Annotated in this window: 96 protein-coding genes and 1 tRNA gene (2 of these 97 cut by a window edge); 68 read left to right on the top strand and 29 right to left on the bottom strand. The window is 32.5% G+C overall.

Going from position 1 to position 115,343, the window contains the following annotated elements; genetic code table 11:
* The 11 genes from LG649_RS04815 to LG649_RS04765 form a co-directional block, all read left to right on the top strand.
* A protein-coding gene (locus tag LG649_RS04815; RefSeq protein WP_226541628.1) for a DUF58 domain-containing protein crosses the window boundary here: on the top strand, positions 1-815 show its 3' portion. 52 nt of this gene lie to the left of the window's left edge; 815 of the gene's 867 nt are visible here — the last part of the coding sequence; its start codon lies beyond the left edge, outside the window; the stop codon is at positions 813-815.
* Positions 816-822: 7 nt separating this feature from the next.
* On the top strand, positions 823-2,574 hold the full coding sequence (locus tag LG649_RS04810) for a BatD family protein (protein ID WP_394371902.1): 1,752 nt from the start codon (positions 823-825) through the stop codon (positions 2,572-2,574).
* Positions 2,574-3,581, top strand: coding sequence for a vWA domain-containing protein (locus LG649_RS04805; protein ID WP_226541624.1), 1,008 nt, complete (start codon positions 2,574-2,576; stop codon positions 3,579-3,581). Before LG649_RS04810 ends, LG649_RS04805 begins: the two co-directional genes overlap by 1 nt.
* Before the next feature lie 88 nt (positions 3,582-3,669).
* Positions 3,670-4,707: a vWA domain-containing protein gene (locus LG649_RS04800; RefSeq protein ID WP_226541622.1), complete on the top strand. Its 1,038-nt coding sequence runs from the start codon at positions 3,670-3,672 to the stop codon at positions 4,705-4,707.
* Positions 4,708-4,790: 83 nt separating this feature from the next.
* A complete protein-coding gene (locus LG649_RS04795; RefSeq protein ID WP_226541619.1) occupies positions 4,791-5,666 on the top strand; it encodes a tetratricopeptide repeat protein in 876 nt (291 codons plus the stop codon).
* Positions 5,667-5,801: 135 nt separating this feature from the next.
* A complete protein-coding gene (locus LG649_RS04790; protein ID WP_226541616.1) occupies positions 5,802-7,574 on the top strand; it encodes a BatD family protein in 1,773 nt (590 codons plus the stop codon).
* A 28-nt stretch (positions 7,575-7,602) separates the two neighbouring features.
* Entirely contained in the window at positions 7,603-8,355 is a 753-nt protein-coding gene (locus LG649_RS04785) for a tetratricopeptide repeat protein (RefSeq protein ID WP_226541613.1), read from the top strand.
* 67 nt (positions 8,356-8,422) lie between these two features.
* On the top strand, positions 8,423-8,713 hold the full coding sequence (locus tag LG649_RS04780; protein ID WP_226541611.1) for a hypothetical protein: 291 nt from the start codon (positions 8,423-8,425) through the stop codon (positions 8,711-8,713).
* A 90-nt stretch (positions 8,714-8,803) separates the two neighbouring features.
* Complete coding sequence (locus LG649_RS04775) at positions 8,804-10,408, top strand: SulP family inorganic anion transporter (protein ID WP_226541606.1); 1,605 nt, start codon at positions 8,804-8,806, stop codon at positions 10,406-10,408.
* A 23-nt stretch (positions 10,409-10,431) separates the two neighbouring features.
* Positions 10,432-12,288, top strand: a complete 1,857-nt coding sequence (locus LG649_RS04770; RefSeq protein WP_226541603.1) for a SulP family inorganic anion transporter — start codon at positions 10,432-10,434, stop codon at positions 12,286-12,288.
* Between the two features lie 14 nt (positions 12,289-12,302).
* Positions 12,303-12,932, top strand: a complete 630-nt coding sequence (locus LG649_RS04765; protein WP_226541601.1) for a carbonic anhydrase family protein — start codon at positions 12,303-12,305, stop codon at positions 12,930-12,932.
* Between the two features lie 73 nt (positions 12,933-13,005).
* Here LG649_RS04765 and LG649_RS04760 read toward each other — a convergent pair whose 3' ends face one another.
* On the bottom strand, positions 13,006-13,536 hold the full coding sequence (locus tag LG649_RS04760) for a CvpA family protein (RefSeq protein WP_226541599.1): 531 nt from the start codon (positions 13,534-13,536) through the stop codon (positions 13,006-13,008).
* 116 nt (positions 13,537-13,652) lie between these two features.
* Here LG649_RS04760 and LG649_RS04755 point away from each other — a divergent pair, with 116 nt between their 5' ends.
* The 11 genes from LG649_RS04755 to LG649_RS04705 all read left to right on the top strand — a co-directional run bounded on the left by LG649_RS04755 (position 13,653) and on the right by LG649_RS04705 (position 27,056).
* Positions 13,653-14,009 carry a hypothetical protein gene (locus LG649_RS04755; protein WP_226542545.1) on the top strand — a complete coding sequence of 119 codons (357 nt, stop codon included), beginning with the start codon at positions 13,653-13,655 and terminating at the stop codon, positions 14,007-14,009.
* Positions 14,010-14,246: 237 nt separating this feature from the next.
* Complete coding sequence (gene pheS, locus LG649_RS04750) at positions 14,247-15,266, top strand: phenylalanine--tRNA ligase subunit alpha (protein WP_044631460.1); 1,020 nt, start codon at positions 14,247-14,249, stop codon at positions 15,264-15,266.
* A gap of 158 nt (positions 15,267-15,424) precedes the next feature.
* Positions 15,425-17,866, top strand: a complete 2,442-nt coding sequence (locus LG649_RS04745) for a helix-turn-helix domain-containing protein (protein ID WP_226541597.1) — start codon at positions 15,425-15,427, stop codon at positions 17,864-17,866.
* A 94-nt stretch (positions 17,867-17,960) separates the two neighbouring features.
* The gene (locus LG649_RS04740) at positions 17,961-18,701 is read left to right on the top strand and encodes an SDR family oxidoreductase (RefSeq protein WP_226541595.1); all 741 of its coding nucleotides are present in this window, start codon (positions 17,961-17,963) and stop codon (positions 18,699-18,701) included.
* A gap of 11 nt (positions 18,702-18,712) precedes the next feature.
* The gene (locus LG649_RS04735) at positions 18,713-19,186 is read left to right on the top strand and encodes a DUF1097 domain-containing protein (protein ID WP_226541593.1); all 474 of its coding nucleotides are present in this window, start codon (positions 18,713-18,715) and stop codon (positions 19,184-19,186) included.
* 45 nt (positions 19,187-19,231) lie between these two features.
* Positions 19,232-20,158, top strand: a complete 927-nt coding sequence (locus LG649_RS04730; protein ID WP_226541591.1) for a helix-turn-helix domain-containing protein — start codon at positions 19,232-19,234, stop codon at positions 20,156-20,158.
* Between the two features lie 116 nt (positions 20,159-20,274).
* Positions 20,275-20,793, top strand: a complete 519-nt coding sequence (locus tag LG649_RS04725; protein ID WP_226541589.1) for a GbsR/MarR family transcriptional regulator — start codon at positions 20,275-20,277, stop codon at positions 20,791-20,793.
* Between the two features lie 8 nt (positions 20,794-20,801).
* Positions 20,802-21,929 carry an efflux RND transporter periplasmic adaptor subunit gene (locus LG649_RS04720; protein WP_226541587.1) on the top strand — a complete coding sequence of 376 codons (1,128 nt, stop codon included), beginning with the start codon at positions 20,802-20,804 and terminating at the stop codon, positions 21,927-21,929.
* Positions 21,930-21,951: 22 nt separating this feature from the next.
* Entirely contained in the window at positions 21,952-25,089 is a 3,138-nt protein-coding gene (locus LG649_RS04715; RefSeq protein WP_226541585.1) for an efflux RND transporter permease subunit, read from the top strand.
* 5 nt (positions 25,090-25,094) lie between these two features.
* The gene (locus LG649_RS04710; protein ID WP_226541582.1) at positions 25,095-26,513 is read left to right on the top strand and encodes an efflux transporter outer membrane subunit; all 1,419 of its coding nucleotides are present in this window, start codon (positions 25,095-25,097) and stop codon (positions 26,511-26,513) included.
* Between the two features lie 147 nt (positions 26,514-26,660).
* Positions 26,661-27,056 carry a hypothetical protein gene (locus LG649_RS04705; RefSeq protein WP_226541580.1) on the top strand — a complete coding sequence of 132 codons (396 nt, stop codon included), beginning with the start codon at positions 26,661-26,663 and terminating at the stop codon, positions 27,054-27,056.
* Between the two features lie 85 nt (positions 27,057-27,141).
* Here LG649_RS04705 and LG649_RS04700 read toward each other — a convergent pair whose 3' ends face one another.
* The 5 genes from LG649_RS04700 to LG649_RS04680 form a co-directional block, all read right to left on the bottom strand.
* Entirely contained in the window at positions 27,142-27,600 is a 459-nt protein-coding gene (locus LG649_RS04700) for a hypothetical protein (protein WP_226541569.1), read from the bottom strand.
* Positions 27,601-27,694: 94 nt separating this feature from the next.
* Positions 27,695-28,057 carry a hypothetical protein gene (locus tag LG649_RS04695; protein WP_226541567.1) on the bottom strand — a complete coding sequence of 121 codons (363 nt, stop codon included), beginning with the start codon at positions 28,055-28,057 and terminating at the stop codon, positions 27,695-27,697.
* A 52-nt stretch (positions 28,058-28,109) separates the two neighbouring features.
* A complete protein-coding gene (locus LG649_RS04690) occupies positions 28,110-29,111 on the bottom strand; it encodes an NAD(P)H-dependent glycerol-3-phosphate dehydrogenase (protein ID WP_226541566.1) in 1,002 nt (333 codons plus the stop codon).
* A 96-nt stretch (positions 29,112-29,207) separates the two neighbouring features.
* Positions 29,208-30,386 (bottom strand): helix-turn-helix domain-containing protein, encoded by a 1,179-nt coding sequence (locus tag LG649_RS04685; RefSeq protein ID WP_226541563.1) that lies wholly within the window; start codon positions 30,384-30,386, stop codon positions 29,208-29,210.
* A gap of 64 nt (positions 30,387-30,450) precedes the next feature.
* Complete coding sequence (locus tag LG649_RS04680; protein ID WP_226541562.1) at positions 30,451-32,169, bottom strand: T9SS type A sorting domain-containing protein; 1,719 nt, start codon at positions 32,167-32,169, stop codon at positions 30,451-30,453.
* Between the two features lie 184 nt (positions 32,170-32,353).
* Between LG649_RS04680 and LG649_RS04675 the strand changes: the two genes are divergently transcribed.
* Positions 32,354-33,298 (top strand): nicotinic acid mononucleotide adenyltransferase, encoded by a 945-nt coding sequence (locus LG649_RS04675; RefSeq protein ID WP_226541548.1) that lies wholly within the window; start codon positions 32,354-32,356, stop codon positions 33,296-33,298.
* Positions 33,299-33,423: 125 nt separating this feature from the next.
* On the opposite strand, the gene LG649_RS04670 is transcribed toward LG649_RS04675, so the two are convergent.
* The 8 genes from LG649_RS04670 to LG649_RS04635 all read right to left on the bottom strand — a co-directional run bounded on the left by LG649_RS04670 (position 33,424) and on the right by LG649_RS04635 (position 41,824).
* Positions 33,424-33,678, bottom strand: coding sequence for a PID-CTERM protein-sorting domain-containing protein (locus LG649_RS04670; protein WP_226541546.1), 255 nt, complete (start codon positions 33,676-33,678; stop codon positions 33,424-33,426).
* Between the two features lie 165 nt (positions 33,679-33,843).
* Positions 33,844-34,140: a hypothetical protein gene (locus LG649_RS04665; RefSeq protein ID WP_226541544.1), complete on the bottom strand. Its 297-nt coding sequence runs from the start codon at positions 34,138-34,140 to the stop codon at positions 33,844-33,846.
* An 85-nt stretch (positions 34,141-34,225) separates the two neighbouring features.
* A complete protein-coding gene (locus LG649_RS04660; protein ID WP_226541541.1) occupies positions 34,226-34,723 on the bottom strand; it encodes an archaeosortase/exosortase family protein in 498 nt (165 codons plus the stop codon).
* Positions 34,724-34,823: 100 nt separating this feature from the next.
* A complete protein-coding gene (locus LG649_RS04655) occupies positions 34,824-35,063 on the bottom strand; it encodes a PID-CTERM protein-sorting domain-containing protein (RefSeq protein WP_226541540.1) in 240 nt (79 codons plus the stop codon).
* Between the two features lie 155 nt (positions 35,064-35,218).
* Positions 35,219-39,649, bottom strand: coding sequence for a chemotaxis protein CheB (locus tag LG649_RS04650; RefSeq protein WP_226541537.1), 4,431 nt, complete (start codon positions 39,647-39,649; stop codon positions 35,219-35,221).
* 127 nt (positions 39,650-39,776) lie between these two features.
* Entirely contained in the window at positions 39,777-40,355 is a 579-nt protein-coding gene (gene nadD / locus LG649_RS04645) for a nicotinate (nicotinamide) nucleotide adenylyltransferase (protein WP_226541535.1), read from the bottom strand.
* Positions 40,356-40,361: 6 nt separating this feature from the next.
* Positions 40,362-40,949: a guanylate kinase gene (gene gmk, locus LG649_RS04640; protein ID WP_226541532.1), complete on the bottom strand. Its 588-nt coding sequence runs from the start codon at positions 40,947-40,949 to the stop codon at positions 40,362-40,364.
* A 17-nt stretch (positions 40,950-40,966) separates the two neighbouring features.
* A complete protein-coding gene (locus LG649_RS04635; protein WP_226541529.1) occupies positions 40,967-41,824 on the bottom strand; it encodes a YicC/YloC family endoribonuclease in 858 nt (285 codons plus the stop codon).
* A 242-nt stretch (positions 41,825-42,066) separates the two neighbouring features.
* On the opposite strand from LG649_RS04635, the gene nirB reads away from it, so the two are divergent.
* From nirB to LG649_RS04600, 7 genes are all read left to right on the top strand, one after another.
* Positions 42,067-44,583: a nitrite reductase large subunit NirB gene (gene nirB / locus LG649_RS04630; RefSeq protein ID WP_226541527.1), complete on the top strand. Its 2,517-nt coding sequence runs from the start codon at positions 42,067-42,069 to the stop codon at positions 44,581-44,583.
* Between the two features lie 29 nt (positions 44,584-44,612).
* On the top strand, positions 44,613-44,990 hold the full coding sequence (nirD, locus tag LG649_RS04625; protein ID WP_226542543.1) for a nitrite reductase small subunit NirD: 378 nt from the start codon (positions 44,613-44,615) through the stop codon (positions 44,988-44,990).
* Between the two features lie 11 nt (positions 44,991-45,001).
* The gene (locus LG649_RS04620; protein ID WP_226541525.1) at positions 45,002-45,586 is read left to right on the top strand and encodes a DUF4202 domain-containing protein; all 585 of its coding nucleotides are present in this window, start codon (positions 45,002-45,004) and stop codon (positions 45,584-45,586) included.
* Positions 45,587-45,604: 18 nt separating this feature from the next.
* Complete coding sequence (locus LG649_RS04615) at positions 45,605-47,458, top strand: sensor histidine kinase (RefSeq protein ID WP_226541522.1); 1,854 nt, start codon at positions 45,605-45,607, stop codon at positions 47,456-47,458.
* 14 nt (positions 47,459-47,472) lie between these two features.
* Positions 47,473-48,138, top strand: a complete 666-nt coding sequence (locus tag LG649_RS04610; RefSeq protein WP_226541520.1) for a response regulator transcription factor — start codon at positions 47,473-47,475, stop codon at positions 48,136-48,138.
* 234 nt (positions 48,139-48,372) lie between these two features.
* Positions 48,373-51,894 (top strand): nitrate reductase, encoded by a 3,522-nt coding sequence (locus tag LG649_RS04605; RefSeq protein WP_226541517.1) that lies wholly within the window; start codon positions 48,373-48,375, stop codon positions 51,892-51,894.
* Positions 51,894-53,327 carry a rubredoxin domain-containing protein gene (locus LG649_RS04600; RefSeq protein ID WP_226541504.1) on the top strand — a complete coding sequence of 478 codons (1,434 nt, stop codon included), beginning with the start codon at positions 51,894-51,896 and terminating at the stop codon, positions 53,325-53,327. Before LG649_RS04605 ends, LG649_RS04600 begins: the two co-directional genes overlap by 1 nt.
* Before the next feature lie 121 nt (positions 53,328-53,448).
* Here LG649_RS04600 and moaA read toward each other — a convergent pair whose 3' ends face one another.
* The 8 genes from moaA to LG649_RS04560 form a co-directional block, all read right to left on the bottom strand.
* Positions 53,449-54,456 carry a GTP 3',8-cyclase MoaA gene (gene moaA / locus LG649_RS04595; RefSeq protein WP_226541501.1) on the bottom strand — a complete coding sequence of 336 codons (1,008 nt, stop codon included), beginning with the start codon at positions 54,454-54,456 and terminating at the stop codon, positions 53,449-53,451.
* A gap of 46 nt (positions 54,457-54,502) precedes the next feature.
* Positions 54,503-55,414, bottom strand: coding sequence for a bifunctional molybdenum cofactor biosynthesis protein MoaC/MoaB (gene moaCB / locus LG649_RS04590; RefSeq protein ID WP_226541499.1), 912 nt, complete (start codon positions 55,412-55,414; stop codon positions 54,503-54,505).
* A gap of 209 nt (positions 55,415-55,623) precedes the next feature.
* The gene (locus LG649_RS04585; protein ID WP_226541496.1) at positions 55,624-56,067 is read right to left on the bottom strand and encodes a molybdenum cofactor biosynthesis protein MoaE; all 444 of its coding nucleotides are present in this window, start codon (positions 56,065-56,067) and stop codon (positions 55,624-55,626) included.
* A gap of 52 nt (positions 56,068-56,119) precedes the next feature.
* A complete protein-coding gene (locus LG649_RS04580; protein ID WP_226541494.1) occupies positions 56,120-56,353 on the bottom strand; it encodes a MoaD/ThiS family protein in 234 nt (77 codons plus the stop codon).
* Positions 56,337-56,921: a molybdenum cofactor guanylyltransferase gene (gene mobA, locus LG649_RS04575; protein WP_226541491.1), complete on the bottom strand. Its 585-nt coding sequence runs from the start codon at positions 56,919-56,921 to the stop codon at positions 56,337-56,339. The genes LG649_RS04580 and mobA overlap by 17 nt, the downstream gene beginning before the upstream one ends.
* A gap of 1 nt (position 56,922) precedes the next feature.
* Positions 56,923-57,627 carry a sulfite exporter TauE/SafE family protein gene (locus LG649_RS04570; protein ID WP_226541489.1) on the bottom strand — a complete coding sequence of 235 codons (705 nt, stop codon included), beginning with the start codon at positions 57,625-57,627 and terminating at the stop codon, positions 56,923-56,925.
* 37 nt (positions 57,628-57,664) lie between these two features.
* On the bottom strand, positions 57,665-58,003 hold the full coding sequence (locus tag LG649_RS04565) for a winged helix-turn-helix domain-containing protein (protein WP_226541486.1): 339 nt from the start codon (positions 58,001-58,003) through the stop codon (positions 57,665-57,667).
* Between the two features lie 11 nt (positions 58,004-58,014).
* Positions 58,015-59,193: a molybdopterin molybdotransferase MoeA gene (locus tag LG649_RS04560; RefSeq protein ID WP_226541484.1), complete on the bottom strand. Its 1,179-nt coding sequence runs from the start codon at positions 59,191-59,193 to the stop codon at positions 58,015-58,017.
* A 230-nt stretch (positions 59,194-59,423) separates the two neighbouring features.
* On the opposite strand from LG649_RS04560, the gene LG649_RS04555 reads away from it, so the two are divergent.
* The 19 genes from LG649_RS04555 to LG649_RS04465 all read left to right on the top strand — a co-directional run bounded on the left by LG649_RS04555 (position 59,424) and on the right by LG649_RS04465 (position 82,389).
* Positions 59,424-60,164, top strand: coding sequence for a Crp/Fnr family transcriptional regulator (locus LG649_RS04555; protein ID WP_226541481.1), 741 nt, complete (start codon positions 59,424-59,426; stop codon positions 60,162-60,164).
* A 251-nt stretch (positions 60,165-60,415) separates the two neighbouring features.
* Complete coding sequence (locus tag LG649_RS04550; RefSeq protein ID WP_226541478.1) at positions 60,416-60,829, top strand: globin family protein; 414 nt, start codon at positions 60,416-60,418, stop codon at positions 60,827-60,829.
* A gap of 30 nt (positions 60,830-60,859) precedes the next feature.
* Positions 60,860-61,684, top strand: a complete 825-nt coding sequence (locus LG649_RS04545) for a c-type heme family protein (RefSeq protein ID WP_226541476.1) — start codon at positions 60,860-60,862, stop codon at positions 61,682-61,684.
* A gap of 56 nt (positions 61,685-61,740) precedes the next feature.
* Positions 61,741-62,217 carry a hypothetical protein gene (locus LG649_RS04540; RefSeq protein ID WP_226541474.1) on the top strand — a complete coding sequence of 159 codons (477 nt, stop codon included), beginning with the start codon at positions 61,741-61,743 and terminating at the stop codon, positions 62,215-62,217.
* A gap of 8 nt (positions 62,218-62,225) precedes the next feature.
* Positions 62,226-63,254, top strand: a complete 1,029-nt coding sequence (locus LG649_RS04535; RefSeq protein ID WP_226541471.1) for a ferredoxin--NADP reductase — start codon at positions 62,226-62,228, stop codon at positions 63,252-63,254.
* A 15-nt stretch (positions 63,255-63,269) separates the two neighbouring features.
* Entirely contained in the window at positions 63,270-63,971 is a 702-nt protein-coding gene (locus LG649_RS04530) for a cytochrome c3 family protein (protein ID WP_226541469.1), read from the top strand.
* Positions 63,972-64,309: 338 nt separating this feature from the next.
* Positions 64,310-65,707 (top strand): CmpA/NrtA family ABC transporter substrate-binding protein, encoded by a 1,398-nt coding sequence (locus LG649_RS04525; RefSeq protein ID WP_226541467.1) that lies wholly within the window; start codon positions 64,310-64,312, stop codon positions 65,705-65,707.
* Between the two features lie 139 nt (positions 65,708-65,846).
* Positions 65,847-66,953, top strand: coding sequence for an ABC transporter permease (locus LG649_RS04520; protein WP_226541464.1), 1,107 nt, complete (start codon positions 65,847-65,849; stop codon positions 66,951-66,953).
* Positions 66,954-67,143: 190 nt separating this feature from the next.
* Positions 67,144-67,989 carry an ABC transporter ATP-binding protein gene (locus tag LG649_RS04515; protein ID WP_044631371.1) on the top strand — a complete coding sequence of 282 codons (846 nt, stop codon included), beginning with the start codon at positions 67,144-67,146 and terminating at the stop codon, positions 67,987-67,989.
* Positions 67,990-68,001: 12 nt separating this feature from the next.
* Complete coding sequence (locus tag LG649_RS04510) at positions 68,002-68,820, top strand: ABC transporter ATP-binding protein (RefSeq protein ID WP_226541461.1); 819 nt, start codon at positions 68,002-68,004, stop codon at positions 68,818-68,820.
* 50 nt (positions 68,821-68,870) lie between these two features.
* Positions 68,871-70,145, top strand: a complete 1,275-nt coding sequence (locus tag LG649_RS04505) for an alginate export family protein (protein ID WP_226541459.1) — start codon at positions 68,871-68,873, stop codon at positions 70,143-70,145.
* 168 nt (positions 70,146-70,313) lie between these two features.
* The gene (locus LG649_RS04500; protein WP_226541457.1) at positions 70,314-71,195 is read left to right on the top strand and encodes a BPSS1187 family protein; all 882 of its coding nucleotides are present in this window, start codon (positions 70,314-70,316) and stop codon (positions 71,193-71,195) included.
* A 22-nt stretch (positions 71,196-71,217) separates the two neighbouring features.
* Positions 71,218-72,816, top strand: coding sequence for a sulfatase (locus LG649_RS04495; protein WP_226541455.1), 1,599 nt, complete (start codon positions 71,218-71,220; stop codon positions 72,814-72,816).
* Positions 72,817-72,823: 7 nt separating this feature from the next.
* Positions 72,824-74,392 carry a sulfatase gene (locus LG649_RS04490; protein WP_226541453.1) on the top strand — a complete coding sequence of 523 codons (1,569 nt, stop codon included), beginning with the start codon at positions 72,824-72,826 and terminating at the stop codon, positions 74,390-74,392.
* 106 nt (positions 74,393-74,498) lie between these two features.
* Entirely contained in the window at positions 74,499-75,194 is a 696-nt protein-coding gene (locus LG649_RS04485) for an aspartate/glutamate racemase family protein (protein ID WP_226541451.1), read from the top strand.
* A gap of 355 nt (positions 75,195-75,549) precedes the next feature.
* Entirely contained in the window at positions 75,550-77,793 is a 2,244-nt protein-coding gene (locus LG649_RS04480) for a beta-glucosidase (protein WP_226541449.1), read from the top strand.
* A gap of 16 nt (positions 77,794-77,809) precedes the next feature.
* The gene (locus LG649_RS04475; protein ID WP_226541447.1) at positions 77,810-78,775 is read left to right on the top strand and encodes an SMP-30/gluconolactonase/LRE family protein; all 966 of its coding nucleotides are present in this window, start codon (positions 77,810-77,812) and stop codon (positions 78,773-78,775) included.
* 13 nt (positions 78,776-78,788) lie between these two features.
* Positions 78,789-81,038 (top strand): glycoside hydrolase family 3 N-terminal domain-containing protein, encoded by a 2,250-nt coding sequence (locus LG649_RS04470; protein ID WP_226541445.1) that lies wholly within the window; start codon positions 78,789-78,791, stop codon positions 81,036-81,038.
* Positions 81,039-81,045: 7 nt separating this feature from the next.
* Entirely contained in the window at positions 81,046-82,389 is a 1,344-nt protein-coding gene (locus LG649_RS04465; protein WP_226541437.1) for a GntP family permease, read from the top strand.
* Here the strand turns inward: LG649_RS04465 and LG649_RS04460 are convergent.
* The 5 genes from LG649_RS04460 to LG649_RS04440 all read right to left on the bottom strand — a co-directional run bounded on the left by LG649_RS04460 (position 82,378) and on the right by LG649_RS04440 (position 95,092).
* Positions 82,378-85,662 carry a VCBS repeat-containing protein gene (locus LG649_RS04460; RefSeq protein ID WP_226541435.1) on the bottom strand — a complete coding sequence of 1,095 codons (3,285 nt, stop codon included), beginning with the start codon at positions 85,660-85,662 and terminating at the stop codon, positions 82,378-82,380. The genes LG649_RS04465 and LG649_RS04460 overlap by 12 nt on opposite strands.
* Before the next feature lie 97 nt (positions 85,663-85,759).
* Entirely contained in the window at positions 85,760-87,298 is a 1,539-nt protein-coding gene (locus LG649_RS04455; RefSeq protein WP_226541433.1) for a RagB/SusD family nutrient uptake outer membrane protein, read from the bottom strand.
* A gap of 11 nt (positions 87,299-87,309) precedes the next feature.
* A complete protein-coding gene (locus LG649_RS04450) occupies positions 87,310-90,357 on the bottom strand; it encodes a SusC/RagA family TonB-linked outer membrane protein (protein WP_226541431.1) in 3,048 nt (1,015 codons plus the stop codon).
* Between the two features lie 288 nt (positions 90,358-90,645).
* Positions 90,646-94,797, bottom strand: coding sequence for a hybrid sensor histidine kinase/response regulator transcription factor (locus tag LG649_RS04445; RefSeq protein WP_226541429.1), 4,152 nt, complete (start codon positions 94,795-94,797; stop codon positions 90,646-90,648).
* A gap of 213 nt (positions 94,798-95,010) precedes the next feature.
* Positions 95,011-95,092, bottom strand: a tRNA-Leu gene (locus LG649_RS04440).
* Between the two features lie 145 nt (positions 95,093-95,237).
* Here LG649_RS04440 and LG649_RS04435 point away from each other — a divergent pair.
* From LG649_RS04435 to pth, 3 genes are all read left to right on the top strand, one after another.
* On the top strand, positions 95,238-96,179 hold the full coding sequence (locus LG649_RS04435) for a ribose-phosphate pyrophosphokinase (protein WP_226541427.1): 942 nt from the start codon (positions 95,238-95,240) through the stop codon (positions 96,177-96,179).
* 24 nt (positions 96,180-96,203) lie between these two features.
* Complete coding sequence (locus LG649_RS04430) at positions 96,204-96,818, top strand: 50S ribosomal protein L25/general stress protein Ctc (RefSeq protein WP_226541417.1); 615 nt, start codon at positions 96,204-96,206, stop codon at positions 96,816-96,818.
* An 88-nt stretch (positions 96,819-96,906) separates the two neighbouring features.
* Positions 96,907-97,533 carry an aminoacyl-tRNA hydrolase gene (pth, locus tag LG649_RS04425; RefSeq protein ID WP_226541415.1) on the top strand — a complete coding sequence of 209 codons (627 nt, stop codon included), beginning with the start codon at positions 96,907-96,909 and terminating at the stop codon, positions 97,531-97,533.
* A 20-nt stretch (positions 97,534-97,553) separates the two neighbouring features.
* On the opposite strand, the gene LG649_RS04420 is transcribed toward pth, so the two are convergent.
* Positions 97,554-100,220 (bottom strand): zinc-dependent metalloprotease, encoded by a 2,667-nt coding sequence (locus LG649_RS04420; RefSeq protein WP_226541407.1) that lies wholly within the window; start codon positions 100,218-100,220, stop codon positions 97,554-97,556.
* A gap of 65 nt (positions 100,221-100,285) precedes the next feature.
* Here LG649_RS04420 and LG649_RS04415 point away from each other — a divergent pair, with 65 nt between their 5' ends.
* The 8 genes from LG649_RS04415 to LG649_RS04385 all read left to right on the top strand — a co-directional run bounded on the left by LG649_RS04415 (position 100,286) and on the right by LG649_RS04385 (position 107,509).
* A complete protein-coding gene (locus tag LG649_RS04415; protein ID WP_226541405.1) occupies positions 100,286-101,221 on the top strand; it encodes a bifunctional riboflavin kinase/FAD synthetase in 936 nt (311 codons plus the stop codon).
* Entirely contained in the window at positions 101,214-102,527 is a 1,314-nt protein-coding gene (locus tag LG649_RS04410; RefSeq protein ID WP_226541403.1) for an HTTM domain-containing protein, read from the top strand. Before LG649_RS04415 ends, LG649_RS04410 begins: the two co-directional genes overlap by 8 nt.
* Positions 102,528-102,618: 91 nt before the next feature.
* Positions 102,619-103,890, top strand: a complete 1,272-nt coding sequence (gene serS / locus LG649_RS04405; protein WP_226541401.1) for a serine--tRNA ligase — start codon at positions 102,619-102,621, stop codon at positions 103,888-103,890.
* Between the two features lie 143 nt (positions 103,891-104,033).
* Positions 104,034-104,156: a hypothetical protein gene (locus LG649_RS16305; protein ID WP_262904471.1), complete on the top strand. Its 123-nt coding sequence runs from the start codon at positions 104,034-104,036 to the stop codon at positions 104,154-104,156.
* Positions 104,157-104,372: 216 nt separating this feature from the next.
* Positions 104,373-106,172, top strand: a complete 1,800-nt coding sequence (locus LG649_RS04400; RefSeq protein ID WP_226541399.1) for a tetratricopeptide repeat protein — start codon at positions 104,373-104,375, stop codon at positions 106,170-106,172.
* 5 nt (positions 106,173-106,177) lie between these two features.
* Positions 106,178-106,687: a GNAT family N-acetyltransferase gene (locus LG649_RS04395; RefSeq protein ID WP_226541397.1), complete on the top strand. Its 510-nt coding sequence runs from the start codon at positions 106,178-106,180 to the stop codon at positions 106,685-106,687.
* Positions 106,688-106,690: 3 nt separating this feature from the next.
* The gene (locus tag LG649_RS04390) at positions 106,691-107,035 is read left to right on the top strand and encodes a DUF4286 family protein (RefSeq protein ID WP_226541395.1); all 345 of its coding nucleotides are present in this window, start codon (positions 106,691-106,693) and stop codon (positions 107,033-107,035) included.
* Positions 107,036-107,056: 21 nt separating this feature from the next.
* A complete protein-coding gene (locus LG649_RS04385) occupies positions 107,057-107,509 on the top strand; it encodes a GNAT family N-acetyltransferase (RefSeq protein WP_226541393.1) in 453 nt (150 codons plus the stop codon).
* A 63-nt stretch (positions 107,510-107,572) separates the two neighbouring features.
* On the opposite strand, the gene LG649_RS04380 is transcribed toward LG649_RS04385, so the two are convergent.
* Positions 107,573-109,330 carry a chondroitinase-B domain-containing protein gene (locus LG649_RS04380; protein WP_226541391.1) on the bottom strand — a complete coding sequence of 586 codons (1,758 nt, stop codon included), beginning with the start codon at positions 109,328-109,330 and terminating at the stop codon, positions 107,573-107,575.
* A gap of 146 nt (positions 109,331-109,476) precedes the next feature.
* Between LG649_RS04380 and rsmA the strand changes: the two genes are divergently transcribed.
* The 8 genes from rsmA to LG649_RS04340 form a co-directional block, all read left to right on the top strand.
* Positions 109,477-110,274, top strand: a complete 798-nt coding sequence (rsmA, locus tag LG649_RS04375) for a 16S rRNA (adenine(1518)-N(6)/adenine(1519)-N(6))-dimethyltransferase RsmA (RefSeq protein ID WP_226541389.1) — start codon at positions 109,477-109,479, stop codon at positions 110,272-110,274.
* Positions 110,275-110,353: 79 nt separating this feature from the next.
* Positions 110,354-111,730 carry a magnesium transporter gene (mgtE, locus tag LG649_RS04370; protein ID WP_226541380.1) on the top strand — a complete coding sequence of 459 codons (1,377 nt, stop codon included), beginning with the start codon at positions 110,354-110,356 and terminating at the stop codon, positions 111,728-111,730.
* Between the two features lie 319 nt (positions 111,731-112,049).
* A complete protein-coding gene (locus tag LG649_RS04365; RefSeq protein WP_226541371.1) occupies positions 112,050-113,006 on the top strand; it encodes a 2-hydroxyacid dehydrogenase in 957 nt (318 codons plus the stop codon).
* A 24-nt stretch (positions 113,007-113,030) separates the two neighbouring features.
* Positions 113,031-113,486: a DUF1801 domain-containing protein gene (locus LG649_RS04360; protein WP_226541369.1), complete on the top strand. Its 456-nt coding sequence runs from the start codon at positions 113,031-113,033 to the stop codon at positions 113,484-113,486.
* A 15-nt stretch (positions 113,487-113,501) separates the two neighbouring features.
* Positions 113,502-113,873, top strand: coding sequence for a VOC family protein (locus tag LG649_RS04355; RefSeq protein ID WP_226541367.1), 372 nt, complete (start codon positions 113,502-113,504; stop codon positions 113,871-113,873).
* Between the two features lie 49 nt (positions 113,874-113,922).
* A complete protein-coding gene (locus LG649_RS04350) occupies positions 113,923-114,309 on the top strand; it encodes a VOC family protein (RefSeq protein ID WP_226541365.1) in 387 nt (128 codons plus the stop codon).
* A gap of 81 nt (positions 114,310-114,390) precedes the next feature.
* Complete coding sequence (locus tag LG649_RS04345) at positions 114,391-115,155, top strand: sulfite exporter TauE/SafE family protein (protein WP_226541363.1); 765 nt, start codon at positions 114,391-114,393, stop codon at positions 115,153-115,155.
* Positions 115,156-115,252: 97 nt separating this feature from the next.
* Positions 115,253-115,343, top strand: the 5' portion of a protein-coding gene (locus LG649_RS04340) for a TM2 domain-containing protein (RefSeq protein WP_226541353.1). Its footprint extends 296 nt past the window's final position; the window shows 91 of its 387 coding nt (coding positions 1-91); it begins with the start codon at positions 115,253-115,255; its stop codon lies beyond the right edge, outside the window.

The raw sequence follows: 115,343 nt of genomic DNA, 5'->3' as shown, positions 1-115,343 counted from the left end.
GCCGTTTGTCTGATCATATTTTTGGAGGCGAATATCACTCGACTTTCAAAGGTCGTGGTATGACTTTTTCTGAAGTTCGCCAGTATCAATTTGGAGACGATGTACGAAATATAGATTGGAATGTTACCGCACGTTATAACGAGCCTTACATAAAAGTTTTTGAAGAAGAGCGCGAACTTACCATGATGCTAATGGTAGATGTTTCTGGTTCCGAAATGTTTGGTACAAACCAGCAATTTAAAAACGAAGTAGTTACCGAAATTGCAGCAACTTTAGCCTTTTCAGCAACACAAAACAACGATAAAATAGGCCTGATTTTATTTTCAGATCAAGTAGAATTGTTTATTCCGCCTAAAAAAGGACGCTCGCATGTATTGCGTATTATACGAGAACTTATAGAGTTTCAACCGGAAAGTAAACAAACCAATGTTGCTGAAGCATTACGTTTTTTATCAAGTGTAATGAAAAAGAAAGCTATTGTGTTTGTGCTGTCCGATTTTATTGCAGACGATTATCATCACACCATGAAAATTGTAGCCGGTAAACACGACGTTACTGGTATACGAGTTTACGATGCCCGCGAAGAAGACATACCAAATTTAGGTGTTGTACAAATGCAAGACGAAGAAACGGGCGAGCTTATGTTGGTAAACACATCATCAAAAAAAGTAAGACAGAATTACGCGAAATTTTATAGAGAAAAAGTCGACTATTACAAAGATAGCTTCAATAAATCGGGTGCAGGAAGTATGGATTGCCGTGTAGACGAAAGCTATGTAAAAAAGTTACTAGGCTATTTTAAACGAAGAGGATAAACGAATGATGAAATACGAATTACTAATGATGAATATTAAATCAAAACAATCTAAAATACTTGTATTTTCTTTGTTCTTTTTTCTGTTCACTTTTTTCTTGAATGCTCAAGTAAAATCGTCAATCGATTCAACCTCAATAAAAATAGGAGAACAAATCACATTTAAAGTTGAAGTAGAAACCGATACTACAAATTTGGTGGTTTTCCCAGAAGGGCAATCATTTTCACCATTAGAAGTTATTGAATCTTACCCAATTGATACTTTAAAAAAGACCGATAAGTATAACTTGGTAAAAAAATACGGATTAACACAATTCGATTCGGGTAAATACACCATACCAAAGCAAAAAATAATTATTGCAGATAAAACCTTTTTTACCGATTCGTTACAAGTTGAGGTTTTTAATGTTGCGGTAGATACAACAAAACAAGGCTTATACGATATAAAACCAATTATTGAAGTTGAAAAAAGTAGCAGCGATTGGTGGAAAACAGCTCTTATTGTATTGTTAGTTATAGCTGTTATTGCAGCACTTTTATATTGGTTTATTTGGCGTAAAAAACCATTAACCGAAGCTGAGCAAATTGCATTATTACCGCCTTACGGGCGTGCTAAATTAGCACTTAAAAAACTAGACGAAAGCCACTATTTAGAGCACGAAAATTTAAAAGATTATTATTCCGATTTAACCTTTATTATTCGTAAATATTTAGATGAAAAAGTTTACGATCGCGCTCTAGAAAGCACAACAGACGAATTGATAGATAGACTTAAAATACTTAAACAAGGTAATCAGGTAGATTTAAGTAATGACGACATTAAAAACCTAGAAAGCATTTTAAAACGTGCTGATTTAGTGAAATTTGCAAAATCTGCACCAGATGTTGAGTTAGCAAAGCTAGATAGAAATACGATTGATGTAGAAATAGATCATGTAAAAGAAGCTTTACCAGAACCAACCGAAGAAGAAAAGCTTTTAGACCAACAATATCGCGAAGAACAAGAGCGTAAAAAGAAACGCCAAAAAATATGGTTAACAGTGGGTATAGCTGTGTTTTTATTAATAGCAACCTTAATAGGTTTTTCAATAAAATATGGCGTTGGTTATGTGAAAGACACAATAGTTGGTCACCCTACAAAAGAACTTTTAGAGGGAGAATGGGTTACTAGCGACTATGGTTTACCTCCTATAAAAATTACAACACCTAAAGTTTTACAGCGTCATAAAGTATTACTAGTTAATTCAAAAAAGGAAGAAGATAAACCGGAAGATAAAAAAGAAAAAACTAGCAAAAACGACATGTTTTATTATGGTAGTATGCTAGATAGGTTTTATATAGCAGTACGATCTGTAGCAGTAAAAGGAGAAGATTTAGTTGCTCTTTTTTCTCAAGACGAACAATTAGCAGAACAGCTAAATAATTATAATGAGGAAGAAAAGAAAGAGTTTTTTCTAAATTATTTTATAGAGGAATCTCTTAAGCTAATTGAAAATGAAGGCGCTAAAGATATCGTGGTTAAGAAGGAAGAAATTACGTTAGCTCTCGATAATTCAAAAGGGTTAAAAGCTTCTGGAAGTATGATTGGTAAAAATAAAATATCAGGGAAAGAGATGTCTTATGAGTATCAAATTTTAATGTTTGCCGAAGAGCAAGCTGTTCAAACCATTATGTTTGTGTATCAAAAGGATGATGCTTATGCTCCAGAAATAATAGATAGAACAATTCAATCGATAGAACTTAAAAAAGTACAAGAGTAATGTTAGAAGGTATTGAGTTTGTAAATAAAGAATTTTTCTGGTTGCTATTAGCATTACCGTTAGCTATTGTTTGGTATATTTTTAAAAACAAAAAGCAAACTGCAGAACTTAAAATATCGAGTTTAAAAGGTTTTAAGGTTACAAACTCGTTATTGCCAAAATTTAAGCATGTATTATTTGCTTTACGTTTATTGGCACTAGCATTTTTAATTACTGCTTTAGCAAGACCACAAACGGTTGATGTTTCTTCTAAAACCAAAACAACTCGAGGTATAGATATTGTAATGGCTATAGATGTTTCGGCAAGTATGCTAGCCAAAGATTTAAAACCAAACCGATTAGAGGCGCTTAAAAAAGTAGCTTCAGAATTTATTCAAGGCAGACCAAACGATCGTATTGGCTTAGTAGAATACGCTGGCGAAAGCTACACCAAAACACCAATTACAAGCGATAAAAGTATTGTATTACGTTCGTTACGAAGCATAAAATATAATAACATTATTGAAGGAGGAACTGCCATTGGTATGGGATTAGCCACATCGGTTAACCGATTAAAAGATAGCAAAGCTTCTAGTAAAGTTATTATTTTATTAACCGATGGTGTAAACAATTCTGGGTTTATCGACCCTAAAATTGCAAGCGAACTGGCCTTAGAATATGGTATAAAAGTATACACTATTGGGTTAGGAACTAACGGAATGGCATTGTCGCCTGTTGCTATCGATCCAAGAACGGGTAATTTTCAATATGGAAGAATTCAAGTTGAAATTGATGAAGCCTTGTTAAAAGAAATTGCAGAAGTTACAAGTGGAAAATATTTTAGAGCAACTAATAATAAGAAACTTGAAGAAATTTACGACGAAATTAATAAGCTTGAAAAAACCGAAATAGAAGAATTTAAGTTTTACAATTACGAAGAAAAATTTCGTCCGCTAGTATTAATCGCAGGATTATTGTTGTTGATTGAATTGTTATTGCGAAACACCGTTTTTAAAAGCTTTGTTTAACCGTTTTATTTTTCCGCGAAAGCGAAAATCTTAAAAAAGAATTTACAAACTGTTTACTGCAATTGTAAACTGTAAACTAAAAAAAGAAATGTATCAATTAGAAGAGAAAATATGGTTTTGGACGTTGGTTATTATTCCGGTAATAATCCTTCTGTTTTTAGGTCTTCAATTCTGGAGATACAGAACCCAAAATAAGTTTGCCGATAAAGCATTACTAAAAAAACTGAGTCCGAATAAATCTACATTTAAAACTGTTTTAAAAGTTGTGGTTTTAAGTTTAGCCTTTTTATGCTTATCCTTAGCTTTAGTAAACCCAAAAATTGGTACAAAGCTAGAAACAGTAAAGCGTGAAGGCGTAGATATTGTTTTTGCTGTCGATGTTTCAAAAAGTATGTTGGCCGAAGATATTGCACCAAACCGTTTAGAAAAATCGAAACAATTAGTTACTCAAATTGTAAATAATTTGGCCAGCGACCGTGTAGGTATAATTGCTTACGCAGGAGCCGCATTTCCGCAATTACCAATAACCACAGATTATGCCTCGGCAAAAATGTTTTTACAAGGTATGAATACCGATATGTTATCGTCGCAAGGAACTGCTATAAGCGAAGCCATAAAATTAGCATCAACGTATTTTGATGATGAAGAGCAAACCAACCGAGTACTTATTATAATTTCTGATGGAGAAGACCATGGACAAGAAGCCGAAGCTATAGCGAAAGCAGCAAACGAAGATGGTATTAGAATTTTTACAATTGGTGTTGGCGATGTAAAAGGAGGTCCAATTCCAGAGAAAAGAAATGGCGTTATTTTAAATTATAAAAAAGATAACCAAGGCGAAACTGTTATAACCAAGCTTAACGAAGATACTTTAAAAGCCATAGCAGAAGCCGCAAACGGCGCTTATATAAATGGAAAAAATACAGCTAACGTGGTTGAAAATATTAGAGACATTTTAAACACCATGGATAAAACTGAATTCGAGGCAAAACAATTTGCCGATTTTAAAGACCAGTTTCAATGGTTTTTAGGTTTCGGAATTTTCTTTTTATTATTAGATGTTTTCCTTTTAGAAAGAAAAACAGCTTGGTTAAAAAAATTAAATCTATTTAATGAGAATTTTTAAGATTCTACTGTGTGTAGCGTGTTAATTATTTATCATTTTTTTAACGTGCAAAAACAATGGGTTTTTTAAATTTAAAAGAACATATGAAGCATTTATTAATAATATTAAGCATATTTATTTCTTTGGTATCCTTTTCACAAGAAGAAGATGATGCTATGAAGGCACAATTATTGGCCATGAAAAAAGCCAATAATTATGTTTATGAAGGTAATGCGTTGTTAAATGACGACGATTTTGTTTCCGCAGAAATGGAATATCGTAAAGCACTGTCAGAACAAGCCTCAACAAAAGCAGGTGTTTATAACTTAGGAACAAGTTATATTAAAAACGGTAATTTTGATGAAGCATTGTATCGTTTACAACAAGCGGCTAGTTCTTCAACTTCAAAAGAAGAAAAACATCGTGCGTTTCATAATATTGGGAATCTTTTAATGAAAAATAAAAAGTGTAAAGAAGCTGTTGAAGCTTACAAAAATGCGCTAAGAAACAACCCAACCGACGACGAAACTAGATATAATCTTGGTATAGCAAAAGAATGTGCCGAAGAGCAACAAGATCAGCAAGATCAAAACCAAGATCAGAATCAAGATCAAGATAAGCAAGACGAAAATAAAGAAAACGAAGACCAGCAGGATAAACAAGATCAAGAAAATAAGGATAAAGAAGGCGAAAACGACGAGAATCAAGATAAAAAGGACGAAGGCGACCAAGAAGATAAAAAAGATGGTGAAGATGAAAAAGATGAAGATGGTAAGCCTAAAGATGAAAAAGAAGACAAAGGAGATAAAGGCGACGAGCAAAAGCAAAACCAGCAGCCAAAGCCGCAACCAGGACAATTATCGCCGCAGCAAATTAAAAACTTGCTAGAAGCCATGAATAATCAAGAACAAAAGGTTCAAGAAAAAATGAACGCCGAAAAACAAAAAGGTGTAAAAGTAAAAACCGAAAAAGATTGGTAGTTTTGAAGGCGAAAGACTGAAAATGGAATTTTAAGATGTCATGCTCAGCGCAGTCGAAGCATCTAAAAATAAAGAAGTATATAAACCAATTGTCATGCTAAGCCAATTAAGGCGAAGCATTTCATTTAAATAAAAATGCAGATAAAAAATTACATAGCAGTTTTATTAGTTATAATAGCATCAGCATTTGCTGGGGCTCAAGTAAAGTTTGAAGCTAAAGTAAGTAAGAAAAAACTAGGCGTTAACGAGCGTTTACGTGTAGATTTTGAAATGAATCAAGATGGTGATAATTTTAACCCACCAGATTTTGCAAACTTTACGGTAATTGGCGGACCAAATCAATCAGTTAGTAATACTTGGATGAATGGTGTTCGTTCTTATAAAAAAACATATAGTTATTTTTTAGCTCCTAAAAGTCGAGGTATATTTACAATTAACCAAGCAACCATAAACATTGATGGCGAAATCTATAAAACTACTCCAATAAAAGTTGAAGTTACAGCAGCTATAGATATCCCAAAAGACCCTAACGACCCTAATTATATTGCTTCAGAAAATGTTCATTTGGTAGCAGAGGTTTCAAACACTAACCCCTTTTTAAACGAAGCTATTACTGTAGTTTACAAATTATACGTTTCACCAAAAGTATCTGTACAAAGCACCAATGAAGTTGATACACCAAGATATAATGATTTCTGGAGTCAAAATATTGATACGCAAAACCAAAAAGTTCAGAATGGAACTTATAACGGTGAAGATTATAGGTTTTTAGTGTTAAGAAAAACTGTTTTATATCCTCAAAAAACAGGAAAATTAAAGATAGAACCGCTTACGTTAAATATTTCCATGTCAGTGCCATCAAATCGCCGTAATATTTTCGGAGGATTACTTATGACAGGAGTTAACAGAACTGTTTCTGCTGGTAACAAAACTATAAATGTAAAGCCATTGCCAGAAGCGGGGAAGCCATCAGATTTTACTGGAGCAGTTGGCGATTTTAAATTTGATGTTTCAACATCGAAAACTGAATTAGATGCCACAGAATCATTACAGCTTAAAGTTCGTGTTAGTGGTAATGGTAATTTAAAATTATTTAATTTACCAAAGGTAACTTTACCAAGTTCTTTAGAGGTTTACGAGCCAGAGCATACCGAGAATGTAAAAACAAATTTAGCAGGCATGCAAGGTAGTATTTCAGATAGTTACACGGTTGTGCCCCAATATAAAGGCAAATATCCTATGCCAAGTATTTCGTTTTCTTATTTCGATTTAAAAACTAAAAGCTACAAAAGGTTATCGTCTGAAGAAATTGTTATAAATGTATTAAACGGTCCTTCTAACAGTTCTAATAATAACGAAAATGCTTCGGCTAGTAATAATAAACAGGCTGTTGTTTATAACGATAATCAATTTGCGTTTATAAAAACAGATACCACATTTTCTTCTATAAAACAAAGTCATTTTTTTAAAACTATCACATTTTGGTATTTATTGTTGTTACCATTTTTGTTAATTCCATTAGCTATTGTGTTAGGTAAGCAAAAAGCCAAGCGAGATGCCGATGTTTACGGAAATAGAATACGAAAAGCCGATAAATTAGCTAGAAAATACTTAAGTAGCGCAAAGAAATCTTTAGGACAAAAAGAAGCTTTTTATGTAGCTTTAGAGAAGGCTCTACACAATTATTTAAAAGCCAAGTTGCATATAGAAACTAGTGAGTTAAGTAAAGATAGAATAACAGAACTACTTGCGGAAAAGCAAGTTGAAAATACAGTTATAACCGATTTTAATAGTATTTTACAAAATTGCGAATTAGCGCGTTACACGCCAATAGATAACGTAACTATGCAAGAAGATTACGATAAGGCGGCCAAAACCATTTCGTTAATAGATAAACAGGCAAAATAATGTGGTTGTAAACCAATTGAAGCATCTCATGAAGAAAACGATTTACATACTAATATTTTTTATTTCGGTAGTTACTTTTAGTCAAAACCAAAGTTTATTCGAAAAAGCAAATGCGTTGTATAACGATGGTAAATACGCAGAAGCAATAGACGATTACATGGCTATTTTAGAAACTGGAAACCACTCTGCCGAGTTATATTTTAACCTTGGGAATGCTAATTACAAATTAAATAATATTGCGCCAAGTATTTATTATTATGAAAAAGCATTAAGGTTAGATCCTGATAATACAGATATTAAAAATAATTTAGCCTATGCGCAAAATATGACAATAGATGTGGTAGATGTAGTTCCTGATTCAGGTATATCAAAGTTGCTAAAATCCTTAGCTAACAAATTTACTTTTGATTTTTGGGCAAAATTAGCTATTGTATTTGTTTTTGTATTTGTTGTGCTTTTTCTGTTATATTATTTTGCATATACAACCATAAGAAAACGAATTAGTTTTATAGCTAGTATTTTAGCATTAATATTAATGAGTATTACACTTACCCTAGCATTTTATAAATTCGATTTAGATAAAACAGATAATCCAGCTATAGTTTTTGCACAAGAAAGTAAAATAAAAAGTGGTCCTAACTTAAATAGTGAAGAGGCTTTTAGGCTTCATGAAGGTACCAAAGTACAAGTGCTTGAAACTTTTGATAACTGGAAAAAAATAAAGCTCGCCGATGGTAAAACGGGTTGGGTAATCCAAGAAGATATCAAAATGCTTAAGTAATTTTAAATAAGCAATAACTAAATTTTTGGTTTGAAATGCTATATTTGTGTAGCAACCAAACTAAAAAATGAAAAAAAAATCTATTGTTATATTCTTTTCTATAGTGCTTTTGGGCTTTATTTCTGCTCCTACTATAATTATTGCGATAGATAGTTCTGTTGATATTTCTATGTTTTATAGCATTGCTGAAGAAGAGGAAGAAGTATCTAAAATTACCTTACAAAACCAAAATTTCGATTCAGAACCAGCTTATTTAAAGCCATTATACAGTTTTAATCATATTGAGTATTATTGTAAAAATTACCCCAAACCACATTTAAACCTTATTTCACCACCACCAGAAATAAGCATAGTATAATTTTTATTTAGCAATAGGTTTTCTAAAAATCTAAAATTAACTTTAACCGCCTTTGCTTTTGTAAAATAGTAAAGGGAAATAATTTATATTATGTTTAAAACAATTAAAAATGATTTGCCGGCAAGTATTGTCGTTTTTTTCGTAGCGCTGCCTTTATGTTTAGGTATTGCGTTGGCAAGTGGAGCTCCACTTTTTTCAGGATTAATAGCAGGAATTATAGGAGGTATTGTAGTTGGTGCTATGAGTGGCTCTAATATTGGAGTTAGCGGACCCGCAGCTGGTTTAGCCGCTATAGTTTTAGTAGCTATAACATCTTTAGGTTACAAAAACTTTTTAGTGGCTGTAGTTATTGGTGGTCTTATTCAAATATTATTTGGCGTATTACGCTTAGGTGTTATTGGATATTTTTTTCCATCATCTGTAATAAAAGGTATGTTAACGGGTATTGGGATTATAATTATTTTAAAACAAATTCCTTACTTTTTCGGAATGGATAAAAACCCTGAAGGAGATTTTGCATTTCTAAAAGTAGAATGGGATAATTTAATATCAGGATTATTAAACTCAATTAATGCTTTAATTAGTGGTAACATTAGTATAGGAGCCACATTAATAGGCTTAATATCTTTAGGTATTTTACTTTTATGGTCTAATGTGCTTTCTAAAAAAGGAAAAATTTTTCAACTTATTCAAGGGCCATTGGTAGCTGTAGTAATAGGAATTCTTTTTTATGTTTTTACCAAAGATGGTTCGTTAGGTCTTGTAAGTAAACAATTAGTATCTGTACCAGTTCCAGATAGTTTAGATAGTTTTAAAGGGCAATTTAGTTTTCCAAATTTTGGAGTAATTACAAAGCCAGAAGTTTGGATTACTGGTTTTACAATAGCTCTTGTAGCATCTTTAGAAACATTACTTTGTGTTGAAGCTACAGATAAGCTAGATCCGCATAAAAATGTAACGCCAACTAATAGAGAGTTATTTGCGCAAGGAACAGGAAATATTGTTTCTGGTTTAATTGGCGGCTTACCAATAACTCAAGTAATAGTTAGGAGTTCTGCAAATATTCAGTCTGGCGGACGATCAAAAATGTCGGCTATAATACATGGTTTTTTCTTATTAATATCTGTAATTTTAATCCCAACATTATTAAATAAAATACCACTTTCAGTTTTAGCAGCTATTTTATTTGTTGTAGGTTTTAAATTAGCTAAACCTTCAACTTTCAAGCAAATGTTTAAGCTAGGTTGGAAACAATGGTTTCCTTTTATGGCAACCGTTTTGCCAATGGTAATTACTGGCGATTTATTATTAGGTATTGGTTTGGGGCTTATTGTAGGTATTTTTATTATCCTTCAAAAAAGTTTTCAAAATTCCCATTTCTTGCATAAAGAAGGTGAAGATGTTAATGATGGAAAAATTAAAATGACCCTAGCCGAAGAGGTTACCTTTTTTAATAAAGGAGCTATTTTAAAAGAGTTAGATAATATTCCTGAAAACTCGCAATTGGAAATAGATTTGATGAATACTAGATACCTTGATTATGATGTTATTGAAATTCTAGAAGATTTTGCTTTAAAAGCTAAAGAAAGAAATATAAATATAAAACTAATTTCAAAAAGAGGTGTGGTAGAAAATCCACCAAGTTTTATAGAATTTTTTGAGTTAAGGCCAAAATCTAGTTTAGGTTTAAATTAATTTATATAATAGTAAAAACAATAATGAAAAATCTATTTTCCAATTTTAAAGGCGATTTATTAGGTGGTGTTACAGCTGGTATTGTTGCGTTACCATTAGCATTAGCTTTTGGTGTGTCTTCAGGTTTAGGCCCTAGTGCCGGTTTGTATGGAGCCATTTTTATAGCGTTTTTTGCATCGTTATTTGGTGGTACAGATACTCAAATTTCTGGACCAACAGCACCAATGACAGCAGTTAGCATGGTAGTTATTGCTACAATATTAGCTGCGAACGATGGTAATGTAGATAAAGCACTACCTACAATACTAGCTATTTTTTTACTAGCAGGTATTATTCAAGTTGTTTTAGGGATTTTAGGTTTTGGTAAGTATATAAGATATATTCCTTATCCGGTAGTTTCTGGGTTTATGACTGCAATTGGCGTAATAATTTTAGTAACACAAATACTTCCATCTATTGGTTATTATGCGAAAGAAGACTCTAGTTTTGTAGATAGTTTTAAACCGCAGGCAGAAGAAATTATTCTTCAAAATATTTTAAAAGAAGAAGCAGGAGAAGGTATTCTTGTTCTAGAGAATTTTAAAGAAACAGTAAACAGAGCAGATAAAATAACAAACGAAGATATTTTAAAAGAGTCAAAAACCTTAGCAGGAAAAGAATCGTCAGGGGTTTTAGGAACACTAAAAGTTTTACCAAGAGCCTTAAAAAATATAAATTTTTTAGAGTTAGCACTTGCACTTGGAACGATATTAATTATTTATGGTTTTAAAAGAATAACTTCTGTAGTTCCAAGTACATTGGTTGCTTTGGTGGTAATGACGGGTATAGCATTAATTTTTAATATTAATTACATACCCATAGAAGAGATCCCGTCAGGAATTCCTACGCCAAACTTAAATATGTTTACTCAGTTTAGTTTAAGCAATATAAAACCATTCATTTTTACAGCTTTTACTTTAGCTTTATTAGGCGCTATAGATTCGTTATTAACATCTGTAGTTGCAGACAACATGACAAAAACCAAGCATAAACCAAATAAAGAATTAATAGGTCAAGGTATTGGTAATAGTATTGCATCTGTTTTTGGAGGTATTCCTGGTGCAGGAGCAACTATTAGAACCGTAGTAAATATTAATTCCGGAGGAAAAACTAAATTATCGGGAATGATAGCAGGAGTTATCCTTTTAATTATTCTTTTAGGTTTAGGTCCAATAGCTTCAAAAATTCCTGCAGCCGTATTAGCAGGTGTTTTAATAACTGTTGGTATAGGAGTTATGGATTATAAAGGTTTAAAAGCCATTCCTAGTCTTCCTAGAGATGTTAAAATAGGACCTTTTAAAGTAAGTTCAGAAGTTATTATTATGTTGGTGGTAATGTTACTTTCAACATTCTGGGATTTAGTTTATGCTGTTGGTATTGGTCTTGTAATTGCTTCATTAATTTTCATGAAAAAAATTGGAGATTTAACAACAAAGCATTCCGATGTCTCTGCGTTAAAAGAAGAAGCATGGGCTGACGAAGCGGAATTTCCAGAAAGCCTATCAGAAAAAGTATTTATAAAGCATATAAATGGGCCTTTATTTTTTGGTTCAACTAATAATTTTCAGCAATTAGCAAAACAAATTCCAAATACAGCCAAAGCAGTAATTATAAGAATGGGCAAAATGCCTTACATAGACCAATCTGGTTTATTTGCGCTTGAAGATATACTTATAGATTTAGAAAAAAACGGCATTCATGTTCTAATTGTAGATGTATTAGAACAACCCCGATATATGATGGAACGAATAGGTATAATACCAGATTTAGTTTCAAAAAATCATATTTTTAAAACCTTTTCTAGTTGTTTAGATTGGGTAAAACAAAATGTAATTAATTAAAGAAAACAAAAAACATGAAAGCACATACAAAAGAAACTCAGGCAACCATGACGCCTGAAAAATCGTTACAATTTTTAAAGGAAGGAAACATCCGTTTCCAAAATAACTTAAAAGCAAATCGTAACCTTTTAGAGCAAGTAAACGATACTAAAGAAGGACAATTTCCTTTTGCAACAATATTAAGTTGTATAGATTCACGCGTATCGGCAGAGTTAGTTTTCGATCAAGGTTTGGGCGACATTTTTAGTGTACGTATTGCAGGTAATTTTGTTAACGAAGACATCTTAGGAAGCATGGAATTTGCTTGTAAATTGGCCGGAACAAAACTTATAGTAGTTTTAGGTCATACAAGTTGTGGAGCGGTAAAAGGAGCCTGCGACCATGCCGAAATGGGTAATTTAACAAAACTTATTGAAAAAATCACACCAGCGGTCAAGGCTGTAACAGAACCTACAAACGAAAGCTTACGTAACTCTAAAAATCTAGATTTTGTTGATACCGTTTCTAAAAAAAATGTAGAGCTTACTATAGATAGAATTCATGCAGAAAGTCCAATATTAACAGAAATGGAAAAAAATGGCGAAATAAAAATAATTGGAGCCATGTATAACATAACAACAGGATCTGTAGAGTTTTACGAGTAAAACTAAATCCACTAAAAAAGGGCAATATTAAAACGTATAATGTTGCCCTTTTTTAGTATATATTTAATAAAAGTTAAGCCTCTTGCAACAAGGTGTCGTCCTCAATTTTATCATCCTCAGCTTCATCAGAAATTAACTTCGGAAAAATTAAAGGCACCAAACTTTTTACAGGTGTGTAAAGTATAGAGTTTTCAATATCATCATCATCAATAAAGGTGATGGTGTTATTAAATTTGTCGAAAATATTTAAAATAACACTTAGTAAAAGTGCAATTTTTAAAGCACCAAAAACACCGCCTAAAAGTTTATTTAAAATACCAAGAGCCGCAAAATCGGCAAGTTTAGTAAGCGCTTTCCCAGCCAAAGCAATAGCCAAAATAATAACCACAAAAGTAATGGCAAATGCTGTAACATTAATGGTTTTCTCTCCCCAGTCTGTTTTAGTTTGTAAAAATTCGGCAGCAAAATTACTAAAATGTATGGCGCCATAAACACCAGCAACCAAAGCAACAAGCGAAGCCACTTCAACAAAAAGGCCTTTTAAAAAACCTCTAACTAAGCCTAATAAAATTAAAGCTCCTAAAACAATATCAATAACGCCCATAAAAAATCAATTTCAACAAATATAAAATAAATTCCATCCTTTTTTAGTGCAAACCCAACAAGTAACCAAGGCATTCATTAAATTTGAACCCGAAACAAGAAACTTTAAAAAAAGGAATGGCAAGAGACGAACAATTAAAACAACGCTGGGAACAAGTCGTAAAAAAACTATCCAATCAATTCGCCGATGGCGATACTTTAGATTTAGATGCAATAATTTACCTCATTGGTGTGCAAGAACTCGGGCAATTAAACCGCACGTTTAAAAAAGACCAAAAGCTCGATCTCATGCACATTGCAATATGTAAATTACTTTCGCCATATGGATATTACGAGCTCGATTTTGTAGATAACGATGGTTGGCCACACTACAAAACCCTCGAACAGTTACCATACCTAAAAGCTGGAGAACAAAGCGTTTTAATGAAAGAAGCCATTGTAAATTACTTTCTAGAAACCGAATATATTAATTAAATGGGCGTTACCACGCTAAGGCGCGGTCGGGCTTTCCGCTATATCTTTTTCTCGTAACCTCAAAAAAGGATGCCGCTGCAATCCCTAACGCAACCCATCCGCAAAAGGCATTGTTTATTCGTTCTTAAATGTAATTTTGCCACAATTAACCATGCAGACTAAAGCATTTAAGATAAATAAAACTTGTTTCAGCGCGTTAAAAATCACTAAATTTGCAACCATTTCGATAATATAGCTATGATTGACAAGATAAAAGAACTAATTGCCGAAGCCGAAGCCTTTAAAGCCGAAACCATTGAGGAAGTAGAAGATTTCCGAATTAAATACCTCGGAAAAAAAGGATTACTTAACGCCTATTTTGCTGAATTTAAAAATGTAGCAAACGAGCAAAAAAAGGAATTTGGCCAAACCATAAATAAGCTTAAAACTACTGCACAAACAAAGGTAGACGAGCTTAAAGATGTTCTAGAAAGTAAAGAAGAAGAAAACGGCGTTTTTGGCGATTTATCGCGTCCAGGACAACCCGTTCAATTGGGTTCGCGCCACCCTATTTCAATTGTAAAAAATCAAATTATCGATATATTTTCGCGTATCGGTTTCAACGTAAGCGAAGGTCCAGAAATTGAAGACGATTGGCACAACTTTACAGCGTTAAACTTGCCAGAATACCATCCGGCACGCGACATGCAAGATACATTTTTTATACAAACCAACCCCGATATTTTATTGCGTACACACACCAGTTCGGTACAAGTACGTTACATGGAAAACAACCAACCGCCTATTCGAACTATTTCACCAGGTCGTGTGTATAGAAACGAAGCTATTTCGGCGCGTTCGCACTGTTTTTTCCATCAAATTGAAGGCTTGTACATAGATAAAGACGTTAGTTTTGCAGATTTAAAACAAACTTTACAACACTTTACAACCGAAATGTTTGGGAAAAGTAAAATACGCTTACGCCCATCGTACTTTCCGTTTACAGAACCAAGTGCAGAAATAGATGTGTATTGGGGGTTAGAAACCGAAACCGATTACAAAATTACTAAAGGAACCGGTTGGCTAGAAATTGGCGGTTGTGGTATGGTAGACCCGAATGTATTAACCAACTGTGGTATAGACACCGAAGTATATTCTGGTTTTGCATTTGGTGTGGGTATCGATCGTATTGCCATGTTGTTACACCAAATTGGAGATATTCGTTTATTAAGCGAAAACGATGTGCGCTTTTTAGAGCAGTTTAAATCGGCACTTTAAAAATAATATTGTCATCCTCCCGCAATTTCGGGGTCAGGATCTAAATAAATAGATAACAAACTTAAAACCCTGAATTTATCAGGGTTTTTTATTTCAGAAAAGCTTTACATCTTGCATTTTCATAAAACTAAAGTTATCTTCATACATATTTTTTAAACATGAAGGAAAACAAAGAACTCGACCTCGCTTGGAATTTTGTTACCAAAACCAATCGTAATATCTTTTTAACCGGTAAAGCTGGTACGGGTAAAACTACATTTCTTCATAAATTAAAAAAAGAATGCCATAAACGTATGGTAGTTGTGGCGCCTACGGGTGTGGCCGCTATAAATGCCAAAGGCGTTACTATTCACTCGTTTTTTCAAATGCCTTTTGGTCCTATTTTGCCACACGATAATTTACAAAGTTCGTCGCAGTTTAGCCGAAAATTCAATAAAACAAAAATTAATATTATTAAGTCGCTCGACCTTTTGGTTATAGACGAAATAAGTATGGTTCGTGCCGATTTACTCGATGGCATCGATAAAGTACTGCGCCGTTTTAAAAATAAAATGTTACCGTTTGGCGGCACACAATTACTTATGATTGGTGATTTACAGCAGCTTTCGCCGGTAATTAAAGAAAGTGAGTGGCATTTGTTACAACCGTATTACAAAAATGCATTTTTCTTCAGTAGTTTGGCTTATCAACAAAGTAAAGCCATAAGTATTGAACTTAAACACATTTACAGACAAGAAAACCCCGTTTTTATTACTATTTTAAATGAAATTAGGAATAATAAACTCACCCAAAAATCGGCCGATGAATTAAATAAAAGATATCAGCCCAATTTTATTGCAAACGACGAAGACGGTTATATTTCGTTAACAACTCACAACCGAAAAGCTATTGCAACCAACGAACAAAAGCTAAAGGATTTAACAGGAAAATCTCAAAAATACAAAGCAGCCGTAGAAGGTAATTTTCCAGAACATGCATATCCAAACGATTCGGTTTTAGAGCTTAAAGTGGGCGCTCAAGTTATGTTTATAAAAAACGATAGCTCTCAAGAAAAGGAATATTTTAATGGTAAAATAGGCAAAGTTATTGCTTTAAATAAAGACGAAGTTGTAGTGCGTTGTCCGCAAGATAATTTCGATATTACTACAAAACTAGAAACCTGGGAAAACATAAAATACACGGTAAATAACGAAACCAAAGAAATTACAGAAGACAAAGTTGGTAGTTTTTCTCAAATTCCGTTACGTTTGGCTTGGTCAATTACCATACATAAAAGTCAAGGTTTAACGTTTGAAAAAGCAATTATTGATGCCGAATCTGCTTTTGCCCATGGGCAAACTTACGTGGCTTTAAGCAGGTGTAAATCGTTAGAAGGTTTGGTGTTAAAAAGCAAAATTTCTCCGCAACAAATAATTACCGATAGCCATGTTTTAAATTTTAATGAAGAAGCGGCAAATAACGAGCCAGACGAAGCTGTTTTATTAGAATCGGAACGCGATTTTCAACTCGATTTAATTGCCGAACTTTTTAATTTTTACGCCTTTTTATACCCAACAAATCGTGTTTTAGATATCTTTTATAAAAACCGAGGGAGTATTGAAGGTCAAGTTGAAGAACCAGCAATTACAATTAAAAATACAGTAACTAATTTATTAAAAGTTGGTAATGGCTTTAAAGTTCAATTGCAAAACTTGATTGAAAAAACCGAAATTCCAGAAACTAGCGAACCATTACAAGAACGTTTTGCTAAAGCAGTTACTTATTTTAACGACCAAACAAAAGCCAATATTGAAGCATCATTAAAAGCTTTAAATTTTACAACCGATAATAAAGCCATAGAAAAAGATCTTGAAAAACAACTTGATACTTTAGAAGAACTTTTAACCGAAAAACTATTGTATTTTAAAGGATTGCCACATGCTTTTAGTGTAAGCTTTTATTTAAAATTGCGTACCGAAGCTGTATTTTTAGCTAAAGAAAAACCTAAAAAACAACGAAAACAAGTAATTGATGGTACTGTAAATATTGATCTTTTCGAGCTTTTACGCGTGTTAAGAAACGATATTGCCGACAGAGAAGGTTTAGTGCATTTTCAAATTTTCACCCAAAAATCGTTATATGCAATGTGTGAATTATTGCCAACAAATAAAAAAGAATTACTGGCTATTCATGGCATGGGAAAAACCAGAGTAGATAAATATGGTAAAGAAATTTTAGAGGTTATTACCAAATTTGTTGACGAAAACGATATTGAAGTTACCAACCAAGTTGAGCTAGAAGAAGATCCTAAAAAGCCTAAACGCCAAAAAGGTGATAGCCAAAAAGAATCTTTAGATTTGTTCAAAAAAGGTAAAACCATAGCCGAAATAGCGAATCAGCGTGAGCTTAACGAAAACACTATTTTTGGGCATTTAGCAACATTTATTCCTTCAGGCGAAATTAAAATTACCGATTTAATGGCTTCAGATGTTTACAACGAGCTAAAAGAAATATTACCTACAAAAACCTACGAAAATCTGTCCGATTTAAAACTTCAGCTTAACGATAAATATAGCTACGGCGAAATTAAATTGGTTTTAAGTGAGCTTACATCTTCTTAATTTAAAATAAAAAAGGCTAACTAATAAGCCGATTTGGAAAAGTTTAAGGCAACCACATAACTCATCTTTGTAACATAAATTAAAACAAAGTATTATGAGTAATTTAAAAGGAAAAGTGGCTTTAATAACAGGCTCTTCCAAAGGAATAGGTGCCCAAATTGCCAAAACGTTTGCGGAAAAAGGCGCAAAAGTTGTGGTTAATTATTCCGGAAGTAAAGCTGAGGCAGAACAAGTAGTTAGTACAATTTTAAAGGCTAATGGCGAGGCTATTTGTGTTAAAGCAGATGTAAGTAAAACCGGAGATGTTAACCAATTATTTGCCCAAAGTATAGCACATTTTGGCAAAATAGATATTTTGGTAAATAACGCTGGAGTTATGCTTAACAGTTTAATTTCTGAAGCTTCTGATGCTATTTTCGAAAAACAAATACAAATTAATTTAAAGGGTGTGTTTAACACACTGCGAGAAGCTTCAACCAAGTTAGCCGATAACGGAAGTGTCATTAATATTTCCTCTACAGTTACACGAACCAATTTTCCAACGTATGGCATATATTCAGCTACCAAAGCAGCGGTAGAACAGTTAAGCAAAGTATTTGCAAAAGAAGTTGGGCATCGTGGTATTAATGTAAATTGCGTTTTACCAGGGCCAACAGGAACCGATTTGTTTTTACAAGGAAAATCGGAAACCATAATAAATCAACTAGCTAATAGTAATGCATTTAAACGCCTTGGAACACCTACAGATGTTGCAAATATAGTAGTACAATTGGCAACTAACGAGTTTAAATGGATGTCTGCCCAAAGTGTTGGAGCAAACGGCGGAATGGCTTAAAATTACATATTATGAAACAGTTTTTATCTGCAATTATAATGGGTATTTGTGGCGCCGTAGCTACATATTTAGCTTTTTCGTTTAACTTACCAAGTTGGGTATTGTTTCTAGCTTGGGTAAGTTATTATTTATTTGGCAAATCGTTTAAATCGGCATTATTAACGTTGGTTCCAATATCTGCGGGAATAATTATGGGAACTTTAATATTAAGTTTTGGTGGCTTGTTAGGAGGTTATTTGGGTAAAATGGGTTTTCCCATAGCTGTATTTATATTTATTTCTGTACTTACCTATTTATCAAAAATTAAGTATTTAAATAATATTCCGGCTTGGTTTATGGGTTTAATTATATTTTTTGGCGTTCATCCGCATGTGCAAGTCATTTCAATTTTAAGTCTTTTTATACCAATTTTGTTAGGTCTAGCATTTGCTTTTATAAATGATACGTTAACTCAATTGATTTTTAAAACTTCTGTAAAACCATAACTATTTTATATTTAATTTTATAACTACCAAATTAGGGTTATTACAATGGAAAAGATAAAACACATAACAAAATTATCCGATTTTCATGTTTTTGCGAGCTTGCCATCACCAAAACATCCGCTAATCAGTTTAATAGATTTTAGTAAAGTGCAATTTCCAGAAGATATAAAAGGCTTAAAATTAGTTCAAAACTATTACACCATTGGTTTAAAGCGCAATGTGCCTTATAAGTTATTTTACGGGCAAAAAGAATATGATTTTAATGAAGGATTAATGACGTTTTTAGCACCCAACCAAGTTATGAGCATGGAGCGAAACCCGAATATAAATTTAAGTGGCCCGCTAAAACCTTCGGGCTACTTGCTTTTAATACACCCAGATTTTATTTGGAACTCTACATTAGCGAAAAGTATTAAGGATTATGATTATTTTAATTATGAAATAAATGAATCGTTGTTTCTTTCGGAAGATGAAGAGCATATGATGCTAAACATCTTTAAAAATATTGAAAAAGAATATCGAGCAAACATTGATAAATTCAGCCAAAAAATAATCATTTCTCAATTAGAGCTTCTTTTAAATTATGCCGAACGTTTTTATGAAAGGCAGTTTTTAACAAGAAACAAAACGAATCATCAGCTTTTAAGTCAAGTTGAAGCCTTTTTAGACAATTATTTTAAAAACGATAATTTAATTGAAGTTGGTTTGCCTTCAGTAGAAAAAATATCATCAGCATTAAATCTATCATCAAGTTACTTAAGTAGCATGTTAAAATCTCTAACAGGCATGTCTACACAACAGCATATTCATAATAAACTTATAGAAAAAGCAAAACAAGAATTAACAACTACTCAACTGTCAGTTAGTGAAATAGCCTATAAATTGGGGTTTGAGTATCCGTCTTCATTCAATAAATTATTTAAAAGTAAAACCGAAATGTCTCCAGTAGAATTCAGGAAAACGTTTAATTAATAATTCTTAAAATAGTTTTAACAACAAATTAACTTCGTTTAGTTCGGTTTGTTCCGAACTAGTTAATATTTTTGCAAAGAAATTACTTCGCAACTTATTTTGCGTTATTGTAATTAATGAAAAAAGGATATTTAATGAAAGGCATTTGTAAAGAAAAAATGGCTTTAGTTGAAAAACTAGGAGTGCATTTAGAAAATAGAGAATATTTAGCACCTGTAGCGGCAAGAATATTGGCTTATGTAATATTAACAGGTAAAAGAGGTACTACTTTCGATGAAATGGTGGAGGTTCTATGTGCTAGCAAAAGCACAATTTCAACGCATTTAAATCATTTACAAGATTTAAATAAAATTGAATATTTCACCAAAACAGGCGACAGAAAAAAATATTTTATTGTTAAAAAAGATATGATTGTTCATCATATTGATAGAATGATGGATCACTGGAGAGATGAACGAAAAATACATTTAGAAATAAAAGATTATAAAAATTTAATTAACGAAAATAAAATTGAAAAAGAAGAAGAAAAGTTTGATTTAAATTTTCACAATGATTACATCAAGTTCATAGATAGTGCAACTCTAGCTGTAAAAGAATTAAAAGATAAAATATTAGATAACCAAAAAATATCATAACCATTATTATGAAACAAAATAGATTAGTAGCAGTAATCTCGCTAAGTGTTTTCTTAGTGATTTTAAGTTGTGGGAATAGCGAACAGAAGCAGGCGGCACCAGCACCGCCTGCTACTTTTCCTGTAGCGAAAGTAGAGCAAAAAACTGTAACGGGTTATAACGAATATCCCGCAACTATTGAAGGGGTTGTAAACAGTGATGTTCGCGCTAAAACCACCGGATATTTAGAAAAAGTTTTTGTAGATGAAGGCCAAAAAGTACGAAAAGGCCAACCATTATTTAAGCTAGAAACGCAGTCGTTAAGTCAAGATGCAAGTGCAGCAAGAGCAAGAGTTAATCAAGCTCAAGTAGAGGTAGATAAACTTATTCCTTTAGTTGAAAAAAATATTATTAGCCCTGTACAATTAGAAACCGCTAAAGCTAATTTAGCACAAGCCAAGGCAAGTTATAGTAGTGTTTCAGAAAATATAAATTACGCCACCATAAAAAGTCCAATTAATGGTTACGTTGGCGCTATTAATTTTAGAGAAGGTGCACTAATTAGCCCTAACGATGCTACACCATTAACAACAGTTAGCGAAATAGAACAGGTTTATGCTTTTTTTAGTTTTAACGAAGCGCAATATATCGATCATTTACAACGATCGGAAGGTCGTACTAAAGCGGAACGTATAAAAATGTCGCCAGATTTAACTTTAATTTTAGCAAACGGCACAGAATATTCCGAAAAAGGGCGCATTCAAACCAGTACAGGACAAATAAACCAAAGTACAGGAACCATTCAAATAAGAGCCGCTTTTAATAATCCTAACGAAATTTTAACCAACGGTAACAGCGGAAAAATTAAATTTCCAATAGAATATAAAGACGCCATTGTAGTACCACAATCTGCAACTTTTGAGCAACAAGGTAATATAATGATTTACAAACTTGGAGCCGATAATAAAGTGGGCACATCAATTTTAAAAGTAAAAGGATCGGTAGATAATCTTTATGTTGTGGAGTCTGGTTTAAAAGCCAATGACAAAATTGTAGTTTCTGGAGTTGGTAAACTTAGAAATGGCCAGGAAATTACGCCTCAAGAAATGGCTTTCGACGAAGCTATAAAGCCCATAGCAGTACTTTTTAAAAACTAATTAATCCTCAAAAATAATAGTCATGTTAAAAACATTTATTGAAAGACCAGTGCTTTCAACAGTAATCTCTATTATCATAGTTATGCTAGGGGTTATTAGTATAACAACCTTACCTATAGAGGAATATCCAGATATTGCACCGCCAACTATTAAAGTATCAGCAACTTATACAGGAGCTAATGCCGAAACCGTTTTAGAGAGTGTAATTATTCCTATTGAAGAACAAATAAACGGTGTAGAAGGCATGACGTACATGACCTCTACAGCTTCAAATACAGGAACTGCAGAAATTACGGTGTATTTCGACCAAGAAATGGATGCAGATATTGCTGCTGTAAACGTGCAAAACCGTGTTGCTAGAGCGGCACCGTTATTACCGCAAGAAGTTACTCAAACTGGTGTTACTACCCAAAAACAAGAAACAAGTGCATTAATGTTTGTTTCTATGTATTCAGAAAGCGAAAATTACGATGCCACGTTTATTCAAAACTATTTAAAAATAAACGTTATTCCGGCTATGCAGCGTATTAGTGGTGTGGGCGATGTAAGCGTTTTTTCGCAACAAGATTATGCCATGCGAATTTGGTTAAATCCGCAAAAATTAGCAGCATATAATTTAATTCCTTCTGATATTTCAGCCGTTTTAGCCGAACAAAATTTAGAAGCAGCGGCAGGATCTTTAGGTGAAAATAACGGGGAATCGTTTTCGTATGCTTTACGCTATAGCGGAAGATTTAAAAACGAAAGTCAGTACAGCGATATTGTTGTAAAAGCCTTAGGAAACGGTGAGTATTTACGATTAAAAGATGTTGCAACCATCGAGCTTGATGCACAATCGTATGCATCGAACGCTATGAGTTTAGGAAATCCCGCAGTATTTATGGGAATTTTTCAAACCAAAGGATCGAACGCACAAGAAATAATTGAAGGTATAAAATCAACTTTAGAAACCGTTAAAGCCGATTTACCAGAAGGTTTAGATATTTTTATTCCTTACGATACCAGTTTATTCTTAAATGCATCAATAGACAAAGTAATTCACACCCTTATTGAAGCATTTATTCTGGTTTTTATAGTAGTATTCATCTTTTTACAAGATTTTAGGTCTACTTTAATTCCGGCTATTGCCGTACCTGTTTCTATTATTGGTACATTCTTTTTCTTAAATATTTTTGGGTATTCCATTAACCTTTTAACCTTATTCGCATTAGTACTAGCCATTGGTATTGTAGTAGATGATGCCATTGTAGTCGTTGAGGCTGTTCATGCTAAAATGGACGACGGGGAACACAATCCTAAAAAAGCCACATTAAAAGCCATGAGTGAAATATCAGGCGCTATTATTTCCATTACTTTGGTTATGGCTGCCGTATTTATTCCGGTAACTTTTGTAACAGGACCAACCGGTGTTTTTTATGAGCAGTTTGGTGTAACTTTAATTATATCCATTTTAATTTCAGCGGTAAATGCATTAACCTTAAGTCCGGCATTATGTGCCTTATTATTAAAAGAGCATAAAGACGATGAAGCATTAAAAGGAAAAAATCCGCTACAGCGTTTTTATACATTATTTAACCGCGGATTTAATGCTACGGTTAACAAATACGGAAAATCACTTCAATTTTTATACAAGAAAAAATTTGTTTCTGTTGTGTTAATTATAATTGCTGGTATTGGTATTTACTGGGCATCAAATACCACTCCAACAGGTTTTGTACCAAGTGAAGACCGCGGAATTATTTTTGCAAATATAGAATTGCCTGCTGGCGCGTCGTTAGACAGAACCGATGCTGTAGCTAGAAAATTATATTCTAAAATTGAAGGTTTAGATGGCATAACAGGCGTAAACTTTATTAAAGGTAGAAGTTTAATTTCTGGAACTGGTACTAACTTTGGTTTTGGTATTATAAAACTTGATGATTGGAGCGAACGTGAAGACGAAGCCCTTTCTGTGCAAGCATTAACAGGAAAGCTTTTTGGAATTGCTGCAACAGTGCCAGAGGCTAATATTATATTCTTTTCACCACCAAGTATTCGAGGTTTTGGTAATGCTTCAGGTTTCGAAGTAAATTTATTAGATAAGTTTGGCGGAGAGTTTACCGATTTAGATAAAGCAAACAAAGATTTTTCTATGGCTTTAATGAGTCATCCCGAAATTAAGTATGCAACATCATCATTCAGTACAAACTATCCGCAATACGAAATGGAAGTTAATGTACCATTGGCAAAAGAAAAAGGCGTTTCTGTTACCAGTATTTTTGCCACATTACAAGGTTATATTGGAGGTATTTATGCTTCAGATTTTTCACGATTTGGGAAACAGTTTAGAGTATACATTCAAGCTTTACCAGAAGATAGAGCAGATGAAAGTGCGCTTAATAGCATGTATGTAAGAACGAATTCGGGGCAAATGACGCCCATTACAGAGTTTGTAAAACTAAAGCGTGTTTACGGGCCACAATCTGTAACTCGTTTTAACTTACTAAACTCAACAAATATTACCGGAGCTACAAATGATGGTTACAGTACTGGTGATGCTATTAGAGTTATAGAAGAAGAAGTTGCAAAACTACCAAGTAATTATACCGTAGCTTATTCCGGATTAACCCGAGAAGAAGTAAATGCAGGTAGCCAAACTACCTTTATTTTTATTTTAAGTATTCTATTTGTGTACTTTTTATTAAGTGCGCAATACGAAAGTTACTTGTTGCCTTTTGCGGTTATTTTATCCTTACCATTTGGTGTATTTGGAGCCTACATAAGTACTAAGTTTTTAGGTTTAGAAAACAACATTTATTTCCAAATTGCTTTAATAATGCTTATTGGGTTATTGGCAAAAAATGCCATTCTTATTGTTGAAATCGCTTTACAGAAAAGGAGGCAAGGCGAATCTATTGTAGAAGCGGCAATCGATGGAGCAAAATCGCGTTTACGTCCTATTTTAATGACCTCGTTTGCATTTATTCTAGGTTTAATGCCATTAGTTTTAGCAACAGGCGTAGGATCGGAAGGAAACAGATCTATTGGTTCTGGAGCTGTTGGCGGATTATTAATTGGTACTATTTTAGGGGTTTTTGTAATTCCTATACTATTTATATTCTTCCAGTGGTTACAAGAAAAAATTTCGGGTAAATCAGTAGTTCAAACTATAGAATCTTAAAAACAATGAAAACAAATAAAAAATATAAAACCATAAGTAAAGGCGCTTTATTGTTGGTTGTTGTTGTAACCTTACAAAGTTGTTTTGTAGCGAAAGATTACGAACGTCCTGATGTTACACCAGAAACCGAAGCACTATTTAGAACCGAAAATTTACCACAAGACAGTGTGTCTATGGCAAATGTATCGTGGAAAACCATGTTTACAGATAAATACCTTCAACAGTATATTGAAGAAGGTTTACAAAATAACATGGATATTCGAATTGCATTACAGCAAATACAATCGGCAACAGCTTATGCAAAAGAAGGAAAAGCTGGTTATTTCCCTTCTTTAGATTTAGGAGCAAATGTTACACACCAAGAACTCTCGGAAAACAGTCAATTTGGTTCTTTATTTACAGGAGGAATTGATACATACGATATTACTGCAAGTTTATCTTGGGAAGCCGATATTTGGGGTAAAATACGAAGTAACCGAAGAGCAACCCAAGCAGCATATCTACAAACAGTTTCTGCGCATCAATTAGTAAAAACCGAGCTTATTTCAAATATAGCAAATACGTATTATAATTTATTAGCGCTCGATGCACAGTTAGAAGTTACCAAACAAACAATTGAAACCAGAAGAATAGGTGTAGAAACTATAAAGGCTTTAAAAGACGCCGGACAAGTAACACAAGTAGCTGTCGATCAAAATATAGCGCAATATAACAACGCAAGGTCTTTACAAGTAGATTTAGAAGCCGCTATTTTTAAAACAGAAAATACCTTGAGTATTTTATTAGGAAAAACACCTCAAAAATTTGAAAGAAGCCGTTTAGATTCACAAAATATAGAATCGGAAATTAAGCTTGGTATTCCTGCACAATTACTTAGCAATAGGCCAGATGTTATGGCTGCAGAATATGGTTTAATTCAAAGTTTTGAGTTAACTAATGTGGCAACTAGCAATTTATATCCATCCCTAACCTTAACAGCATCAGCTGGTTTAGAAAGTTTAGAGCTCGATAAATTATTAAACGTTAATTCCTTATTCGCAACAGTAGTTGGTGGTATTGCGCAACCTATTTTTAATAAAAGACATCTTAAAACATTAAAAGAAGTTGCCAAAGCCGATCAAGAACAAGCATTACTAAGCTTTAAAAAAACGCTTTTAATTGCAGGTAGCGAAGTATCGAACGCATTATACACATACGAAGCAGAAACTAAAAAGTATGAGTTTATTAAACTTGAGGTAGAAGCTTTAAGAGCTGCCGAAACAAACTCTGAAGAATTGCTTAAAAACGGTTATGCCAATTACTTAGATTTATTAACGGCGCGCCAAAGTGCTTTAAGTGCAGAGTTAAGTATTATAGATAGTAAATTACAGCAATTAACATCGGTTGTAAATTTATATGAAGCCTTAGGAGGCGGATGGAAATAATATATTTTTTAATATGAGATAAAGACAAGTGTAAATTTGTTTTTAATGTTGTGATTAATTATTGATGAAAAGGGACTTAATTTTTTAAGTCCTTTTTTATGAGGTATAATTAAAAGCGTATTTAAACAGTTTATCTATTTTTGTACTATGAAGAAAGATATAAATATACCCGAAGTAAAAGATGTTCATGTTGCTGTGGTGCAAGAAGAGCATTTAGAGTATAAAACGCAAGATTGGAATGCTTATATTATAAATAATACTGATAAAGAATTAGATACCGTTCTTATTGTATCGCAAGGTTATAACGAAACTAAAATGACGCCACCAATGCGCCATACCATAGCCAAATTACCAGCACGTAGTTACGCCAAAATTGAATATATGCAAGAAAAGGTTTTAGAACTTAACAACTCGTTTAAAATCACCTTTTTTGAAGGTAATCAAATGTTCGATAAAACCTATTTATTTAGAAAAAACACCATTAATAACAAAGCTTTAAGGCCTTTGCCTCTTATGCAATTAAAAGGTGTTTTGGTTAAGTAATATTTAATCAAGAAATAAAAAAAATCTGTTATTCTTTTAAAGTTTAGAATAACAGATTTTTTATTTTAAAACCTTTGCTATTTTATTAAGCCGCAGCCAATTTTATTTTCTGGTTAAAGGTATTTACCCATTTTTCTGAAAAAGGAATTTCCCCGTTTAAAGGCGGATCTACTTCATCATCAAAAATATTAAACGTTATTTTTTTATTAGAAAACTGATGAAAAACTATATCTGCATTTAGTACAACTTTTTCAGTTCTATCTTTATTAATGTTTAAATAACATTGATTGGTGTTTTTTAAATCTACAACAGTATGCGCTTCGCCTTTAATAAAAAAAGCAAATTCTAAATTGTTATCAATTCCAATAATAGAATCATTAAAAATTTCGAAACTTCCTACCTGGAAATTATGTTTATTAGCTATTGTATTTAAGTTTTTAATTAATGCTTTTTTGTTTCTTCTTTTTATAATTGAAAATATTACAAATGGCGCAAAGCAAATTAATGCTATAACAAGGCCAATTACGGTACTTTTAGTATCCATTTTTATAAGTTTTTAGTTAAATAAGTGTGTGTTTATTTGTGCCTTAAACGTTTATTTAAGACATAAATATTTAAAACGAAAAAAAGAATACGGTTTACCAGTGGTAGTGAAACGGAAAAATTATATCGGTTTTTGTAAAAGGAACACCAATTATATTTTGATGTTTAAATTTAACCTTGCAAGTGTTGGTGTATAAAGCTTCAAACGATTTTGAAACATTAAAAGGAAGCTTATAAAGCGGAACAAGGTTTTGTGGTGTAGTAGCAGATTGTACTAAGTTAATTACAGTACTTTCTAAACTTTTTGTTGTAATAGAAGGTGCATCTGGAGCGTAAAGCTTCCAAATGTTGTCTTCTTGGGCTTGTTCAAATTTAGTGGTTTGTGAATCGTTGTTTTCTAACGAAAAACCATAAGTAGAAAAGCTAAGTAATAAAAGTAAATAAATTAACTTTTTCATCCTGCAAAAGTAGCTAATACTAAGGTAGTTTGTTTAATTAGTAGTGTTAAAATTAATCTAACTTTTCGGTAAGTTTTTTAAAGACTTTTTTGGGGTTTTTGTTTTCGTATAAAATATCGTAAACCGCATTTATTATAGGAAGTTGGGTTTTTTTGTTGTTTTTCTGGTTAAGTAAATGTGCGCTTTTTGTAGCATAATAACCTTCGGCAACCATATTCATTTCCATTTGTGCAGATTTTACAGTGTACCCCTTTCCAATCATGTTACCAAACATTCTGTTTCTAGAAAAAACAGAATAGCCAGTTACTAATAAATCGCCTAAATAAGCCGAGTTATTAATATTACGTTTCATTTTATGCATTTTTTTAATAAAACGTTTCATTTCACGAATAGAGTTACTCATTAAAACACTCTGGAAATTATCGCCATAACCTAAACCATGGGCTATTCCAGCTGCAATGGCATAAATGTTTTTTAGCATAACGGCGTATTCTACACCAATAATATCATCACTAATTTTTGTGTTTATATAATCGCTACTTAAATTTTTGGCAATAGCTTTTGCTTTGTTTGAGTCTGAGCAGGAGATGGTTAAATATGATAAGCGCTCCAGAGCAACTTCTTCGGCATGACAAGGTCCTGCGATTACTGCAATATTATCGTAAGGCACATTGTAAAAGTTATGAAAATGTTCGCCTACCAACAAACCACTTTCTGGCATTATACCTTTAATAGCCGAAACAATTGTTTTTTCAGAAATATCTATAGTTAATTTTTCTAACTCGCTGTGTATAAATGCAGAGGGAATAACAAAAATTAAAACATCGGCGTATTCTGCAATTTCGTTTATATCGTTACTAAGTTTTAGTTGCTCTAAATGAAACTCAACCGAGCTTAAATAATTAGGGTTATGTTGTTCTCTTAACAAATGCTCTTTGGTGTAAACACTACGCATGTACCAGCCTACTTCATTTAAATTTTCGCACAGCATTTTAACAATGGCAGTGGCCCAACTTCCGGCACCAAAAACAGCGTATTTTAAAGGTTTTTCCATTTAAAAATATTCAAATTATATTTTTCAAAAGTACATAAAATTATATGTAAATAGAATTTACAGTTTTAGCAGATTATTAAGTTTTACTTAATTATCTTAAGAGACGTTTTGATATTTTTTACTGTATGTAGAAGGTGAAACACCTTCTTTTTGTTTAAAAATTCTATAAAAACTGGCTTTCGATTTAAAACCAGCATCATAGGCAATAGATATTATTGTGTATTTTTCAGCATCGCCACTTTCAAATCTTTTCTTAACATTTTCAATTCTGTAATGGTTTACTAAATCATAAAAATTTGTATTTAAATGATGGTTTAGCAATTCTGAAAGTTTTTTATTAGATATGCCTATTTGTTCGGCAAGTTCGGTTAAGTTAAGCTCTTCGTTTAAGTATACCTTTTCTTTAGTTAATAAAAGGTATAGTTTGTTTTTTAAATTTTCAATTTCGACTGAGTTTAAATTATCTAAACGTCTTATTTTATGCTTTTCTTCTTTTATATTGTTTAATACAACTTGCTTTTCTGTATTTGTGTATAAATTATCTAGCAAAAAGCTTGGTATAAAAATTTGAGATTGATATAAGCCTTTATAGCCCAAATAAATGTATAAACAGAAAAATAAAAAGGCAATTATGGTACCTATATTAAAAGTATTAATGGTATGAAATATTTCGTAAATACTCAATAAAATATCAAAAACCACAACAGTTAAAAAACCAATAATAAAATGTTTGTACCATTTTAAATTTTGAGAAGAAACGTGAGAATAATTTTGTTGAATAGAAAGCTTTAATCTTTTAAGAAAAGATAACGTTTTAAATATGTAAAATATAACAAACAAATTTTCTATAATATTAAAAGGAATTTCAAGAACAATGTATAAGTTATGGTAAGTCGATAAATAATTTGTTGTTACAGCAATAGATAAGGGAATGTTGAATAGAATAAATACTATAAAAAAAGGAATTAAACTTTTAATATATGGCTTTATAATAACCTCTTTTTTAAAAACTAAAGATTTTACTAAAAATAAAAATGAAGGCCCTAAAAGGTAGCCAACACCATGCCCAAAAAGTATTGAAATTCCTGCTAATAACTTTATTTTATGTAAAAAGGCATAATAATATAAAAGGAAGAAAAACGCGTTTATAAAAAATATGGTTAATATTTTTTTTGAAAAATGAACTTTAGATTTTAATAGAATTAAAATTAAAAATGCTAAAAAAGACATTCCAGCGATTAAAAAAAAATCGGTAAACATTTCCCAACTATCCATGTTTCGAATATAGAAAGGATAAATATTGTCACCAAAAATTATCGTTGGAATGTCCTAAATAACTTTATTTTTTTAAAAATTTAAATGTGTTTTGATTGTTTATAGAAAAAAAGTAAACCCCGCTATTTAAAGTGTTTAAATTTATTTTCTCTTTATTTTCTGTAACCCCACTTAAAATAGGTTTCCCGTTTATATCAAAAATTATATAATTTAATTTCTCGTTAAGGTTATTTTTAGATACTATTAAATAATCACTTGTTGGATTAGGGTATATTTTAAAATTGGTTTGTAAAGTGTTTGTTTTTGTGCTTAACACCGTGTTATTAGATAGCCTTAAAATATAATTATCTCTAAAACCTAAAGAGGTAATTGATATGTTTTCAGACGAGAACGGACTAATATTAACTGTTTCTTTAAACGAACCTCCTAAAATAATATTATCGTTATCATCTATAACTAATGATTGCGTGTCTACAGCATCTAAACCTCCAAATTGATGTGCAGATAAATAGTCACCAGAGTCGTTCATAGCTATTAAAAAATTTTCTTGAGCATTTGTTGTTTGCTTAGTTAGGTTAAAACTGCCTACATTAAGGGTTTCACCAAAAAAGCCAGCAATGTGTAAAATGTTGTTAGAGTCTGTATCTACTGCAAAGCTATATACCGAGCTATTTGCACCATCTATTTCTTTTATCCATTTTACATTATTGTTATTAAAGTCTACTTTCGCAATGAATCCTTCATAATTATTATCTGAGTTTAAGTTAAATTCATTTGAAGATCCAGTATTCGATGTTAGTATACCTCCATAATGCCCTGTTAGGTATACATAATTGTTTATACCTACAGCTAAAGACATACCAATGGCACTAGACTCAGCTTCTCCAATTTTAATAACATTAATAAAATTACCATTAGTATCTAGTTTTAAAGCAAAAATAGCTTTGTACCCTTCTGTGGTATCTAAAATTACAGGACTTCCCATAAAAAACGGTTCGTAAAATGTGGCACTATCTCTGTATTGCCCGGTAATATAAATTTCGCTATTACTGGTTACCTCCATGTCAATAGAAATATCGGAGTCGGGTCCTCCTACACTATACATCCAACTATAATAGCCAGATGCATCAAACTTCATTATAAAAATATCATTACTACCTTTAGATGATATAAAATCTGTTCCAGCAGCATGATCTATTGATATGCTACCACTATAAAATCCAGTAACGTAAACATTTCCATTTATATCTGTTTCTACATCATAAATATTTTCAAAACTATTTTCGGTAGCTCCAAATGAAGTTGCCCAAATAAATTCGCCATTGCTATCAAGTTTTACAATAAACATTTCATAGCTGTTAGAAGTTAATATAAACTCTCCATTTCCTGGGTCTGCATCAAACTCACCAGCTTCAAAATAACCTGTTATAATTACATTTCCATTAGCATCTACAGCAACACTTCTAGGTATAACAGAATGGTAGTCGTTTATATCTCCATCGTTAGGTTGTCCAAATGACTTAGCCCAAAGTATAGTGCCGTTAGCATCGGTTTTAGTAACAAAACCATTAAAGTAGCCTATACTGTTTAGTGTTATCTCATCAAAATGCGATGTGTTGGCAAAATAACCTGTAGAATAAGTATTGCTGTTTGCATCTGTATCTACAGAAAGTATAACATCTTCTGATGTTCCTCCAATTTGCTTAACCCAATCTATATTTTGGGAATGAGTAATGTGTGAGAAAGCTAGATAAATAAATAAGAAAGTAAAAGTTTTGTTCATGCTGTTGTGTTATTAGTTACTATACAAGCAAAGAAATTAATTTCGTATAATAAAAGGTTCTTATTGGAAGCATTGATACTTTTTTATGCATTGTAATAGCGCTTTAAAAGAGAGAATTATTAAGATTATAATTTTTGGCACGCGTTTTGAAATCTTACAAACAGAAACCATAAACTATTTGATTATGAAAGCAATAAAATTACTTTTAAGTTTTGCCCTAATTTCTTTAATGTTTACTTCGTGTTATACTGAAGTAGTAATAGATGATTTTGATGATAGACCAATTTCTGTAAATGAGCTATTAAGCAGTTATGAGCTATGGTATGTAGATATTAATTCTACATTAGGTTATGGTGAAACTCCTTTTTTACAAAAAGCCTTTACGATTTCGTTTATAAATGGAGTTGTTTATGCCAATAACAATATTGTAGGTTTAGGTAGTAGCGGAAATGGATATGGTATAGATGTTGGTACATACGATGCATATAGTATGATTTTAGATGTAATACATGATATTGATGGTTTTGAAACTTTTGATGTATACCAAATAGATAACAATACTATTGAGTTGTACAACCCGCATAGCGATACTTCATATTTTTTAGATGGATACCAACGTAGTAATTTTGATTACGATTATGTGTTTTACGACAATATTCATTATTTCTTGCAAGAGTATGAAGCTTGGGAAAAAACATACACCAGTAATTTTGGAGTCATAAATGAGTTTGATGCTGAAAATTATTTACAATTTTTAGCTGGCGGAAACGATTCGGAATTTAGAAGTTCACAAGATGTAGGTATATCTAACCCTAATAATTTATACTGGGATTATACAGGTGTTTACGCTGTGACTGATGTAGCAGGAGATTTTTATTTAAAAACTTTAACATTAGATTATGATTACTTAGGCAATGAATATTTTGAATTGAGCGTTATTAACGACCAAAGAATAGAGCTGTATCATCCTAATTCTGGAACGATATATGAATTTACAGGACGTGGATATATACAATTTTTAAAAACAGAAACAAATAAAGAGGATTTAGAAAATCCAAACGCAGATAAAAAACGTAAATATAGAAAAGATAAAGTAAATAACCCTAGAGAGAGTAATAGGGTTATATAAAATTTTGGTTGGTTATTTAGTTAAGAAGCCGTTTAAAACAACTTGTTTTAAGCGGTTTCTTTTTTATAGTATAAGAAAGGGCGTTTTATAAACGCCCTTTAACTTTTTAAGATAAAGCAATAAGATTACTTGTTATCGCGTAATTTTTTCACTCCAAAAGCGGCAGCACCTAAAACTAAAATACCAAGACCACCATCTAAAGGAACAGAATCGTGAGAACCTTTTTTGTCTCCACGACGACTATCACGACGAGAATCTTTTTTGTTATCTCTTTTATTATCTCTTTTGTTATTTTTTCCGCCAAATGCACTTGCATTTACACTAAATAATAAAGCAGCAATAAAAGTAGCTGATACTAAAATTGAACTATTTCTTTTCATAAGTTATATTTAATTAAATAATAATAGCAAATCAAATTTAATGTCTTATTATGTTTTATCTTAAAATTTTCGATGTACATAATTGTTTAACCCATAAAAGTTGTTAAAATAACAATAGGTGTCGTTAAAAAGCATTTTTATTCGTTAAAAAGAATAATTTTACAATCAGTGTGTTCTTTTCAAACTTCTGTTTAATAGTCCCATAGCTACATATAAAACTGGTGAAATAAGTATTTCTTGAATATTATGCGCAAATTCTTTTAATGATCGAGGTATTTCCATTATAAACCAATCGAATAAACCTAAGCTAGTTATAATAATTAAACCAGCAATATGGACTAAGTGCCATATCGTTGCCATCCAAGATTCCTGAATTTTACCTAAATGAAATGTTCCTATAAAATAAACGCCTATTGTAACTCCAAATCTTACTAAGTGAAATGTTAATTTGGGTAGATCCATCCAGCTCTTATCTTCAGTAATAAAAAAAAGATAATACCATGAATAGACTAAAATTATTAAAATAAGGCCAACTGCAAAGCGAGTTTTATCCGATTTGTAAAGATTCATTAGAATTTTTAAAATTAATATTACGTGAAAAACGCATCCATATTAAAAGTGTAAAAGTGTATACTATGGCTTTGAAAAGGAAATGATGAGCGAAATCAAAATAGGCATGATAATATTCACGTAAATATATTAATCCCATACATCTAAAAATGTTTATTAAGTCTATTAAAATTACGCCTAAAACAATATATATAACTTTGCGCCAAAACTTTGAAGGCATACAAATAATAAAACCAATATACAGAATGAAAAGTTCTAAAGCGTTACAGTTATCTGCTATGTATAAAACAAGCGTGTCATTATGAAAAATTTGAGATGCAATTTCTCGAACTTCTAATTCTCCATCAACCAAATATGTCGATAATTTTCTCTCAGACCTAAAACCACTCATTGGGCTAAAATTATTAAGTAGATATGCTGAAGCTTTACCTACATGAGTAGTTAAAGGATGGTCTAAAATTTTAGAATCTGACAAATAAAAGCCATAGAGTAATTTCCAAACAACAAAAATTAATAAGGCCTTTCCGAGGAAAAGCCTTATTGGTTTTGGTATATTTTTCAGTAAACTATTGAGTTTAAGCATTTTTGTTTTGTCTTAATTTTTTAGCGCCTAATGCAGCAGCACCTAATACTAAAATACCTAATCCTCCGTCTATTGGAACAGAAGTATGGCTGTTTGAAGAAGAGTCTCTGTTTTGACTCCACAAATCTATCCATGATCCTTTGTTGGTAGAAGCAAATAAATTGTTACTACAAGTAATAGCTAATATAAAGCTTACAGAGGCAATTTTTTTGTACAGTTTTTTAGTTTTCATGTGTTTAGGGTTTGTTGTTTGTAATAGTGTAAATTTAAAATAAATTTAAATCTATGTATTATTTAAGTTTTATTTTCGATAAAAACAGTAATTCTTTCTTTAAAATACTATCTAAAACAAATAAAATGTCATTTTTTTCTTTAAAATAGTAGGGCCTATTTTATCCATTTATTTAATTCTTCAAACAAATCTTCTTTAGCAACAGGTTTTGTTAAATAACCAACGCAGCCTTTATTAAAGCATTTTTCTTTTTCCTCTGGCATGGCATATGCAGTTTGCATAATTACTTTTGCTTGAGGGTTAATTGCTATAATTTTGTCTAGAGCATCAATGCCGTTCATTTCTGGCATTCTAATATCTAGCAATACAATATCGCATGTATGTTCATTAAAAATTTTTACAGCTTCTTTTCCATTGTTTGCAAATAAAATGTTAGCATTTGTGTTTTTTAGCACTATTTTAAATAATAGTTGCACTAACGAATCATCTTCTGCAATTAAAATATTTTTTCCTTTTAAAAATTCACTTTCGTTTACATTGGAGATTTTTTTCTTATTAGAGTTAAGGCTGCCTTGTTTAAGAGGTAAAGTAAACTCGAATAATGTTCCTTTTCCATATTCTGATTGCAGTTTCATTTCTCCACCAAGTAGATTTACTAAACCTTTAGAAATGGCAAGCCCAAGTCCAGTGCCACGATAGTTTGCATTATCATTGTAGTTTACTTGTTTGAATCTTTCAAAAACTTCTTTTTGTTTTTCTTTTTTAATACCGATACCTTGATCTTTTACAAAAAAGATAATTTCATTTTTAATAACATTAAAACCAAAAGATATTTCTCCTTCTAAAGAAAATTTTAAAGCGTTATTTAATAGGTTTGAGAGTATTTGTTGCAAACGTTGAATATCGGTAATCACTACAAGGTTTTTATAGTTTTCTGGTATTTTAACCTTTATGTCTATATCATCTTTTTTATACTTGCTTAATTTTAATTGGTTGTAGGTTATTTCTAAATTTTTAATAAGATTAGGTAAATGACATGGCTTATATAGTATTTTTATTTCTTCAGATTCTATTTTAGCTATATCAATAATATCATCTATTAAATTTAATAATTGTTTCGAGTTGCTATCTATAATTTCAAGATACTTTAGTCTGTCTTTTGTTGATAGTTGATCGTTTTTTAATAACTCGGAGAAGCCTAAAACACCGTTCATTGGTGTTCTTATTTCGTGACTCATGTTAGCCAAGAAATAATTTTTATGTGCGTTAGCTAGTTCTGCATTTTTTCGTGCAATAATAAGTTCTTTTTCTACAGATTTAGATTCTGTGATGTTTTGAGCGGCACCTCTGAGGCCTATTACATTGCCATTATTGTCTTTTACGGTTTCTCCTCTAGACCAAATCCAGGTATTTTTATTTTTATCTGTTTTTAAATTAAGTTCAATTTCGTAGGGTTTTCCTGTTTTTACAGTATTAGTTATTGCATTATTCAATATTACCCAGCTTTTTGAAGTTAATATTTTTTCAGTTTCGCTTAAGTTTGGTGGTGGTAATTTATAATCCCAATTAAATATTTTATAAAGTTCTTTGGTCCACTCAACTTCATTTGTTTTTAAGTCTAAATGCCAACTTCCTATTTCTGCTAGAGATTGGACTCTAGTAAGTTCAGCTTCACTTTTAGCTAAAGCTTCCTTTTGGTTTTTAAGTTCTGTAACATCAGTAAAAGTTGCTGCTATTTCGTTTTCTCCTGGAGAGAATAAGTGTACATAAAAATGTTTATTATTTTTGGTTGTAAAGTTGTCAATAAAATGGTCTTTTTCGGTTAAAGCTGTTTTTTCAAAAGCACCAATCCAACTTTCAATATTGGTTAAAGTATAGGGTTCTAAATCTAAAATACTTAATCCTGTTAATTTTTCTTTTAAATTAAATATTTCTTCTAGCTTTTGGTTAAAATCAATAATTTTCCAATCTATTATTCTGTTTTTGTCGTTAATAATAGCTTTGGCTTGAATAAAGCCTTCACTTAGGTTTTCAAAAACTCTATGATATCTACGTTCTGTTTGTGCTAGCTCTTTTTCAATTTCTTTTAGTTTGTTTATATTATCTAGAGTTATTACAACACCATTTATATTTTTTGAGGCTGTTATAAATGGACTTATTCGCTGTAAATAAAAATTACCAAATTTATCTTTTAATTGTTTTTCTACGGTTATTAGTTTTTTTAGAACGAGCTCAGAATCTTTAATTATTGCTTCTCTAGTCTCTTCGTTAAAGTTTGATGTAAAACTAGATAAAGGCCTCCCTAAGTCTGTTTCCCTTAAGCTAAACACTTGTTTTAATGCTGGCGTAAATTTTCGTATTCTTAAGTCTGTATCTAAAAATAAGGTGGCAATATCTGTATTGTCTAAAAGGTTAGTAACATCGTTACTAAGGTTGGTTAGCTCGGTGTTTTTTTCTTGAAGTTCTGAGTTTACGGTGTATAATTCTTCATTTACAGATTGAAGTTCTTCGTTTGTACTTTGAAGTTCTTCGTTTGATGCCATTAGCTCTTCGTTGGATGATTGCAACTCTTCGTTACTTGTTTCTAACTCTTCAATAGCATTTTGTAGCTCTGTTTTAACAAATTTAAGTTCGTTTTCTAAATCTTCTAAACGTTGACTCGAAGCTTCGTTTAAGTTTACATTATTTATTACAATAGAATCTGAAAGATCTATAGCTTTGTCGTTACTAAACTCAATTAAATAACAATCGCTTAAGCCTTCCTCTTTGTTTGGTTTATGAAAAGTTAAATCGAAAGTTAGGTTATTATCTGTAGTTTTGTTTGTAACACCTTTTATAGAAACAGATTTTTTTTCGATGTTTAGTTTTCTAACCCCGTTCCTAATTATTGATGCAACATCTGGATGTACAATATTTAGCAGATTATTTTGAAAAACACCTTCTTTATGCATTAGGCGTTTACCAGCATCACCTTTTATGAATAATATATTATAGTTTTCGTCTATAAATATAGATGCAGGACCATATTTTTTACTTAGGTATTTATGAAATATTAACTCTGGGTTTTCTTTGTCTCTGTGAAAAGATGTTGTTGGAAGAGACTCAAAAGGTGTTTTGTATGATAATGTGCTTACTCTTTCTATAGAGTTATTTTGAGAAGGTATATGTTTTGTTGACGAAATGTTTTGAAAAATTTTCCATTTAACATCAATGGTTTTATATAATTTTGAAACTTCGCCAAGAGTTTCGCTATTTCCTAAAAATAAATACCCATATTTATTTAATGCAAATTGAAAGTTATACATAACTTTCTTTTGCACTTTATTATCAAAATAAATAAGTAAGTTTCTACAAGAAATTAAATCCATTCTAATAAAAGGAGGGTCTTTAATTAGGTTATGATTAGAGAAAACTATTTTTTCTCTCAAGCGTTTTATAATTTGGATTTTATTGCCTGTTCTTAAAAAATAACGATCTAAATACGATTTATCTATTTCGCTTACAATATTAACATGGTAAGCGCCAATGCTAGCTATGGCAAGAGCCTTAGGATCTATATCTGTAGCGAAAATTTTAAAATCTATGCCTAAATTATTTGTGCGAATATAATCGTCTATTAAAATGGCTATTGAATAAACTTCTTCCCCAGTGGAGCAAGCAGCAACCCAAACCCTTATAGTTTCTGCATTTTTTTTTGATTTACATATTTCGGCAATTACATTTTGGTTTAAAATTGAAAAAGCCTCTTTGTCTCTAAAAAAACGTGTAACTCCTATTAAAAAATCATCTTTTAAAATTTGCTTTTCTTCGTCGTTGCTTTTAAGGTATGTTAAATAATCATAGAGCTGATGAATGTTTTTAATATTCATACGTTTTTCAAGCCTACGTAAAAGGGTATTTTTCTTATATTCTTTAAAATTAATTCCAGAAAATTTATAAATGACATCTAGAATATTGTCAATTAAAGCTTCGTTAGATGAATGTGTGTCTAAATCAATAGCTATTTTATGCTTAATAGGTTTATCTTGAAAAAGTGCTGCAATTTGAACCGGGCTTAAAACGTAATCGGCTAAATTAGTAGAAATGGCAGAGTTAGGCATGCCATCAAATTGAGCTGTAATTGGGTCTTGTACTATAATAGTGCCATTGCCTTCCTTTATAGTTCTTATACCTCTAGACCCATCTGAACCAGTTCCAGATAAAATAACACCAACCGAACGCTCTTTGTACTCTTCACCTAGTGTATGAAAAAAAATATCTATTGGTAAATTTAAATTATTTTTAGGGCCTTTATCTAGTAAATAAAGTTCGGAACCTTTTATATGTAAGTTTTTGTTTCGTTGATTAAGGTATATACAGTTAGGTTTAATGGTTTGTTTATCTTCTGCCGTAAAAATAGGCATTTTAGTATGCTTACTAAGTAATTCGGGCATTAAGCTTTTAAAATCTGGAGATAAATGCTGAATAATCACAAAGGCTATACCTGAATTATTTGGAATATTGTCAAATAGGGTTTGTATAGCATCTAAACCACCTGCAGAAGCACCGATACCAACTACATATAAATCAGAATTTTTACCTTCCATTCTTTAAAAATAAAGTTATCAGTCATCTAAAATAGTACTTTATTTACAAATTTCTAGTTGGTATTATGTATATATGGTGTATAATTATGTAAATAAACTTACAAAACTTTAAGAGTCATTATTTTAACTATTTATAAAAATTCATTTCATCTAGGTATTGCCATACAGAGGAAGAAACTAGTGGTTTAATATTTTTATTTGCTTTTATTGAATTGCGTATATGAGTTGATGAAATTTGGATTATTGGGGCATCAATAGTATGTATTTTGTTATGATTTAATAAATGTACAGGAGCTGTTTTGTTTGAAATTCTAGGGTAAACATAAATGTGATGATTTTCTAGAATAACATCATAATTTTTCCATTTGTGAAGACTCTTTAAATTATCTTCCCCCATAATTAAAGCAAACTCATAGTTGGGGTGTTTTTCTTGAAGGTAAGCTAATGTGTTAACGGTGTAATTTGGCTGAGGTAAGTTAAATTCAATATTGCTAGGTTTTAACTTATCATAATCTTCTGTGGCCAGATGAACCATTTCTAGCCGTTGGTAATTATCTAGCAAACTACTTTTCTTTTTAAAAGGGTTGTGGGGTGTAACTACAAACCAAATTTGATCTAAGTCGCTGTTTTCTGCTAAGTGGTTGGCTATAATTAAATGTCCAATATGTATAGGGTTAAAAGAGCCAAAATATAAACCAATTTTCATGGGTTTTTATGAATTTACAAAGTTGTTAACTAGTTTTTCGGCTTCAGTTAAGGCATTTTCTAAATTGTCGTTTACTACTATAGTATCAAAAAGTGGTGCTGTTGCTAATTCTGCAGATGCTTTTGCCACACGCATATTTATTTTATCGGCACTTTCGGTTTTACGTTTTTTAAGCCTAATTTTAAGTTCATCAATACTTGGGGGTTTTACAAAAATAGCCAGAGTATTCTCTGGAAACTTTCGTTTTATACGCAAGCCGCCAGAAACATCTATATCAAAAATTACATTTTTACCTTTCGCCCAAATGCGCTCTACTTCGGTTTTTAAAGTGCCATAAAAATTATCGCGGTATACTTCTTCCCACTCTAAAAATTCGTCTGTTTTAATTTTATTTTTAAATTCTTTGGCAGATAAGAAATAGTAATCCTTACCATCAATTTCGTTTCCTCGTTTTTCACGGGATGTTGCAGATATTGAAAACTCTAAATTTAATTGTTCTTTTTTTAATAAATGCCTAACAATTGTAGTTTTGCCTGAGCCAGAAGGAGCAGAAAACACTATAAGTTTGCCTTGTTTTTTGGTTTCTTTAGTCACTTAAGTAAGGTGTTTTATTAAAGTACGTTTAGTAATTGTTCTTTAATTTTTTCTAGCTCGTCTTTCATTTGTACCACAAGTTGTTGCATTGGTGCATAATTGCTTTTCGAGCCAATAGTATTTATTTCTCTACCCATTTCTTGGCTTATAAAGCCTAGTTTTTTTCCGTTAGAATCTTTAGTGTTTAAAGATTCTATAAAATAGTTTAGGTGGTTTTTTAGCCGAACTTTTTCTTCGGTTATGTCAAATTTTTCAATATAATACACAAGTTCTTGTTCAAATCTGTTTTCATCGTACTTTTCTTTTAATTCTTCAACACCTTTTAGTAAACGTTCTCTCACAGCTTCAACTCGCTCCGGATCCATTTCGGCAACTTGGTTTAAAAGAATTTCAATAGTTTTTACGCGGTTATTAAAGTCTTCTTCTAAAACCTTACCCTCGTTTTGCCTATGATTAATTAGATCGCTAATTGCTGTGTTTATTTCAGTTTGTATAGCATTCCATTCATCTTCATTAATTTCTTCTCTAACTGTGTTTAGAGTATCAGGAAATCTAACAGCCATTTTAAGTAGCTCTACTTCATTTGCATCAACTACAGATTTTAACTGCTCCATGTATTGTTTAACAACGGGAGTGTTTATTTGTGTAGAAGAATCATCGGCGGTAGCTTCAACGTAAATTGAAAAATCTACTTTGCCTCTAACTAATTCATTAGCAAGTAGCTTTCTTATTGCTAGCTCTTTTTCTCTGTAAATAGAAGGCATTCTTGCATTTAAGTCTAAATTTTTGCTATTTAAAGACTTTAGCTCGATAGTTATTTTCTTTGTAGGTAGTTGTAAAACAGATTTTCCGTAACCTGTCATGGAATAAATCATAAACTTGTATATTAAAGTTTACAAAGGTAACTAAAAGTATAACTATAGAAAACAGGGTTTTATATTCATTTTAAAGAAATTGTATTTTTTGTAAATATTAATATTGGTATTTTGTTTTATGCGTAATTTTTAATATTTCAATTTAATAATTTCATAATAATGTGTGTTTTCTTCATTTTAAAATTAAAAATTAAGTATAATTACGTAGTTTTTACTTATATTTGTTTTGAAAATACGTAGTTATGAAAAAAATTATTGTAGTAGGTAATGGTATGGTAGGTTACAAGTTTTGCGAAAAGTTTGTACAACAAGCTACCGATGATACTTTTAAGTTAACGGTTTTTGGAGAAGAACCTCGTCCGGCGTACGATCGTGTTCATTTAAGTGAATATTTTGCAAATCAAGATGCTAAAGCCTTAGAAATGGCTCCTGCCGAATGGTATGTAGAAAACGGAATCGATTTGGTGACGAACGAACGTGTGGTAGATATACATCGCGATTCTAAAACAATTACCACATCAAAAGATAGAACCTTTACTTACGATTATTTAATTCTTGCTACAGGATCTTCACCTTTTGTGCCGCCAATTAAAGGTGTTGAGAAAAAAGGGGTTTTTGTTTACAGAACTATTGAAGATTTGGAAGGCATGCTAGCTTATGCTGCCGATTTAAAAAAGACTAATCCAGATGCTAAAGCGGCTGTTTTAGGTGGTGGTTTACTTGGTTTAGAGGCTGGTAAAGCTGTTTTAGATATGGGCTTAGAACCACATATTGTAGAGTTTGCGCCTAAATTAATGCCAAGACAATTAGATTCTAGAAGTAGTAAAGTGCTTCAGTTAAAATTAGAATCTATTGGTTTAAATATTCATTTAAGCAAAGCAACTAATCAAATTTTAGGAGACGATGCTATTGTGGGAATGGAGTTTGGTGAAGATGATGTTTTAGATGTTGATATGTTAATTGTTTCCGCAGGTATTCGTCCAAGAGATGAGCTTGCTAAAACATGCGATTTAGAAGTTGGTGTTCGTGGCGGTATTGTTGTGAATAATAAAATGCAAACATCAGACGAGAATATTTATGCTATTGGTGAGGTGGCCTTGTTAAACCAAATGATTTATGGTTTAGTGGCTCCAGGATATGATATGGCAGATATTGCGGTAAAGCAAGTTCTAGGAGATGCTAGTGCTGAAATGCCAGAAGAAATTGATATGTCTACAAAACTGAAATTAATTGGTGTAGATGTTGCGAGTTTTGGAGAGCCTTTTATGCCAGCTTCAAAAGGTCATTCAATAATTTATGAAGATAAAACGAAATTTTTATATAAACGTATTAATGTAAGTTTAGATAGAAAAACACTTCTTGGTGGAATTTTAGTTGGCGATGCTGCCGATTATAATATGTTACACCAAATGTATATGAATAGTATGGCTATTCCAGAAGAGCCAGCACAATTAATTTTACCAACTAGCGATGGTGCTGCGGCCTTTGGCGATGTTATGGATTTACCAGACGATGCTCAAGTATGTTCGTGCGAAAGCGTAACTAAAGGACAAATTTGTGGCGCTATTGAAAGTGGTGAAGCTAAAGATTTAGCCGATGTTGTATCTTGTACAAAAGCAGGAACAGGTTGTGGTGGTTGTAAACCAATGGTTAAAGATATTACCGAAGCAACTTTAAAATCTTTAGGTATTGAGGTTAAAGATACTATTTGCGAGCATTTCGATTATAACCGTCAAGATTTATATAAAATTATTCAAGTTAAAGGTTACCAAACTTTTAATGAGGTTCTAGATAATCACGGAAACGGTGGTCATGGTTGTGAGCTGTGTAAGCCTGTAGTAGCGTCTTTAATGGCGAGTATTCATGCCGATACTGCTAATAAAGAATATGCTATTCAAGATTCAAATGATAGATTTTTAGCGAATATTCAACGAAACGGGACGTATTCTGTAGTGCCAAGAGTTCCTGGTGGAGAAATTACACCAGATAAGTTAATTGCACTTGGCGAAATAGCTAAAAAATACGATTTATATACAAAAGTAACGGGTGGTGTTCGTATCGATTTATTTGGTGCAACCTTAAATCAATTACCATTAATTTGGAAAGATTTAATAGCACATGGTTTCGAGAGTGGTCATGCTTACGGTAAATCACTACGTACTGTAAAAACCTGTGTAGGTTCTACTTGGTGTCGTTACGGTATGGACGAAAGTGTGAGTTTTGGTATAGAGCTAGAAAACCGCTATCGTGGTATTCGTGCCCCGCATAAAATTAAAGGTGGTGTTTCTGGTTGTATTCGTGAATGTGCCGAAGCTCGCGGAAAAGATTTTGGTTTAATTGCTGTTGAAGGTGGTTGGAATCTTTACGTTGGTGGTAACGGTGGTGCAACGCCAAGACATGCCGAATTATTTGCAGAGCAAATTGATAACGAAACCGTAATTAAATACCTGGACCGTTACTTAATGTTATACATGCGAACAGCAAAACCGTTACAGCGTACTGCTGCATGGCAAGAACGACTAGAAGGTGGTATTGAATATTTAAAAGAAGTAATTATAGACGATAAATTAGGTATTGCAAAAGATTTAGAAGAAGAAATGCAAACTTTAGTTAATAAGTTTGAATGCGAATGGACACAAGCTGTTAACGATCCAGAAATGATGAAACGTTTTAACCATTTTGTAAATAGCAAAGAAGAAGACGACAACATTGTTTTTGTGCCAATGAGAGACCAAAAAATGCCAGAACCTTGGAAATAATAATTACAGCTAAAAACACAAACATAAACATGATTACAGTTGCTAAAAAATATAAAAGCGTAAAGCCAGACGAGGTAAAGGTTTGGTTTAAAGCAGCATCGGTTAACGATTTTCCAAAAGATGGTGGTGCTTGCGTTAAGTATAAAGATTTACAAATTGCCGTTTTTAACTTTGCCAGATTAAACACTTGGTATGCTACGCAAAACTTATCGCCAGAAAAAGAGGAAATGGTGTTAAGTCGTGGCATGATTGGCGATCATAAAGGAGTGCCCATGGTAGCTTGCCCTTTGCATAAAAAAATATTTTCTTTAGTAGATGGCACTAACTTGAATGGAGATTTAGATCCTATTGCAACCTATCCTGTAAAAATTGAACAAGAAATTGTGTATATTGGCTTTGCAGACTAATATAAACACATATGAAGCCTACAAGATTTGAAACCGCAATAGCATTAATAGATAAAAAAAACGCAGAAGACACAAATGTATATACAACTAATGGATTAAATTTTCCAAAGGAATTATTGTATTCGCAACGTATGTCGCAAAAATTATTACAATTTAAACCTAATGCTTCACGAGCATTGCAAATAGCAGCTCGAGCACAACACATTTGTCGTTGGAAAATAGATAGAAAAGAATATCCAATGGATCGTGTTGGGTATTTAAAATGGCGTGAGGCTTTAAAAAAAATGCATGCCGATTTAACTGAGGGTATTTTAAAAGAAGTAGGTTATAACACTGAGTTTATTAAACGAGTAACCGACCTAATTAAAAAGAAACTTATAAAGAAAAACGAAGAAACTCAAATACTAGAAGATGTTATTTGTTTGGTGTTTTTAGATTATTATTTTGAAGAATTTGCAGAAAAGCATTCCGATGAAAAAATAATTGATATTCTTCAAAAAACATGGGTTAAAATGTCTGATGAAGGCCACGAAGAAGCCTTAAAAATTAAATATTCAGAAAAAAGTTTGGCGCTTATAAAACAGGCTTTAGCATAAATTAAAACAACATATAATATGAGTAACAACGGCAACACATTGGACCAACGTACCTTTGGTAAACTAAGCCGGTTGTACATTATTGCATTAACAGTAATTGCGCTATCTATTATAGTAAGTCAGTATTTAGTTAGGCGGCATCTTAATACTCAAGAAAGCGATTCAACAATTATTAATGTTGCAGGAAGGCAGCGTATGCTTAGCCAAAAGCTTACAAAAGATATTTTAAAACTTAATTCAGCTAAAAATTTAGATGTTCAACTTCAGTTAAAAAATCAAATAAAACAAACCTTAAGCCTTTGGGAAACCTCACATTATGCTTTGCAAAAAGGTAACGATAGTATGGGTTTGCCAGGAGGCAACGGTAAAGCTATTCAACAAAAATTTCAAAAATTAAATCCTGTTTTTTTAAGCATATCAAATGCTGCAAAAGGAATAATTTTAAAAATTGAAAACACAACACCTTCATCGTTGCTTTCTTACGAAGTTGAAATTGAAACGGTTACAAATGCTGAAAGCGATTTTTTAGTTTTAATGGATGATATTGTTAATCAATATGATTTAGAAGCAAGTAAAAAAGTAAACTGGTTGCGCCAGTTAGAGTCTATTATTACATTGTTTACTTTGGCAGTGTTGTTACTTGAATTCTTGTTTATTTTTTGGCCAACCGCAAAAAATATTAGAGCAACTTTAGCCGATTTGCTACGAGCAGAAAGTAAGGCAAAACAAATGGCTATTGAAGCGGATGAACTTAGTATAGCAAAAGAAAAATCTATTAGAGAGTTGCGAGCCCTAAATTATGCTATGGATGAAACTTTACTATTTGCTAGAATTACCCCTAGCGGCTCTTTGGTGCACATGGGAAAAAAATTTTCTAAGCTGTTTAAGGTGTCAAGGTTTAGTATGTCAGCTTCTTTTGCAGAAGTACTTTCGGTTAATGAAAACGAACAAGTTGCCATAGAAAATATTATTTCTAAATATAAAAAAATTGGTTGGCAAGGCGAAGTAAAAGCAACTACTAAAAATAATCAAGATGTTTGGTTAGAAATGGCCTTTATTCCTTTTAATACATCAGAAGAAAAATCTGAATTATTAATAATAGCTTCAGATGTAACTTACAGAAAATCGGCGCAACTAGAAATTGAGCGCTTAACAAAAAAAGGTTTTGATGAGAAAATGAATCATCAAAAAGTAATATCAAGTAAAATAATAGAAAACCAAGAAAAAGAACAAAGCCGCATAGCAAAAGATGTTCATGATGGTATTGGGCAAATGTTAACGGGTTTAAAATATAATCTAGAAAGTATTAATTTAAACGATACTAAAAAAGCAGAACAAAAAATTGAATATTTAAAAGAATTGGCTTTAAATATTATAAAAGGAGTTAGAACAGCCACGTTTAACCTAACGCCTCCAGAACTGTCCGATCATGGTATTGTTCCGGCAATAACAAAATTAACACAAGAACTAAGTAAACTTACGGGTAAAAATATTCAAATTTTTAACAAAAGTAACTTTAACGAACGTTTAGATTCTTTAGTTGAAATAAATATTTATCGTATAGTACAAGAAGCTATTAATAATGCTATTAAGTATGCTAATTCTTCATATATAATAGTTTCTTTATCACATAGTGAAAACTTACTTAGTATTGTAATAGATGATAATGGAAAAGGTTTCGATCCTAGTAAAGTAGAAAAAGTAAAAAATGCAGATGGCGGTATGGGGATGACGTTCATGAAAGAACGTATAAAATTTATTGATGGTCGCTTATTTTTGTATTCAGAGAAAGATAAAGGTACACGTGTAACCTTAAACATTCCTTTACCAAAACAAGTAAACAACGAAAAATTAGTAATTTTACCAACCTAAAAACTAAGCAAGTTATGGATGTTATAAATGTGGTTTTAGCCGATGATCATGTGTTAGTGCGTGATGGTATTAAGGCTTTATTAGAAGATCAAGATGGTATTAATGTAGTAAACGAAGCATCCGATGGTGTTGAAGCTATAAGTATAATTAACAACGAACAGCCTCATGTTTTAATTGTAGATATTCGTATGCCAAACAAAAATGGTATTGAGGTTGTTGGCGAACTTAAGCAAACACATCCAGATGTTAAAGCGTTGGTTTTGTCAATGCATGACTCAGAGGAATACGTAGTAAAATCTATTCAGGCAGGTGCAGATGGTTATATGCTTAAAGGGGCAAGTAAAGATGAATTTTTAAAAGCATTAAATACTGTTGCTTCTGGAGGAAAGTATTTTACAGGTGAAGTTTCTGCTATTTTGCTAAATAATTTTGTTAGTGGAAATGTTGATGCAGAAGCACCTAAACCGCAAATTAATAAAGAGGATCCTTTTAAGCTAACAAAGCGCGAAAAGCAAATTTTAGAGTTGGTTTTACAACTAAAAAATAATAAAGATATAGCTAAAGAGTTAGATATAAGTAAACGAACTGCAGAGGTACATAGATTTAACTTAATGAAAAAACTGGAGGTTAAAAATTTAATGGAACTAACCAATAAAGCTAAAGAATACCAGCTTATTTAAGTCAGTATAAGCTTAATATTAAGCGATTTATATTTTTTAGGGTATAAATCGCTTTCTTTTTGTCATATTCTTAAAAAGTAAAATTTCTTATTGTTAAAATCATATAAATTTAAAAATACGTATAAAATACTTAGAAAATTAAGTATTTATACGTATTTTTGATTTGTGCTATATTTTGGTTTGTAAAACAAATTCACATCAAAATTTACCTTAATTTAGAAGAAAACCTTTGATATGTTAAAAAAAGAAGTAAAAACAACATGTTCATATTGTGGTGTAGGCTGCGGAATTGTTATTAAAAAAGATAATAATGATAAGGTTTTTGTAGAAGGAGATAAAGATCATCCGGTAAATAAAGGTATGTTATGCAGTAAAGGTATGAATCTGCATTACGTAGCTAACGATACTTCCGATAGGATTTTGTATCCAGAAATGCGCTGGAGCCGTTCACATCCAAGAGAGCGTGTAAGTTGGGATGATGCTCTAGATAGAGCGGCAAGTGTTTTTAAAACAATTATAAAAAAATATGGCCCTGATAGTGTGGCGTTTTACGTGTCTGGTCAAAGTTTAACCGAAGAATATTATATAGCAAACAAATTAACTAAAGGCTTTTTAGGAACTAATAACATTGATACTAATTCCAGATTGTGCATGAGTTCTGCAGTTGTTGGTTATAAAAAAACATTTGGTGAAGATAGTGTACCTATTTCTTATGAAGATATTGAGTTGGCAGATTGTTTTTTAATTACCGGTGCAAACCCAGCTTGGTGTCACCCTATTTTATTTAGAAGAATAGAAAAACGTAAAGAAGAAAACCCGAACGTTAAAATTATTGTTGTCGATCCGCGAAAAACCGATTCGGCAAATTTTGCAGATATTCATTTACAACTCATTCCAGGAACCGATATTATTCTTTACAATGCTATTGCACGTTGTATATACGAACGCGGTTTAATAGATGAGAATTTTATAAACAATTACACCGATGGTTTTACAGCTTATAAAGAACTCATTTTTAAAACTTCGGTTAAACAAGCTTCTAAGCTTTGTGGTGTTCCCGAAAAAAGCATTCGTAAGGTTGCCGATGTAATAGGGCTTTCGAAAGGTTTTATTAGTATGTGGGCAATGGGGCTTAACCAAAGCGTTGTAGGAACCGATAAAAATGTATCACTCTTAAATCTTTCGTTAATTACAGGAAATGTAGGTAAGCCGGGAGCAGGTCCATTTTCATTAACGGGTCAGCCTAACGCCATGGGCGGTCGAGAAGTTGGTGGAATGGCAAATTTGTTAGCTGTTCATAAAGACTTGGCTAATGCAGAACATCGTCGCGAAGTCGCTCAGTTTTGGGGTGTTGAAGAAATTTCACCTAACCCCGGATTAACAGCAACCCAAATGTTTGATGCTTTAGAGTCTGGTAAATTAAAAGCCATCTGGATTGCATGTACAAACCCTTCGGTTAGTTTACCTAATTCGCATAAAATAGAAAAAGCTATGGCAAACTCTAAGTTTGTTGTGGTACAAGATATATCTCATAAATCGGATACTACAGAATATGCCGATTTACTTCTTCCAGCTGCTGGTTGGTTGGAAAAAGAAGGGACAATGACGAATTCCGAACGCCGAATTTCATACTTACCAAAAGAAATTCAAGCGCCCGGTGAGGCTAGACCAGATGTTGAAATTTTCTGCGATTTTGCACAACGTATGGGGTTTAGAGGTTTTAATTATAACAGCACGGAAGAAATTTACGATGAGTATTGTAGTATGACAAAAGGCACAAATATAGATGTCTCTTTTCTTAATTACGATCGTTTAAAAACTGAAGGTACTTTTCAATGGCCAGTTCCAGAATATAGACATCCAGGAACACCACGTTTGTTTGAAGATAAGGTGTTTTATACACCATCAAAAAAGGCAATTTTTAATATGCCTTCATCAATAGAAAATACGGCAGTAAAGCCAAACGATAATTTTCCTTTAGTGCTTACTACTGGTCGTGTGCGCGACCAATGGCATACCATGACTAAAACCGGCAAGGTAGCACGATTAAAAACACATTACCCAAAACCAGTTTTGGAAATTAACCCTGTCGATGCATATTTAAATAATATAAAAGACGGTGATATTACTCAAATAACCAGCGAAAATGGAGAGGTTCGTGTAAGAGCAAAGGTTACTAAAAATATAGCAAAAGGTGTGGTTTTTCTGCCTATGCATTGGGGTAAACAATTGCAAAACACTTTAAATCGAGCTAATAATTTAACGCATACGGTTATAGATCCAGTTTCAAAAGAACCTGATTTTAAGTACACTCGTGTTAAAGTTGTAAAATATAAAAAGCCAAAAGATAAAATTATAATTGTTGGAGCTGGAGCTGCTGCATTTAGGTTTGTGCAAAATTATCGTGAATTAAATGAAGTAGACGATATTCATGTGTTTTCAAAAGAGCCTAATTTATTTTACAATCGTGTGTTGCTTCCAGAATATGTAACCGATGAATTAAGTTGGGAACAATTGCTTAAAATCAAGAAATTAGAACTTTCTAAATTAGATATTAACGTGCATCCTGAAATGTTTATAATCGAAATAAACCAGAAAGAAAAATACGTAATAGATAGTAATAAAGAGAAGCATAATTTTGATAAACTTATTTTAGCAACAGGTAGTCGTGCCTTTGTGCCTCGTGATGTTCAAATAGATTTGCCAGGGCGATTTACTATGCGTAATAAAAAAGATGCAGATGATTTTAAAGCTTATTTAGAGGCTACAGGCTTACCACCAGAAGAACAACACGTGGTAATTGTTGGCGGAGGTTTGCTTGGTTTAGAGCTTGCAGCGGCAATGAAACATAAAAACGCTAAAATCACTATTATTCAACGGGCCTCAAGATTAATGGAGCGCCAGTTAGATAGTATTTCAAGCAAATTATTGTCATTAGATGTGCAGGAACGTGGCATACAGGTTTATTTTGATAATGAGGTAAGTACGGTTTTTGATGATGAAGATACAGGAGAATTAAATATTACCTTAAAAAGTGGTAAATTTTTAACAGCAAATGCTATTGTTTATGCTATTGGTACCATTCCAAATGTTGAAATTGCTAGAGAAAATGGTATTTTGTGCGGAAGAGGTGTTAAAGTAAATCAGCATTTACAATCTTCTAATCCAGATATTTTTGCTATTGGTGAAATTGCAGAATATAACAATCAGCTTTTCGGGATAACTTCGGCAGCAGAAGAGCAAGCTAATATTTTAGCTAATTTTATTGCAGGCGATTTAGGATCGTCTTACAACGGTTCTGTGCTCATGAATATTTTAAAATTTAACGATTTAAACTTATGTAGCATAGGAGAGATTAAAGTGCCCGAAAATGATGATAGCTACGAAGAAATAATTTTTACAGATATAAAAAAGCGCTATTATAAAAAATGTATAGTTAAAAACGATCTACTAATTGGTGCAGTTTTAATGGGTGATAAAAATGAGTTTGCCGAATTTAAATCGATGATTGAAAGTAAGATTGAAATGGCCGAAAAACGAGATACTTTGCTTCGTGGCGCATCAAATACAGAACCTGTAAAAGGTGAGTTAGTATGCTCTTGTAGTCAAGTGGGGGTGGGTAACATTCAAGAAGCTATTCGTGGTGGTTGTGCAGATTTTACAGAATTATGTAACTCTACAGGAGCTGGTTTAGGTTGTGGTAGTTGTAAAACCGAAGTAAGAGAAATTCTAAATAACTTTAAAGTTTTAGCGTAATGATAGAGCCATACAGATTACGAATTAATGGTGGTGTACTGTCGCCAGGAGAGTTAAAATATATTTGCGAAGCTGCAGAATATCTTGGGTTAGATGCTATTTCATTTGGCTCGAGACAAGATATTATTTTTCCCGAAGAAATAGACGAAAGTAAATTTAGCAAATTTGATAAAATTACCTTTGTTAAGCCAAAACGTGATAGTGTAGAGAATTTATCGTCTTCATATGTTTCTGCAGATATATTACCAAGTACGTCATGGTTAACTAGTGATAGGTATTTGTACATTATAGAGCAGTTTAAGCACGATTTAAAGTTACGTGTAAATGTTGCCGATCCTAAACAGCGCTTAGTGCCTTTGTTTACTGGTAATATTAATTTTGTGGCATCTCATCATCAAGATTATTGGTATCTATACATTCGTTTACCAGGGTGGAAAAAAACACAAATGTACCCAGCGCTTATATACAGTTGGGATATGGATAAAATAGAAATAGCGATTGAGCAAGTGCTTAAAGAAGACCCTGAAAATGTGGAAACAATTTTTCAGCTTGTTAGTGATGCAGTAGATACAAATAATAGAACTGTAGATAAGCCACTTGAAGTGCCATTTTACCCTTTTCCTTATTATGAAGGCATGAACCGAATTGGTGATAAATATTGGTTGGGTTTGTATTGGCGCAACAACCGCTACGATATTAAATTTTTAAAGTCACTTTGTGAAATTTGTGCAGAAAATAAAATTGGAAAAATATCTATTACTCCATGGAAAAGCTTTATAGTAAAAGGAATTCCGACAGAGTTTAAATTACAATGGGAGAAATTTTTAGGTAAGTTTGGTATAAATGTACGCCATTCTATGTTAGAAATGAATTGGCATATTCCGGTAAATGATAAAGATGCTTTAAACTTAAAAAAATACTTAGTAACTAATTTCGATCAAAATGATATTAGTACTTATGGTTTAACTTTTGGTATAACCAATTTTGATAGTACTACTTATAACTTTACCTCTATAGTTATTGAAAAAAATAAAGCACCAGAAGCTGTTGGAGATTTTATAATTAGAGATACTTATAATTTACTTTACGCTAAAAATTTCGATCCCAATACAAGAGAATATATAGTGCATGTTCAAGATGTGGATATGGTTGAGCTTCCTGGGTTATTAATGGAATTAAGTAAGCTGTATTTTGAAAATTTAGGAAATGAAAGCTCTGAATCAGAAGCCGAATTAGTTATTTCTGAAACTTTAGAGGAAGAAGTTTATCAATGTACTGAATGTTTAACAGTTTACAATAAGTTATATGGCGATATTACGCAAAATATTCTGCCAAACACTAGTTTTGAAGCCTTACCGGAAACATATAAATGTTCGTTGTGTGAGGCACCAAAGTCTAGTTTCGATAAAAAAGTTTTAATAAATAAAGTTTAATTTTTGGTTGAAGAAAGGATTGCAATTTGTCGGTTTGAGGTTTTTAGTTAGTTAAAACTTAAGAAGTAGTGAGAGGCATTCTCTTGTTTAATTTTTAAAAAAATTCTTAAACTGGCTTTTGCTATCCACCAATAGTTATCATGCTTCTGTTTTTGGTATGAAGCTGAGGTTTTTCTAGCTTTTTTAATGTGTCCATACCGCCACGTATTTTAAACTTGGCTTCTATGGCTTTTTTAATAACAGGTTCTATGGAGTTTCCTTGGCGAAGTGTTGTTAGTAAATCTGATTCTTCAGCGGAAAATAAACAATTTTTTAATTGGCCGTTTGCAGTTAATCTAAGTCGGTTACATGAATCACAAAACGGATTGGTAACAGAACTTATTATGGCGAAACTTCCTTTGTAACCATTAATTTTATAGTTTTTAGAGGTGTCGTTTGGCGCATCTTGTAATCTTAAAATATCATTTTGTGTAAATTCTGCCTCGGCATATTGCATAACTTCAGCATAAGATATCATTTTACTTTTATCCCATTTATTGCCATCAAAAGGCATAAACTCAATAAATCGAACCGAAATAGGTAGGTTTTTAGTGAATTTTATAAAATCTACTATTTCATCTTCATTAAAGTCTTTCATTAAAACCGCATTAAGTTTAATATTAAAGCCTTCGTTTATAAGTTTTAAAATGTTGTTATAAACTTTATCGAAATTGTTTCGGCGCGTTATATGTGTAAACTTTTCTTTGTTGAGTGAATCTAAACTAACATTAATGTTTTTAACACCATAGGTTTTTAAATCATCAATAAATCTATCAATAATTACAGCGTTGGTGGTTATAGAAAGTTCTACGGGTAGTGTGGCTAATTTTTTTAAAATAACCGTAAAATCTTTTCTAACAAGGGGTTCGCCTCCAGTTAATCTAATTTTGGTTATACCATTATCTACAAAGGTTTTTGCTATGCTGTAAATTTCTTCGTAGGTCATTAAGTGGCTTTTTGGTGATAACGGTACACCGTTTTCGGGCATGCAATACGTACAGCGTAAATTACACCTTTCGGTAAGCGAAATGCGCAGGTAAGTGTGTTGCCTGCTAAATTTATCTGTTAATATGTTTTTATTTTTGTTCATTTATTCGCTTAGTTTAACTACTAGTTAAATTTTGTAAATACGTTGTTTAGTCGTGTCTTGCACCTGCCAATACGCCATAACTATGCAAAACGGAAGGGAAAATAGCATCCATAGATTCTTTAGCACCATTGGTTGATCCTGGAAGCGCTAAAACTAAGGTGCTTCCAATGGTTCCTGCAATGCTTCGAGATAGCATAGCAAAAGGCATGCGTTGTTGGCCATAACTTCTAATGGCTTCTTCTATTCCTGGAATTCGCCTGTCTAAAATTGGAAGTAAAGCTTCTGGTGTTACGTCTCTAGCCGAAAGGCCAGTGCCGCCTGTGTAAATTACTAAATCTATATTGTTTTCATGATACATTTTTAATTTACTTTGAATGGCATCAACTTCATCTGGAATAATTACGTATTCAGAAATTTTAACTTCGCAAGATTTTAGTTTTTCAATAATGGCTTTTCCTGCTTTATCTTCTTTCTGTCCTGCAGAAATACTGTCGCTGCAAACTATTACTGCAGCGGTTAAATCTTTTTTAAAGCGGTTTTTGTAATCAGATTTTCCACCTTTCTTTTTCAATAATTTTATAGCATGTATTTCTATGCCTTTATCAATTGGTTTTAGCATATCGTACATGTTTAAAGCTACAACACTAGCACCGTGCATAGCTTCAACCTCTACGCCGGTTTTATAAATGGTTTTTACAGTAAAAATAATATGAATGTTTAACCCGTCAATTTCATATTCAACGCCAGTAAACTCAATAGGTAATGGGTGGCAATCTGGTAAAATGTCTGGTGTGCGTTTAACACCTAAAAGTCCAGCGGCTTTGCTCATGGCAAATACATGGCCTTTTGGCACGGTGTTGTTTTTAATAGCGTCTATAGTTTCTGGTTTGCTAACCTTAACGGTTGCTTGGGCTATGGCTGTTCTAAGTGTTGTGTTTTTATGAGTGATGTCTACCATTTTATTATTTTGTATTGTATAATTTTTATTGATTATTTTCTGCTTGCTATTTTTCTTGAAGCAATGAAAGTAGAGGTCAATTCGCTAGATTATTTCAATAAATAGTTGATTTTATTTTCTAAATATGTTTTAGGTAAATAATCAGTCAATTTAATGCAATTATGAGCAAAAATTTTTGTACGTTTTTTTAAGGCTTCTTTCATAATAAATCAATTATTAACTTTCCATTGATGCGATTGGTCTTCGAAAATTTCTTTGCCAAAAACGGGAACATGTGCTTTTATTTCTTCAACTACATATTCTAGAGCTTTAAAAACTACTTTACGGTGTGGTGCCGAAACAAAAACAAAAAGGCAAATTTCACCAGCTTTAACTGTGCCTAAACTGTGGTAAATATGCATGCAAGTGAGCTGGAATTTGTTAAAAGTTGCTTCTCGAATATCATGAAACTTTTGGTTTGCCATGTCTTGGTAAGCTGTATATTCTATGGCAGAAACGGTTTTACCATTAACCACATCGGCACGAACCTGCCCAAGAAAAATATTATGCGCGCCAATACTTGTTTTGCTTTGGTGCTTGTAAATGCTATTTCCTATGAATTCTGATGAAATAGGGCCTTCTTTAAATACGTTTTTTATGTTTTTACTTTTCATATGCTTTTTTGAGTTTTGCTATTCTTCCGCGAAAGCGAAAAAAATAAATTATTTATCCGCCTGCAAAAGGAGGTAATAGTGCGATTTCGGCTCCAGATATTTTTGTGTTTAAAGAAACTAATTCTTGATTTTGAGCAATTTGAAAGCCTAAATCTTTTAATTTTATATATTTTGTTTGCAGCGTATTTAATACATCGGCAATTTGATTGCCTGAAACTTCTAGGGTTTCTTCGGTTTTATGGGTAACTTCCACTATTTGCCCGAAATATTTAATAGTTATTTGCATTTTTTATAGCTTTAAGTTCGTTAGGTGTGTTTATGTTGGTTGTGGTTTGTTGTTCGTTATTTTTTAAAACTATTTGTTTTGTTTTAAGCGATTTTAAAACCATTTGCAATCGTTTTTCATTATTTTCTAATGCGTTTTTAAAAGTGTTACTACACGATTTTTTGTATAACCCAATTAGTGGCATAAGTTTGTTGTTGCTTTTGGTTAAAACAGCATCAAAATTATCAGGTATTTCATTTAATAGCTTTTGTAATATTTCGGTTTTAATTAATGGAATATCGCAGCTTAAAATTAAATTCCACTTGGTTTTTGATGCGGTTAAACCTGAATAAATTCCTGATACCGGACCAGAATTTTTAATGGTATCAGGAATTCTTTCGCAATTAAAAATATTATAATCTACATTATCAGAAACTATTAAAACCTGAGTGGTTAATGGTTTTAGGGCTTCAATGCTATACTCTACAAAATGTTTACCATCTATTTTTAAAAAACCTTTATCGGTTCCCATTCTAGAGCTTTTTCCGCCGGCTAAAACAATGCCTGTTATGTTGTTTTTGTTAGTCATTTTAAGTTAAAATCAATTTAAAACAGGCAATTACTAGTACAAAAGCTAAAATGTGTCGTAGCTTTTTGTTGTTTAATTTTTTACTGCCAAAATAGCCTCCTAAAGTTCCGCCAATTAAAGCAACAATAATTAGTATAAATGATTCGGATTTAATGGTAACACCGCTACTAATTTGCCCAATTAATCCAGATGCAGAATTTACCCAAATAAATAATGCTGAAACTGCTGCGGCTTCCTTCATTTTACCCCAATGTAATAGTAAAATTACTGGGGTTAATATTATGCCGCCTCCAATACCTATTAAGCCTGAGAAAAACCCGATTATGCCGCCAACAATAAGTCCTTGCCATAGTTTTAAAGGTTTTATGTTTTCTTTTTTATTGCCAAAAACATTAAGCATTTTTAAAATAGCAAATATGAGTAATATGGCTAATATTTTCTTGTATATGGAGGCGTCAATTTCAATGGTTCCGCCTAAAAATGCACAAGGAATTGAGGTAATAGCGAATGCTAAAAACAGTTTTTTATTAAAATGTCCTGCTTTAAAATAATAGTAAAACGATATGCCAGCCACAAATAAGTTAAGTAGTAAAGCGGTGGGTTTCATGGTTTCTGGAGCAAATGAAAATAAGGCCATTAATGCTAAATAGCCACTTGCTCCACCATGTCCTACACTGGCGTATAGAAATGATACAATTGGTAACATTGTTAGGAAAATATATATGTTTTCGGTTTGAAGCATTTTATAAACTATCTATTTTTTGTATTTGTTTGTCTAAAAAATCCCAGCAATTTTGGTTTATTTCGTCAAAGGCTCGAATTAAAGATATGCCGTAATCTGTTAACTCTGCACCGCCACCACCTTTGCCGCCAATGCTATTTATTGTCACTGGTTTTTTTGCTGATTTGTTTACAGAATCTAAAAGAGTCCATGCTTTTTTATATGAAATGTTTAGCGATTTAGCAGCTTTCGAGAGTGACCCTGTTTTGGCTATGGCTTTTAATAGTTGTACGCGACCTTGGCCAAGAAGCACATTGTTGTCTGCTTCAATCCATATTCTACTTTTAATTTTATAGCTCATATTATTAAGGTTTAAACAGGTAGTAAAATGGTTTCAACGGTGTCGTTTATTTTTACTTCTTGCGTATCTTCAGGAATAAAAACTAAAGCATTTGATAGGGCAAAAGTTTGAAGCATTGATGAGTTTTGACCTTCAAGAATTTCTACTTTCCCTTCAGAATATATTGCTTTTAAAAATTGTGGACGATCACCTTTTTTTGTGAAGTTACAACTTGATATAGCTTGTTTTCTAGGTAATTCTATTTCGGTTCTGTTCATCATTTTTTGTAAAGCCATGTATACATAAATGTAAAAACAGCTTAATGCTGCTGCCGGATTTCCGGGTAATGCAAAAATAGAGGTGTTGTTTTTTTTTCCGAAGAATAAAGGTTTTCCAGGTTTTTGTTTAACCTTATAAAATATCTCGTTAACTTTTAATTCTTTTAACGCTTTCCCAACAAAATCGTAATCACCAACAGAGATGCCGCCTGTAATTATTGCCAAGTCGTTTGTTTTAATTACTGAATTTAAGAGTTGTAATGTTTTTTCGTAATTGTCTTCAACTTTATGAAGCGTAACGTTGTAAAATTTTAAACCATATAAAGCGGTTTGAAGCATTTTAGAGTTGCTCTCGTAAATTTGCCCGTGTTTTAGTGGTGTTCCGGGTTCAACAAGTTCGTTGCCTGTTGTAATAATAGCAATGTCTGGTTTTTTAATTACTGAAACTTCGGTAATTCCCAAAGACGTTAAATAGCCAATTGCGGCCGGGTTTAATTTGGTTTCTTTTTTTAAAGCAATGTCTCCTTTTTTTACTTGCTCGCCTAATGGTCTAATATTTAAATTTTGAGTAATATTATGCTGCACAGTAATTTGTTTTCCATTGGTTTTAACTTTCTCTTGCATCATTATAGCATTTGCTGTGTCTGGAACAGCTGCGCCAGTAAAAATTCTAACGGCTTCACCTGGTTTTAAAATAGGCTGGTGTGGGTCGCCGGCTTTAACTTCATCAATTAATTTATAAGTTAAGCTATCGTGTAAGTTTAAAGCATAACCGTCCATAGCAGATTGTCTAAATGGTGGCATGTTAATAGGGGAAATTATATTGTTTGCTAGAACATAACCATTTGCTTTTTCAATAGTTTTGATGGTTGTTTTAAAGCTGGGCGAAATACTTGCTTTTATTTTTGAAATAGCGTCATTTATAGTAATCATTTTATTTCGTTATGTTTTAGTAAATATAACGCTTTTTTATAGTAAAGGTTGTTTTGTGTGTTTTTTTTAGTGAAAAGCTTTTTAATATAGATGTTAATTTTGAATTTCATAAATAAGCTTCATTTTATTTGCATATTTTATAAAAATAAGTACAAACACAAAAAACTAAGTATAATTACTTATATTTGGTATTGAAAAATAGTTATTTGTAATTTTAGTTAATATTTGTGATGCCTAACACTTCTTCTATTATTAAGAAAAGAGCAGCTTTTGATGTAAGTTGTGAGGTCTGTGAAAATTACAATTGTTTAATAAAAAAAAATTTGCTTTTAACAGCAGGTTCTGATGCTTTACTAAAAAGAAATATACGCTGCAAAAAAGGGCAGCAATTTGTTATAGAAGGGGCTCCTGTTAATGGTTTGTTCTTTGTTTTAAAAGGGAAGGTAAAGGTTTTTAGAACCGGTATTAATGGAAAAGAGCAAATAGTTCGTTTTGCAAAAGAGGGTGAAATTATCGGTCACAGGGGGTTTGGTACAGAAGAATACTATTCTATTGGTGCCATAGCAATTGAAAACACTATTTTATGTTATTTTTCAAAATCGGTTTTACAAGAGGCTTTATTGTCTAATGCGAAATTAGCTTACGATTTTATGATGTTTTATGCAGATGAATTAAATAGAAGTGAATCTAAAGTTAAGTCTATTTCTCAAATGACGGTTAGGGAACGAGTAATAGATACTTTGTTGTATATTCATAGGAAATTCGGAGTAAATAAGGGTTATTTAGATGTTGTTTTAAGTCGAAAAGAATATGCAGATCATGCAGGTACTACAGAGGAGCAAGTTATTCGTGTGTTTTCTGCTTTAAAAACAGAAAAATTAATTTCAGCAAGTGGAAAAAAAATAGCAATTAACGATATTCAAGGATTAAAAAATGAAATTAGTGAACATAATTTTTATTTAGATAGTTAGCGCACTTTTACCAACAACCATAAATAGGAGCTGTACTTTGTTGTGCGGCTTTTTTTTGTTTTTATAGCTTTTTGTTTAATATTTTCACATGTTATAATCTGTTTTTTTACAGCTTTTTACTTGTTTAAAAAGAGGTGAATAGCATATAATTCCTCATACTTAGTTTTAAATAGTCGCTTTAAATTTGTTAAGTATAAATACGTATTTATGCTTAATCAATTTATGTATTGTTAAACTAACTTAAAAATATTATGGAGCAAAAAACAGTAGCACTTGTGCAAACCTCGTTCGAGAAAGTAAAACCTATAGCATCTACAGCGGCTGACATTTTTTATACTAAACTTTTTGAATTAGACCCAAAGTTAAAACCTTTATTTCCTAATAGCAGTGAAGCTATGAAGCAGCAAGGAAATAAATTAATGACTATGTTGGGTGCTGCGGTTGCTGGGTTAAGTAATCTAGATGCGTTAATTCCTGTTTTACAAGATTTGGGTAAACGTCATGTTGGTTATAAAGTCGAGCAAAGTCATTATGATACTGTTGGTACAGCATTATTAGGAACATTAGAGGCTGGACTTGGGGATGATTTTACAACTGATGTGAAAGAAGCTTGGGCTACTGTTTATGGTACTATGGCAGATGTTATGATTAAAGCGTCTTATTAAAAAACATACAATAAACTTAAAATTAATACAATGAAAACTTTTTATAAACTAAAATTTATATATCCATTATTGGCTTCATTAATAGTTGTGTCATGCGGTGGCGTTCCTGAAGAAAAAGCAGAATTACAAGGTGAAGAAAATGTTTTTTCTGTTGAAGAAGTTCTAGAAATGGTGGCTAAAGAGAACGATGTAACACGTACACTATATACTAAAGCTATTGTTGGTAAAGGTAAACTACAAGGTATGAAATTTGATGAAGATTGGCGAAAAGACAAAGTTGAAGCGGGGCCATTGCCAGCATTGTTTTTACGTGGTGTAGCAACTAGTATTAAAAAAAGCCCTGTGCCGTTGGGGTTGTATTTGGGGTCAGATCATCCTGTTAATGCTGCTAATAAATTTGAAGGTAAGCAAGCGAAATTGTTTGAAGAAATTAAAGAAAACCAAGAACCTAAGTTTTTTTATGACGATTCGCAACAGTTGCACACGGCTATGTTTGCAGATTTGGCTAGTGCCGGAGCCTGTGTTTCATGTCATAATGAGCATCCACAAACAACAAAATCTGATTGGAAACTAGGTGATGTTATGGGGGCAACCACTTGGCAATACCCTAAAGATTCGCTTACCTATAAAGAAACTGTAGCGGTTTTAAATTCTTATGCAAAAGGTACGGTTGATATTTATATGGAATACTTAGATGAAATTGAGCATTTTAAAGAAAGTGAGAAGCCAGAAATTGGTAATAAGTGGCCCCAAGATGGAAAATATTTGCCAACTGCAGAGGTGTTTTTAGATAGTGTGAAAAAATTATCGTCTTACGAAACGATGAAGCACTTAGTTTCATTGAATAAAAAATAATTTAATTAAGTATTCTAATTACATCGGTAATAGTTAATTTTTTACAATCCGTTTTTATGGCATTAAGTAAAACCAGCGTTTTAGGAATTATTTTTTTTCTAACTTTTGTTATTCAGTTTCTTTTTAAACTCAATTGGGAATGGTTGTTTCAATTGCAACAACAAGAAATGTATAAAAGGTGGACGGGTTTACTTCTTGCTGTTTTTGTGTTGTTTCAATGGTTGTTATCGTTGGTTAGGACAGTTAAAACATTAAAGAAGTTTGCAGTTAATATGCAAGAAATTCATAAGTGGCTTGGTGCAATTAGTCCGTTATTGTTCTATATCCACAGCATAGGATTGGGTTATGGGTATTTGCTTTTGTTGTCGTATATTTTTCTTGCTAATACCGTTCTGGGGTATTTTAATTTAGATGTAGTTAAGAAAAGTGGAGAAATTTATTTTAAAGGCTGGATGATTGCGCATGTTGCACTTTCTTTAATAATAGCCATACTCATGGTGTTTCATATTACAATGGTGTTTTATTATAAATAAGCTTTAAAATGAAATTAGTAGTAAAAGAACTCATTGAAGAAACTCCCGAAGCATTAACTATATCTTTTAAAAACGGTAATTTTTTTAAAAAGTTAAGTTATAAGCCAGGGCAGTTTTTAACATTACATGTTCTCATAAAAGGAGAAATTCATAAAAGAGCTTATTCGTTTTGTAGCAACCCATATACAGATAAAGATTTAAAAATTACAATAAAGCGTGTTCAAGGTGGTTTAGTGTCTAACTACGTACACGATTACTTAAAAGTTGGAGATAAGTTAAGTGTAGATAATCCTGCGGGTAGTTTTTGTGTTATTCCAGAAAAAAGTAAAAATGAACAATATGTGTTATTTGCTGGAGGTAGTGGTATAACTCCCATATTTTCAATAATAAAATCTATTTTAACAGAAGAAGAGGGATCTAATATATTATTGATTTATGCCAATCAAAATGCTAAATCTATTATTTTTCATCAAGAAATAAAACAGTTAATAGCTTTGAATCCTAAGAGGTTTAATGTAGAGCATGTTTTATCTAACTGTGAATCTTGTTCTGGAAACTACAGTCAAGGGCAAATAACAAACACTTTACTAAAAAATATTTTTGCTAAGTATAATTTAGGTTTTAATAATCATCAATACATGATTTGCGGTCCTAATGGTTATATGGAAAAGGTAAAAGAAATTTTGAAAGAAAATGGAATTACTCGAGAGCAAATTAAACTTGAAGTATTTAAAGCTCCAAAAGTTAAATTAACTGGCAAAAATTTACTTAGCGAAGTGGTTTTAAAACTAAAAGGGGAAGAATATAATTTGTCGGTAAGAGGCGATAAATCAATACTTCAGCAGGCATTGTCTGATAATGTGGTAATACCTTATTCATGTAGGTCGGGTATGTGTTCTTCATGTAAGGCAAAATGTCTTGAGGGTGAGGTAAAAATGATAGATGGCCATATAATGCCTCACGAAGAGGTTTCTGCAGGAAATATTTTAACCTGTGTTTCATATCCGGTAAGTGAAAAAGTTGTTATAGAATTTTAAAAAAAAATATAGTTCATGTTTAGTATAAGTCCATTAAGAACAAGGCAAGTTATAGGTGGGATAATAGGTTTAGTTGTTGGGGCTTTAGTATTCGTTTTGCTTTCCTTGGAATCTAATGAGGAGTATGTTTCTGTTGGTCCCATGAATACAGGACATGAAGAGCTTTCGTGTTTTGCTTGTCATGCAGATGCTAAAGGTAATTTAATTCAGCAAGTACAGTCAAATACATCTCATGCTTTTGGTTTTAGAGAAGAAGGTGTAGATTTTGGAACACAGGATGTAACTGCGAATAATTGTTTAGAATGTCATGATAGGCCAAACGACAGGCATCCTATTTATCGATTTTCAGAACCGCGATTTAGTGATGCTATTAAAAATATTGATGCAACTACTTGTGTAACGTGTCATTCAGAGCATCATGGGGAGCGTGTTACTCTTGGTAAAATTGATTATTGCATGAATTGTCATCAAGATTTGTCTGTTGAAAGCGATCCGTTGGATATATCTCATAAAGATTTAATTTCTCAAGAAAAATGGGAAACATGTATCCAATGTCATGATTTTCATGGAAATCATAGATACGAAGTGCCAACACAAATGAAGGATACATTTTCTTTAAAATCGATTAGTAACTATTTAAAAGGAGATAAAGATCCTTACGGAATGGATAAAAAATACACGGCACTTTCTCAAGAAGAATGGTTGAAGAAAAAATAACAATCAAAATTCATTATTATAGATGTTTTAAGGTTTTGTTATTTTAAATCATTTGCACTTTCTCTTTTCTGAAATTTTATTACTACGTAGTGTTGTGCTTAAAAATAAGTACGGTTATTTCTTGGTTTTACGTATGTGCTCAGGTGTTTGTGCTTGTGTGCTTTGTTTGTTAAATAATTGATTATAAGGTATTTTTGAGTAAAAAACTGTTTTTTAGCAGGTTATTAACTGTTCAAAAAGCTATCAATTCATGGTTAAATGCATACGTAGTTTATAATTCTACGTATATCTTTGTTAAAAATAAGTATTTGTACTTAGAAACATAAAGCTAAAATAAAATGAAATCACAATTAATTAAATTAACAAGTCTTGCAGCACTTTCCTTAGTTATGTTTGCTTGTGGAGGCAAAGATTCTAAAAAGAAGACTGAAGAGGTGGCGGCTGTAGCCGAAACATCTAAAACCAAGACCTTAGAAATTGAAAAACCACAATTAACATTCGGTTTTATTAAATTAACAGATATGGCGCCTTTAGCCATTGCTAAAGAAAAAGGATTTTTTGAAGATGAAGGTTTATTTGTTTCTGTTGAAGCGCAATCTAACTGGAAAAATGTATTAGATCGTGTAATTGATGGACAATTAGATGGTTCGCATATGTTAGCAGGACAGCCAATTGCTGCTGGTGCAGGTTTTGGTCGTCAAGCAGATTTAGTTACACCATTTTCAATGGATTTAAATGGAAATGGTATTACTGTATCTAACGATGTTTGGAGCAAAATGAAGCCAAATGTGCCAACAGGAGAAGATGGAAAACCAGTACACCCAATAAAAGCTGAAGCTTTAAAGCCAGTAATTGCTGATTATAAAAATTCAGGTAAAGCATTTAAAATGGGTATGGTATTCCCAGTTTCCACACACAACTACGAAATTCGTTATTGGTTAGCTGCTGCTGGAATTCACCCAGGAATGTATACTGCTGAAAATGTACAAGGGCAAATTGATGCCGAAGTTTTACTTTCTGTAACACCACCACCACAAATGCCAGCAACTTTAGAGGCAGGAACAATTTACGGATATTGTGTAGGTGAGCCATGGAATCAACAAGCAGTATTTAAAGGTATTGGAGTTCCTGTAACTACAAACTACGATATCTGGAAAAATAATCCAGAAAAGGTGTTTGTAATGACAAAAAAGTTTGTTGAAGAAAATCCTAACACTGCAATTGCGGTAACTAAAGCATTAATTCGTGCTGGAAAGTGGTTAGACGAGCCAGGAAACAGAGCTGAAGCCGTAAAAATATTATCAATGTCTCAATACGTAGGTGCAGACGAAGCGGTATTAGCAAACTCTATGACAGGTACTTTCGAGTTTGAAAAAGGTGATAAGCGCGAAATGCCAGACTTTAATGTATTCTACAAATACAATGCAACATATCCATTCTATTCAGATGGTATTTGGTTCTTAACTCAAATGAGACGTTGGGGACAAATTCCAGAAGCAAAACCAGCAGAATGGTATGCAGAAACTATTAAAGATATTTACAGACCAGATATTTGGAAAAAAGCAGCAGATCTTTTAGTTGAAGAAGGACATATTCCTGCTAGCGATGTGCCAACAACAGATGGTTATAAGCCAGCAACAACAGATTTTATAGATGGTAAAACATATGATGCTAAAGATCCAATAGCATATATAAACAGTTTCTCAATAGGAAATAAAGATAAAGCAGTGCAATAAGCTGTAAAAAAGTAAAGTGGTTTTATTGGTTTGTTATTCCTGATGAGGATTATCTCCAATATTTCAGGAATTACAAACTATAATAGTCACTTAATCTTTAATATTTATACTTAAACACAAACCAATAAAATTAGTAATCATGAGTCAAAGTTTAACATTAAATAAAATATCTAAGTTTATGGGATTAGGTTTTATATCTACCCTTAAAGATTTATTTTCCGGAAATTTAGGAAAACAAGACTATTTAAAGATTTTAAGGAAATTTATTGTTCCAATTTTATCTATATTTTTATTTATAGGAATATGGCATTTAGGAGCAAAAGCGTTATACAACAAGGAAGCCGAGTTTAAAATTGAAAAAGCTTTAACCGAACAAGGTCAGGCAGCAGCAGATGCTTTAAAAGCATGTATAGCTTCTGGAGATATTAGTTGCCAGCCAAATACTTTACCATCACCTTCACAGGTTTGGGCATCTTACAAATCGCTTTTAGATGATCACTTTTTAATTAGAGCAGATAAATTAGCATTTAAAGAAAAAACAGCAGCATTAAATGAAAAACGTGTTGCAGCAGGTAAAGATCCTATAGTTTATACAGGAAGACCATCGTTTGTAGATCAAATTTTTAGAAGTTTAAAAACGGTATTTGCCGGTTTCTTTTTAGCCTTATTAATTGCAGTGCCTTTAGGAATATTTATAGGTTTAAGCCCAACGTTAAAAAGTGCTTTTAACTGGTTTATTCAAATATTTAAGCCTGTATCTCCAGTAGTTTGGTATTTATTAGTGTTCATGATTGTTAAAACTTTACTTATAGATTCTAGCGAAGATAGCTCGTTTACCATTTCGTTTATTAGTGTTGGGTTGTGTTCTATGTGGGCCACTTTAGTAAATACAGCAATGGGAGTGTCTACGGTAGATAAAGATTATATAAATGTTGCAAAGGTTTTAAAATTAGGACCTTTTCAAAAAGTATTTAAAGTGGTTTTACCATCGTCGTTACCATTAATTTTTACAGGTTTAAAAATTACATTATCTGTAGCGTGGATGGTTTTAATTGCTATTGAGTTATTAGCACAAAGTCCTGGTTTAGGTTTATTTGTTTGGGAAGAGTTTCAAAATGGAGCTAACGATTCTAACGCCAAAATTATAGTTGCCATGTTTGTTATTGGTATTATAGGTTTCTTGTTAGATCGATTAATGTTGTTTATACAAAACACGGTGTCTTTCGATAAAACAGACGCAATTTAATTGTTGGTTTTATTGCAAACCGATAGTTAGTAATAAAGTTTAAAATTTTGTAGAAATCTCGTGTTAGGGATTGAGGCGGCATCCTTTTTTATGTCAGTTCTAGTGTGCAGCGATAGCGAAACAACAGAACCAATAAAAAAGATATAGCCGAAAGCCCGACCTGGAAGGGAACACCCAAAACTTAAATAAAATGGCATATTTAGAATTAAATAATATAAATAAAACATATGGTACTGGCGATAATGCTTCAGAAGTATTATCGAATATAAACCTAACCATAGAAGAAGGTGAGTTTGTGGCTATTGTTGGGTTTACTGGAAGTGGTAAAACAACTTTGGTAAACTTAATTAACGGACTTATTACGCCTACATCGGGCGAGGTGCTTTTTAAAGGACAAAAGGTTGAAGGTACTAGCCATGAGCGTGGTGTTATTTTTCAGAATTATTCCTTATTACCATGGTTAACTGTGGGGCAAAATGTATATGTGGCGGTTAAAGAGGCTTTTCCTAAAAAGAGCAAAAAGGAGTTACAAGAGTTGGTTGCCGAATATATTGAAATGGTAAGTTTAACACCAGCTATAAATAAACGCCCAAAAGAATTGTCGGGTGGTATGCGCCAGCGTGTATCGGTTGCAAGAGCTTTAGCTATGGATCCAGAAATGATTATTATGGATGAACCACTAGGTGCGCTTGATGCCTTAACGCGTGGAAATTTACAAGACGAAATTTTAAATATTTGGAGCCGTAACAAGCGTACTGCCTTACTTATTACAAATGATGTAGATGAAGGTATTTATATGGCAGATCGCATTATTCCGTTACGTCCAGGGCCAAAAGCAACTTTGGGACCAGAATTTAAAATTGATATTGAAAGACCTCGCGATAAAACCGAGCTTAACGATAATGCTAATTTTAAAGAAACCAGAAACGCCATTATTGAATATTTAATGGATATAGGAGATTCTCGCAAAGCGGAAGCGAATGCACCTATTGAATTGCCAGATTTACAACCAAAAAGCTTTGTAGGACGTTTTTAAAACCTTGAAATTATGATAACTCAAACACAAAATATAACAGAAAATGGCATTATTTTTCCTTCGGAAGATGTGATGCTAGACTTAAAAGATTTAAAGAAAGTTTACCCAACACCAAAAGGTGATTACGTGGTGCTAGAAAACTTAAATCTACAAATTAAAAAGGAAGAGTTTGTTACTATAATTGGGCATTCGGGTTGTGGTAAAACAACTATGCTTTCCATGATAGCAGGTTTAAACGAAATTTCTGGTGGTAATATTTCGGTTTTAGGAAACCATATTAAAGGTCCGGGTCCAGATCGTGGTGTTATTTTCCAAGCGCCAAGTTTAATGCCTTGGATGACGGCCTTACAAAACGTGCTTTTGGGTGTAAACCAAGTGTTTCCTCATGCTACCAAAGCACAGCGCAACGATATAGCTAAATATTATTTACAAAAAGTAGGTTTAGAAGATGCTTTTAATAAACGTGCCAGCGAACTTTCTCAAGGCATGCAGCAACGTGTTGGTATTGCCAGAGCATTTGCTATAAAACCAAAAGTATTGCTTTTAGATGAGCCTTTTGGAATGCTAGACTCTTTAACTCGTGGCGAATTACAAGATATATTAATTGAAATCTGGAATAAAGAAAAAATTACTGCCGTAATGATTACGCACGATGTAGATGAGGCTATTTTTCTTGCCGATAGAGTGGTGATGATGACTAGTGGTCCTCGTGCAAAAATTGGAGATGTTTTAAGTATTGATTTTGAACGTCCAAGAACACGAAAAGCGGTTTTAGAGCACGACGATTATTACAAATATCGCAAACATTTAATTGACTTTTTAGAGCATTAAAAAAACTAACAAAAAATATAAACTAACACAAAACGTAAAATAATCAAAAAATGAAAAAACAAATAATAACTCTAGGACTATTATTTTTAGGTTGCTTGCAAGTAGCTAATGCACAATTTACCTTAGATGGTGAATTTAGGCCACGTACCGAATACCGCCATGGTTTTGGTAGCTTAATCGCAGATGAGGCAGAACCTGGTTACGGAATTTCAACAAGAATTAGATTAAATTCTGGCTACAAAACTGAAAAATATAAAGTATTTATTAGTTTACAAGATGTAATGGTATGGGGAGAAAATCGTCAGATTTTACCAGATGATGAAAATAACTCGTTTGCAGTATTTCAAGCTTGGGCAGAATTACAATTAGGAGGCGGATGGTCTACTAAATTAGGTCGCCAAGTTTTATCTTATGACGACCAACGCATACTTGGTGGTTTAGATTGGGCACAACAAGGCCGTAACCACGATGCCGCCCTAATTAAATACGCAAAAGAAGGATTTAAACTAGACTTTGCCTTTGCTTTTAATCAAGATTATGATAACCCTACAGGGTTTGTGTCTTCTGGTACAGAATATAACACAACAGGATTTTTCTCTTACAAAACCATGCAAATGTTACACTTAAGCAAGGCTTGGGATAAATTTTCAGGTAGCTTATTACTTATGAATAATGGTTTTCAAGAATATGAAGACGATGGTGTAACTGGAGATGGTACAAGTAGTTTATTAACACTTGGTACGCACTTAAAATATAACGCTGGTAAACTTGGTTTGGCTGCAAACGCTTATATTCAAACAGGTGACAGACAAAATGAAGTTGCGGTAAAAGGTGCATTCGACGTAAGTTTAGATGCAACTTTTAAAGCTTCAGATAAAGTAACTTTAGGTGCTGGTGTAGAAGTTATTAGTGGTAATGATGCAGATGCTGGCGAAACTGGTGCATTTTTCCCATTATATGGTACAAACCACAAGTTTAATGGGTTTATGGATTATTTCTACGTAGGTAATCATGCTAACTCAATTGGTTTAGTAGATATCCATGCTAGTGCTAATTTTAAATTAGGAAAAGGTTCTAGCTTGCTGGTAAAAGCTTTAAACTTTAGTGGTGAACAAGAAATTACAGATGGCGAGAAGGCATTAGGTACAGAATTAGATATTGTATTTAAAAAGGCATTTAAAGGTTATGCTTTAGTTGCTGGTTATTCACACATGTTTGCTGCAGACGGTATGTACGATTTAAAAGGTATTACAGAAGATGCTGCTTCTAGCACTCAAAACTGGGCTTGGGCTATGTTAGTTATTAAGCCTAAGTTTTTAAACTAAGCAGTTAAAAATTTTGGTGGTTAACTTTTTTTATTAAAGTTAATTTTATTGGTGAAAAAAAGGATCTCAACTTGAGGTCCTTTTTTGTTTTTATATAGTTTTAGTTGTCTATAAATTAATTGTAATTTACTTATAAGTTATATATTCATGATTTCTTAAAACTATTTTATGCTAAACCGACTCCTTATTATTCTTTGTGTATTATTTAATTCAAACCAGTTTTATGCACAATCTCTTGAAGAGGGTTATACAATTTTAAATGTAGAACCATCAAAAACCGATTCTAGAATTACAAATTCTAATACGCCGCATTTAATAATGTATAATCCTAAACCAAAACAAGGAAAACTATTATTGTTTATACCAGGAACTGGCGGTATTGCTACAAAAGGACCTAAGCAATTATTTGAGGTTGCTGTGCAGCAAGGGTATCATGTTATTAATTTATCTTATATCAATAGGCCTGCAGTTGCTCAAATTTGTAAAGGTGAAAATTTAGCAAATAACAGTAAATGTACCGAAGAATTTAGAACAAGAAGAATTTATGGTACAAATAAATTCGATTTTATAAATGATGCATCTTATGATGCTATTGAAAACCGATTAACTAAACTACTTATTTATCTTGCTGAAACTGATAAAAATACAAATTGGAGTGCTTATTTAGAAGATGGTAAACCAAAATGGAGCGAAATAGCGGTTTCTGGTCAGTCGCAAGGAGGTGGTATGGCTGCTTTTATTGCAAAAACAAAAAAGGTAGCTAGAGTAATAGATTTCTCTGGAGGTTGGGATTATTCAGCAAAAAATAAAATTGCCGATTGGTATTTTTACGAAAGCGTAACACCGTCGTATTTATGGTATGGGACTTATCATGCTACAGAGCCAAAGGCAAAGACTATTCATGAAACTTATGAGGCTTTAAATATTCCAAAAAATCATATATATGCGTTCGATTTACCAGTTCCTGAAGGTAAAAGAGGGCATTCCAATGGCGTGCGAAATATTGGGTATACACCACAATGGATTGAGCTGTTGGGTAGTGGATATTAGTTTTTAATAAATGAAAAGTTTTATGCAAAAACAATTTTATAATTTAAATTATTGGCTATTACTAGTTATTGCAATTAGTTTGGTGAGTTGTAAAAATGATAAAAAAGAAGAAATTCAAGAACGTATTGCTCATAAAAAACAACCAAATATTCTTTTCTTATCTATTGATGATTTAAGACCAGATTTAGGTGTTTATGGTAATACCGAAATTAAAACACCAAATATTGATGCTTTAGCAAAACAGTCTATGGTTATGCTAAATACGCATAGCCAGTCGGCAGTTTGTGCGCCTTCACGAGCCAGTACAATGTTAGGATATCGTCCAGATTCTACAAGAGTTTGGCATTTAGGCGATAAGTTTAGAGAAATAAACCCTAACGCCGTAACCATGCCACAATATTTTAAAAAAGCGGGTTATTACACGGTAAATATTGGGAAAATATTTCATAATTACATGCCCGATTCTGTGTCTTGGGACGAGCCAGATTTAAAGCCTTACCCATACAATACAAAGCTGTATAACAATCGAGATGCAGAAACCTATTACTACTCTGCAGAAGCTTTAGAAATTCAAAAACGAGATAGAGAAGCACTGTTAGAAAAGCGAAAAGGAAAAAAGATTTATGGTGATGGATGGAATCGTGGACCTGCAATTGAAAGTGCCGATGCGCCCGATTCATTGTATTACGATGCCATGCAAACCCAATTAGCATTACAAACCATAGATAAAATTAAGGATAAAAGCGAACCGTTTTTTCTTGGCTTAGGTTATTTTAGACCGCATTTACCATTTGTTGTGCCAAAAAAGTATTGGGATTTATATCCAAAAGGCTCTGTTTCTCCAGCGGCAAATCCAAAACTTCCAGAAAATGCACCTGTTATGGTGTCAAATTCAAATTACGAGCTACGTGCTTATAATCATCCACATAAAATTGGAAGACCCGAGGATGAACCTTTACCAGAAGATTATGCCGACACCCTGAAACGCGGCTATTTCGCAAGTGTAAGTTTTATTGATGCTTGCGTAGGGAAATTAATTGAAGGATTAAAAGAACGCGGACTTTACGAAAATACCATTATTGTGTTGTGGGGCGACCATGGTTGGAAACTAGGCGACCATAACGGATGGGGAAAAATGACTAATTTTTATATTGATACTCATGTGCCTTTAATAATAAAACAAGCTCATCAAAAAGAAGGAAAACGCATTGAAGCACTTACCGAACTTGTTGATATTTTTCCAACACTTTGCGACGTTTCAAACGTAGAAAAAGCTAATTATTTTCAAGGAACAAGTTTAACGCCTCTTTTTGAAAACCCTGAATTAGAATGGAAAGATGCCGTTTTTTCACAATTTCGAAGACGCGCTAAGGTATCAAAAGATGGTAACGAATACATGGGATATTCTATGCAAACTAAAACCTATCATTACATAGAATGGTATGCTTGGGATAATGAAGCCAAACAAAAAGGAAATTACGCTGCAACAGAACTGTATAATCATGATGTAGATCCAACCGAAACGGTTAATGTCGCCAATTATCCTGAATATAAAAAAGTAGTAGAAGAATTATCTGTAAAGCTTGCTGAGGGTTGGCGTTCTGCAGTTCCTAAAATTTAAAAAATAAATGAATTTAAAATTAATTAAACTAAGTGTTGTAGTACAATTTCTGGTAATTCTAGTTGCTTGTAATGGCGAAAAAAATGTAAAAGTAGAAGTTACTCAGGAAAATAATAAGCCAAACATTCTTTTTATTCCTATAGACGATTTACGGCCAGAATTAGGTTGCTACGGGAACGATTTGGTAATTTCGCCAAACATAGACAAGCTTGCAGAAAATGGTGTTGTTTTTAATAATGCGTATTGCCAGCAAGCGGTTTGTACACCTTCTAGAACCAGTTTGCTAACAGGCTTAAGACCAGATTCTACTCAAGTTTGGGATTTACGTACCCATTTTAGAACGTATTTACCTAATGTGGTCTCTTTACCTCAGTTTTTTAAAAACAATGGTTATTATACCGTAGGTTTAGGAAAAACGTTTCATAATACACTTCAAGATTCAATAGCATGGAACGAGTATTTGCATGTAGACGGATTTCCTTTTGATCCGGATGCCGTTTATGTAAATCACGATAATATTGTTGAGCAAAAAGAACTAGAATTAAAACGTTTAAAAAGTGGTAAAGCAAAGTTCGATAAATACGGTTTTATTTATTCTAAAACACGATCTAGCGAAATGGGAATTTCCGAAGACGATGCCTATTACGATGGTGCACAAACAACCCTGGCTATTAAAAAATTAAAGGCTTTAAAAAACAGTAAAACACCATTCTTTTTATCTGTTGGATTTTATAAACCGCATTTACCATTTAATGCGCCAAAAAAATATTGGGATTTATATAATAGAGATAAAATTCCGTTAGCAAACAATCAATACACACCAAAAGATAGTCCAGAGTTTTCGATTCATGGCGATGCCGAATTACGTGGTTATGTAGATGCTAAAAATAATTTACCAAAACCTAACGAGGCCCCTTGGGATGAAGATAAACAACGCGAATTAATACATGCATATTATGCCTGCGTTAGCTATATTGATGCTCAAGTGGGCAGGTTGTTAAATGAGCTTAATCAATTAGGTTTAGCAGAAAACACAATAGTTGTACTTTGGGGCGATCATGGATGGAAATTAGGCGAACATAATGGTTGGGGTAAGCAAACCAATTATGAAATAGATACGCGAGTGCCTTTAATTATTAGCGGAAACGGTGTAAAGTCAAAAGGAAAAACAAGTCATGCGTTAACAGAGTTTGTAGATGTTTACCCAACGCTATGCGATATGGCAGGTTTTAACGTGCCAGAACACCTTCAAGGTTTAAGTTTAAAACCTGTTTTAGAGGATTCTGAGGCTACAATAAAAGATGCTGCTTATAGTCAGTTTTTATTAGGAAGGTATGGGCCTCCAGAAGCTCGTAAGCAAGAACGAATGGGTTATACAGTTAGAACAGACAGGTATAGATATGTGGAATGGTACACATGGAATAAAAATAAAAATGTACCAGAACAACTTATTGCGAGAGAGCTTTTCGATCATGAAAACGATACTCAAGAAAATTATAATATTGTAAATAACCCAGAACAGGAAGTTTTAATAAAACAACTTTCAAATAAAATAAAAGAGGGATTTACTTTTTAATACAAGCTTTTTTATGTTTAAAAAATGTGTTTCTGTGCTTTTGTTTATAAATGTAGCGTTATTTGTAAGTTCAATAAATGCTCAAAAAAATCAATATAAAAATAAAATGAAAACATTAGGTTTAATTGGTGGTACATCATGGCATTCTACAATAGAATATTACAGTGCTATTAACCAATCTGTAAACGACCATTTTGGTAATAACACCAATCCGCCTTTGCTAGTTTACACACTTAACCAAGCTGAGGTACATCGTTTTCAAATAGAAAATAAATGGGATTCTATAGCGCATATGTTAACCCAAGGCGCTAAAAGTTTACGTAATGCTGGTGCCGAAGCTGTTATGTTTTGTGCAAATACTCCGCATAAAGTATACAATCAAGTTCAGGAACAGTTAGATTTTAAAGTGATTCATATAGCCGATGTTACCGCGCAGGCCATTCAAAAAAAAGGCATAAAAAAAGTATGTTTTATAGGTACTAAATATAGCATGCAAGAAACATTTATAAGCCAAAGATTAAAGGAAAATGGTTTAGATGTTTTAGTACCAGAATCCGAAAGTGTTATTAACGAATTACACCGAATAATTATAGAAGAACTCACTTATGGTGAGATTAAAGAAGAATCTAAAGCTTATGTTATAAGCGTTCTTAACGGTTTAATCGATAAAGGAGCCGAAGGTGTAATTCTAGGATGTACAGAGTTCCCTTTAATGATTTTTAAAGAGGATTTAAGCGTTCCTATTTTCGATACTACAAAAATTCACGCCATGTCTGGTGTAGAATATATTTTGGGAGAATAAACTTATTACTTTTTAATAGCTACGCAGATAATTTGTTGCTTCAATAAAATCTGTTAAAAAAAAGAAAACCTTAGTAAATAGCTAGGGTTTTTTTATTGGTTTTCTGTTAATACTAGTCATGTTAAAAACATCTAATAATCTTGTTAGTTCAGTAATGTGCAACACTTTTAGTACACATATATGTTAATTTATACATAGCATAATTTATGGCAACTCGCTAAATATGCCTTATGCAACAAATGTTTTATTAAGCGCTGTATTTGTTTTAAAGATATTTTTTAATTCTGAATAGTTTTATATCACTTTAACCAACTGAATTAAAGGAAAGCTTATTTTCTTAAACAAATTATTCTTTATGAAATTTAAACTCAAGTACATTAGTATACTATGTGGCATCGTTTTATTGGCATCTTGTAACACAAAGCCAAAAAATAAAATAGAAGAACCAACACAGAATATTGAAGCAAAAATAGATAGTATTTTACCACTTTTAACCTTGCAGGAAAAAGTAGATTTATGCCACGCCCAATCTAAATTTAGTACAAAAGGAGTAGAGCGTTTAGGAATACCCGAAATTTGGATGTCCGACGGTCCGCATGGTGTTAGAGCCGAAATAAGTTGGGATTCGTGGGATTACGCAGGTTGGACGAACGATTCAATTACCGCATTTCCGGCATTAACCTGTTTGGCGGCAACTTTTAACCCAGAATTAGCTGGCGAATACGGATTTAATTTAGGTGAAGAGGCTAGGTACAGAAAAAAAGATGTGCTTTTAGGTCCTGGAGTTAATATTTACAGAACACCATTTAATGGTAGAAATTTTGAATATTTAGGCGAAGATCCATTTTTAGCCTCAACATTAGTGGTGCCTTACATAAAAGGTGTTCAAAAAAATGGGGTTGCAGCTTGTGTTAAACATTATGCTTTAAACAATCAAGAGCATTGGCGCGATGTTGTTAATGTTGAGGTTAACGATAGAGCTTTACACGAAATTTATCTACCAGCATTTAAAGCAGCTGTTCAAGAGGCCAATGTTTGGGCTATAATGGGAGCTTATAATAAATTTCGAGGGCAATACACTACACATCACGAGCTATTAACTAACCAAATTTTAAAAGGAGATTGGAAATATGATGGTGTAGTAATTAGCGATTGGAGTTCTGCACACAGCACAATTGAAGCAGCTAATAATGGATTAGATATTGAAATGGGAACGGGAACAGATGGTTTAGGTTTTACAACAGAAAACCATTATTCCAAATACTTTTTAGCCGATCCTTTTCTTGAAAAACTTAAAAGTGGAGAGTTGTCAGAAGCGGTTTTAAACGATAAAGTTAAACGCGTATTAAGATTAAGGTACAGAACCAATTTAAGTAAAAACAGACCATTAGGAAAAGCAAATAATAAAGAGCATCATGAAATAGCTCGAAAAGTAGCTACAGAAGGAATAGTGCTACTTAAAAATGAAGATAATTTCTTTCCTATAAAAGATAAAACAGGATTAACCATTGCAGTAATTGGAGAAAATGCCACACGATCTATGACTGCAGGCGGAGGCTCATCAGAATTAAAACCTAAATTCGAAATATCTCCATTAGAAGGTATTAAAACGCGTTATAAAAACGCTACCGTTTTGCATACAATGGGTTATGAAACAGGGCGTTCGGAGTACGATGTAGTGCATCCGCCAACTTTAAATCAAGACTCATTAAAGGTTGAAGCCATTAAGCTCGCCAAAAAAGCAGATATTGTATTATTTGTTGGGGGTTTAAATAAAAGTCATTTACAAGATTGCGAGGGCGATGATAGGCAACAATATAATTTGCCATTTGGTCAAGAAGAACTTATTAACCAAATAGCTCAAGTAAATAAAAATTTAGGATTTATTTTACTTACAGGAAATGCTATTAAAATGCCCTGGTTAAACAATGTAAAAGGCTTGCTAGAGTCTTGGTATTTGGGTAGTATGGCGGGTTATGCCATTGCAGATGTAATTAGCGGAGATGTAAACCCATCTGGTAAGTTACCGTTTACAATACCTGTAAAAATAGAAGATAATGCGGCTCACTTTTTTGGATCCGAATCTTACCCAGGAATTCAAGATTCTCAAAACGACATTTCAAAAAACAATAAACCATCATTCACGCAAGAATATAAAGAAGGAATTTTAGTGGGGTATCGTTGGCACGATACAAAACATATAACACCACGCTATGCATTTGGTTATGGCTTGTCTTACACATCATTCAATATAGAAAATATTAATACAGATAATAATACTTATAATCAAAACGATGAAATCACCATTACTTGCGATGTTACAAATACTGGAGATGTTGCTGGCGCAGAAGTTATACAGGTTTACGTTGGTAAATTAAAATCTAAAATAGAGCGACCACTAAAGGAGTTGAAAGGTTTTGCTAAGGTTAATTTAGAAAAAGGAGCAAAACAATCTGTTTCTATAACTGTAGATGTTTCAAAGCTAAAATATTATAATGAATCAAAATCAGATTGGGATTTTGAAACAGGAGAGTATCAAATATATGTTGGTAATGCTTCAAATAATATTTCCAAAGCGCTTAAAGTAACTATCAATTAATATTTGTACACACACTATGAGTAAAAATATAATTATTGTTTTGCTTTTTTTTCTTTTTCAAGGCTGTAGATCACATAAAAAAGAAATAGTTGTAAGTGACAACCTTAAGGCAGAATTAGAATATAAAATACCAGCTCAATTAGGCGAAGGCGCTTTTTGGAACTATAAAACACAAGAATTGTATTGGATAGATATTGAATCTGAAACGTTTAATATTTACAATCCAACTACAAAAAACAATAAAGTATATAATACTAAAAGTAAAATAGGCAGTGTAGTTGCTATTAATGATATTGAAGCATTAATAGCGTCAGAGGATGGGGTGTATCGCTTAAACCTTAATTCGGGTGAGCGCACCCTTTTTTCTGACTTAAAAAAAGAGTTGGTTGGCAGTAGGTTAAACGATGGTAAATGCGATCCTTTTGGAAGGTTTTGGGTAGGCTCTATGCATTTTAAGCAAGAACAAGGAAAAGCTAATTTGTATATGATTAATGCTGAAGGTAAATCTGTTAAAAAGAAACAAAACGTAACCATTTCTAATGGTATAGTTTGGACTTCAGATAAAAAAACAATGTATTATATAGATACACCAACTTCAGAAATAAAAGCTTACGATTACAATAATAAAACAGGCGAAATTTCAAACGAAAGGGTTGTTGTAACTATTCCTTTAAAATTAGGATTTCCAGATGGTATGACCATAGATGAAGAAAACATGCTTTGGGTTGGCATGTGGAATGGTAATGCGGTAATTCGATTCAACCCAGATACAGGCGAAGTTTTACAAACAATAGAAGTTCCTGCGCACAATGTAACATCCTGTGCCTTTGGAGGCAAAAATTTGGATGTGCTTTACATAACCACGGCATCGGTTGATATGACTGATGAAGAACAAAAGCAATATCCGCTCGCTGGTTCAGTATTCAAAGTCGTTACTGGGGTAAAGGGTGTAAAGTCTTCATTCTTTAAAACCAATAACTAAACTAAATACTACCATGAAAAAAATCTTATGTATAATGCTGTGCGCTATGTTTTTTACTTGTGAAGAAAACAAAACAAAAACATCTCAAAATACTAAAGAAGACCAATTTATTAGCGAATTACTTTCTAAAATGACTTTAGAAGAAAAAATTGGTCAAACTAATTTACGTGGTACTTCCAGCAGAACAAAAATGTTACCAGCAGCATTAAAAGATGCAGTAAGAAAAGGAGAAATAGGAGCTTTTTTAAACGTAATGAATTTAGATTATGTGGACGAGCTTCAAAGAATAGCGGTTGAAGAAAGCCCAAATGGTATTCCTTTAATTTTTAGTAGAGATGTTATTCACGGTTTTAAAACTATTTTTCCAATTCCGTTGGGTATGGCGGCAAGTTGGGATGCTGAGGTAGCAAAAAAATCTTCTGAAATTGCAGCTTACGAAGCTTCGGCAGTAGGAATAAGGTGGACATTTGCGCCCATGCTCGATATTTCCAGAGACAGTCGTTGGGGAAGAATTGCCGAATCTCCTGGTGAAGATCCTTATTTAGCAAGTGTTTTAGGCAAAGCATATGTTGAAGGGTTTCAAGGTGAAGATTTAAGCGACTCTACTAAAATGGCTGCTTGTGCTAAACATTTTATAGGCTATGGTGCAGGCATAGGAGGTAGAGATTATAATACAGTAAATATGAGTGAGCCACTACTCAGGAACGTGTATTTGCCACCTTTTGAAGCGGCTTTAAATGCTGGAGCAGCAACGGTAATGACCTCATTTAATGAGGTTAATGGTATTCCAGCTTCAGGAAACGAATTTTTATTAAAACAAGTACTTAGGGAAGAGTTAGGTTTCGATGGGTTTGTGGTTAGCGATTGGGATTCAACTAAAGAAATGATAGCGCATGGTTTTGCTAAAAATAATAAACATGCTGCAGAATTATCGGCTGTTGCAGGAATGGATATGGAAATGACAAGTACATCTTATGAAAAACATCTAAAAGAATTAATTAATGAAGGAAAGGTTCCTGTAGCAGAACTAGATGCGTTTGTTAAAAATATACTTCGTATAAAATATAGATTAGGATTATTTAAAAATCCATATAGAAATAAAGATCACACAGGTAATTTTTATGCAGAAAATCATTTAAATGAAGCTAAAAAAGCCGCAATAAAAAGTACCGTTTTATTAAAAAATAACAATGCTATTTTACCTTTAAATGAAAATAAAAAAGTAGCAATTATTGGTCCTTTAGCCGATGCACCACATGAGCAATTAGGCACTTGGACTTTTGATGGCGAAAAAGAGCATACGGTTACTCCAGTAGATGTGTTTAAAGAAAAAAATTCAAGTTTTATATTCGAAAAAGGATTAACACACAGCAGAGATAAAACTAAAAAAGGATTTAAATCTGCAATTCAAGCAGCAAAACAAGCCGATGTAATTTTGTTTTTTGGTGGTGAGGAGGCTATTTTATCTGGTGAAGCACATAGTAGAGCAAATATTGATTTACCAGGAGTTCAAGAGGAATTGGTTAACGAATTATCAAAACTAGATAAACCTTTAGTTTTAGTAATTATGGCAGGACGACCAATTTCAATTTCAAATATTTTAGAAAAAACTGATGCTGTTCTTATGGCGTGGCATCCAGGAACTATGGGTGGTCCTGCTTTACACGATATTATTTATGGTGTGGCAGAACCTGAAGGTAGATTGCCTGTGTCGTGGCCAAAAACAGCAGGACAGTTGCCGTATTTTTACAATCATAAAAATACCGGAAGACCAGCTAGTGAAGACCAGTTTGTTGGAATAGATGATATTCCTATTCAGGCGTGGCAAAGTTCGTTGGGTAACGATTCTCATTATTTAGATGCCGGTTTTACGCCGCAGTTTCCGTTTGGTTATGGTTTAAGTTATTCAAAGTTTGAATATGAGAACTTATCCGTATCAAAGGATACTATCAATTTTAATGAAGATTTAACTGTAAAAATAACTATTACGAACACAGGAGACAGACCAAGTAAAGATATTGTTCAGCTATATATTCAAGATGTGGTTGGTAGTATTACAAGGCCAGTTAAAGAGTTAAAGCGTTTTAAGCATGTGTACTTAAAACCAGGAGAATCTGAAGAAGTGAGTTTTACTATTTCTTCTGAAGATTTAAAATTTGTGAATCATAAGTTAGTTAATGCTGCTGAAGCAGGCGACTTTAATATTTGGATTGGGCAACATGCGCTTAGTGGTTTAAAAGGTTCTTTTTACTTAAAACAGTAGTTAAGCTATGATAGATTATAATCTCATTCTAGCTGTATTTGCAGGCATTGCTATTTTATTGTTTTTAATTCTACGGTTAAAAATTCAAGCCTTTATAGCTTTACTCGTAGCTAGTATTGTTGTGGGTATTGTAGCAGGTATGAATCCTACAGACATTACAAAAACTATGCAAGAAGGCATGGCTAGTACTTTGGGTTTTGTAGCCATGGTTGTTGGGTTAGGAGCTATATTTGGTTCTATTTTAGAGTATTCTGGTGGTGCAGAAGCTTTAGCCAACTTTCTTTTGAAAAAATTTGGAGAAAAAAATGCATCATGGGCGTTGGTAATTACAGGTTTTTTTATTGCTATTCCTGTTTTTTTTGATGTGGCGTTTATTATTCTTGTTCCGTTAATTTATTCGTTACAACGAAAAACTAAAAAATCGATATTACTTTATGCTATTCCTTTATTGGCTGGTTTAGCAATTACACACGCCTATATCCCGCCAACTCCTGGGCCAGTTGCGGTTGCAGATATTTTGAAAGCCGATTTAGGATGGGTAATATTATTCGGGTTTGTAACGGGCATACCAACGGCAATAATTAGCGGGCCAATTTTTGCAAAATATATTTCAAAGAAAATTTATGTTGCTGCGCCAGAGGTTAGTCTTATTAAAAACGAAAACGAGAAATACCCAGCAGTTGGTTTAATTTTAGCAATTATTGGTATTCCTATTGTGCTAATTGTTGGTAATACAGTTTTAAATAGTCCGTTGTTTTCTAATAATGCTATTTCAAGTAATTTAAAGTTATGGTTAAAAATGCTTGGGCATCCTTTTACAGCTTTAATATTAGCGAATCTTATTGCGTGGTATTTATTAGGCATAAAACGAGGAGCAAAAAAAGAGGTTTTACTAAAACTTAGTACAAAATCTATGGAGGCTGCCGGAATTATTATTTTGTTAACTGGCGCTGGTGGTGTATTTAAACAAATGCTTGTAAATACAGGAACAGGAGAAATGTTAGCGGTTTATTTTGCCAATAAAGGCATTAGCGTTTTGTTTTTTGCGTTTTTAGCAGCTGTGGTAGTTCGTGTGTTACAAGGGTCTGCAACGGTTGCTATGATTACCGCAGCAGGAATAGTATCGCCATTATTAGCAGCTACAGTTTCTGAGATTGATAAAGCTTTGTTAGTTTTGGCTATTGCATCAGGAGCTTCAATTTTTTCTCATGTAAACGATAGTGGTTTTTGGTTAGTAAGTAAATATCTTGGCTTAAATGAAATGCAGACGTTTAAAAGCTGGACCATGATGATAACGATTATGGCTTTAGTAGGTTTTGTAACTATTTTTATTTTTTCTTTAATTTTTTAAAACCTCAATAGATTGTAAGTAATCGTTGTTTTTTGCGGCAAGAATATGTTTTTTGCTATTAATACTAATTTCTTTTAAATCTTTAACATCGCCACTTACATAAAATCCGCTTTCTGAAACAGGAATGCTTTTAAATTTCCCTTTTCCATTGCCTTTTAAAAACAAACCAAAACTGGCATCGTTTCTAGGGGTTTCTACTTCTGAATTATAAAGGTTTCCAGCTATGAGTGCGTCTAAATTTCCATCGTTATCATAATCATTAACCAAGATGCTGTTTATGCTAGAAAATTGAGCTTCAATAGGTAATTCGTGTGTAATAAATTTGCCGTCTTTATTTTCTAAATAAATACTAGCAAACGATTTTACTTGGTAGTGTAAAGCGTTTTCTAAGTTCTTTTTTCCGTAAACATCAATAAGTTTGGCTTGCGAAAATTCATCGTAATTTTTAAACTTTTGCTTAATTCCTGGGATTTGTTCAGACGAGCATTGTCTACCTCTAAGCGGATATTGTTCACCGTCATTGTAGTAGCTTAAAACAATGTCTTGTTTTTTATTGTTATCAAAATCATTTGCATAAATATCGAATGTTTCATCTTCAGTAGCTTTGTATTTATAGTTTAAACCGTTGTTGCCAACAATATAATCTATATCGCCATCGCCATCAAAATCACCTTGGTTAATGCTCCACCACCAACCAGTGGAGTTCGCATTTAAACCATAATTTTCAGACACATCTTTAAAAATACCTTCAGAATTCATAAAAATTTTAATTGGCATCCATTCGCCCACAATAATTATATCGTCCCAAGAATCGTTATTAAAATCTGTAATTATGGCGTTTGTAGCCATACCTAAATCTTTAAAAAATGGGGCAACTTGTTCAGTTTCATTTTCAAACTTAATCATTGAGTTTTCAGATACATTTTTTAATAAGTAACTAGATGTTGGTGTTGGGTATTTTCCTGAAACTTGTCTGCCTAAAACCAATACGTCTTTTTTGCCATCTTTGTTGTAATCTAACTCTAAAACTTTAGAACCACTGGAGTTAAATTTAGGCAAAGCATTTGTGTTTTTGGTAAAGTTGCCTTTGCCATTATTAGTGTATATTCTGTCTTGTAATAGGTTTGAGTTTTCGGCATATTCGTAACCACCACTAACTACGTATAAATCTAAGTCACCATCATTATCGGCATCAAAAAAGAGTGCTCCTAAATCTTCAGATAATTTGTCTTTTTCAACATCTGGAATGTTTTGTTTTACAAACTCTGTTTCGTTTTGTAAATATAAGCTGGCAGGTAAGCCAAAGGAGCCGCCAATAAAATAATCGTCCAATCCATCATTATTTACATCAGCAATGGCTAAAGCTGGACCAAGAGTTGACATTTTATGTGGTAAAAGCACTTGTTTGTCAAAATCGTTTATATCGTTTTCAATATGTTTATGAAAAACAATGTCTTTTGAAGTTGAAAATAACTTTTCATTAGAATTTGATTTTTTTACTTCTGAAGAATTAGCTTTTGAAAACTCTAAAGTTAATTCTTGGTTTGCCTTTACATTTTTAAGTGTTTGAATATTGCCATTATGCCAAACAACTTTTAAACTGTCAATTTTTGAAGCATTGCCCAAACCAAAGTGTAATTTGGGTGAAACCGAAGATTGAAACCCACGAGTTAAGGTTAGTTCTTGTACTTGAGTTGTATTTTGGTTGTATAAATAAATACGATTTCCTAAGCCAAATTTATTTGAAGTTTGCCCGTTAAACTTTATTTGTAAGTAGTTGTTTTGGTTACTTGTGTTTTCAAAAATTGAAGCTTCTTCATCAATGTTATTAATTATAATCTCTAAATCGCCATCGTTATCTAAATCGGCATAAGCAGCGCCGTTAGAAAACCCTTTATGTTCTATTCCCCAAGCTTTATTTGTTTTAGTAAATCTTAAATTTCCTGAATTTTTAAACATGAAGTTGTCTATTTTTTCAGAAGGAATCATTTTGGTTTTTTCTAACAGAGAATACTTGTCGTATTCTTGCTGTCCTATTTTTTTAAAGAAATCTTTATTGTTTACCTCTCGTCTTGTTCCGTTGGTAACAAAAAGGTCTTTAAGCCCATCGTTATCAAAATCGGCAATTAAAGGTCCCCAGCTCCAATCTGTTGATGAGGTTCCTGATAATCTGGAAATATTAGAAAATTTAGGAACTCCATTTTCTGAATACCCAGAGTTTAATTGTAAATTGTTTTGCATGTACTGGTAGTGAAAACCATAAAGTATAGTTTCGTAAAAAAGCCTTGGATTCATGCTGGCCATATTTGCTTTTTGGCGGCGGTTGTTATTAGAATCCATATCCACTTGAAAAATATCTAATAAACCATCGTTGTTTATATCGGCTACATCAATTCCCATTCCGTAAAAGGCCGTTTGGTTTGTGGCGTCTTTTATTACTTCGGTAAATGTACCATCATGATTATTAATGTATAAAAAGTCTGGAATGCTATAATCGTTTGATACATATAAGTCTTGCCAACCATCGTTATTAATATCTGAAGCAGAAATGCCTAAAGAGAAACTGTAGTTTTTAACACCAGCTTCTTGGGTAACATTAGTAAATGTATGGCCATCGTTTCTGTATAATTTATCTGATTCTTGCATGGTAACATGATCCATTCGGTTTTTATAAATCATGTTTGGAACCGATGTTTTAGATATAGGATAATTGGCTACATATAAATCTAAATCGCCATCATTATCGTAATCAAAAAAAGTAGCCTGTATAGAATTGGCAGAGTCGTTAATTTTATATTCTGAAGCTTTTTCTGTAAAGGTTAAATTTTTATTATTTATAAAAAGTTGGTTGTTTTTTACGCCATCTTTTCCTGCCACAGCGCAATAAATATCTAAATAGCCATCGTTATTAATATCGGCCATAGTAACGCCTGTATACCAACGATTATCTCCAGAAATTTTGGCTTTTAAGGTAATGTCCTCAAATTGTAAATTACCTTTATTTAAGTATAATTTATTGTTTGCTTGGTTACCTGTAAAAAAAATATCATCTAACCCGTCGTTATTAATATCTCCTACAGCTACGCCACTACCCATATAAATTGAGGGGTAAGTAAAATAGTTTAACGAATCGGTTTCTTGTAAATTATTACTAAAAGTAATGTTGGTTTCTTGTGGTGTTAATTTTTTAAATAATGTAGCATTAGTGATGTTATTATTTTTTGATTGACATCCAATAAATATTAATAAAAAAGGAAAGATAATTTTATGCATTACTTTAATTTTTACATTGAAACATAAAATAATATAGCAGTATGAAAAACTTCCATACTGCTAATATTAAACTAAAAACTAAACAAATTTTATAAGTTTAGTAACCAGGGTTTTGGTCGGCCTCGGTTAATTTTGAATTTTTATCTATTTCGTTAATTGGAATAGGAAATAAATCGTTTTTAGAGGTGTAACCAGTTCCTGCTAATTCGGTTGAGGCTCTTCCCCAACGTACTAAATCCCAGAAGCGTTGTCCTTCGTGTGCTAATTCTAAGAATTTTTCGTTTACTATAGCATCAAATAAATCGTCACCAGCTAAGGTTGCACTAATATCTGCTAAACCAGCTCTATTTCTAATTTTATTTAATTCTGTTCTTGCCTCGGCATCTTGTCCATTTTGGTTATAAGCTTCGGCTGCTAATAATAATACTTCGGCATAACGGAATAATCTAAAATTAGTGCTGTAGTTTAGTTCTTTAACACCATCAGGACTTGTGTCTTCGTCTTTAGTGGCGTATTTTATTCTTATAGAACCTTCGTAATCCCAAATTTCACCTCCGGTAGCAGCTGTAGCATCAACAGAGCCACCTGCAGCAATAAGTTCTTCCTCAGTCATCAATGTTGCTGCTTTTCTATTTACGTCTCCGGCTGTATCAAAGGCATTAGCAAGTTTTTCGGTTGGTAAATTAAAACCCCAGCCGTTAATTAAATTAGTTCCAGTAAGATCGAAAATACCATCACCACGAGGCCCCATAAGTTGAATGTGTAGGTTGCTTTCGTTACGGCCTCCCCATTCTAAATTACCCCAGTCTCTTCCTGATGTTGAAATAAATCCTATTTCTACTAAAGACTCTATACCAAATTCATTATTTATACTCCAAACATCTTCAGGGTTAGTTTCTAAATCGTGAGATGGATTAGCAATCACACTCTCGAAGTACGGTATGGCTTCATCATACTTTTCTTGAAATACTAATACTTTTCCCATTAGAGCTTCTGCAGCACCAGAGGATACTCTAAAATAATCGGTAGCAGATTTGTCTTGTAAATCTGAAATAGCATCAATTAAATCGCTTTCTATTTGTGCATAAATTTCGGTTTGAGACGTTTTTTCAATTCCAAAATCTTCTGCATCTTCAAGAATTGTAAGTCTTAAAGGGATGTCTCCGAACATGGTTGTTAATTCAAAGTAACACCAAGCTCTAAAAAATTTAGCTTCTGCAATTACGCGATCTTTATTACTTAAATCACTGTCTTGAATGTTTTCAATTACAATGTTTGAAAGTGCAATAGTTCTGTAAAACAAATCCCAAATACTTGTTATAGAGGCGTTAGATGATACTACATCTGTATAATCGTCAATATCTTGTAATTGTTGTTGGTCGCCAGAGTTTCCGCCTGCTGCGTTAGCATCGTCGCCTGGTAAAAGTTTTACGAAAAAGGCGCTATGCCAATCTCTACTGTAATTGTATTGCATTAAATCGTAAATACCAATTAAAGCTTCTTCTACATTGCTTTCGTCTTGGAAAAACGTATCTATATCTTCAACTCCAAAAGCGGGGTTTGTTGTAAAATCGTCGTTACATGATAGTATTCCTAAAAAACAGATGGAAATACATGTTAATATTGTTTTTTTCATAATTTTCCTTTTTAAAATAAGTTTAGTGATAAGCCTAGTATAGCTCTTGCTGCGGTTGGGTAAAACCCTCGATCTATACCAACGGAGTTAAAAGAAAAGTTACCAATTTCGGGGTCTAAACCTTTGTATTTTGTAAATGTAAAGTAGTCGTCTAGAGATACGTAAACTCTTAAGTTTTTAAGTTTAGAGTTTTGAATTATGTGCTGAGGTAATGTATAACCAAGTTGAATTTGTTTTATACGCATATACGAGCCGTCTTCTACAACTAAATCTGTGTCGTAAGAACTTATTACATGTTCAGCGCCAGGTAAACTTGCGTTATCGCCCGCTTGTTGCCATCTGTCGGTATAAAAATGTAATGGCTTATTCGTAATAGGTCTGGATGGTTGGTGGTAGGTAGCCATAATATCGTTACCTAATGTGCCTTGAAATTGCAAATTAAAATCTAAGGCTTTATATCCTAAGGCAATGTTGCCACCAAAAAGCACATCTGGATGTGGTGTGCCTATAAATGTTTTGTCTAGGTTGTTTACAGTACCATTACCATCGTTATCTACTAAAATAACTTCTCCTGTATTTGGGTCTATACCATCGGTTTTGTAACCATAAAAATACCATGCGGGTAAGCCCTCTGTAAAACGTGTTACGCCATCAGGATTTTGTGGAGCACTAGCCCCAACTAATGAAGTGCCTTCGGGAACAAGCTTAATTTCTTTTACTTCGTTTTTAAGTGTTGAAAGGTTTAAGTTAATATCGTAGGTGAACCCTTTGCTATTAGAATCGGAGTAACCTATTTCAAACTCGAACCCACTATTTTCAATTGTTCCTCCATTAAAAGCTTCAAAGTTAAAACCTGCAGAACCTGGTGTTATTAAACTTCCATCTGAAACTAGTAAGTCTCTTGTGGTTTTTATATAATAATCTGTTGAAAAACGCAGTCTGTTGTTAAAGGCTTTAATATCTATACCAAGGTCTAGTTGTTCTGATGTTTCCCAAACTAAATTAGAGTTTCCGTAACCGGTAATTTGGGCACCATTGTTGCCTTCGTAAACAATGTCTTGATTTAAGTAACCTTCACCAATTAGTGTTATACCAGTAATATCTGAATTTCCAGGCAAGTTAGCCTTACTACCATTTTGCCCCCAGCTAGCTCTTAGTTTTAAGTAACTTATTTTAGAGTCTTCGTTCCAGAAATCTTCGTTAGATACTACCCAACCAGCAGAAAATGCAGGGAAATAACCTGTTTTGTTTTCTGAAGGGAATTTATCTGATGTGTCTGCTCTATATGAAGCTTCAAAAAGATATTTATCGTTAAAGTTATAAGATAATCTTCCGTAAAAAGATGCTAAATTATCTAAATAAGGAAATGCATTATATTCTATTTGCCCCGGTAGCGAGTTGTCGTAAAAATCGAATCCAGTAAAATCTTCTACAGGAATAGAGAATGTTCTTGAAATGATGGTATTGGTATCTGAATCTTCAGCAGAATAACCAACTAAGGCTTTAAAATTATGATTACCAAATGATTTGGTGTATGTGGCAAAGTTTTCCCATAACCAACGTCTATTTCTTAATCTGGTTTGCGACCCTGTATAAGAGGTGTTCGCTGCCTCTGAACTTACATAATAAGGGTTAACTGTATTACGATTATCTGTATTACCACGCTCGTAACCATAACGCGTAGTTAACTCTAAACCTTCAATAGGTTTTAAGGTTAAATACACTGTTGATAAAAACTGAGACCCAATAAAGTTTGAAATGTTTAATTCGTTAGCGTAAGCCACAGGATTTATAACCTCTCCTGTTGAAAAACTTGGATAACCATATACACGGCCATTACCATCTGTAATTAAAGGTACATTATTGTCATTAGATCTATCAATTACATCTTGAGGAACTTCTCCCTCATTATAAAAAACAGGTGTTAGCGGGTCTATAATTAACATGTTTTGAATAACTCCTCGAGTATCACTATTTTCAGCAATACCAAATCTATCTCTAGATGATAACGACATGTTACCGCCCACTTCCATCCAATCAGCTAATTGAGACTTTAAGTTAAGTCGCATTGTTGTACGATTAAAAGATGAATTATCTCCGGCTACAACACCGTCTTGTTTTAAGTTTGATGCAGAAAAATAAAATGAATGTTTGTTTGTGTCTGTGGCTCCAGAAACATTCACATCAAATCGTCGTGTTGGTGCGCTAGAGAATGTTTCGTTAATCCAGTTTGTATTATAACCATTGTCTTCAACCGAAGTTATGCCTGCTTCATTCATGTATTCAACAAACTGAGAAGCATTCATTAGTTCCATATCTGTATTAACCCATTGAGTGCCTAGTTGTGTGTTAAAACCAACTTTTATACCGCCTGTTCTCCCTCGTTTGGTAGTTATAATTACAACACCATTTGCACCTTCTGTACCGTAAATAGCTGCAGAAGCGGCATCTTTTAAAATTTCCATATTAGCAATATCGCCAGGAGCAATATCTACTATAGATGAAGTTTTCATGCCATCTACAATATATAAAGGCCCAGAGCTACCGCTTGAACCTGTACCACGAATTCTAATTTGTGCACCAGAACCTGGTGCTCCAGACGACGACATTACGGTTACACCTGAGGTACGACCTTGTAAAACTTGCTCCACACGTTGGTTTGATGCGCTTTCAATAGCTTTGGTATCTACACTAGATATAGCTCCGGTGAGTAAGCTCTTTTTCTTAGTTCCGTAGCCAACAACAACAACTTCGTCAAGCTCCGAGGTATCTTCATTTAAAATAATATTTAATGAATCTTGACCATTGTAGGTGAGTTCTTTAGTTTGATAACCTAAGTATGAAAATACTAAAATGTTACCATTACTAATTGATACTTCAAATTTCCCATCAAAATCAGTAACTGTTCCGTTATTAGAATTTTTGATGAGTACATTTACTCCTGGTATAGGTACACCTACATTGTCTGTAACTGTTCCAGAAACCGATTGTGCATAAGCAATACTTTCTATAATAATAAATAAAGGCAGTATTAACTTTTTAAGTAATCTGTTTTTCATAAAGTTTAGTTAGTTTTAAATTATTTGTTTTAGTTAAAAAACATAGGTTATAAGAAACAATAAAAGCGCTATAATACAGATTATTAATAGTACTTCTCCTGCTCGCTTATACCTATTAGTTTTTAACATGGTACTACAAATGTTATAAAAAAATTAAACTAAAATTAACATGCATAGTGCAAGTATTAGAAATTTTGAAGCAAACCTTATTAAATTTTATGTTTTGCTACATTTGTAACATTTGGTGCAACAAGTATTATAAAGTTTAACTTGTAGTTTATTAACTTTTTAAGCGTTGTATTGTGTTTTAATTTCTGTTGGCAGAACACCAAAATGATTTTTAAAACATTTTGTAAAATACGAGTGCGATGAAAACCCTGTAGCATAGCAAACCTTGCTTATGTTTGTTTCTCCTAATTCAAGAATTTGTTTGGCTTTTTGAAGCCTTATATTTCTTAAAAATTCGGTTGCCGTCTGGTTTGTAAGTGCTTTTATTTTTCTGTAGAATTGACTTCGGCTTAGGTTTAAGTGTGTTGCAAGTGCTTCAACATTTAAATTAGGATCACTTATATTTTCATTTATATGATTTAAAACTTTTTCTATAAACTCTTTATCTATGGGTGGTGTGTTTGTGTTTTTTGGTAGTTCGCTAATTACACTAAAATATTTATTAAAAATTAATTGTCTGCTGGTTATTAATTGTGATAACCTGAGTTTTAATAAACGAATATTAAATGGTTTTACCATATAAGCATCTGCTCCGGTTTCAATGCCTTCAATTCTGTCGTCTATTTTCGCTTTGGCAGTAAGCATTAAAATAGGTATGTGGCTTGTACTTAAATCGCTTTTTAGTTGTTTGCAAAACTCTAAGCCATCAATTTCAGGCATTACAACATCAGTTATTATTACATCGGGAAAGGCTTCTTTTGCAATTTTAATACCTTCTTTACCATTGGCGGCCACTAATACTTTATGTTGACTGCTAAGTTCTAGTTTTAAATAATCTCTTAGTTCGGTGTTGTCTTCAACAATTAAAACTGTATGAATTTTATTTTCTGATTCAATTTCATTTATGTCTTCTTGAATGTTTACAGATGGAACATACGAGAATTCATCTTTTTTAAGGTATTCTGAAGCTTCATTAAGCACTATTTGGTCGTCGCTAAAATGACTGTTACCTGCTGGAAATAAAATTTTAAAAGAAGTGCCAACGCCAATTTCGCTGCTTACTTTAATTTTACCTTTATGTAATTTAACGAAGCTTTGTACAACTTCTAAACCTATTCCTGTTCCTCCAATGTAAGATTTGGTTTGTCTTTCAACTTGATAAAAACGATCGAAAATTTTATTTACTTCTTCTTTTTCTAAACCAGGACCGCTATCTGAAATTATAATTTCTACCGCTTTCACTGTTGTTTTATCGGTAACCAAAGGTAGTAAGTAAGGTTGTTCTGTGGCAAGTAAATCTATATTAATTACACCACCACTAGGTGTTATTTTAACGGCATTAGAGAGTAGGTTAAATATTATTTTTTCAAGCATTTCTAAATCTGCCCACACGCATATATTTGGGTTATCGGCATCCACACTAATAATAATATTTTTACTTTTAGTTTCTTCTTCAAAATAACCAACAATATTTTTTGTAAAATCTATTAGCTTTATTTTACGCGCTTTAACTTTAATTTTATTAAACTCTAGTTTTCTAAAATCCATAAGTTCGTTAATTAGTCTGTAAAGCCTATCTGTGTTTTTATTAATTATGGCGTGCTTATGTTTAACATGTTCTGGTAGGTTTAATTTTGTATCATGAATTATGGCTTTTAACGGATTCATGATTAAGGTTAATGGAGTTCTAAATTCGTGAGAAATATTTGTAAAGAATTGTATTTTCTTTTTGTTTAGTTCGTCTTGTTGTTGCCTTTGTATACGCTCGTTTTTTATAAGTTCTTTTTCTTTTATTCTGCTTTGGGTTAATCTATTTAATAAATAAAAACTTGATATAATAAGTGTAATATAACCCATTATAGCCCAGTTTGTTTTCCACCATGGAGGTAGAATTTTTACATGAAGTTGCAATGGTTCTTGGTTCCAAACGCCATCGTTGTTTGAGGCTTTTAGTTTAAAAATATAGTTGCCGTGATCTAGATTTGTGTATGTTGCACTTCGTTTTTGCCCAACGTAATTCCAATTTGTTTCGTAGCCTTCAAGGTAGTAAGCATAGTTGTTTTTTTCGGGCCTAGTGTAGTTTAAACCTGCGTATTCAATTGTAAAAACAGATTGTGTGTTGGTTAAAGTAATACTATCTGTTTCTGTAATAACTTTAGTTAATGGTGATTTGTTTTGGTTAGGAGTTACGGTTTCGTTAAATAGTTTAAAATCTGTTAAATGTAGAGTGGGTACATTATTATTAAACTGTAATTTTTTTGGATTGAAATAATCGATACCTCTATAGTTTCCAAAATATAAGGTGCCATCTTTGTCTTTTAGTGCAGCACCAAAGTTAAAATCGTTGGATAGTAAGCCATCGTTGTATGTATAGTTGGTAAATTCATTTTTTTCAATGTTTATTTTAGTTAATCCGGAGTTACCGCTTATCCAGATATAATGATCATCATCTTCAATAATAGATGCTACATTTTCTTCAACTAAACCATTAGATTTATTGTACCATTTAAAGGTATTGTTTGTTTTGTTATATAAACATATTCCGGCACCTCTTGTGCCAATCCATATATTTTGTTTAGAATCTTCAAATAAACTTAAAACGTAATTTGCATCAATAGAGTTGTTAAATACTTTGTTTATTTTTTCAGACAAAGCTAGGACTTGTTTTATAGAAGAGCCGTTTCTTTCAACTTTAAATAAGCCATCTGTAGTAGCTAGCCATTGGTTGTTATCAGAGTCTAAAAATATTTTTAAAATATTAGCACTACTTATACCGTGTTTTATGAAAGCATCAGGCTGGAAATTGACGATTTCTTTTGTTTCTGGATTAAAAATATGAATACCGCTGTAAAACGTTCCTATGTTAATATTACCGTTAGTGTCTTCAGAAAAGTTCATGATAATATTAGATTTTAATCCTGAGTTTTCTTTGTTGTAGTTTATGAATTTTCTTGAGCCTTTTCCTAAAAAAAATACGCCTTTGTCCCAGCTACCTGCCCAAATATTGTTTTGAGAATCTTTAAAAATAGATATAATGTAATTTGATGTTAAGCCAGAATAATAATTAGTGTCTGTAGTGTTTATGTGGTTTATTTTTTGGGTTAAGGTATTGTAAATATCTATGCCGCCTCCATCGGTTGCTATCCATAAATTGTTGTTGGAATCATTTACAATGCCCATTACAGAGTTGGTTTTTAGTGAGTTGTTGTTGTTGGGAATGCTGGTGATGTCTTTAAACTTATCGAAAAGTTTATCGCTAATGGCCACACCGCTATTGTAATAACCCATCCAGATTCTATCGTTTTTATCTATAAAAAGTTTCCATATAGAATTATGTAAAATATTATTGTTTTTAGAGCTGCTTTTTAAATGTTTAATGACGCTATTGTTTTTATTTAAATGAATAAAACCATCATTTTCAGTACCAATAATTATGCTATTGTCTGGTAATTGAGCAATAGACATTATTTTATTTTGTGTACAATTAACAGGTATAACTTTTGCGATATTTTTGTGTTCGTTTAATATACATTTATAAATGCCTTTACCAGATTGAAAACCAACCCAAAGGTTTTGGTTGGCATCAACAAAAAGTTTTGAAATTTCACTTTTAAAATCTTCTTGGTTTTGTGAAGCATTTTCAATGTCAATAAGTTTGTTGGAGGTAACATCTATTTCCTTTAATCCAAAATTGGTGGCTACATAAATTTTATTATTTCCAGCGTGTGATAAACTGTTTATTTTTAGTTTTTTACTTTGTTTATAATAAGTAGAATTTACAATTTTTGTTACATTAAAAGTGCTTGTGTTTACTTTGTAAATACCGTATCCAACAGTACCAACATATAAATTATTTGAGGCATCATGTGTAATAGAACTTATAATGTCTTTATTGGGGTTGTTGGTGTTTAAAACAATTCTTTTAAAATTGTCTTGTTTGTTATTGTATATATTTAAACCATTTTCGGTACCAACCCATAATTTTTTATTGGAGTCTATAAAACTACATGAAACTCTGCTGCTACTTAAAGATGTAGAGTCGTTTAAAACATGTTTGTAAGGAATGTAATCTATACCATTAAATTTGTATAAACCGGTAGAGTTTGTAGCAATCCAAATAAAATCGTTGTGGTCTTGAATAATATCAGTAACTCCAGCTTTTGGAATGCCTTCTTTTATACTTACAAAATTAAAATTTTGGTAAGTATTTTGCGCCCAAGAAAAGTTTAAATTAATAATTAGTAATATAAGTGCACGCTGTAAGTGGTTCATACAAAAGCGAATTAGTTTAGTTAGTTGATTAAAGATAAAAATAATTATTATTAAATCTTGAATTTGGTACTTTTGATGCATGCATTACAAGTTATGTTGCATAATCGTTAAAAACCTAGAGAAGAATTTAAAAGGAAAACACCTATTTAAATAAAAATATTTTAAAGTGTAAAAACAAAAACCACAACTGTTAAAACAATTGTGGTTTATATGTACTCAAGGTGGGAATCGAACCCACACTTCCGAAGAAACTGGATTTTGAATCCAGCGCGTCTACCAATTCCGCCACTTGAGCAGTTAAGGCGCACAAAAATAACCATTATTTTAATATTTACACTAAAAATAACCTCTAAAAACTTTATAGGTTAAAATAATTGTATAAATTTGCACCTCGTTAAAAATAACGCAGTGTTTGCACACTCTAAAACAACAAGTTAACTATGCCTATTGTTATTACCGAAGCCAAAATTTTTGCATGTAAGCAAAGTAAAGTCTTAGGCGAAAAAATAGCTAAGGCATTTGGAGCCGAACTAGGAAAGGTTATTACATCTACCTATAGCGATGGTGAGTTTCAACCATCTTATGAAGAATCTATTCGTGGTACGCGAATTTTTATAATTGGTTCTACCAATCCAGGTCCAGAAAATTTAATGGAAATGTTGTTAATGATTGACGCTGCCAAACGTGCATCGGCAAGACATATTACGGCTGTTTTACCATATTTTGGTTGGGCAAGACAGGATCGTAAAGATAAGCCTAGAGTGCCAATTGCAGCGAAATTAGTAGCTAAAATGTTAGAAGCAGCTGGCGCAACACGAATTATAACAATGGATTTGCATGCAGATCAAATTCAAGGGTTTTTTGAAAAACCAGTAGATCATTTATTTGCATCTACAGTTTTTTTACCATATTTAAAAAGTTTAAATCTAGAAAATTTAACCATTGCTTCGCCAGATATGGGAGGTTCTAAAAGAGCTTACTCTTATTCTAAAGCATTAAAAAGTGATGTTGTAATATGTTATAAGCAACGTGCAAAAGCTAATGTAATTTCACATATGGAGTTAATTGGAGATGTAACTGGTAAAAATGTTGTTTTGGTTGATGATATGGTAGATACTGCAGGTACGTTAACTAAAGCTGCCGATTTAATGATGGAACGCGGTGCATTAAGTGTTAGAGCTATATGTACACACCCATTATTATCTGGTGATGCTTACGATAAATTAAATAACTCGAAATTAGAAGAGTTAATAGTAACAGATTCTATACCAGTAAAACCTTTAAGTGATAAAATTAGGGTTTTAAGTTGTGCAGAATTATTTGCTGAGGTAATGGATAAGGTACATAACAACCAATCTATTTCTTCAAAATTTGTAATGTAATTTAATAATTAATATAAATAGAAAATGAAATCAATTACAATCAATGGATCTCAAAGAGAAAGCGTGGGCAAAAAAGCAACAAAAGCCTTACGTAATGCTGGTCAGGTTCCTTGCGTATTATACGGAGGAGACAAGCCAGTACATTTCTCTGCAGCAGAATTGGCTTTCTCTAAACTTGTATACACACCTAATGCGCATACAGTTGTGATTGAGCTAGACAATGGTACAACTTTAAACGCTGTACTTCAGGATATCCAATTTCACCCAGTAACAGACAGAATTTTACATGTTGACTTCTATCAATTATTCGATGATAAAGAAATCGCTCTTGATATTCCAGTACAGTTAGTAGGTAACTCTCGTGGTGTTAAAAATGGTGGTGTTTTAAGAAGAAACTTAAGAAAACTTCGTATTAAAGCTTTACCAGCAAACTTACCAGATTTTATCGAGATAGACATTACTCCTTTAAAAATTGGTGATAAAGTTTATGTTGGTTCTTTACCTGCAGAAGATTATACATTCTTACATTCTGATAATACCGTTGTAACTCAAATTAAAACGTCTAGAACAGCTGTTGCTGACGATGACGAAGATGAAGATGAGGCTGGTGCAGAAGCAGAAGCTACTGCAGCAGAATAAGCATAGTCTTAAATTAAAACATAAAGCATTCTGGATCGATATTTTAAAGATTCAGAATGCTTTTTTATTTTTACAAAAATGTAATCTTATGTTTCAATTTTTGTATAAGTTATTTGTAAATAAAAACGTTACAGACGAACAAAATCCTATGAAAAAATTTTTAATTGTTGGTTTAGGAAATATTGGTGATAAATATGAAAATACACGACACAATATTGGTTTTAAAGTATTAGATTTTTTTGCAAAACAAGAAGATTTAACCTTTGAAACTAAAAAGTTGGGAGATATTGCTACTTATAAACTAAAAGGCAGAACGTTTATATTTTTAAAACCTAATACGTATATGAACTTAAGCGGAAAAGCAGTTTTGTATTGGCAAACTCAAGAAAAAATTCCATTAGAAAATATATTAATTATAACCGACGATTTAAATTTACCTTTTGGTAGCATTCGTTTAAAAACAAAAGGAAGCGACGGCGGACATAATGGTTTAAAAGATATACAAGCTAAATTAAACACAACAAAATATAACCGTTTTAGGTTTGGTATTAGTGATGCTTTTAGCAAAGGCCGACAGGTAGACTACGTGTTAGGTGAATGGACAAGCGAAGAAAATTCTATACTTCCAGAGCGTCTCGAGAAATCTGTAGAACTTATACAATCGTTTGTTTTAGCAGGCGTTAATAATACCATGAATGCTTTTAATGGAAAGTAATAATACTTTTTTAGTTGTATTTATATTATAATAAGTTTTTTAGTAATTTCATCTTTTCCATCATCTACTTTTAAAAAGTAAATACCGGTTTTTAGTTGGTTTAAATTAATAGTTTCTGAAAAATTTTCTGTATTAGTATAGGTACTATAATAAATAATTCTTCCACTACTATCAATTACTTTTAAATTTAAAAAATCTGCGCTTGTAGTATTGAATTGCACGGTAAACTCTCCGTTATTTGGGTTGGGGTAAACTTTTAACTCTGTTGTCTCGTTATTTTCATTGTTTGATATGGTTTCATTAGTTTGGCAAACTTCAATATACCATGAGTTTAAAGTTCCAACATCGCCACCTGCATAATCGCCTAACGATAAGGTCCAATTGCCGTTAAGGCTTTCACCATCAAACGAAGAAAGTAATCCTCGAATAGATTGATAAGATTGATTACTTGCCATATCTAAGCAGTTTATTGTAACGGCTTCATCATCAAAAAGTGTTAAAATATTTTCTTCAGAACCGCAATCGTTTGGAGATTTTAAAGTAATAGAGGTACCTTCAGGACTTGTTAATGCTATAGCTAAATCTCCAATGTAAGTATGCGAAATATCTAATCCTATATTTATGTCTTCAATATTTGTGTTATCGTTTATAAAAATTGAATTATTTTGAGAAAAACTACCAGAATTATCAGTTATAGCTAAACCTAAGTTACTTGAAGAGCTGTATGTTTCACAAGTTGTTAATGTATTGTAATTAATAGCAAAATCTTCAGAATTAATAGCGAAAAAGTTATTGTTTGTAGGTTCAATCATTATTCTGCAGTAAGGAGCTGGTGTTTCTGGAACTGTAATAGTGTAGCTTCCGTTGTTAGGTATATTGTTAACTATGGCATTATAAGTTTCGCCGCCATCTGTAGATAATAAAATGTTTACATTAGCCGCTCCTGTTAAATTATTTGTGTTATTTACATTCCAGGTTATGGTTTCGTTAGTTCCGCTAGTCCATACAATGTTTGTTGTGTTTTGCGATGTTATTTCAAAAGGACCATAGTTTGCATCAAAGGTTACTACCATATCGTCGTGGGTGTTATTGGCACCTCCGGGTTTGTTATCTCTTACCGTTAATCTAAAAACGGCAGTTCTACTAACTTCAGGTATTTTTTCCCATTGCGTAAAATTAATTCCGTATTTTAAATCGGTTAAGTTTGGGAAATATCTTATGTTTTCAGTAGTTGGTGAATACGATCTGAATAAAACAGAGTTAGAGTTAGTTGAAGTTGAGTTTGGATAACTAGTTGCTGCATTATTTTCGTTGTATTGTTCCCAGCAATAAGTAATATTGTCGCCATCTGCATCACTTCCTGTTCCAACCAGCTTAAAAGCGGTTCCTATTGGTAAAGTTAAATCTGCACCTGCGTTAGCAGTTGGAGTTGTATTGCCCGTATTAGTTATAATGGGGCAGGTTGTATTAACAATAGTTTCGGTTATTTGTTCTATAGATATAGCGTGAAAATAGCTGTCGCTATGGCCTTGTATATTATATGAGCCTGCTATTCCGGCATACCCCATAATTGTAGAGCCACTTCCGGGTTCCATTTGTGAATTAAAACCTTCGTTTCCATTATAAGTCCAGGTGTGCGTTGCTCCAAACTGGTGTGCTATTTCGTGTGCTACTAAATCTATATCAAAATTAATTCCATCGGGTTCATCGTCAGAGGTGTAGCCGGAACCTTTATGGTTGTAATTAGAAACACTTCCACCATCATTACAAACACAGCCTATACAACCTGCATTACCATCGTACCCTGCAGCAGCAAATAAGTGTCCAACGTGGTAATTCTCTTCTAAAATTACAGCATCCAAATTGTCTGCTAATTCTTGGTTGTAACTACTAAAATTGCTATATGGGTCTGTTGATGCGTCTAAATAAATAACATCATCGTTATTTGCTACTAATTGTAATGTAACATTAAAATCGTTTTCAAAAACGGCATTTACGTTTGTTAAAGTTGCCACTAATGCCGCATTAACATCAGCCAATGTACCGCCATGGTATGTTGCATATTCACCAGTTACAGAAATAGCAATATCGTAAGTTCTATTCAAACTATCGTCTGCATCTTTAAAACTTGAACTTTTTAAGGTTTCAGAGTTGTTTAAGTTAGTAGTTTCACATAAAAACCCTTCTTTTTTTAAATAATCGCTTTTATTTTTAACCGTAATTTGGTTTGGGTTATTTGAGTTAGGTTGTATTGTTAAAGTATTTTCTTCATTTAAAATAATTGCTGTTAAACCTTTATAAGGTGAAACACTAAATCTAATTTTTGAAGCAGGTGAATTTGTTTTATAGCCAGTATAAGATCTGATTTTTGGGTATTTAGCCTGTAAATCTGGGTGCATAACAGAGGCTTCAGTTATGGTATATTCAACAAAATTTCCGTCAGCATCCGGAAGGTTTATTGTAGTTGTTGAGCTTACTTTGTTATTTGCCGTTTTATTTGTTTTTGATACCTGTTTAAATAAGTCAGAATAACTGTATTCATAAACTTGATTATTTTCTGCAGGTTTGGAATTATTTGATGTTTTATTTTCGCTGGGAATTTTTTTAAAAAAATTTGTTTGTGCAGAAACTGAAAATATCGTTAAAAGCATGGTTATTGATAAAACATAATGTAGCTTTGTTTTCATAATTTTGAGGCTATTAATATTTCAAAGATAGCAAATCTTTAAATTCAGGTGTGTTAAAATAACAAGTGAGTTCAACCAAAAACATAGAAAATTACAAAGTTAGCGAGCCTACAGTAGTAACAATTGGAACATTTGACGGTGTGCATGTTGGCCATAGAAAAATTATAAATCGATTAGTAGCAACAGCAAAACAGGAAGGTTTAAAATCTGTGGTGCTAACCTTTTTTCCTCATCCAAGAATGGTGTTGCAAAAAGAATCTAACATTAAACTTATAAATACCATAAACGAGCGTTATGATATTTTAAATAGTTTAGGTTTAGATTATTTACTTATTAAAACCTTTACAAAGGAGTTCTCGCGTTTATCTGCCGAAGATTTTGTAAAACAAATTTTGGTTGATAAACTAAAAGCCAAAAAAGTAATTATTGGTTACGACCATCGTTTTGGAAGAAACCGAAACGCCGATATAAACAACCTAAAAGTTTTTGGTGAAACTTATGGGTTTGATGTTGAAGAGATTTCTGCCCAAGATATTGATGATGTTTCAGTTAGTTCTACTAAAGTTAGAACGGCATTATTAAGTGGCGAAATTACAACAGTAAATAGCTATTTAGGTTACAACTTTATATTAACAGGAACTGTTGTAAAGGGCAAAGGTTTGGGTAAAAAAATAAGTTTTCCTACAGCAAATATTTCAATTTCTGAAGATTATAAAATAATACCTAAACAAGGATCGTATATTGTAAAGTCTTTAATAAACAATAGTTTTGTTTATGGTATGATGAATATTGGTACAAACCCAACAGTTAATGGGCAAGGGCAAAGTATTGAAGTTCATTTTTTTAATTTTAATAAAGATATTTACAATAAAACTTTAAACATACAACTGCTAAAGCGTTTACGTGACGAACAAAAATTCGAATCGGTTGATGCTTTAGTAAAACAATTAGAAATAGATAAACAAACCTCATTACATTTTATTGCAAATCAAAATGCTTAAATCATTTTTGTTTAAACACATGGATAATTCTGGATTGGTAATTTTCAGAATTTTTTTCGGGTTACTTTGTTTTTTAGAGTCTGTTGGCGCCATTTTAACAGGTTGGGTAAAAACCAACATGGTTAATCCAAAATTCACGTTTTCTTTCATCGGTTTCGAGTGGTTACAACCACTTCCTGGAAACGGTATGTATTTTTATTATGCTGTAATGGGAGTTTTTGGATTAATGGTAATGCTAGGTTATAAGTACAGAGTAGCCATAATTAGTTTTACACTTATGTGGTCTGCTAGCTATTTAATGCAAAAAACCTCATACAACAACCATTATTATTTGCTTATGCTAATAAGTAGTATAATGGTGTTTATGCCAGCAAATAAATATGCATCGTTAGATGCTAAATTTAATCCTGAAATTAAAAGCCTATCTATGCCGCAATGGTGTAAATGGGTAATAGTGCTTCAGCTTTTTATAGTTTATACTTATGCATCTTTAGCTAAATTTTACCCAGACTGGTTAAATACAACGTTTATAGAAAATTTAATGCGTAACCGTAAAGATTATCCAGTAATTGGTGAGTTTTTACAACAAAAATGGTTTCATTATATATTAGTTTATGGCGGCATTTTATTCGATGGTTTAGTCGTGCCATTATTACTTTTTAAACCAACACGTAAATTTATTTTTATAGTGTCTATTGTTTTTCATTTATTTAACTCATTCGTATTACAAATAGGAATTTTTCCATATTTAGCATTAGCATTTACATTGTTTTTCTTCGAGCCTAAAACTGTTAGGAATATATTTTTAAAGAAGAAAACTTTATATGAAGACAGTCAAATAATACAACCAAAATACAGTAGTTTTTTCATCACACTTTTTTCAATTTATTTTCTGTTTCAAATAGGGTTACCATTAAGACATCATTTTTTTGAAGATGATGTACTTTGGACGGAAGAAGGCCATAGATTGTCCTGGCGAATGATGCTTCGATCTAAAGGAGGAACTATAAGTTTTAGAATTCGAGATGTGGAAACAGGAGAAACCACACGAGTAAACTTGCGTAATTATTTAACAGATAAACAAAAACGAAGAATTGCAACAAAACCAGATGTTATATGGCAATTTGCACAATATTTAAAAGAAGATTACAAGAAAAAAGGTATAAACATTCAAGTATTTGTAAGAAGTCGGGTAAGTGTAAACCATAAACCCTATGTAACGTTTATAAATCCAAACGTAGACTTAGCCAGTATAGAATGGAACCCGTTTAAACACAGCGATTGGATTTTACCTTCAAAACAGTAAAATTTTTAAGTAAAAATCAATAGCAATCAAACCAAAGAAATATTTCTTTACTCTGGGTATTTCATTAAATTTGCCACTTAAAATTTAACGCATGTTACAAGTAGCTTTTATTAGAGAGAACAAAGATTTAGTAATTAAACGTTTAGAAAAACGAAACATTGATGCATCACAAATGATAGCTGATGTTTTAACGTTTGATGAAGAACGAAGAGGTATTCAAACACAGTTAGATAACACTTTAGCCGAGTCTAACACACTTTCTAAAGAAATAGGAAACTTGTATAAATCCGGTAAAGCACAAGAAGCAAATGCCTTAAAGGAAAAAACATCACAACTTAAAGAAACGTCGAAAGAACTAACAGAAGCATTAAATGCTAAAGCAGAGGCTTTAAACGAATTGTTGTATAAAATACCAAATGTTCCTAATGAGATTGTTCCTAGCGGAAATTCTGATGAGGATAACGAAGTAGTATTTGAAGCAGGAGAAGTTCCTACATTAAGTAAAGAAGCTTTGCCACACTGGGAATTAGCTAAAAAATATGATATTATCGATTTTGAGTTAGGTAACAAAATAACAGGTGCCGGATTTCCTGTGTACAAAGGTAAAGGAGCCCGGTTACAACGTGCCTTAATAGCTTATTTTCTAGATAAAAATACAGAAGCAGGTTACAAAGAATACCAATTACCACACCTAGTTAACGAGGCCTCTGGTTTTGGCACAGGGCAATTGCCAGATAAAGAAGGGCAAATGTACCACGTAACTGGCGATAATTTATATTTAATACCAACAGGCGAAGTTCCAGGAACTAATATATTTAGAGATGTGGTTTTAAACGAGGCCGATTTACCAATAGGAATTACAGGTTACACACCATGTTTTCGTCGTGAAGCCGGAAGTTATGGCGCACATGTAAGAGGTTTAAATCGTTTACACCAATTTGATAAAGTTGAAATTATTAGAGTTGAACATCCTAAAAACTCTTATGATGCTTTAACCGGAATGGTAGAGCATGTAAAAAGTATTTTAAACGAATTAAAATTACCGTACAGAATTTTAAGACTTTGTGGTGGCGATTTAGGGTTTACATCGGCATTAACTTACGATTTTGAAGTCTTCTCTACAGCGCAAGATCGTTGGTTAGAAATTTCTTCAGTTTCAAACTTTGAAACATTTCAAGCAAACCGATTAAAGTTACGTTTTAAAAATAGTGAAGGTAAAAACGAATTGGCACATACATTAAATGGTAGTTCTTTAGCTTTACCAAGAGTATTAGCCGGAATTTTAGAGAATTACCAAACCGAAAATGGTATAGAAATTCCTGAAGTATTACAACCTTACACTGGCTTTAAAATTTTAAATTAAAGCCTCATTTACAGGTAGAATACAATTTTTATCGATTAAATGCATAAAAAAATCGTTGTTTAACGATTTTTTTATGCATTTTTTTGTGTTTATGCATTTTTTTTACAAGTTAGTACCACCATAACCTCTTAATCTACTTAACCATGAAAAATTTTAAGCGCATAATACTATTAGTTGCTCTAGCTGTTCTTGCGAGTAAAGTGTTGTTTTCAGACTTCGAAATTGTAAAATCTGAAGATTCAAAAACTACCATTGTAAGTAAATAGTACACACACTACTAAATTACTTTTATAAATAAAATTACAATTTTTTTAAAATAGTCGTTTCTATATATAGAAATTTAAGACTGTCCCCAATCCATAAATTAATGTTAAGTTAATAGAATATTATTTTGGTTGGTAAGTGCCTAATATTTTATTAGGCACTTTTTTTTTAACCTATAATAGGCCTTACTTAAATACTACATTTGTTATATTTACCTTATGAGATTTTTAGTTTTTATATTATGCCTTACAACTTATATAAGTTTTGCCCAAAACGATGTAATTGCAAACGCTTATTTTGAAAAAGGTGAATATGAAAAAGCTTTAATAGAATATAAAAAGCTTTATGAGAATTCACCATCAAATATCACGGTAATAACCCAGATTACTAAAACTTACCAACAATTAGAACAATATACCGAAGCAGAAGCTTTTTTAAACAAGTTAATGGTTCGTATAAAATATGCCGCTTTTTTGGTAGAACTTGGTTATAATTTTCAATTAAAAAAAGATTCTATATCAGCACAACAATACTACCAAAAGGCATTAAATAGTATAGACGACCGAGTAAGTAATGTTTATGCAGTAGCAAGAAGTTTCCAAAATCATTCATTGCTAAACGAAGCCACACAAGCTTACGAAAAGGCAATGCAATTAAAGCCTGAGTATAATTTTAGTTTACAATTAGCACAAATTTATGGCGAGCAAGGTAATATTGAAAAAATGTTTAGTAGCTATATGGGGTTTATTGAAGAAAGACCCAATATGGTTCATGATGTAAAACGTGCTATTAACGATTTTATTAGCGAAGACAATGAAAGCGAGAACAACATCATGTTAAAAAAAATGCTGTTAAAAAAAATGCAGCAAGAACCTAATGTCTTATGGAACGAGTTGTTAAGTTGGTTGTTTATTAAACAAAAAGAATATAATAAGTCTTTTACACAAGAGAAAGCCATTTATAAGCGCAACCCCGAGAGTTTAGCAAGAATAAAAGAGCTTGCAGAAATAGCTGCAAACCAAAAAAACACAGAAGTAGCAAAAGAAATTTATCAATATATAATAAGCACAAGTGCGTTGCCTGAAGATCAATTAAAAGCACATTATAAATTACTTGAGTTAGAAACCAAAGAAGCCAAAGAAAAAGATTATAAAGCTATAAAAAGTAAATACGAACAGATTTTATTAGCTAAAGAAAATAATCTTACACAAAACACAACAGCTTCAAATGAAGTTTTAAAACTAAAAATAGCATATGCACATTTTTTAGCATTTTACATTAAAGATACAAAAGAAGCAACAGGTTATTTAGAGTCTTTATTAAACACGACATTATCCAAATTTCAAATAGCCGAAGTAAAATTAGAATTAGCCGATATTTTGGTGCTTCAAGAAAAATTTAATCAGGCTTTAATTTATTACACACAAATTCAGCGAAATTTAAAAAACAGTACATTGTCGCAAGAAGCGCGTTTTAAAGTAGCAAAAACAAGTTATTATAAAGGCGATTTTAAATGGGCAGAATCTCAATTAAAAATTTTAAAATCTTCAACATCACAATTAATAGCCAACGATGCGTTAAATTTAAAATTACTTATCTCTGATAATAAATATGAAGATTCGTTGCAAACGGCATTAAAACTATATGCTAAAGCCGATTTGTTAGCCTTTCAAAATAGAAACGATGAAGCCATTAACGTATTAAACAAAATACTAGAAGCACATAAAACAGAACCTATAATTGCACAAACTTTATATAAACAAGCACAACTTTATGAGATTAAAAATGAGTTTGATAAAGCAAAAGCAAACTATGAAGTTTTAATAGAAAATTATCGCGATGGCATTTTAATAGACGATGCATATTTTTACTTGGCATTAATTTACGAAAATCAATTAAACCAACCAGAAAAGGCAAAAGTGTTTTACGAGCAAATTATATTTAATCATGCCGACAGTATTTATTTTGTTGATGCTCGAAAACGATTCCGAACTTTACGTGGCGATGCTATAAATTAAGTGTTATGGTGGAAGAAACACAGCGTTTAATTCTAGAAAAATTCTCTAAAAACGACGCCCCTTTTTTTTTAGAATTGGTAAATTCTCCCAACTGGATTAAATACATTGGGGACAGAAATACTAAAACAATACAAGATGCCGAAAAACGTATTGAAAATGGGCATTTAAAAAGCTATAATACTAATGACTTTGGTTTTTACAAAGTGTTATTAAAAGCTGAAAACAATAAACCAATTGGTACTTGCGGCATTATAAAAAGAGACGAATTACCCGAAGTAGATTTGGGTTTTGCTTTTTTACCAGAGTATGAAGGCTTGGGTTTTGGTTTTGAAGCTTCAGAAAAAGTTATAAAACTTGCCAAAAATAAGTTTAACTTAAAAAAACTAATAGCTATTGTTACGGCAAAAAATAAAAACTCAACAAAACTTTTAAGAAAACTAGGTTTTGTTTTTAAAAAAGATATAATTCTTTTTGACGATGCTTCAGAACTTCAGTTATTTGCAAAAAAATTATAAGCTATGTACATATATAATGTAACCTCAAATATAGACGAAAGTATTCACGAAGCTTGGTTAAATTGGGCTAAACAGGAACATATTCCTCAGGTTTTAGCTACCGGAAAATTCACTAAAGCTACCTTAACAAGAGTTTTAGTTGAAGAAGAAATGGGTGGCATAACCTATTCCATTCAATATAGAACAGAATCTCGTGAGCATTTAGATGATTATTACAAAAATTACGCTGAAGCTTTGCGTAGCGAAGGTTTAAAAAAGTTTGCCGATAAAATGCTAGCCTTTCGCACAGAGCTTCAAATTATTGACGAGTATTCTGTGAGTTTTGATAATAAGTTTTCTAAAAACTAATAAACATTTAATTAAGAAAACATGGTTTTTAGAAAAGCAACTTTACAAGATTTGCCAGCAATAATTGCTTTGTATGCAAACGATAAACTTGGTAAAACACGCGAGCAATTTGTAATACCCTTGCCAAAACAATATGTTGAGGCTTTTAAAAATATAAATGAAGATAAAAACCAAGAACTCATTGTTTTAGAGAATGACACAAATGAAGTAATTGGTACACTTCAATTAACTTATTTACAGCATTTAAACCGCTTGGGTAGTTTGCGAGTGCAAATAGAATCGGTTCATATTAAAACAGAATATCAAGGTAAAGGATTAGGGAAAACCATGTTTCAATGGGCTATAAATAGAGCAAAAGAAAAAGGCGCGAGTATTGTGCAATTAACCTCAGACAAAAAACGCCCCGAAGCTATTAAGTTTTATCAAAAATTAGGTTTTACAGCATCGCACGAAGGGTTAAAACTTCAATTTTAAAACATAAAAAAAGCCACGTTCTAGTTTACAGAAGTGGCTTTTGTTTTTTTAAAACAGTTATGTTTATTCTACAATAAACTTTGAGCTTGCTGTTTTATTAATAGCTAAAAAGTAAATACCACTTTTTAATACCGATGTATTTATTGATACATGTTTTTTAGCATCCACTTTTTTTGAAATAATTTTTTGTCCGGTAATATTATAGATGTCAATTTCAGTAATTTCAAGGTTAGACGATTCTACATTTATAACATTATGAGTTACAGGAATAGGATATATTTTAATTCCTAAACTTAATAAACTTGGGCTGCTAACCGATAAAGTATTATCTGTAGCACCAAAGCCAACAGTAACACCAACATCACTTTGGTTATATGGCATTTTAACCAGAGTAGCTCCATATTCTTGAGCGCCAACATCAAAAACTCCAGAACGGTTACCGCTAAAAACATCGTTTGTAAAGTATGACGAATAATCGCCAACCGAAGCATTTACAGCATCACTTGCATCGTAAATAGAATAGTAAGTTGTACCGCTTTGTAACAAATCGTTAGTAACAACTGTAAAGCCGTTGGTACTAGATTGCGAACTGCTATTAACCAAGTTTCCTTCAAAGGTAGAATTAGTAGCAGCTCTGGCTTCATCTAAATAATCACCACAATTAAATAAAATATTATTAGCTACGGTAATATTGTCTGGTGCTACATTCTGGTTGTTACCACCAGAATCTTCACCAATACGTATTCCTAAGTCGCAATCTACTAGGGTGTTATTTGTAACTAAAACATTTTTTACTTGTCCGTAGCCACTTAGTACAAAATTGGCTTCAGATTGTCCAGCAGAAATATTTATACCGCCTAAACCACCAGATTTAGATGATGAGTTTTGTTTTGAAGCATTGGTGCCTTGTATATAATTGTTGTAAATTTTATGGCCTTCACCAATAATTCTAATGCCACCATTAAAGTAAGAAGCCGTTTGTCCAGGGTTTAAAAAGAAGTTATTAAACACCTCACAATTATTACCATGTCTTAAAGATAAAGCGCCTAAATACTCAGAGAAAGTATTATTGTAAAATTTATTACTTCCACTTTTATTAGCTATAATTTCAGGTTCACCACCTTTAACTTGGTAAAAATAATTGTTGTAAATTTCTGTAAATGAATCTGATAAAGATTCGCTACTATCTCCAATTCGCATAACATCAACATCATTGTATTGATCTGCTGTTCCTACTTGGTTTCTGTATGCAAAGTAATTGTGATGTATTTTAGTATAATCTGGATAACCATCACTACGTTGGTTAAAAATCATAGATCCTAGGCAATCTTTATTTATAAAAGTAGAATAACTTATTTCGTTGTATTGTCCGTACATACGAACCCATCTAAAATCATCGGTCTCGCTACTTGGGTTATAGTCATCAATTTGCACCTGTGTAACTGTACAATTGTTACAATCCGATCCGTTTTTAAATGAAATAGCGTAAGAACTAGCACCTTCTTCAGATAAGGTATAATCGCCAGTAAATTTAACACCAGTAAGGGTTATATAGCTGCCACCCATTTTAATTCTAGAGTTATTAATAAAAGAAACACCGCCAGGTGTTTCAGCTTGAATAATAATAGGCATGTTCTCGGTACCTGAAGCTTCAATACTTAAATCGGCATTATAGTAATCGCCGTTAGTAATGGTAATTATAGTTCCTGCTTCAGCATTATTTAAAGCTGTTTGTAAATCAGAAACCGAAGAAACAGTTTGTGCAAACGAAGTAAAATAAAAAAGCAGTAAGTAGGTTAAAGTTAGTAATGGTTTTTTCATAAAGTAGAATAGTTTTGTTTAAAATTAAAGTTTTATATACGTTATTAGTTATTAATCAGGATTTTTTCATTAAAAAAACCAATGATTTTTTTAAAAAATAATAGATTAACTGTTAAGTGTTATAACTTCGCATAAAATTTTATATCGTGGCAAAAAACTCCAACAATCATCAGGTAAAAGCAAAAAAGCATTTAGGACAACATTTTTTAAATGATGAAACGGTTGCCGAAAAAATAGCCGATACGCTATCGCTACAAGGCTATAAAAACGTACTAGAAATAGGCCCAGGAATGGGTGTGCTCACAAAGTATTTACTAAAAAAAGACTGCACCACTTACGTTATAGAAATAGATAGCGAATCTGTAGAATACTTGCAGAACAACTACCTAAATTTAGCACCACGAATAATAGAAAAAGACTTTTTAAAGTACAATTTAAACGAGGTTTTTAATAACGAACCTTTGGCCATAATAGGTAACTTTCCGTATAATATATCTAGCCAAATTGTATTTAAAACCTTAGAAATGCGCGACCAAATTCCAGAATTTTCCGGAATGTTTCAAAAAGAAGTGGCGCAACGTATTTGCTCAAAAGAGGGTAGTAAAGTTTACGGTATTTTATCGGTTTTAACACAAGCCTTTTACGATGCCGAATACTTGTTTACCGTGCCACCAAACGTATTTAATCCGCCACCAAAAGTCGATTCTGGTGTGCTTATTTTAAAGCGCAAAGAAAACTACCAATTACCATGCGACGAAAAATTGTTTTTTAGGGTGGTAAAAACCGCATTTCAGCAACGCCGAAAAACACTTCGTAACAGTTTAAAAACATTCAATCTGTCCGATAATTTAAAAGCAAATACTATCTTTGGGCAGCGGCCAGAACAATTAAGCGTAGAACAGTTTTTAGAACTTACGCAACTTATTGATAACGACCAGAATTAAAAAATTTTCATAGAATTTCAAACGATACATAGGTTTCAAAAATTATGGATCAGGAAATTTCAAAACACGGTGAAATCTCATGTCAGAAGAAAAAGAAAATAGCCAATTTCAGTTAACAGATACGCTTTTAGAGCAAGTGGAGTTACTTATCGAAACCCAAAACGATAAGGAACTTAAAAGTGTTATGGACGAGTTTCATTACGCCGACATTGCCGAAATTCTAGACGAATTAAATCTAGAACAAGCCATGTACGTTATAAAACTTTTAGATTCTGAAACCACCGCCGATATTTTAATGGAACTCGATGAAGACAATCGAGAAAAAGTATTAAAAAACCTATCAGCAAAAGAAATTGCCGAAGAAGTTGAAGAACTCGACACCGATGATGCTGCCGATATTATTGCCGAATTACCCGAAGAACGCCAACAAGCTGTAATAGACCAAATAGAAGACGAGGCACACAAAGCCGAAATTACCGAGTTATTAACCTACGACGACGATGTTGCCGGAGGACTAATGGCTAAAGAACTTGTAAAAGTTTACGAAACCTGGACTGTAGCCGGTTGTTTACGCCGAATTCGCGGGCAAGCCAAAGATGTTAAGCGTGTACATTCCATTTACGTAGTCGATAAAAAAGACCGTTTAATTGGTCGTCTCTCTTTAAAAGATTTAATAGTAGCCAAAAGCGAACAAAAAATTGCCGATATTTATATATCTAATGTCGATTATGTAAACGTAAACGAAGATGCCGAAGAAGTAGCCAGAATAATGGCAAAGTACGATTTAGAAGCCATTCCGGTAATTGAAAGCGACGAAAACAAAGTGCTTTTAGGCCGCATAACCATAGACGATATTGTAGATGTTTTAAAAGAAGAAGCCGACAAAGATTACCAAATGGCAGCAGGTATAACCAGCGATGTCGAAGCCGATGATAGCATTATACAACTCACCAGAGCCCGTTTACCATGGTTATTTCTTGGTTTAGTTGGTGGTGTGGGCGCTTTTTTAATCATGGAAGGATTCCACGAAGCCTTTAGCAAATACACCGTATTATTTTTCTTTACACCGTTAATTGCTGCCATGGCCGGAAACGTAGGCGTACAATCTAGCGCCATAATTGTTCAAGGTCTGGCAAATGACGATGTAAAAGGAAGTATAAACAGCCGTCTGTTAAAAGAAATGCTACTCGCAGCCCTAAACGGACTAATTCTCGCCCTATTTTTATTCGTATTCGTTTGGATAGCACAAGGCGAAGTCAACACCGCATTAGCCGTATCAACCTCATTAGTTGTGGTAATAATTGTAGCAGGTTTAATAGGTACATTTGTGCCCTTATTTCTCGACAAACGCGGTATCGATCCAGCCATTGCTACAGGGCCATTTATAACCACTAGTAACGATATTTTTGGCATTTTAATTTACTTTTCAATAGCCAAACTCATTTTAGGGATCTAGATTTTTAATGGAATTTATTGGTTGTGCTTAACCTGTTTTAGTATCTCAAAAAAATATTTTGGGCGTTACCACAAGGAGCGGGCTTTACGCTATATCTTTTTCTCGTGCCTCAAAAAAGGATGCCGCTGCAATCCCTAACGCGGGTGTGTGTTTGTAAGTTTTGTTTATTCTTTTATATCAGGTAAATACCCGAAAATTTTCACAAAGACAACTATAAAACTTTACCCAACATTAGCTTGCATCAACTCAATAAACAAATTACTTTTGGGTATTAATGAAAACATCTTCCCAATAAGAAGATTTAGATTCGCTTTTTTACATGAAAATACTTCACCTAGATTCTAACCACGAGTTATTAATAAATCAATTAAACGATTTAGGATTTACAAACCACACCGATTTTACAGCTTCAAAAGAAGCAATTGAAGCAAAAATTTCAAACTACGATGGTATTGTAATCCGTAGTCGTTTTACTATCGATAAACAATTTCTCGATGCCGGCACTAATTTAAAATTTATTGGTCGTGTTGGTGCCGGTTTAGAAAACATAGACTGCGATTATGCCGAAACCAATGGCATTCATTTAATATCTGCTCCAGAAGGCAACCGTAACGCCGTTGGCGAACATAGCTTAGGCATGCTGTTATCGCTTTTTAATAAACTAAACCAGGCCGATGCCGAGGTTAGAAGTGGCAAATGGCTTCGCGAAGCCAACCGAGGTATAGAACTCGATGGCAGAACCGTTGGACTAATTGGTTATGGCAATATGGGCAATGCCTTTTCTAAAAAACTACGTGGTTTCGATGTAGAGGTGTTGTGTTACGATATTAAAGAAGGTGTTGGCAACGAAAATGCCAAACAAGTATCACTTAAAGAATTTCAAGAAAAAGTAGACGTGGTAAGTTTACACACGCCGCAAACACCACTTACTTTAAACATGATTAATGCCGATTTTATAAACGGCTTTAAAAAACCATTTTGGTTAATAAACACCGCGCGAGGTAAAAGTGTGGTAACAAAAGATTTAGTTGCTGCTTTAAAATCTGGTAAAATATTAGGCGCAGGTTTAGATGTTTTAGAATACGAAAAAGCATCGTTCGAGAACCTTTTTAAACAAGACGATACATCGGGTGCAGTGGAGATGCCAGAAGCGTTTCAATATTTAATCGATGCTAAAAATGTGTTATTAACACCACATGTTGCTGGTTGGACTGTAGAAAGCAAAGAAAAACTAGCCCAAACCATTGTAGATAAAATTAAAGGGAAATTTTGTTAACTTTAGGTTTCTAAAGCTAACATCATGCAATACAAAGCCAACTCGCCAGAAGACTACATAAAACAAACCCCAGAAAATAGGCACGAGGCTTTAAATAAATTACGAGAGGTTATAAATAAAAACCTTCCGGATGGTTTTAAAGAAGGCATGCAATATGGCATGATTGGGTATTTTGTGCCACACAGCATTTATCCAGATGGTTATCATTGTAAACCTGAAGAACCTTTGCCTTTTATGAGTTTTGCTTCGCAGAAAAACTCTGTAAATTTATATCATATGGGTATTTATGCCGTTCCCGAAATTTACGATTGGTTTGTTCCCGAATACGCCAAACACTCTAAATTAAAACTCGATATGGGGAAAAGCTGTATCCGGTTTAAAAAAGTAGATCAAATTCCGTTTGAGCTTATTGCAGAACTTTGTCAAAAACTGACTGTTGAAAAATGGATTTCCATTTACGAAACTGCAATTAAAAAGTAACTAAACGTAAATATTATGAAACTAGGCGCATTTTCAACAAGCTTGAGTGTAAAAGACATTAAAGCTTCAAAACAATTTTATGAAACCTTAGGGTTTTCGGTTTTTGCTGGCGATTTAGATAAAAATTATCTCATCATGAAAAATGGCAATGCTTTAATTGGTTTGTTTCAAGGCATGTTCGAGCAAAATATTTTAACCTTTAATCCTGGTTGGGACGAAAACGCTCAAACCCTACCCGATTTCGATGATGTTCGCAGCATTCAAAAACATTTAAAAAACAATGGTGTTACCCTTATTAACGAAGCCGACGAAGCTTCAACCGGACCAGCAAGCATTGTACTTAAAGATCCTGACGGGAATACTATTTTAATCGATCAGCATGTTTAACATGTCGTGTTACATTTCCGCGAAAGCGAAACTTTAAATAATATAATCCATGAAAAAACGAGTAACAGGAATAGGCGGGTTATTTTTTAAAACCAAAGATCCTAATGCCACTAAAGATTGGTACAAAAAACACCTGGGTTTTAATACCGACGATTATGGCTGCACCTTTTGGTGGAAAGACGAAGCTGGCAATAAATGCTCTACGCAATGGAGCCCGTTTCCAGAAGACACAAAATACTACGAACCATCGAAAAAAGATTTTATGTTTAATTATCGTGTAGAAAATTTACACGAATTATTAAAGGTTTTAAAAGAAGAAGGCGTAACCGTTGTTGGCGACATTGAAGAATACGAATACGGCAAATTTGGCTATATTTTAGATAACGATGGCAACAAAATTGAACTTTGGGAACCTATAGATAAAGCCTTTTTATAATATTGCGTTAATTGTATTGGCAATGTCTTTTAGCGCAAAGCTATTTATTACCTTCGCCCAATATTTTAAATATTACAGCAATTGAACTTTCTAGAAATTCTTCAATCATATAATTTAAGTGTTTTAAATTGGGTTGCCATGGCATTTGCAATTTTTGTCTTAGGTGTGTCTAAAGCAGGATTAAAGGGCATAAGTATTTTTATTGTTGTAATTATGGCATTTATTTTTGGAGAAAAAGCATCAACAGGTGTTTTAGTGCCATTGTTGGTCTGTGCCGATATTTTTGCTGTAATTTATTATAATAGGCATGCCAATTGGAAGATTATAAAAAAACTAATTCCGTTAATGTTAGTTGGTGTTTTAATAGGTGTTTGGGTTGGTAACGATATTTCTGAGATAGTGTTTAAACGCCTTATGGCAATTATTGTTTTACTCTCGGTTGGTGTTATGATTTTTACCGAGCGTATAAAAGCTTATAATATACCAAATAGCAAGTTTTTTTCCGGTATAATGGGTTTTTTAACAGGCTTTACTACTATGGTTGGTAATTTGGCAGGACCAATATCTAACGTGTATTTTTTAGCTATTAGGTTTCCAAAAAACGAATTTATTGGTACAGCAGCATGGTTGTTTTTTATTGTAAATGCGTTTAAGTTACCCTTTCATATTTTTGTTTGGAAAACCATAACTAAAGAAACTTTAACCTTAAATTTAGTTTTAATTCCGGCATTGGTAATTGGTTTTTTTACAGGAGCGTACATTGTAAAACTTATAAACAATGTAAATTACAGAAAGTTTATACTTGTAGTAACTACAATTGCAGGAATTATTCTACTATTCCGATAAAGTGTAACATTTATACATTAAATGACACAAACAATAGGTATTAAATTTTATTTTTCCCTATTTTTATTTCCTAATCAATTACAAAATATAACTAATCATGTCTGATGAAAAAAACCTAAGCAACGACCTAAACGAAATGTTGGACGACGCTAAAGAAGGAGCAAAAGAATTTGCCAATGATGCAAAAG

The sequence above is a fragment of the Neotamlana laminarinivorans genome (genome assembly GCF_020523925.1).
Lineage (GTDB): Bacteria > Bacteroidota > Bacteroidia > Flavobacteriales > Flavobacteriaceae > Neotamlana > Neotamlana laminarinivorans.
This window is presented reverse-complemented; position numbering and strand designations above follow the sequence as displayed.

Excerpts from the sequence above, each read along its gene's own strand:
- LG649_RS04810 (WP_394371902.1), top strand. The coding sequence starts at position 823 with ATGAAATACGAATTACTAATGATGAATATTAAATCAAAACAATCTAAA.
- LG649_RS04805 (WP_226541624.1), top strand. The coding sequence starts at position 2,574 with ATGTTAGAAGGTATTGAGTTTGTAAATAAAGAATTTTTCTGGTTGCTA.
- LG649_RS04800 (WP_226541622.1), top strand. The coding sequence starts at position 3,670 with ATGTATCAATTAGAAGAGAAAATATGGTTTTGGACGTTGGTTATTATT.
- LG649_RS04795 (WP_226541619.1), top strand. The coding sequence starts at position 4,791 with ATGAAGCATTTATTAATAATATTAAGCATATTTATTTCTTTGGTATCC.
- LG649_RS04790 (WP_226541616.1), top strand. The coding sequence starts at position 5,802 with ATGCAGATAAAAAATTACATAGCAGTTTTATTAGTTATAATAGCATCA.
- LG649_RS04785 (WP_226541613.1), top strand. The coding sequence starts at position 7,603 with ATGAAGAAAACGATTTACATACTAATATTTTTTATTTCGGTAGTTACT.
- LG649_RS04780 (WP_226541611.1), top strand. The coding sequence starts at position 8,423 with ATGAAAAAAAAATCTATTGTTATATTCTTTTCTATAGTGCTTTTGGGC.
- LG649_RS04775 (WP_226541606.1), top strand. The coding sequence starts at position 8,804 with ATGTTTAAAACAATTAAAAATGATTTGCCGGCAAGTATTGTCGTTTTT.
- LG649_RS04770 (WP_226541603.1), top strand. The coding sequence starts at position 10,432 with ATGAAAAATCTATTTTCCAATTTTAAAGGCGATTTATTAGGTGGTGTT.
- LG649_RS04765 (WP_226541601.1), top strand. The coding sequence starts at position 12,303 with ATGAAAGCACATACAAAAGAAACTCAGGCAACCATGACGCCTGAAAAA.
- LG649_RS04760 (WP_226541599.1), bottom strand. The coding sequence starts at position 13,536 with ATGGGCGTTATTGATATTGTTTTAGGAGCTTTAATTTTATTAGGCTTA.
- LG649_RS04755 (WP_226542545.1), top strand. The coding sequence starts at position 13,653 with ATGGCAAGAGACGAACAATTAAAACAACGCTGGGAACAAGTCGTAAAA.
- pheS (WP_044631460.1), top strand. The coding sequence starts at position 14,247 with ATGATTGACAAGATAAAAGAACTAATTGCCGAAGCCGAAGCCTTTAAA.
- LG649_RS04745 (WP_226541597.1), top strand. The coding sequence starts at position 15,425 with ATGAAGGAAAACAAAGAACTCGACCTCGCTTGGAATTTTGTTACCAAA.
- LG649_RS04740 (WP_226541595.1), top strand. The coding sequence starts at position 17,961 with ATGAGTAATTTAAAAGGAAAAGTGGCTTTAATAACAGGCTCTTCCAAA.
- LG649_RS04735 (WP_226541593.1), top strand. The coding sequence starts at position 18,713 with ATGAAACAGTTTTTATCTGCAATTATAATGGGTATTTGTGGCGCCGTA.
- LG649_RS04730 (WP_226541591.1), top strand. The coding sequence starts at position 19,232 with ATGGAAAAGATAAAACACATAACAAAATTATCCGATTTTCATGTTTTT.
- LG649_RS04725 (WP_226541589.1), top strand. The coding sequence starts at position 20,275 with ATGAAAAAAGGATATTTAATGAAAGGCATTTGTAAAGAAAAAATGGCT.
- LG649_RS04720 (WP_226541587.1), top strand. The coding sequence starts at position 20,802 with ATGAAACAAAATAGATTAGTAGCAGTAATCTCGCTAAGTGTTTTCTTA.
- LG649_RS04715 (WP_226541585.1), top strand. The coding sequence starts at position 21,952 with ATGTTAAAAACATTTATTGAAAGACCAGTGCTTTCAACAGTAATCTCT.
- LG649_RS04710 (WP_226541582.1), top strand. The coding sequence starts at position 25,095 with ATGAAAACAAATAAAAAATATAAAACCATAAGTAAAGGCGCTTTATTG.
- LG649_RS04705 (WP_226541580.1), top strand. The coding sequence starts at position 26,661 with ATGAAGAAAGATATAAATATACCCGAAGTAAAAGATGTTCATGTTGCT.
- LG649_RS04700 (WP_226541569.1), bottom strand. The coding sequence starts at position 27,600 with ATGGATACTAAAAGTACCGTAATTGGCCTTGTTATAGCATTAATTTGC.
- LG649_RS04695 (WP_226541567.1), bottom strand. The coding sequence starts at position 28,057 with ATGAAAAAGTTAATTTATTTACTTTTATTACTTAGCTTTTCTACTTAT.
- LG649_RS04690 (WP_226541566.1), bottom strand. The coding sequence starts at position 29,111 with ATGGAAAAACCTTTAAAATACGCTGTTTTTGGTGCCGGAAGTTGGGCC.
- LG649_RS04685 (WP_226541563.1), bottom strand. The coding sequence starts at position 30,386 with ATGGATAGTTGGGAAATGTTTACCGATTTTTTTTTAATCGCTGGAATG.
- LG649_RS04680 (WP_226541562.1), bottom strand. The coding sequence starts at position 32,169 with ATGAACAAAACTTTTACTTTCTTATTTATTTATCTAGCTTTCTCACAC.
- LG649_RS04675 (WP_226541548.1), top strand. The coding sequence starts at position 32,354 with ATGAAAGCAATAAAATTACTTTTAAGTTTTGCCCTAATTTCTTTAATG.
- LG649_RS04670 (WP_226541546.1), bottom strand. The coding sequence starts at position 33,678 with ATGAAAAGAAATAGTTCAATTTTAGTATCAGCTACTTTTATTGCTGCT.
- LG649_RS04665 (WP_226541544.1), bottom strand. The coding sequence starts at position 34,140 with ATGGATCTACCCAAATTAACATTTCACTTAGTAAGATTTGGAGTTACA.
- LG649_RS04655 (WP_226541540.1), bottom strand. The coding sequence starts at position 35,063 with ATGAAAACTAAAAAACTGTACAAAAAAATTGCCTCTGTAAGCTTTATA.
- LG649_RS04650 (WP_226541537.1), bottom strand. The coding sequence starts at position 39,649 with ATGGAAGGTAAAAATTCTGATTTATATGTAGTTGGTATCGGTGCTTCT.
- nadD (WP_226541535.1), bottom strand. The coding sequence starts at position 40,355 with ATGAAAATTGGTTTATATTTTGGCTCTTTTAACCCTATACATATTGGA.
- LG649_RS04635 (WP_226541529.1), bottom strand. The coding sequence starts at position 41,824 with ATGATTTATTCCATGACAGGTTACGGAAAATCTGTTTTACAACTACCT.
- nirB (WP_226541527.1), top strand. The coding sequence starts at position 42,067 with ATGAAAAAAATTATTGTAGTAGGTAATGGTATGGTAGGTTACAAGTTT.
- nirD (WP_226542543.1), top strand. The coding sequence starts at position 44,613 with ATGATTACAGTTGCTAAAAAATATAAAAGCGTAAAGCCAGACGAGGTA.
- LG649_RS04620 (WP_226541525.1), top strand. The coding sequence starts at position 45,002 with ATGAAGCCTACAAGATTTGAAACCGCAATAGCATTAATAGATAAAAAA.
- LG649_RS04615 (WP_226541522.1), top strand. The coding sequence starts at position 45,605 with ATGAGTAACAACGGCAACACATTGGACCAACGTACCTTTGGTAAACTA.
- LG649_RS04610 (WP_226541520.1), top strand. The coding sequence starts at position 47,473 with ATGGATGTTATAAATGTGGTTTTAGCCGATGATCATGTGTTAGTGCGT.
- LG649_RS04605 (WP_226541517.1), top strand. The coding sequence starts at position 48,373 with ATGTTAAAAAAAGAAGTAAAAACAACATGTTCATATTGTGGTGTAGGC.
- LG649_RS04600 (WP_226541504.1), top strand. The coding sequence starts at position 51,894 with ATGATAGAGCCATACAGATTACGAATTAATGGTGGTGTACTGTCGCCA.
- moaA (WP_226541501.1), bottom strand. The coding sequence starts at position 54,456 with ATGAACAAAAATAAAAACATATTAACAGATAAATTTAGCAGGCAACAC.
- moaCB (WP_226541499.1), bottom strand. The coding sequence starts at position 55,414 with ATGGTAGACATCACTCATAAAAACACAACACTTAGAACAGCCATAGCC.
- LG649_RS04585 (WP_226541496.1), bottom strand. The coding sequence starts at position 56,067 with ATGAAAAGTAAAAACATAAAAAACGTATTTAAAGAAGGCCCTATTTCA.
- LG649_RS04580 (WP_226541494.1), bottom strand. The coding sequence starts at position 56,353 with ATGCAAATAACTATTAAATATTTCGGGCAAATAGTGGAAGTTACCCAT.
- mobA (WP_226541491.1), bottom strand. The coding sequence starts at position 56,921 with ATGACTAACAAAAACAACATAACAGGCATTGTTTTAGCCGGCGGAAAA.
- LG649_RS04570 (WP_226541489.1), bottom strand. The coding sequence starts at position 57,627 with ATGTTACCAATTGTATCATTTCTATACGCCAGTGTAGGACATGGTGGA.
- LG649_RS04565 (WP_226541486.1), bottom strand. The coding sequence starts at position 58,003 with ATGAGCTATAAAATTAAAAGTAGAATATGGATTGAAGCAGACAACAAT.
- LG649_RS04560 (WP_226541484.1), bottom strand. The coding sequence starts at position 59,193 with ATGATTACTATAAATGACGCTATTTCAAAAATAAAAGCAAGTATTTCG.
- LG649_RS04555 (WP_226541481.1), top strand. The coding sequence starts at position 59,424 with ATGCCTAACACTTCTTCTATTATTAAGAAAAGAGCAGCTTTTGATGTA.
- LG649_RS04550 (WP_226541478.1), top strand. The coding sequence starts at position 60,416 with ATGGAGCAAAAAACAGTAGCACTTGTGCAAACCTCGTTCGAGAAAGTA.
- LG649_RS04545 (WP_226541476.1), top strand. The coding sequence starts at position 60,860 with ATGAAAACTTTTTATAAACTAAAATTTATATATCCATTATTGGCTTCA.
- LG649_RS04540 (WP_226541474.1), top strand. The coding sequence starts at position 61,741 with ATGGCATTAAGTAAAACCAGCGTTTTAGGAATTATTTTTTTTCTAACT.
- LG649_RS04535 (WP_226541471.1), top strand. The coding sequence starts at position 62,226 with ATGAAATTAGTAGTAAAAGAACTCATTGAAGAAACTCCCGAAGCATTA.
- LG649_RS04530 (WP_226541469.1), top strand. The coding sequence starts at position 63,270 with ATGTTTAGTATAAGTCCATTAAGAACAAGGCAAGTTATAGGTGGGATA.
- LG649_RS04525 (WP_226541467.1), top strand. The coding sequence starts at position 64,310 with ATGAAATCACAATTAATTAAATTAACAAGTCTTGCAGCACTTTCCTTA.
- LG649_RS04520 (WP_226541464.1), top strand. The coding sequence starts at position 65,847 with ATGAGTCAAAGTTTAACATTAAATAAAATATCTAAGTTTATGGGATTA.
- LG649_RS04515 (WP_044631371.1), top strand. The coding sequence starts at position 67,144 with ATGGCATATTTAGAATTAAATAATATAAATAAAACATATGGTACTGGC.
- LG649_RS04510 (WP_226541461.1), top strand. The coding sequence starts at position 68,002 with ATGATAACTCAAACACAAAATATAACAGAAAATGGCATTATTTTTCCT.
- LG649_RS04505 (WP_226541459.1), top strand. The coding sequence starts at position 68,871 with ATGAAAAAACAAATAATAACTCTAGGACTATTATTTTTAGGTTGCTTG.
- LG649_RS04500 (WP_226541457.1), top strand. The coding sequence starts at position 70,314 with ATGCTAAACCGACTCCTTATTATTCTTTGTGTATTATTTAATTCAAAC.
- LG649_RS04495 (WP_226541455.1), top strand. The coding sequence starts at position 71,218 with ATGCAAAAACAATTTTATAATTTAAATTATTGGCTATTACTAGTTATT.
- LG649_RS04490 (WP_226541453.1), top strand. The coding sequence starts at position 72,824 with ATGAATTTAAAATTAATTAAACTAAGTGTTGTAGTACAATTTCTGGTA.
- LG649_RS04485 (WP_226541451.1), top strand. The coding sequence starts at position 74,499 with ATGAAAACATTAGGTTTAATTGGTGGTACATCATGGCATTCTACAATA.
- LG649_RS04480 (WP_226541449.1), top strand. The coding sequence starts at position 75,550 with ATGAAATTTAAACTCAAGTACATTAGTATACTATGTGGCATCGTTTTA.
- LG649_RS04475 (WP_226541447.1), top strand. The coding sequence starts at position 77,810 with ATGAGTAAAAATATAATTATTGTTTTGCTTTTTTTTCTTTTTCAAGGC.
- LG649_RS04470 (WP_226541445.1), top strand. The coding sequence starts at position 78,789 with ATGAAAAAAATCTTATGTATAATGCTGTGCGCTATGTTTTTTACTTGT.
- LG649_RS04465 (WP_226541437.1), top strand. The coding sequence starts at position 81,046 with ATGATAGATTATAATCTCATTCTAGCTGTATTTGCAGGCATTGCTATT.
- LG649_RS04460 (WP_226541435.1), bottom strand. The coding sequence starts at position 85,662 with ATGCATAAAATTATCTTTCCTTTTTTATTAATATTTATTGGATGTCAA.
- LG649_RS04455 (WP_226541433.1), bottom strand. The coding sequence starts at position 87,298 with ATGAAAAAAACAATATTAACATGTATTTCCATCTGTTTTTTAGGAATA.
- LG649_RS04450 (WP_226541431.1), bottom strand. The coding sequence starts at position 90,357 with ATGAAAAACAGATTACTTAAAAAGTTAATACTGCCTTTATTTATTATT.
- LG649_RS04445 (WP_226541429.1), bottom strand. The coding sequence starts at position 94,797 with ATGAACCACTTACAGCGTGCACTTATATTACTAATTATTAATTTAAAC.
- LG649_RS04435 (WP_226541427.1), top strand. The coding sequence starts at position 95,238 with ATGCCTATTGTTATTACCGAAGCCAAAATTTTTGCATGTAAGCAAAGT.
- LG649_RS04430 (WP_226541417.1), top strand. The coding sequence starts at position 96,204 with ATGAAATCAATTACAATCAATGGATCTCAAAGAGAAAGCGTGGGCAAA.
- pth (WP_226541415.1), top strand. The coding sequence starts at position 96,907 with ATGTTTCAATTTTTGTATAAGTTATTTGTAAATAAAAACGTTACAGAC.
- LG649_RS04420 (WP_226541407.1), bottom strand. The coding sequence starts at position 100,220 with ATGAAAACAAAGCTACATTATGTTTTATCAATAACCATGCTTTTAACG.
- LG649_RS04410 (WP_226541403.1), top strand. The coding sequence starts at position 101,214 with ATGCTTAAATCATTTTTGTTTAAACACATGGATAATTCTGGATTGGTA.
- serS (WP_226541401.1), top strand. The coding sequence starts at position 102,619 with ATGTTACAAGTAGCTTTTATTAGAGAGAACAAAGATTTAGTAATTAAA.
- LG649_RS16305 (WP_262904471.1), top strand. The coding sequence starts at position 104,034 with ATGAAAAATTTTAAGCGCATAATACTATTAGTTGCTCTAGCTGTTCTT.
- LG649_RS04400 (WP_226541399.1), top strand. The coding sequence starts at position 104,373 with ATGAGATTTTTAGTTTTTATATTATGCCTTACAACTTATATAAGTTTT.
- LG649_RS04395 (WP_226541397.1), top strand. The coding sequence starts at position 106,178 with ATGGTGGAAGAAACACAGCGTTTAATTCTAGAAAAATTCTCTAAAAAC.
- LG649_RS04390 (WP_226541395.1), top strand. The coding sequence starts at position 106,691 with ATGTACATATATAATGTAACCTCAAATATAGACGAAAGTATTCACGAA.
- LG649_RS04385 (WP_226541393.1), top strand. The coding sequence starts at position 107,057 with ATGGTTTTTAGAAAAGCAACTTTACAAGATTTGCCAGCAATAATTGCT.
- LG649_RS04380 (WP_226541391.1), bottom strand. The coding sequence starts at position 109,330 with ATGAAAAAACCATTACTAACTTTAACCTACTTACTGCTTTTTTATTTT.
- mgtE (WP_226541380.1), top strand. The coding sequence starts at position 110,354 with ATGTCAGAAGAAAAAGAAAATAGCCAATTTCAGTTAACAGATACGCTT.
- LG649_RS04365 (WP_226541371.1), top strand. The coding sequence starts at position 112,050 with ATGAAAATACTTCACCTAGATTCTAACCACGAGTTATTAATAAATCAA.
- LG649_RS04360 (WP_226541369.1), top strand. The coding sequence starts at position 113,031 with ATGCAATACAAAGCCAACTCGCCAGAAGACTACATAAAACAAACCCCA.
- LG649_RS04355 (WP_226541367.1), top strand. The coding sequence starts at position 113,502 with ATGAAACTAGGCGCATTTTCAACAAGCTTGAGTGTAAAAGACATTAAA.
- LG649_RS04350 (WP_226541365.1), top strand. The coding sequence starts at position 113,923 with ATGAAAAAACGAGTAACAGGAATAGGCGGGTTATTTTTTAAAACCAAA.